Below are 110643 nucleotides of genomic sequence, written 5' to 3'. Positions count from 1 at the left end.
CCGTTCACGACATTGGACGCGTTATAGACGTACACCGCATCGCTGGGCATATCGGCTGCGCCCCAAACCTGCTCGGCACTCCAATAAGCGATGCCGCGAAAGACGCTGGCAAGTTGCTGAAGGAGCGCGAAGGCCTGCGAGCGAGAGGTGATGTAGCAGTTGCAGGTGAAACGCGGCTCAGTGGCGCCCGTACCATCGGGCACCCGTTCGTCGCAGTAACGGGCGATCGCATAAAGAGCGTAGCGCTCGACCATTCGCTCCTGCACCCACTTGCCGGCGCCATAGCGCTTGTTGAGCAACAGGTCGCGGAAAATCCAGACCGGGTTGTCAGTCCAGGCACGCTTGAAATCGCCCTTCCAAGCGCCGTCGTACTTCCGAGTGTGCGGATCGTAATTGCTCGGCACCTCGACCAGCAACCCCTTCACGTCGTATGAGCGAGTCGGCACACGATCGAACTTCGTTGAATCAAATCGCCATGCAGCCAACGCGCTGGACGGATACCGGAACTTACCTTTTCGGCGCTTGGTGTAGCTCATCACGTGCACCGCGCCGTGCTTCAAACCCGCATCTTTACCCTGTTCAATCTCGTCCGTGCGTTTGATCGTGAGCTTGAACCGAGCGGCACCGACGATGTCAACCGGAAACCGATAAGTCTTATGGTAGATCGGGCTCAAGCCCGTGATTTCCACTTTACGAGCTTCGATCGGTTTGTCTTGGGCGGGCGCATAACTCGGCTCAAATCTAAGCTCGACGGTCGCGTTGGTGTGGCTTTTATTCGAATTCCACCAGAGGTCACTCACCTGCAACGTGACGTCTACTTCGTCGACGTCGGGCTCGGCCACTTCGAGCACCCAGGGCAAGGACTGAGTGATTTTTGTCGCCTTGCCGTCTTTGGACCCATCGGCCAGCCATCTGCGCAACTCGACCCCTACATGCACCTCGTTAGCCGCAGCGCTTACCCAATCAACTGCACCTTGCCCAGTCGTCCCGTTGCGAAACTCGAATTTTTCAATTTCGAAGTTTCGGCTTGCGTCGTCATTCTCCACCCTTATGTCGTTCAAGTACACTGAACGAAACGGGATGAGATCAGCAGGGATGGGGCCGTAGTCGTTGGCAAGTCCTGCGATCTCGCCCTCGGAGATCAAATCAACGACGGTGTATGCAAGGCGGCTGTTAATCGGCGTCTTTTTCTGGTCCTCGAGATCCGCTTCGCTCGGCTCGCTCGAATCATCCATGGGCGCGCTGTGAACCTCGCTTGGGATCGCACTCGCGGGCGCATCGAACGCTTCCATGCACGCGCTAATGACATTCGAGCCCACGCGCATGGTGCCGTAAAGCAAGGGCACGGGCCCGCCCTGCCCGCTCACGTTCTGAATTCCCGGCATGCCGTGGTAATTTTTCGCCGGGGGCGTAGGCGTTTGTGGCGAGAGCATCTGGGCAATACCGCCCAGCGCCAACGAGCCGCCCATCAGCATCATGTCGATGCCGTAGGGGTTGCCCGGGGCGAGAAACATCGATGCTGCACCGGCGGCGGCGAGGGTGACGCCTGCAATCGTCTGCAAAACGCCGCCGACCTTGCTCCCCGCGATGACCGGTGCAATGCGGATTGGCTCGGCGCTGCCGATCAGATCGAGCTCCGCCTCAGTGACATTGCGTTGTCCGACAAACACCGCGTAGCGCACACCCTGCGAACCGCTACGATAAAGCTCCTGCCAAAAGCCCGGAATCATGGCGCCCAGCGCGCGCAACGCCTCACGAGGCGACTGCACGACGTACTGATGCTCACGACCGAACTTCGCCCCCAAGCTACCGTAGAGCCTGATCGACCGGACTAAGTCTTTCATTCAAGTGCCTGTTGGTAACGCAGCACGTGCGTGACATGCTTGCAGTAGCGCGGCAACGAATCGCGCCGCGACAACTGATTCCAAAGATGATGCAAGATCTCATCTCCACCGAGATACACGGCAGCGTGATTCGGCACACCACGACGACTGGCGATCGCCATGAGCAGCACATCGCCCGTGCGCAAGACGGCATCGCGACCCACACTCATAAAGCCGGCGGCCGCATAGTTGTCGACATAAAGTGAGGACTGCCCGTCCTCCCACCACATCCCTGAGCGGGCGAAGTCGGGCAATATCGCCCCGAGCGCTGCGCGGTAGTACCGGCGCACCAACCCGTAGCAATCTTGGGTGCCGTGTTCGAAGGAAGCGCCAATCAAAGGGATGTCGTTGTCGACTCGATCGAAACGATGCAGTCGACCGATGCGGGGTCGCTTGTCTTCCCAGCGCACGCTCACCACGAGCCAAGAGGACACGAGGGACGCCTGACAGGCCAGTATGTCGGCCAAGCTCGGCCAAGCCGATGCATCTGGGTGCGAGTGAACAACGGCCTGAATCGCGCCGTGTTCCTCAGCCTGCGCATACGCGCACGGTGATATGGTGAAGTCTCGCGATGGATCAGGCGCGACGTTCGTGCAAGGTATGTACTGGCCGGCCACAACCAGTCCACATGACTCATTCGGGTAACACCGCAACGCGTCAGCTTCGATCGCCGCGCGAAGTTCGCTTCCAATCACTCACAAGCCTCGTGTTATCAGCCTGCGGCACCCGCCGCCGGGAACCCACCAAACGGCAGCGGGCCGGAGGAGCCAAAGCGCACTCTGCAACACGCGAGACGACCGCCACACGCGTCCTCGTCTTTATTGAGCGTCGGCGAATTGCCGCGTGTGAAGTATTTGTCACCCGTGTATCCGCACTCCGGCCCGCGATACGTCCACTGACATACAGAGGCAATGATGCGGCGCGACGGCAGCTTCCTGCCCGACAGATCCAGCGCGGAACTCAGCGCGAACTCCACGACCGCCGGTGTCTCAAGCGTTTTTTGCTCGATCAGCCAACGCTCCACAGGCATTTCATTATTGGCATCGGAGGTTGGATCGCTCCCCGAAGCCCCGTTAGCGCCATTCAAATACTGCGCCAAGGTCCTGCGCCGAAGTATCGGCGCGCCGACCAGATCGCAGTACTGCATACAAAGCTTGGAGACGAAGCCATCAAGGTTTGCCACACTCAGCGTAGGCGTGGGTTGAGCAGCATCGCCCATACTCGCAAAGCCTGAGACACGCATCGGCCACGGGTCATACTTTTTGCCCTTCCATGGGATGATGCCGCCGTGCTCATGCGCATGGAACCGCAGTACCTCGACACCCCAACGCGTAAGATCAAGCTCGTACAACTCAACAAGCGCACCCGGCTCCAGACGTTGGACGTCCGTCCTCACCCCGTTCACGGTTCGAATACCTCTTTGAATGTGACGCTCAACTGGTACAGGTCGCTACCCAATGCGCGCGTTTGCACGCCCGGTTGTGCGTCGACACGGAATAGCCCTCGCGTACGGAGAGGCGGCGTCCAATAAAATGGCTCACTGCCACGCGTCGAATCGAGAAACGTTCGAATCGCCTGGATCTCTTGCCCGTTGCCGACGAAACGCAGCGGCCACGTGTCGGCGATATTGCGAATGCCGTCCGGCACCGCCTGGCTATAGCCATCGCCGAAGTGCACCGTTCGCACGCGGTAATGCGTCGTACCCTCGGCTCCTACCAAGGGCGACCACGTGAATGTGCGTCGTTGAACTGACGGTTTCATCCGAAGTGCCCCCGCGAGATCAGGCTGGCAATTCCCCCTTGGCCACCCACCTTGCGTGCGAACTTCTGATCGAAGAACGCACTCACCCATTGTTGCAGCTCGCGCGCATCACGATTGCTCAAACCACCACCGCCATGATTGTGAACCTCCAGATGCACCTGTGCGCCCGCCGATCGCGACGCCATTGGCGCCGACGCCCCTACGGGACCGCCCGAGGCGAAGTGCGCCACGTGATTCGAATTGATCGCCTCCAGCAGCGCCTGATGTTGTCGCGCGGCGTGGGCGTTCACGACATACTCGCCGTTAGAAAGCATTGCGGGAATGCTGTCGCTGGTGCCGGTGCCCGGTCCCGTGATCGGTCCGCCCTGCGCATGCCCGGCGAGCTTGAAGAGCGGCATCTTCTCTACCAGGTTGCCTAATGCCTGGTGCAAGGCGAGCCTGGACAAATCGGCCAGAATGCTGGCGACAAACTCTTTCATATCGAGCTTGCCCTTTGTGACGAATTTCGACACGGCGTCTTCGATGTGCCTCATCGACTCAATGACCGCGTGCTGGGTGGCTTGCGCCTTATCCTGCGTATCCTTAAAGAAGTCAGCGACACCCCGCTTCGCGCCTCCCACCCAGTCGCCCTGAACGCGTCGAAGGTCCTCGTAGTGCGTTCTGACTGCCTCGATCGCTTCGGCATTACCCTGCTCGATTTCAGCCAGTTTAGCCAGATACTCGCCGCCATTGAGCAACGCCTCCGGGGTGATCCGCTTCAGATCGTCGAAAGCTTTACGATATCGCGCGGCCGCGTCGCTCAGGTCGCGCTGCTCGCGATGTTGTAGCGAATCGGCATCACGATCGCCTAGCTCACGCGCGTAACGGTCGGTCTGCGTTTGCCTGAACTCACCCAGGCTCTCGCTGATACGCTGCGAGCGCTCCTCGAACTTCGCCCGCGCTTCACCCAGCTTGTTCGCTTTTTCAAGCGCCGCGTTGTGCTCCAGCTGCGCACGAATCGCGTTCTCAGAATGCAGCAAGCTTCTTTCATCCGCGCTTGCGATATGCCGCTTGGCCGCCTCAACCTTTTCGTTAAACCGCGCCAACTCCTTCTGCGCATTCGTGAGCTTGTCGCTCGTGTGCAGCTGCACTTCGAGCGCCGCCCCCTGCTCGCGCAGCTGCTCAAGGTATCGAGCCCCGGCATCGGCGCGCTGCTCATGCGTCTTTCTCTCGTGCGGCTTATAGAGCTCCGCGTTATGCGCGAGCATCTTTTGGCGATCCGCTTCCAGCGCCTTGAGCTCCTCGCGTGTCTTGCCTGCCGCTTCACCCGCTTTCTTGACCGCCGCGAAGTACTCGTTCGTTTCCTTGTTGGCATCGGCGAGCTTCTCTCGCGGCGAACGCGCCGACTTCATGTAATCGGCGTGATGCTCCAGAATTGACTTGAACGCATCGACGCTCTTCTGATGCGGATCGTTCTTTTGAGCTTCGCCAAGCAGGGTTTGAACGAGACGTTGCGTCTGGGTAATCTGCTTTTCGATCGCCGCCGTATTCATCCCGCCAGGGTTCGAATCAGGATCAAACAGTGAGGCGCGCAAAGCGGCTAGCTTGTCCTGCGCCCTCACCAAATTGTCGCCCTTGCCCGTAACGGTCCGCCAGAAACGATCCCACTTCTGACCGAGTGTCTCATAGCTCTCGGCCATCGAGCGATTATCGGATTGCACCGCCTCACGCGCTTTCTTGCTCGCTGCCTCGACGAATGCGGCCCACGCGCCTGCCTGATCGCCCGAGAGATTAAGAATACGAATATGGTCGAGCTGCTCTTGGCTCAGGTCATGATGATCTTCGCGCCACTTGTGGGCCGCTTCCGTTGCGCGACCATACGACTGCAAGAACTGGCGCGCGGCCTCCTCCACCGACTGGCCCGACACTCTTGCGTATGCCGCAACCCCTTGGGCTGCTCGTTCCAGATCCGCGCCGACCACGTGCCCCGAACTGGCAAGCGCCATCAGCGCATCACGCGCATCGCTCGCTGAGACCCCTACCCGACGCGAGATGATATCGGCGTACGCCTGCAGCTTGCCTTGCGTGAGCGCTGCATAATTGCCCGTGAGCAACATTGCGCGATCGAGCTTCTCTTGCTGCTCGCTTAGCGCATGAATCGCGTGGTAGGCCACCGTAGCGCTTGCACCTAGGGCGCCGAGCGCGATACCCGCAGGACCGCACAGCATCGGCAACACGTCGATGCGCTCGCCCAGCACCATGAGCGAACCCACGAAGTTTTTCCAGCGACCCTGCATGGCCTCATGACCGAGCACAAACAACTCGCGCCGCGCAGCGACCGACCCCGCGCCAAGGTGATGCATGGCACTGGCGGCCGCCTCGGCCTTCGCGATCAGCGGTTCGGCCGCCTCGGCAATCCCCAGCTTGGCCGCCTTCAATCGCATCAGCTCGAACCGGGTCTTCCCAGCTGTGTCGGCGACCTTCTCGAAGCTTCTGACAGCGGCGCTCACCTGCCGCGCGGTCGCGGCACTCCCGCTCTTCGCGGCCTCTTCCAGAGCGCGTGCAGTGAGGGTGCTGGCGGCAGCCATCTGCTGCTGACACGCTTCGTACTTGCTCGCGCTTGCCTGCTGGTTCGCCACGAACCCGTTCGCGGCCCGCTTGGTGCGCTCCATCCCGGCTTCGAAGCCACTCGCATCAACACTGACACGTGTGACGACTTCATTGGTCATCGGCTACCTCTTTCAGCTTCTTCTCGACAACCTCAGCCATTTTGCGCGCGGCCGCCGTCCTGGTCGCCTCAAACGCCGGGCGAATGAACGGCTGCGCCGGCGTGCGCGAGCTGCCGAACTCGATGTCCCGAATCGCGCGCGGGAGCGTTCGTTCCGTGAGCTTGACCGCGTTGCGCTTGCCCAGTTCGACAAAACGCCCATAGAAGGCATCCTTGCTCCAGGTGATCAGGTAAGAGGCGAGCCTGCCCGGCACCGATTGCTCCTGGTCATAGGCGATGAGCATGTGATCCCGCAAGAAGCCCGGCCAATGCGGCTGACCACGACGCATGCCCGCAAGCTCGCCCACCGGCGCACGCCGTTTGATCTCGTCATGGATGATGCGAGCGCCCGCGACGGCCGCCTGGCGAAGCGTGCTTTCGTTCATCGCCTCGTCAAGCGTGCGCAACATTCCCGTCAACGATTCGACATTTTCGACGCGATAGTTTAGGCTCATCCCTCGATCACCTCACCGTTGCGAACCACGACGCGCTTCGCACCAGCACGCTTCGCCGCCTCCAGGTCGATGCCAAACGTGCTGGCGGCGATCTCCTGCGCGCTTCGTATGCGCGGTTTTAGCGACTCACGACTCCACCCTGACCAGGGCGTAAAGTCGGCTGCGTTCAGCGCGGGCGCATCCTTGCCACGATTCAGGTTGTATAACAGGCTCATGAGTGTGCCCACCCGCAAATCCTCAATGTGCTCGCCCCAAGGCTCGTGCTCGAACAACGCCACCCAATCCGCGTACTCGGCACTGGACACTTCGAGCTTGGCGCGCCGCACCGACATCCCCAGCTTCATGGCGATGCGCATCCACATCAGTTTCTGCGGGTCGGCCTTCAGTTTTTTGAGGTTTGCTCCTGCGCGCGCTGACCGAGCGCGTTCAGGCGCATTGCAATCTGTGCGAGCTCCTCAAGCAACGGCGCACGACCCGCGCGCATCGCGTGTACGTCTTCGGCGCTGAACATCGCTTGGCCATCGTCGTCAACGACGGTTGCCGCAATTAGGGTCGCCTCGAACCCGCTATTGCCTGTGCCGCTCTTCACGCCCTCGTACAGTGCGTCGCGCGCCGCCCCGGAGAGCTCGCGAAACCGGATTACCGCACCATCCAAGGCCCTAACAGGTTCTTCTACGATCAGCGGCGCAAAGGCCGCCAGAATGTGTTCTCTGTTCATGGTGTCTACCGGCTCCCCGCCGGCTGATTGTTTAAGAATTGGGGAAGATGACTTCCAAATCACCGCTCACTTCAAGATTGACTGAGCTAGCGAGCATCTGATCAATCTTCGCGGCGATCGGGAAGTCTTTGACGTGCGCATCGAATGTAATGACCGTCCTGTCCGACAGCGTGAGCTTGAATCTCAGGATGGATCCGTCCTTTCTGGCATTAAACAATGCCTGATGCGACCGATCTTTCATGTTGACGTGCAACGCGATCGTCACCTGCCCCCAGTCCTGCATGCCGCGCTTCTTTTCGCGGCCCTTGCTATTAAGCCGCGTCACGTCAACCAGGTTCGCCGAACCCGTAAAGCTTGAGATGTCAGTGAAATTTGCGACTTCAGCAAAATTGCTGTCATCCTCGTCTTGCTTCCTGTATTCCAGCTTCGTGCCCTGCGATGGCACAGCGGTCGAGCTGTCCGGTGCCCCGGGAGTCGTATCCTGATTAAGCTTTTTGTCCTCTTGCTGTGTTCGCGTTTCTGCCATTCCTTTCATCCTCCTTTGCAACACTAAAAAGCCACTCTCGAGACACTTAGAGATTCCAGTGGCTCGCTACAGCTCGCTCCAGATGCTCACCTCAAGGCGACTGCCGTAAAGGCGCGTCTCGCGCTCAAACACTTCCGTGGGCGCGCCGAGCGCGATCGCACCCACTGCCGGAACCACCAGCGCGCGAACGACCTGTCGCATCAAAGACGATCGACTTGGAGCGGTCGTGTGCCACACCGCGATCTGCACACGCGCGTAGTACTTGTCGAATGCCGCGCCGCTCAGGTCAACCTCGATCTTGCCCCCTGCTACTTGATAGACGATCCAGGGGGGACGCACGTCTTGGTCAGCGACATCTGGAAATACGTGGCCGTCCGCTAGATGCGCCAGAGCGTTCCGAATGATTTGCTCAGCGCTCATCGATCACGCACACAAGGTCAATGTGTTCTCGCCGCGCAAGATCGGGCTGCACCGCTTCGATACGCATGATCAAATCGTCGATCGTCACTCGCATGCCCGCGCGGATTCCCTTTCGATACCGGATACGCACGCTCGCACTTACGCGACTGATTGGCGCATCTGCTGCGATAACCTCGCTGCCACTAAGGAAGCGCACGTTCGCCCACGTCGCGGAGACGAGGTCCCATTCGATCAACTCGCCATAAGGCTTAGCAGCCCGGCGCTCAATGCGCACGCGCCGGTTGAGGTCGCCCGCACGCATCAAACGCCGAGCCCCTTGCGATACGGAAACAATAGTTGCCTCGATACTAGGGGCAGTTCCGAGACCCTCGCCGAGGTGCCAACAACGACGTCCTCGCGATATGCGTACAGCTTGCCGAGAATCAGTAAGATCGCCGCCCGCACGGCGTCGTTGATGACAATCGGATCGTCACCAGCCGTCCCTGCGCGAACGGCCGCGGCCATGTCGTCAGCGTTTGCGTAGATTTGTCTATTAAGAAAGTCCGATGCAGACTGCACCGACGCGCGCGTGTAGAGCGCGATCAAATCATCAGCTACACCCGCTTCTTCACGCAGATGCGCGAGCGCTTGATCAGCCGTAATAACGGGCGTCGGATCAACCATTCATCGGACCCTTGCTTTGTTCTGAGGATCCGGCGCCTTCTTGTTTGACGGAAACGAAGCAGTCTTTCCGCTGGCACCTTCGTCACCGGTGTCGACATCGCGAACGAGACCATTAGCTTTCAACTCGGCCGCGCGCACACGGGTAACTTCATACGGGGCGCTATTAGAATGCTTAAATCCATCCTCCCCGCCATACGTTCGGATCGGCTGCACCACAACCTTGTTCGGATCGCCGTTGTTGCTCATTGAAAGCCCCCAAGAATCAAAAAAGCCGCATCGAAGGCGGCTTCTGATTGGATTGCGACGCAGCGTCAGCCGGCCTTAGCGGTCACTTCGCCAGTCACGAATGCCTCGGGACGATAAACCGCCAGCGCGAGTCGTTCTTCCGCGCGCAGCGTGACCATGTTCTTGACGAAGTCATCCTGATTCTCCGTCGAAATCAGCACCTCGACCTCCATCCGATCGAAGATCTGCGCAGCCATCGCAAATGCACCGGTCAGAAAGTGATTTTGCTCCATCGCTTGTGTCTCTACCACCGGCAGATTCCACAGGCGCGGCGCGGTGCCGTTGACCGGATTCCCGATCAGATAGCGACCTTCGTTATCCTTTGCCAACTCGATGGTTGCCCAGTCGATTGGGTTGAGCACGATGCCTGTCGACGGGAACTCCGCCAGCACCGCTTGCAACAGGGCAAGTCGAATGCGATCGATAGGCGTGGAATTTGCGATCGCGATCTTCGGGTCGAACTTCTGGGCCTGCGGAAGAATGCCGAGGATGTTCGAACCAGTGCCGTCGCCGCTCAGCAGTTGAGCTTCTTCCGAATACCTCAGGCCGTACCGAGCGCGCCCGTCGATGTAGCTTTGGAGCATCGGTGCATCGTCCAGGATCTGCCGCGATGCTTTGAAGACATGCGCGATCGTGCGCACCGGTTGGTTCTTCAGATCAAACTTGATGTCCGATTGCGGTTTTTGCTGGCCTTCGGCCACCGTTGCCGATGCATTGGTGAACCCGGTCTCGACCGTGTATTCGATTGAGTTCGCGCTGGTTTGACCCGGCATGAGCAGATCGCGGATTGTCATCGTACGATGCCCCGGCGCCACAATGCCAGCCTGACGGTCGGCGACGGTCAGCGAATTCGTCGCACTTGTTCCGGTACCGACCGTCGACCCGACATTCATGATGTCTTTGCGGTCGATGCGAACGCGCACAGACTTGCGCGCACTGCTGTCCATCCCCTTCATCTCTTCTGATTGGGCGACCAAGCGTCCCCAGCTCATCGCTTCGACCGGCTCCCGCGGGTCTTCTCGGCGCGCGAGCTTTTGCTCCGTCTCAGTCAGGCGCGCTTGCAACTCGCCTTGCTTAAGCAACAGCTCGTCAACCTTCGATTTCGTATCGGCACTGACTTCGCCGGCCGACTTGGCCTGCTTCAACGCTTCTTCGCCTGACCTCTTCACTTCGTCGCCGATGCGCTTCAGTTCGGCGGTAACCTGTTCCATTACCTGCTCGGGATTCGAGCCGCTCTCCTTTCGGCCATATCCTTTACGGTTCAGCTCACGGGATTGTGTAGTGTTCATTGTGCGATTACTCAGAAAGAGATTGATTTGAGGCTGTCCAGCAGCCGATTACTTACATCGTTTGCCTCGCTGCCAGACTCGCTCTGGAGCAGATGTTTCAAGCCACGGTTAGCGATGACCGCTGATTGTGATTTCGAGAAGCCTGCCTCGCGCAGGAACCGCTCGAATTCGGAAAGGGAAGGGATGCCGCCGTGCGCGATGACAGACTTCACGGCCTCAACGCGCGCTTCCGGGTTCGCTGGATTCGTGACGATGCTTATTTCGACAAGGTCCAGCTCAATGAGCGTACGTTCGCCGGTTTTCTCGTTGAAGCTTGAGTTGTTGACGTAGTAACCGATCGACAGCCCAGTGATTGCCTTAGCCTTCATGCCACGATAGGCAATCTTCGCGCTGGGCGAATCGCTAAGCCACAGTTCACCTTCGCCGAAGAGTCCATGATCGTCCTCTTTCAGGCCGGACCACGAGCCAATCGGGGTATTCGTGTTGTGTTGCCAAAGGATCGGCAGCGCGCGACCACTCGACTTGATTTCTGCGAGGCTTTTCTTGAACGAACCGGGGGCGACGATCTCGCCATAGCTGTCGACGTTTCCGAAAACGGACCCGTAGCCTGAAAAATAGCCACTCTCGTCGACCGATTTAACGTCAAGATCGAACGCGCGGACCTTATAGCCAAGCTTGCCGCTCTTACACTTCATCCTTTTGCTCCTGATTCAGCCAGTTCTTGAACGCGTCCCGCGCCTGCGATGCAGCCGCCTGCTCCCCAAGTTTGTCGATCGGCAGAAGCGCCGACTGCACCGTTAAAACGGCCGCATTGCCGCCCATCGGCGGCAGGTTTTCTTTCACGCGGCACTCGTCGCGCGTCATCAGCCCGTTCTGCGTCATTTGCGAATAAAACGCCGCACGTCCTGCACTGTCGGCGCGCAAGAGCCCTTCAACTGAAAACTCGGCGTAATAGGATCCGCGCTCGGTCGGCGGGATGCAGCCTTTACTGACTGTCTGTTCGATGCGGGTCAGCCATGGACGCAACGAAAACGTCAGAAAGCCGATCATTTGCTGCTCGATGCCAGTGCCCCAACTGGTGGATTTCTCGCTGTGCCCGACCATGAACGGCGGCACGCGGAACCAGCGGCAGATCTCCTCGACATTGAACGCTCTGGTTTCAAGCAACTGCACATCACCCGGATTCATGGTGATAGCCTGATACTTCATGCCTGCCTCAAGCACCATCGTCTTGCCGGCCTGAATTGCGCCGCCGAATTGCTCGGCAAGGTCGTTGCGGATCTCGGTTCGCTTCTCCTTCTGCAGTACTTGGTCAGTGGAAAGCACGCCCGAAGGCCGCAAGCCGTTCTTGAAGACGCTGCTGCTGGTCTTGTTCGCCGCGGTCGCGTTACCGAGTATCTCGCGCGCATACGATATTACGGAGAGACCTGTCAGACCGTCGAGGCTGAAGCCCCGAAAGTGCAGCACATCATCTTCCGACAGCGTCGCCATCGTGCCGTCGAGAGCCCTATACGTGTATTGCAGCGCACCTGTCGATAGACGCTTGACCTGGGTGCGCTCAGGAAGCATTAGTTCAAGGCCGATGATTGTTCCTGCCGAACGAAGTTTGCGCGCGTAGCCATTGCCCCACAGCAGCATGCTGGCGACAATGACTTCCCAGAATTCCGTTGCCGTGTTTTCGGCGTTCGGTTGACGATGCAGGATGTCGTAGAGCTGATGAGATGTTGCGATCGACCGCGTCCCATCAGTCGCCTTTCGATAGAAGTTCAGCGGTAGGGTCGCGATCGTTTCAGCGATTAAGCGCACGCACGCCCATGCCGCCGACAATTGAAGCGCCGAATCGACAGTGACGGACTCGCCACTGGACGAATTCATCCCGCCCCACGCGGCCCAAAAACTTCCGTCCGTCAGCGAAATCGGCACGCCAAGCCACTTCAGGACGCGCGCCTTAATGCGTCCCGGCGACTTCTGCTTGCTCTGCTTCATACGATGATCGGACTCGAAAGAAACTCCTCGATGGCACCGGTTTGCCCTGCGAGCATGGCCCGGCCGATTGCCATAATCAGCGCCACGGCGCCGTCAATCTTGTTGTCGTTCCCCTGCTTGACCGGGCGGACGACGTCATCGTTGCCCGGCAGGTATTTGCCGACCACATTGCTCACGCACCAGGTCATGATCGGGTTGCCGTCGTGATGGAACCTGCCCGACGTGACCGCGGCCTCGAATTCCTTCATCGGATCTGACATGTTCGTGTAGTTTTGGATGATAGTGACCGGCGTCAGTCCTTCGTCTTCCAGTTGATGCGCAAGATTTGTCGCACCGTGGGGGTCTAAAGGCACATATTGCACAGGACACGCGCGGTCTGCCTCGACGGCCTCGTTCAGGATCTCGCGATAGTCGATCTCCGCGCCAGATGTCTCAAAAAGGTGCCCAGCATTCACCCACTTTTGGTAACGCTCGGCCATCCGCCGATTCTCTGTGTTTTTCACCGTGTCTTCTGGCACCCAGAAGCGCGGTGCCACGCTGTAGTAATGCCGTCGGCCTTCGATGTCGCGCCAGAAAAGACGCGCCATGCTGTTCAGGTCGAGCTTGCGCGCCATGTCGAGCGCGAGGATGCAGTCCTGGCCCTTGAAACGTTCGAGCGTTAATGTCGTGTCTTCGCACGCCTTCCAATCTTCCAAGTTGAAGTAGCCCGCCTTCGCCGACGTCCAGACATTCAGATGCTTCATCTTGAACGTGTTGGTGAAGCGTGCGGACTTGATCGCCCGCTGCTGCTGGCTCTCCAGATACTCCTGATAAACCGAGATGCCGATGTTCGGGTTGGCTTTCGCTAGCACTTGCGGATCTGTCCAGTCGTCGCCGTGATCGATGGTCCAAATCCACCCAAAAAGCTCGTCGTCGTCGACCGTACCCTCAAGCATCTCGATAACCTGCCGCCGCTTGTCGTAGCACGGGCCCTCGATGTTTGCACCCGCTGTCGTGATGATGAACATCAACGGCTGTCTGCGCGCGCCCATGCCGGTGAGCATGGTCTCGTACAGCGCGGAGGTGTCGTGCTCGTGATACTCATCGACGATTGCACACGAAGGCGATGCGCCGTCACCCGGATTGCCGATCAGCGGCTCGAAGCGGCTGCCGTCCTCCGGTTTGTTCATGTTTGAGGCGTTCACCTCAATCCCGGCAGCTTCGATCAGCAGCGGCGAGCGCTTTACCATCAGGCGCGCAGGCCGGAACACCTCCCAGGCCTGTTTTTCGGTCGTCGCGCCCGCATACACTTCGGCGCCGAACTCGTTATCCGCGATGAACATCGCGATGCCAACACCGGCAGCAATGACACTTTTTCCGCACTTGCGCGGAACCTCCCAATACGACTCGCGAAACCTCCGGAAGCCAGACCGTTTTTCGATCCAACCGAACGTGCACATCAGCCCAAATTTCTGCCACGGCTCCAGCGTCACGAGCTGGCGCTTGAACGCCCACTCACCTTTGACATGCGGCAACAGCTCGATCAAGGCAAGCTTGCGCTCGGCCGCCGCTGCGTCAAACTTCCAACGAAATTCTTTTCTACGGCTTGCCGTGAGGTCGTCCAGATGCCGCTGACACGCGAGTTGCACATATTTGCACGATGGCCGCTTACCGCGCACGACTTCGCGTGCGAACCGGAGACCCTGTTCCACGTGCGGATATGTTCCTGCCATCGTGCACTAATCACCGAGCAGTGCGCCGAATGGGTTGTCCGGCTTCTTGTTGCCAACGCCTGTCAACCGCTGACGGCTGACCGGATCAAGCCCGAGCAGCGCGCCGGCCGTGCGCATCGTTGCGAACGCCGCCCGCTTGACCGTTTCCGCTGGGTTTTTCATCGGCGATCCTTGAGCGCTCATAATTACGAGCCCATTTGCATCAAGATCTTCGCAGGCCCGACGCCAATCCTTATATGCAGAGCAATACGTCTCCAGCACTTCAACATCGGTCCACTGCAAAACCTTTTGCGCGCAAAGCCGTCGTGCCACGCGATGCCACATGTCCGCCGCGTAGCCGGTGATCCAGTCTGGCGGATCGATGTTCGCGATGGCGCCGAAATCCGGCTCATCCTTATTCAAAGCGCGTTTGCCGGGGTTGCCAGCAGCGATCTTTCGCGCCGTCGGCTTAGGTTTTCTGCCGCGGCCTGGGACCGTGGCAACGCCACTCATCGGCCAACTCCTGAATTTTTAATTTCGCGGGCGTAAAAATTCGACGGACCGGTCGGTCCCTAGGCGATTCGACCCAGACTTTTCCACCCCCCTTCCCGTCAACGGCGTTCACTGCCAGTCTTAGTCGCATGACACTCACGGCAGATGCTTTGGAGATTCTCATCAGCGTCAGTGCCGCCTTGAGACTTCGGAACCCGATGATCCACCTCAGTGGCAATGGTCACCCGACCAATGCGCTTGCACACCTGGCATAGGCCACAGTCGCGCGATAAGATGCGCTCGCGTTTCTTGACCCAAGCGTTGCCATAGCCCCGGGCGTGGCGATTGCCTCGCACGGCGTCTGCCTTCCACTTTATTTCCTCGTGCGCATGCTGCTCGCAATACGACTTACCGCCAGCGACGAGCTCCCGGCATCCACGATGTTTGCAAGGGCGTTTCGGTCTGTTCGGCATATGTAGTTGCGTAACTTCGATTTGCGAACTAGCCTCGTTAGAGGCTACTGCACAACGCTCGGACAAAGACAAAAGGCTAGGCGGCTCCTACCTTGCGCGGTTAGGCTTGCACCTATAAGAATTAGTAACGACTCGGCGAATCAACTGTCATTTGCGGCTTGCCGGTTTCCGCTGCGTATTCGTTCAGAGCATCAATGCATTGCATCAGCTCGGCATTCACAGAAATTGCGCGCTGAAGTTTCTCCTCCACCGCAACTCCGTCGAACGCTACGACGCGATCATGCCTGCCAATGCTTTGCCGTACGATCCGCGAAAGCTCCGACAACGCGGTCGATCGCCTTACCCGCAGATCGTGAAACGCTTCAAGCGTCGCGTGATAACGACCGATAGCCTCGAAGTTGGGCTGAGTCATAAGCACTCCGTCGAGCGAGTTTGAGTGCAAGTAGGAACGAATAGATCCTCCTCGGCAATGCAAAAAGCCCACGCGGCGAAACCGGGTGGGCTTTTTCTGGGCGCAACTCTGCCGCCACGTGGTAATTGTGCTTCAGTTTTCTAGTATGTGCAATAGCTTTATGAACTACTCACGGATTCATTCATTCCGTTCTCTAGAGCAACCGATCAAGCAGGTCGGTGGGTCTTTAACCATTCACGCAGCGTGTCGTTTATGCGTGTCTGCCAGCCATCGCCCGACGCTTTGAATGCTTCAACGATGTCCGCATCGTAGCGCACGGATAGCAGCAATTTCGGCGATTCAAGGCGCGGTCGACCGCGCTCGCCACGCCGCTTCATCTTCTTGAATTGTTCGTCCGACACCTCGTACGTGTCCGGATCTGCGGCGATGCCGCGATTGATTGCCTTGTCTTCCTCGGGTGGCGGGAGTTCGAGCACGCGGCCCGACCGCGTCCTAATCGTATTTGGCATAGTTGCGCACCTCTCGGTCGTTTGCCTTGCGAAGGCTAATGACATGCATTGTCTCGCCACGCTGCGTGAAAACCACACAGTAGAGGCGCGTGCCGATCGGAGCGATGCCGACTTCACGCACTTCCATGTACTCGCGACGAGCATCCACGTAGGACAAGACTGCCGACCAATCGATCACCTCTGCCAACTGAGCGACATGCCATGCTTGGCAATATTCGCTTCGTTTTTGCTCGGATCGTATGTGATGTCCATGCATTAATTGCAGCTACAGTTATTGCATCGCGCAAGGAATATTTGTAGCGACATTGTCAGCGCTTACGGATTAGGTTCTTTGCGACCAACGCGGGACGCATGAACGCCTTCGCTTCGGAGTAGTCGCGTTCCTGCGTCGCGGGGCTGCGAGGATTTTCGAAGACGACCGCGCCTGCGACGAAGTTACGCACTGCCGTCATTACCGCAATTCGATGCGTTAGCGACAGAGCGGCAATTATTGGCTCGACAGCCTCCCCTGTCGTGGCGCGCAATTGATTGTCAACGTCCTCGCCGAGCTCGTCATACGTCATCCACTGACGGCTGCTGCGGCAGTCGCGAAACATCGCACTGGCACGTCCATACCCAACTGCGGGCTCGTATGACTGACTCCACTCGTACCATTCGGTCAGCACAACATCGATCTCATCTGCCGCAATGGCGCTTTTCGTCATGGGGTTCCTCTTTCCGTACTGTTCGCAGCGGTAACCGTGGTCCTTGCCGGTGGCGCAGATGGTTCGCATGGAGCCGATGAATTCGTAGGTGCGTTCGTGCGGGCAGCCCTTGCAGGTCCCGCCCTCCTTCGCGATCAGTTGCAGCAACGGATCACGGAATGTGTTCGGCGGGCGGAGTGTCAATCCGCAACCTCAAGCCCGAAGACTTCGGCAACGCGCAGGCGGCATATCGCGACCTTCGGCGACTCATCGACCATGATTCCGTGGAATTCCGGGTTCAGCTGAGATTCGGCCAGCCATTCGACCTTCCCGCCTGCGCGCATACGTGGATACGTCACATAGCGCTGACGTTCGGCAATCGGTGCGGCGATGTGCCAATCGTCGGACGGCTGATAATGAATAAGACCGACTGACTGGACGTCGACTTGGCACCATTCCATGCCGCATGCGCGCTTCACTTCGGCATCCATGCCCTCGGCCTTCGCCACCCAGTAGTCGAGCTGTGCGCCGGAGAGTTCAGAGACGTTCATTTCGGCTCCATTGGCTTCGTCAAGCCTCGGCGCTTCGCTCCCATCACGGCGAAACACGGTTCGAAATCGGCGGGAATCATGCTGCGTTTCCGGGCGTCTTCATTCACGCCCGGCTGCTTCGAGCGATTGACGGTGATCGTCACTTTCTCTCGGGTTTCCGTGTTGGTGCTGCCCATACGGGAGCTCACGTGACAACGCGCGTGCACATGCTTCGCGTCGATGTCGATGCCGGCCGCTTTGGCGACTTGCTCTGCAATCAGGCGTTCGAGTTGGCCGTTCTCGATCACCGCTCTATTAATCGTGGTGTCCGTCCGGCTGCTATATAGCTTGATCATCACGCTGCCTCCTCGCTCACGTCCATTTCTTCCAAACCGCTCGCGAGGAACGGCGCCAACGTTTTGCGGTTGTCGTCAATAAACGCCTTCGCGCGATAGACTCCCTGCGCGATCCATTTGCTGTCTAGTATTGGGATGCGGGAGCGATAGTGTTCAGGTATCCAAGCATCTGCCCAGACGAATTGACGCTCGTTGTCCCGCAGTTTTGCAAGAGCGAGTCGATACACCATCGTGTCCAACTTCAAACGAGGAGTGACCGGCACGTGAATGCGGTGACCGCCTTTGCCGCGGACTGCCCGCCACACCGTGCATTCGTCAACCGTAATGCGACATTGCATGCTGCTTCTCCTTCTTGCCCATCTTTGCGGCGCGCATGGACCTACACGCCTCGTACGCGCGGTCCCACGCTTCGAATTTCCTCAATGTCCCAGCCGCCACCGTCTCGGGTCTTTCTCGGATATGCCACCTTGAAGACGAGGGGAAAGAGCGATGCGGCGACCTTCATCTTGACTTTCGCGTCGTCACTGAAGATGGCACGCGCGCCTTTTACATCGTGCATCTCAAGTAGCCCCGACGCGGGTAGCACGACGTAATCGACGGTCAGGTAGGTTTTGGGGGCGAGCTTAAGCTTGATGCCCTCGAAGCAGTACCATTCGATCTCTCCGGCGCGCCGCCGCTGCTCCAAGTGCTCCGCGTACCGCTTCTCCGTCGCGTTCTCTTTGCCATCGGGCAGACGACCAAGCGCATACAACTTTTGCTTTGCATCCGCGCTTGGCGCCACCGCCTGTCGGCGATACGCGGGGGTAATCAGCGCCGGCGCGTCAAGTCCGTCTGCAAGGTCGTCAAATCCTGCCGACGCAGAAGGTGGCTTCCCCGTGCTCTCAAAGATGGCGCGCTGAGCCGCCGTCATATCGCGCCGCGCCTCGCGAACCGTCGCCGTGCCCATTGCGGTTGCGCCTTCGTTCAGGCGAATTGTTCGACTGCGCTTCACCATGCTCCTGCCACCTCCCTTTTAACCAGGGTGAGCAGATACGGGACGCCGAGCAGCATTGCGACGGTGAACTCGCCCTGCCAAGCGAGAATGCCGAGAATGGCCGTCGTCGACACGAAGTCGTAAAAGGCATTGACGGGATAGCCGTGTTCGTAGTCCTTCGCAGGCACAAGTACGGCAACGATCCACATTATTTCGGCCATGACAAAGAGGTAGGCAATGGCGAGATCCCGCGCGAGGTTGTGACCACCCTCAATCCACAGGTACAGACAGATGGCGAGTAGCGCGTCGAACAGGACCGCGCGGACAAGCATTTGTGCATTCATGATCTTTGGCTCCAGCGGATCGGACTGAAACGACATGTCGAGCGAATCGACACGTAATGCCATTCGGACATCCATGCGCATTTGCGAAAGCCCAGGCGATGCATGCGCTCCGAGCCGGCTTCTTCAATTGCGTACTTGCAGGTTTCACATGTGTTCATGCCACCTCCGTATTGCGCGTTTTGTCACGCGGGATGCTGTCGAAATGCGCGCAGAAATGCTCGTATCGCTCCTCGCTCGGCGGCCTACTTTGCGCAGGATGTCCACACACCATTCGATTGCCCCTTTGCTTCCGACAAACAAAAGATTTCTTTCCATATGCCTCGACTCCGACCGCATGCTTGCGCCCTATTTGGCCCAGGCGTGAAACTCCGACGGCAACAGCGCGTCGCCGAGGGTGTCAATCACGTTTTGATAGAAGCGCTCAGAACCGCTGCGTTGTGCGTCCTTGAGCACGTGGTCGATCCACGGCCCCTTGCCGGCCGCCTTAGCGACTAGCACCCTGTATTCGGGCAGAGACTCGTCTACGCGTTTCAGGCGAACACCGAGCCGCGCCGCCTCGCAACAGACGTCCGCTTCACCGCCGAGCCACCACGCAGCTCGACCGCCTCGCACAGGGGCGTCGGGCGCATCGGCTAGCACCTCATCAATGAAACGGGCAAGGAATCCGACATTCACGGCTCGGCTGTCAGCGTCACGCTCGCGCGCTGCCACCGCCCGGCGATGCGCTTCGCGTAGCTGATCGGTCGTCAGGCCTCGACCCACCCATGCGAGCACATGCGCTCGGTCCCGACCGCGATCGACCACGCAACGTTTGCGACGCGCAGCCTCCAAAGCGGTCAGCAGCTCGGTGAGCTCGTGCTCAGGTTTCGAATTCTCGTTTTGCAAGCAAGCAGCAGCGGCAGCATCGAAGTTATCCACAGGCTCACGCGCGCACGCGTTGCTGCTGCTCTCTGCTGTAATCTCTGCTGTAGTCTTTACACCGTTAACGACCTGGTCAAACCCCTCTCCGCGGGCAGGGGTTTGACCGGTCCGCGGACAAGGGTTTGACCGCTCGGCGGGTTGGGGAAAGTCCATCTCCCGAAATGGACTTTTCCCATTTCGGGGAATGGGGTTTTCCCATTCGGCCGACTCATCGTCCTCTGACGCGTGGCCATCCTCGACCAGTCGCTCGAGCGCGTCCTCGTCGATGCGGAAATAGATCTTGTGCTCCAGACGCTTCTCGGTCTCGATCAACACGCCTGATTTCTTCAACGCGCGACGCGCAGCCCTTTGCTCCTCGTAAGTCAAGCCAGTTTCCTCGCACAGTTCCTCTGAGGTCTTGTGAACGCCTAACTCACTGGTGGCACGGCTTTGCCAATAGAAGATCTGGCAAAACAACACGGTTGCCTTAACGCCACCTAGGTATCGAGCAAGGCCGGGGTAGTACGCGACTGGGCGACCAATGTCACGGAGAACGCCAGATACCCTCATGCGCCACCCCCGCTGTTACTTCGCGCGTCTGAGGCAAACCAAGAGCAGACAAACGATGTCCAGTGCGGCAGCGTCGTAAGGGCGCGGAGTGACGCTAAGAAAGAAGGCGTGTTCAGGACGGGCAGTCCCTCACAAGCAGCCCGTCGGTCGGGCTCGAAAGTACGCCCATCTGATCGTACGTACAAAAAACCTTGATTGCCATCTTTTTTGTACGTACAATTTGCATAATGGACATTACTTACGACGACAATAAAAGCGCTCGGAATGTCCGAGAACGCGGACTTTCCTTCGACCGAGCCAGAGAGTTTGACTTCACGTCGGCCCTCGTTGCGATCGACGATCGCCGCCCTTACGGGGAAGTCCGATATGTCGCACTCGGCTACTTGGACAAGAGGCTGCACGTAATGTGTTTCACAGAGACTCAAACCGGAATCAGGGTGATCAGTTTCCGCAAAGCTAACGAGAGAGAGGCGAAACGCAATGGCAAAACGCTCACGATTGACTAATGAAGCAGGCGAAGTCAGAGAATTGACAGCAGCTGACGCAAAGCTCTTCAAGCCAGCTGGTGAAGCGCTGCCGCCCAATTTGCGCGAGAAACTGGGCGTACGCGGACCGCAAAAGGCGCCGACCAAGAAGCCGGCAACGGTGCGGTATGACGCGGACATCCTTGAGGCCTTCCGCGCGACTGGGCCACGTTGGCAGTCACGTATGAATTCAGCCCTTCGCGATTGGCTCAAGACGCACGCAGCGGAAGAAGCGCCGATCTGAGATGCAAGCCTGCGCCTGGCCCGGCTCGGGGGCGTCATGCTTCCTCCCCGTGGTCGAGCTCGATCCCGAGCACCCAGCGAAGCGCATCAGCACGATCTCCCGAAGCTGACTCCAACTCACGTGTGATCTCTTTGCGGCTCCGCAACCTCGGTCTGTCGTTGCTTATCACTTTGCGTTGAGCGCGAGCGCGCGCGTGACCGACCGCGTGCTCCCCCGCTGCGATTAGCTCCCGAACCTTCTCACGTTGAGCATCCGGGGATAGCTTCGACAGCTGGCGCGCGTGGGTGACGTTGATGCGCTCGCTCTCGACCGCCCTACGGACGTCAGCGCAGCATTCGAGCAGCGCGATCGTGGAGCGCACCGTAGACACCGAACATCCGAAGACTGTGGCGACCTCAGCGTCGCTGAAACCGAACGCCATGACGCGCCGCATCTTTTCCGCTCGACCAAGCGGTGTGTCCGCCTCGCGCAACTCGTTCTCAGCGATGATCGCGGTGAGCGCGGTGCGGCGCTCACCGCGATACACCTGGGCAGGAATCTGAATGGGTTGTTCGCCGCGCGCTCGCCGCCATTCATTCACGAGCCTCGCCGCCTTGGTACGCTGTCGACCGACGGCGACTTCCGTTTCGCCAGTCTCAGTGTTTTTAACAACGGAGATCGGCTGCAAGACGCCTTGAAAGTCGATATTCCGCGCGAGATCCTCGTTCACTGCGAGATCGACGCGAGGGTCGTACAACGGCGACGTGACGTCAGTCACGAGCACCAATCGCGCGGGATCGAAGAACAGCAGATTCGTCTTTCCTGAAGCTCCATATGCATCAACTGAATTCTTTGCCATTGGGCTCTCCTGTTAGCTCAGTGGTCGCACGGCAGGCGCCCATCGCTGTCTTGCCTTGCCCCGCAGGACAGGCATGTCAGCAAGACGGTTGGAGAAGCCGAGTTTTCTGACGAAGCGTCGTACTCGACGCACTGAGCGTCCTTCACATCCTCACCGTCTCCGCATTCGTCGCGACCGTGCTCCGGTAGTAGTACTAATTCGTTCGAAGGGTTCTGTCTCCTTCGACGGGTGGCCTATTCGACGCTCACCGGTTCAGAGTCGGTCCCGGCCGCTGCTTCAACCTCGGCGCTTACCTCGACATCCTTCCCCGATACGCCTTCTTTTTGCTCATTAGCTTTCGCTTCCTTCTCGTCCTTGGAGAGGGGTGCTGCTTCAGTTTCGGTTTCAGTCTTGGTCGGCGGCGGCGGCGGTGGAACGTAAGCGCGGACGAAGCCTGCCATCGGAATCGGGCTGCACGGCTCGTGTTGGAAGTGGCGCTGAGAAAGCGTCTCGTGCACGCCAGACACAACGTGAAACGCCTCGGGATTTTCTTCGCGAATCCGCGCTTCCACGTGTGGCCGTGTTTCTTCTGTCGCTTCCTTAAGCATTTGTTGGTGTCGTGCAAGGTGCATATCTATTTCTCCTTTTCAAAAGGTGGGGTCTTCAGCCTCTGGCAGAATCTTGGCTCCTACACGTCGAAACTACCCTGTCGATCGGAGACCCCGTGGACGTCCAAACCCTTAGCGCAGCGCTTAGCAGCGCACGAACAGCATTTGAACTCGTCAGGTCCGCAGCAGCCTTGCGCGATGATGCGAAGATCACCGCGGCGCTGGAGGACCTTCAAAATCGGATCATTGATGTCCAGAACACCGCACTTCAAGCCCAAGAAAAAATTTCGTCTCTGCTGGATGAAAAGCAGGCGCTCAAAGACGGGAAACGAGAGCTGAGTGCACGAATAGCTGAGCTTGAGAAACAACGGTCCGAGCGCGAAAGCTATGACCTGCACGAGCTCAGCGAAGGCGTCTTTGTCCTGGCAGAGCTGAATTCTTCGAAGACCGGCCGAAGCCCTCACTACCTTTGTCAGCCCTGCATGGACAACGCGGCGAAGAAAGGCGTACTCAAGCGCGCGCAGGTTGCGTACGAGTACGTTCTCGTTTGCCCGATATGTAAAAACGATTACCCGACAGGCGAGTACGTCAAGATCGCAATTTGATCCGTGTGGCTTGATCATGATCACGCAGCCCCCGCCATCGAAAGGACATCAACCAGCCCTACATGAAACTGGATCGGAAATTTCAAAAGGAAGTAATGCTCGCACTCGCGGACATCTACCCTCGTCTCGGTCACGCAGAACACGTCGGCAATGTGCCGGAGGACGTCCGTGCCGCGAACCTCTTTTATTTGGCCGAACACGGGCTCATCACCACGTGCGTGTGGTTTTATTTGGACAACACGGTTCGCTATCAGCCAACACGCATCACGAACGATGGAATGGACTTCCTTGCTAGCGACGGCGGACTCTCTGCGGTTCTCGGAGTTGTGACGGTCAAGCTTCACGAAGACACCCTGCTTGAATTGATTGGCCGGCGGATTGAGACATCGGATCTAGCCCAGACAGATAAGAAGCGATTACTCGATCAGCTTCGCGGGCTGCCCGGCGAGACCATAAAACACCTGACACTGAAACTAGTTGATGCGGGGCTGGCAAACTGGCCGGCCGCACTTCAAGCAATTGAAACGTTCTTGGTGCGCCCGGCTCACTGAGTTCTGGCATAACCGCAAACCGGGCGTAACCAACAGTCGCCGACAACCGAAGCCAGAAAAAGTCTTCTGTGCATGCAGATTCGATAAACGTGCCGTTCTTGTGAAAGATCAACCCATCGATTTGCAGCGCGGGCACGCCGTACTGGTCCTGTTCGCCGTGGATCGTCATTACGCAGCCTCCGCTAAATCAGCGAGTGAGCTTTTCCGCTTTCGCCAAGGGGATCGAGTCATCAATGCTCCGTTTTCGTCGGGCCGGTGCGCGGACGTTCTCGGTAGGCAGCTCCGTCCCATCGAGCAAGTCTGGCCAGATCTTGTGCCATCTCGCCGGCTCTAGATCAGCCGAGTCGGTAACGCATCGCCCGGTCACGACGGCCAACTGAGCGACTCGCGGCGGCGGTACCCCTGCCTTGCGCCACGCGATTACGGATGGGTGAGTGATACCCAATTTGCGAGCTACAGCACGCGGCCCGCCGAGAAGAGCGATTAACTCAGTCGGTGTGAACATGTCCCGATGGTAGCTATATCTACCTTCAAAAGCAAGCCATAGCTACCCTCCCGAGTGGTAGCTTTGTCTACCGACCACAATTGAGAAACTCTATGGCTGTACTTGCCGAACGACTCCGAATAGCCATGCAGGGGCCACCAGTGCGGAATGTCGCAGATGTAGCGCGCGCGTGTGGAATTGCGTCGTCGTCCGTCAGCGCTTGGCTTTCGGGTAAGACTAAGAAAATCGAAGGTGCCAATCTGCTCGCGGCTGCCGAGTACTTGGGCGTCAATCCTAAGTGGTTGGCGAACGAGGAAGCCCCTCGGGATGCGCCGTACGTCTTCAGGCCGAGGTCGGGCCCCGGCGGAGGCGACGGGAAACGGCACGGGCGCGACCGCCATGATCTATTTTCACAAAGCGAATTGGAGCTCCTAAGCCTAATTTCGGGCCTAACCCACACCCAGCAAGAGGAATTAAAGGCGGAGCTGAAGGCTAAGGTCTTTCATAACGATCGACTAGAGCATGAACTCAAGCAACGCCGTTCGCGTTCGAAGGAAGTCGCAACAATCGAGACCGCCACGGCAAAAACAACTCGACCTGATAGAGCTGTTAGGAAACGTGCGCAATCCAAGACATAGGATCGCCATGTCACCGTCGCCGTGCAACCCGGGTCATGAGCACGCAGCGTAGAGAGCTCTTTACGTCTGCGCGAACAAGTTGATCAAGCTCCGTCATGCTCCGACCGTGACGAGCATTCAAGCATCCGTCAGGCCGGATAGCGTTTCCGGCAATGAAAGTTGGTAGCTATTGCTTCATATGGTAGATATGTCTACCATATGGCTTTCGGCTGATGATCTCCGACTATGCATCCACTCCCTCCTGTCCGATCGACCGCGGCCGCAGTCCCGAAGAATGATCCTCACGCTGGGATCCGGCGCAACGCGGAGCGAATTGCCCAAGCGGTTAGCCGGCCCACGTCGAATGCACGTGCGGCGTCTCCGTCCGTCGCAACGGGAGCTACGCTAACTCTCGAAAGAAGAGACAAATCACCTCTTGCCCGCGATAAGCGCGCTTTGCGAGAACAGATCGTCGAGAGGCTTCATGCCGGCTATACAACGAAATCTCGGCTGGTTATCGAGCTACGTACTAGCTTGAGGCTGATGGACGATGCTCTTGCTCTTCTCGAGGAGGACGCGTTCATCGAGAGCTTCACGATGCTCAGCGCGCGTGGACGTCTCGATTTGTTTTGGTGTCTCCCCGGACAGGCGCCTTTCGCGAAAGCACCGGCCTTCCCTTTCCGAGGCGAAGAGACGCTCAGAGCGATGCAAAAGCACGCCGCGTTTCTTGCCAGTCGGGAGACAAGACAATGAAGCTTCTTACTCGCGCGTTCATTCTCGAAAAGTACGGCGTGCGCCTCACGATGAATCAGCTGGCCACACTTCTCGCGATGTCAGAAGGCACGATCCGCAACCAGGTCAGCGCGGAGACGTTTCCTATTCCGACCTACACAGAAGGTGTGAAGCGGTACGCTGCTTATGACGCAGTAGCAGACTACCTCGACGAGATGTCCGCTAAGGCACGCGGACTCTGCTCAGGCAAGCGGGCAGATCCTTCGATACAAGAGATCAATCGCGCCGGTCCGAATTGAGCAACGCCGAAGGCTATGAAACATCGTCCGGCGTTTTCACCTCAAACGTTGTCGATCGCGGGCTCTCGTCTGTCCGACCAGACTCAGTTGAGTGCCACCGCGCCGCTTTTTGATTTCCGCGCGTTCAGTTGCAGCCGACTTCCGGCCGGCAACGTCGTCGCACCGTTCCCTCCTAGAGCAGCAAAATAGCTGGTCCGCAAGCCCATCAGCTGATTCGGCGATCTTGGCTCGTTCGACCGCGACTGCGCCAAGTTTGCGTTCATCGCGTGCATCGATCTTTCGACTTTGCTTAGTTTTTCCCATTGACCCGCATCGGCGTGAAGGGCCAGAGACGTAACACGCTCCGCGTTAATAAACGTTCTGGTTAGGCAAATACCTCTACATCCCGCGATGTTTATCGGCAATAGTTACTTGGCCTACCGCTTACCATTAATTCGTTGCGGGATGGGCTTTTCAAACCAAGCCGCCGTTTGCCGGATTAGCGGTAAGCGGCCAAATCTCTATAGGAGGTTGTGTGAGCCCCATGTGTTTTGTTAAAGCGCTCTCCTCGCTCGGACCTGAAGCGTCTTTCGATTTCGGCGAGGTTGAAATCCCTGCGGGCACCAGGACCGCATCTATTGATGTGTCTGAAAAACTTCCGGGAGGCGTTCTCGGCGCATTGTTTTCCGATGTTGGCTCGGGCACGTTGCCCTATAGTTACGAACTCAGGTCCCCGTGCTCGATCGTAGTTCATGCTCCGCCCCATGTGATCAGGGATGGAAAAATCGTGAAACGCGACTTCCCCGCTAAAGCGCAGTGGTTGGCGGTAGGCAAAAACAAACCCTAAGCGCCTGGCTTGCGGCGGTCCTCCCGTCCAGCGCCTTCAAAACGCGCGTCGATAGATGCTTCCGGAAGCGCGCGTTCCGCGCAATGATCGTGGCGCGGCCGCTCGCGTTACTCAATGGTAGGAGAAACGAATGTTCGAAAGAGTAAAAATTGCTTTGGTCATTGGTCTTTTATCTGTCTCTTGTGCGATCTTAGCCGCTGGCGCTGCTGAAAAAGCAGCGTCCAAACCGCAAGCGTCAAATACCTCATTACGGATGGAAAGATGTCAGTGGCTTCTTGAGAAATCGAAAAGAAAGCACGACCATTACCTGAAAGAAAACCCGCCGAATTGGGATGCGTATAACAGAGCCGTCTACAATGACATGAAAGCTGCCAATTGTGCTAACTAATCAATAGCACGGTTATCATTCTGATTATCCTACGACGCGACAACAATGTTGTTCGATGTTGTCGCGTCGTCAGATACACGCACGGCGCGAAAGAATCTTGTATCTAAGAGAAATCAATAATGATTCTGTTTGAAACGTCATCAGTGTTTCAGTTCGGTGTCTGCTCTCCATGTCAGAGGGGGCCGATCCGTAACCAGATCGGCGCATAAGCGCTCCTGGTCCTACTCCCCACGTAGGGAGCATAGCGCTAGCAGCTATAACGCGGTGGCTGACTATTTCAACGATACGTCGGCCGAATCGCGCGTGCAAGCGCTGGCTCCGGTGGAACGCATGCGCGCGGAACGCGTCATTAATGAGGCTCTGCAACGGTCATTGTAAAAATGAGCTTCGCCTTACCGTCGTTCGAGTACTGATGCGGGACATCGGTTTTGGCCACCGCGGAGCAACCAGCTTGAATCCGAAGTTCTGTCTCGTTCACTGCTATCTTCAGTTGGCCCTGTTCGACATGCAGCAGTTCGTATGTTCCGTTAGGGTGTCCAGTGGATTCGAAGATCTCACCTGGCTGCATCTCCCAACGCCATAGCTCGATCATGCTCGGCCCGCCAGTGCCGGCGAGTAATCGCGCCGAGCCGCCCTTTGGCCCCGTCCACAATGTTGGGATTTCATGCTTTTCGACGAGTCGCACAGCAGGTGGACTGGCTACGTTCACGATTTCTGCGACGGAGACGCCGAGCGCCGCTGAGATCTTGCAAAGGATGGCGATGCTGGGGTTGGCAGCACTCTTTTCGATTTCGACAAGCATCCCTTTGCTGACCCCCGAGCGCCGAGACAGCGCATCAAGCGTCAACTTTTGCCGCTTGCGAAATTCCTTCAAACGAGTCGCTACCGCCTCGCTCACTGTTTGAACGTCGGCGCCTGATTCGGTCGATATATTGACTTTTTTGGTCACTGGTCAGTATGATGGTACAAAATGGTCATTCATCACCAAATTTTCTATGCTCGCCGTAATGCCGTCAATCGACCGCCAAATCGTGACACTCGCCCCCGGCTTTCGTGCGCGGTCCGTGAGCGTCAGCGCGTCGCCAATCGTGAATCCGGGCTTTGGCCAACAAGCGCTCGACGAAGCCTGCCGTTCGATCGCGACAGGCGGCGCTGCCTGGGCCGACGCCCACCTTTGCGCATGGGCCGAGGTGTTCAGAAAGTTCGGCGCCAAGCCGCAGCGAACTCCCTGTTCGGCAGAGGCATTGCGCAAGCGGGTGCTGAAAGAAGGCAGGTTGCCAAGCATCGATCCCGTCGTCGATCTTTATAACGCTGTCAGCCTCCGATACGCGATTCCTGTAGGCGGCGAGAATTTCGCGGCTTATGTCGGGATCCCTAGACTGGCGATTGCGGATGGGACAGAGGGGTTTGACACGATCAAAGACGGGGCGCCTGCCCTTGAAGCCCCCGAGCGGGGCGAAGTCGTCTGGCGCGACGATGTCGGCGTCACCTGTCGCCGTTGGAACTGGAGGCAAGGCGTGAGGACCAGATTAGCTGCCGATGCAAAGCAGATGTGGTTTGTTCTCGAGAGTCTGCCCGAGATGCCAATCACCGCTTTGCAAGAAGCTGGTGACGCGCTCGTCGATGGCCTGCGTCGCTTGATGCCCGACTCCGCTATCGAAGCTCGTCTGATCGGGCTAGTAACTCAGTGACGCAGGCTTTCCAATGTTTCCGTCCCCGACGTTTCTTATAGCCGCGCTGGCATTGGCGGTCGTTCCCGGTCCTGGTATCACCTATGTAGTTGCGCGTACTGTCGCGGATGGTCGCTCCGCAGGCATAGCCTCTTCGATGGGCGCCGCAATCGGCGGCATGGTCCACGTTTTTGCTGCCGCACTCGGACTGTCGATGCTTATCACCCAATCAGCCGTGGTCTATGCGGCTGTGAAGCTCATCGGCGCAGCGTATCTCGTCTATCTTGGCATTCGTATGCTCCTTCCAAAGCCGCCTCAAGATATGAAGTCAGCGCCGCTCCGGACTCGAGCACCTAAAGCGTTCAAAGACGGGATCATCGTTGAGGCGCTCAATATCAAGACAGCTATGTTCTTCTTAGCGTTTATCCCGCAGTTTCTCTCTGCCAATTACGCGCCCGCGCCGCAGTTCATTGTCCTCGGCACGACCTGCATCCTGTTGAACACTACAGTCGATCTAATCGCCGTGTTCACAGCGCACCGAGTTGTCGCATCAGGCGCGGCGAAATCCGCCAAGCAACAGCTAATGACACGATCGTCGGGCGTGTTAATGATCGCGCTCGGCGTGCTCCTCTCTGTCGCGAATCGAAAAGCCTAGCTCGTCGGACTGCTGGCGGCTTTGACCGCCCGCGTAGTTGCTCTTGCACCCTTTAGGACCGCTCCGGTACTCGGTTTCTACACCGGCTCGGAACGGCCACACGCTACTCGCAAAAATCCGATGCCGCCTTATTTTGTGGAAATCCAGTGCGAGCAGATTGGGGATGACGGAAGGACAAGCAGCACCCGCCTTTCAACGCGCGGCGACGACTTGAAACACGGCCGCGTTAAAAAGGTTGCATTTGAGGTCCAGTTCTCGGCAACGTCCAAAGGTGCCGCCGAGCGCGCAGCAGTGAACTGGACTCGCAGCTTCGTCGCTACGAATTTGCAGGTGGTCGAAGCGGCTTTGCGTCCTGCAGTCGAGAAACCGGTCCGCAATGCAGCGCCAACGGTCATACCGTAGACGCACTGATGTTGAGCAGCGTCTGCCTGCGAACACATCGCACGAACTATTACGCTCACAGTTGAGACGTGCTCTTTCGGGCACCCTCGTACTTTAGCCCGGTAGCCAACCCGGGTTTTTTTCGCACCGCGCTTGGAGTACTCCTGTACCATCTTCAACAGTCGGCTGAAGGCGTAGTTGAACGTCCGCAAGGCGATGCAACCGTATTAACGGGTTGCATCCTGTAGACGCTAGCTCGCTTAGAAGTCTGGAAGCTGGGCTACGCTTGTGACTTTGGCGCGAAACTCAGAATTTCAGACTAACGTCTAGTTTTAGCCCGCAGGTCGAAGTAGTCTGATCTTCCAAAGCGCGGGGGACGATGTTCCTTTTTTGTTTCCTGCGCGGTTTGTCATTCTGGGATTCAGTGCTCATAGGAGCGTCGATGCGCCAAACTAAAGTTCGACTCGACTCCGACGACATAAAAGTCCACTGTGTCTGCTACCTAGTTTGTGCGACACTCGTGTCCTACGGGCTGACACAATCATGGTCACTTTCTCATCTTGTCGAGTCCACACGATTATGGCAGGCACGCGAGAAAGCAAATTTCGACTGGATGGTACGACTTCAACTTGGACAGCTCGCATTGAAGATCTGCAGAGAACACGTCAAACGAAGACGCCGTTGTCCGGCCGCTCAAAGTGTCTTCAAAGATACACTTGATTTGGACTTGAGAAGTGCCGACGTCATCGAAATGTGGGCATGCTGTCGTGACGCCCTGAGCCAGCAATAGGCTTCAGCCAAGGTTCTGTAGCTGCATAACCCGGCGCCGCACTCTACGCTTGACAAGAATAAGTCGCAGAACTAGCTTGAACCTTGACTCGCGGAATGCGCGGTTGATTCGGGGACCACCGAGGATGATGCGAAAACTGTCGGTCCTAGCGCTGATATCAACGTCGCTCTCTGCGTCGATTCCGCTACCGACCGTTGCTGAAGAGAGCGCGTCGTCAACGGCGGACGACCGGGCCTCGCCGGTGTTCGGTGTAACTCTTCCCCCAGGCTATCGCAACTGGCAATTCATCAGCGTTGCGCATGAAGCCGGCAACAACAATGACATTCGTGGAATCCTCGGAAACGAGATCGCAATGAAAGCCCTCAAGGAAGGGACTCTTCCCTTCCCGGACGGCTCTATCATCGTGCGGCTTGCCTATGAGTACGTCCCGTCAGAACGGAACAACGCCATCTTCGGCCGCGAACAGTCTTTTGTCGCTGGAGCCCCGACCAATGTGCAGATCGAGGTCAAGGACTCTAAGCGTTACGCAAATACTGGCGGATGGGGTTACGGTCAGTTTGAGAACGGCAAGGCCAATCCCAGCTTGAAAATCATCAATAGCTGCTTTGCTTGTCACGCGAAGCTGCCAGCTGCTGCGGATTTCGTGTTCACGACTTTCTCGAAATAGATCTTCTTATAGGATGCTTCTATTGCGCAGCGCGGGATCTCGACCCATCTGCGGTAGCTGTGATCTTCCTGGATCGTTGAGAACGTCGGATGCTGCGGGGACCCATCCAGTGCCAATCACACACGCTTGCGTCCCGCCCTTATCGCTACACTGCCCTAGCGAGGTTTCGACTCAACTCTCCGCGCGAGAAACTCCCGGATCAGCGGCACCATCTCATCTGCCTTGTCTTCCAGAGCAAAATGACCCGTATCTATCAAGTGGGTCTCGACTTCAGGCAAATCGTTTTTGTACGGGTATGCGCCGTCCGCAGGGAAGATGAAATCATTTTTTCCCCACACGATCAACATTGGAGGTTTGAACTCCCGAAAGTACGCCTGCAACTCCGGGTATAGAGGCAGATTGGTTCTATAGTCATAGAACAGGTCTAGCTGAATGTCATTGTTGCCCGGGCGATCGAGTAATGCTTGATCATGGACCCAGTTGTCCGGCGATATACGGGTCCGGTCAGACACGCCATCGGTATATTGAAAGATAGTCGTCTCGATCGTCAGTAGCGGCAGCAAGGCCTTGCGGCTTGAATCCGAGCCGTCGGCCCAATAGGTTTTGATAGGGTCCCAGAATGCCTTGAGGCCTTCGTCATATGCGTTCCCGTTCTGGACGATGAAGCCGGTCACGCGGTCTGGATGCTTTAGAGCGAGTCGCCAGCCAACAGGCGCGCCATAGTCCATGACATACATTGCGTACCGGTTGATGCCGAGGTGATCGAGAAGTCCGTCCATCAACTCGCCGAATCTATCGAACGTGTATGCGAACTTCCCACGGTCCGGCATGTCGCTTTGACCAAAGCCGGGATAGTCCGGCGCGATCACGTGATATCGGTCCGCGAGCGCAGGGATCAGTTGCCTGAACATGTGCGACGACGTTGGGAACCCGTGCAGAAGCAGAACAACAGGGGCATCTTGGGGGCCAGCCTCGCGGAAGAAGATCGTTAGTCCGTCAATTGTCGCTGTTCGATAATGGGTGACTGGCGGTGTCGGATTTGCGATGCTCACCGCAGGCGTAGCGTTCGAAGCGACTGTGTTCATAACGATGCTCCATGGACGGATAGGATCCCGCTGTTCAGCGCTGGGTGTCTGAGCGGACCAATACACTTCCAAGGTCGAGGAATTGGCGCGCCCTCGAACGAAAAGTCACGTCATCTTCGTGACGACCTCGTCGGTCGAGACAACACCGTGGGCGAGAAAAGCATAGTTGATCATTGCGGCTTTGTAGCCATCTCCCCAAATGGGATGACGAGGCCCCGCGGTCGCGTCGGCGACGACATAGACCTCGAACCCCTGTTCGAGTAAATCTCTTAAGTGGGCCTCGACGCACATGTTGGCCAGCATTCCGCCGAGGAACACCCTGCGCATGGAGCGCTTGCGCAGTTGAAGAACGAGGTCGTTCGTTTGCGGCCCGAAGACTTTGTGAGGACTGGCTACGATGGTGCGGCCGTCATCGATATAGGGCTTGAATTCATCGAGCCAGTCCGCGCCGGAACCCTCGAATCCCTGTAGGTTCAAAGGTCCCTCGCGCGAGAACGTCCCGGTCGAAAACTCGTCCGCTTCAAGTGGGCCGTTGAATTTCCACGCACGATCGGTCGGAAAGAAATAATGTGGCGATATGAAAACGTTGAAATTCGCCGATTTCGCCGCTACAAAAATTCTCAGCATATTCTCGACGGTCTTGTTTTCCGTGACGCTAGCACCTACCGCCCCCCAATTCTTTCCGGATGGGCTCAGGACGTCGTTTTGCGGGTCAATGAAGACCACTGCCGTGTCGCTTTGATCAAAATTCATCGTAGGACCCCTGCCAGGAGGTAATTGCGCAGCGTGGAGGTCGTTCACGAGATTCGGTCGTCGGCACGTGAACGTTCAATCTGCGCTGCAATCGCATTGATCGGATCACCTGTCCTACCTGACGCCCTATCACGGTGCAGAAAAAAGGCTGGCATGCCGGCTCGGACGCGAGCAACAACCATAGTCCGTCAAAAACCTTCATCGGCTTTTGCGTGATCGGGTGTGAATGTCAGTCTGGCTTCCGAACGGCCGTTAGCGGCGTTGGTTTGCAGACGCTGCGACAGATTCTTATTCTAGTAGGTCGGAACGATGGCCATTAGATATTTCTTGCAGAAGTTTGATCTACTGACGATTTCTTACAAAGAACCAAGACGTAGGCAGCACGTTCCGCCGCGGACGCCGCCACAAATCGTGCGGAAACCGAGTGAAGGACACTCGGCTATCGCCCCTGTCGAAGATAGCGCCACACGGGACAGCCGTAAGGTGCTCCGTCAACCATCTAGATACCATTCCGCCCTGCAATTAACGATGTAACTACTGAGCTTCTCCATAGCGACGTCCTGTTCGGGCCTATTTGACTCATTAAATGGACCCGGACGCATTCGCGCTTTGTCTGTCCGACGGGCGATCGGTCAGTTAGCAGCCAGCGAATGCAGATCCGCAGAACTCGGTGTTATAACCCGGCGACGTTGATCTCCTGGGAGGGGCGCCCTCTCACATACGATGTATGCCAAGGGCGGGCCTCGGCGCCTCCGAAACGGGGTCCAGCGCGAGACGCTGTGGACGGCGTGACCTGCGTGGCATATAACGAAGGAGAGCTTTGAATCCTCCCTCACCGTGGGATCACGCGTCATCGAAGCCCCTACACGATGCATGATTAACGAACGGTCGTGGGACATGCAAGATGTATATTTCCGCGCTGCAGCACATGCGAACTGCGCTTCGACTAATCTGCCACTCTCTTAGTGCTCCGACGCTACCTGTGCTAGTTGCAGCGATCGCGGTGCTCATTTGCGTGACCTCTCGTGCTGCTTCGAAAGAAGACTGGGCTCAGGAATATTACGCGGAGGCCGAGCAACGCTCACCTCAACTATATGAAAAGCGGCTCGCAGAGTTACCGCCTCCCGACAGTGCGAGCCGGATTGAGCAGTGTGCCTTCTACCAGCGGCGTGGACTGGCGAATCAGGCGAGTGGGCATTATCCCGCCGCTATACGCGACTTATCAGTCGCACTAGATTTGAGCTCTGACTCCCCATACGATCTTCGATGCGAACGCTGGCGCATAATAAGTGATACCAATAGGACATACGCGGCTTCCGGCGACGTACTTGGCCAAATCGAATTCCTCAAGCAATCGATTCGCCAAGTTGGAAAAGACAGGCGCCTTCAACAATTTTTCCTTCAAGCAAAGCTTGTCACTCCGTACTTAAAACTCCAACGCTTGGATGAAGCTCGGGGCCAACTAGCTTCTGCTCGGCAACTTCTACCGCAGTTGCAAAGCAGTCGCAACTGGCTCGAGCGAAAGGACGACGTCATGTCGACAATTCACGAGCTAGAGGCGATGGTAAGCATCGCCGAGGGTAACTACGACGCTGCGGAGCAGTCCGCCCTACTGAGTCTTGAAGAGGTGAGCCGCTATCTACAGACTATAAGTCGCGCGTCGAATATGCCACCGTCAGATCCTAGCCCGCAGGTTCGGGCAGCGACTGCGCGGAGAATCGATACTGAGCGAAGAGTAGCCTCGGTTCTGGCACAGAACGGGAAATTGGGCGAAGCCACCATTAGGGCGCGAGCGGCACTTACCGACACCATTAGCGTGTATTCGCGGAACAGTCGCGAAGCTGCACTAAGTCTCGCGCTCATCGGCGACATTCGCTTACGTCAGGGAAACGTTGAAAGGGCTAGCGGACTCTTCCGTCAGGCGGTTCTTGCGCTCGAAGCGGCGGAAATCCGGCGGTCGTCGCTGGACCTTGCAAACGCACGCGCCCAGTATGCAATGACGCTGGCCATCCAGGCAAAGTGGAGCGAGGCTGCAGCCGAATTTGAGCGGCGCGACGCGGACCTCAACCTCGATGCCGACCAAGTCAAGTTTCGTGGGACGGGACATCTAGAGTGGGCGCTCGCATTGACGAGAACAGGACATGCGAGAAGGGCCGAGCGGATGCTGACGCGAATGCTTGATAAACGTCTAAAGCGCAACTATGGAAACCCGATGCAGTTGGCTTACATTCATGGCTATCTCGCCGTCGCGTTGCTGGAGCGAGGAGCGGACGAGGTGGCTGCCTCTCACTTCGCGATAGCAATTCCAGATTTGCTAAAGGCAATGTCCAGCGGTGTGAGTTCTGAGGAGGCTGGTGCATACGTCGGTCAATTCCGCGCTGGCGTGGTCCTCGAATCTTATCTTGACCTGCTTTCCCGATGGGACAAAATGGGAAAGCCGATTGGAGAACGACGCGGGTCTGAGGAGGCGTTTGCCGTAGCAGATGTTGCTCGAAATTCAAGCGTGCAACGCGCTATTGCGTTAAGTGTCGCGCGCGCCAAGCTACCTAATGACCAGCTGGCGGCTCTTGCCCGTCAATTGCAGGATGCTGACAATCGCATCCGTTCGCTCAATAAGGCGCTCGAGGATGCAGCCGCTGAACAACCTGGACAGGTTAGCGACTCGACGATCGAAGCCCTTGAGCGCACGTTGCAGCAGACCAGACTGCGGCAGGTAGCCTTAGAAAACGAATTAGCGCGGTCATTCCCGAATTTCCGCCAGTTGACGGCTCCGCCACTGGTCTATGGCAGCGACGTCCAGAAACTTCTGCGCCCTGGCGAGGCCGTGATCTCATTGTTCTCGACTACTCACAGGCTATATGTGTGGGTCGTGACAGCGAGCGATATCAGGTTCCGCGAAGTCTCCGTTGATAAAACGGAGTTGAGCAAGCAAGTCGCTCAACTGCGCCGATCAGTTGACTTAGGTGGCGGGAAAGTCAGAACATTCGATGTTGAGGATGCTCGCTCGCTGTACTCAAAATTGCTGGCGCCCGACCGCGACGCTTTGGAGACGACAAAGGTCCTCACTATTCTGCCGAGCGCCCCGCTAGATCAGTTGCCATTTGGCATGCTTCTCATGGAGAGCGACACGCCACAACAAAGCACGACTTCCTATGCCGCCATGCCTTGGCTCATTAAGAAAGTCGCCATCGTTCAGTCATCTTCAGCCAATGCGCTCGTAACGCTCCGGACAGCACCTGAATCGAGTGCTGTAAGGCTGCCTTTCATCGGCTTTGGCTCGCCGTTGTTCAATAGGAACAAAAGCAGCGTTGCTCAAACGGTGCCGGGATCCGACTCTGGCACGTACACTACATCGAACGATGCTCAGCTCACCTCGGACATTGGTCTTGCTGGCACGCCCGGCATCTTCGCGCCGCAAGATAAGCAAGCATTTGGCGGTGCTTCGCCCAATGCCACGTACATTCAGGAGTTGAGTCCGGTCTCCGCGGAGCCAGCCCCACTTGCGCTGTTTCAACACCTTGCGCCGCTGCCGGATACGCGCATCGAACTAATGCAGATAGCGCAAATCATGGGGGCTCAATTTGATCGGGATGTGTACCTAGACTCGAGGGCAACCGTGGGTCAGGTCAAGCACATCGACCTCTCTCGGTATCGAATTGTTGCGTTTGCGACTCATGGTTTTGCCGCGGGAGAGGTGGCGGGTATTGATGAACCCGCGTTGGTTTTGTCGAACCCAGCCTTGGTAGGGGAAAGCGGCAACGGCCTGCTGACGCTGGATGATGTACTAGGTTTGAAGCTTAAAGCTGATTGGGTCGTCCTGTCTGCTTGCAACTCGGGAAGTGGGATGACTACCGATTCCGAGGCCATATCGGGACTGGGACGCGCTTTCTTTTTCGCTGGAGCACAGAGCGTACTGGTTTCGCGTTGGGCCGTCGAAACCGTGTCGGCAAGGCTGATCACCACAAGCATCTTCAAGCATCAGACCGCCCAGCCAGGCATCGCGCGCTCGGAAGCTTTGCGTCAAGCCCAGTTAGAAGTCATGAACGCCCGAAGACTATACGGCCATCCTGCGTTTTGGGCGGCCTTCACACTTGCCGGCGATGGGGCGTGACAGACGCGCCGATGAACTGGTTTTTCATGTTGCTCGCGGGCGTCACCCTATGCGCGATGTCGACGGAACAAAGAACGAGTTTGCCGGTAATTCGGACAGGACAGCGTCGGAGCATTCTTTCAACAGCTTCTGATCTGCAACCTTCTCCGGGCTCGCCAGCTCTGCAGCCTTCTGTCGTTCTACGATCCGTAAAAATTCGGAACGCAGCTTCGCATCATATTCTCCGCGCTGTTCAATACGCTGACGAACCGACTCAAGGTCATATTCCATAATGCGATATGCAGCGATTGCACTCTCATATTCCTTCACGCGCCTTGTCAAGTGGAATATCGGCCGTACGGTCGCGATGATTGCGGCGACGACGCTAAGCGACTGCCAGGCGATCCTTCCTGCTGGCGTATCCCAAAACCATAAGCTGGCAATGGCCGACGATGGTGCAGCCACCAGAAGAATTACGTCCAGAGTGAAGATAATTCGCTCTAACCTTTGTAAGCGCCTACAGTAGTACTTTACGTTAAGCCGGGCTGTTCGCAATTTGTCATAAACTGCCCATACAGGATGTTGATCGCGGTCCATGATTTTCACTCTGCTTGGCAGCCTGATCATGATTGATACACGAACATTTGCTCGCAATCTTGTCGCAGCGCTGGCTGCGTCCGCCGTTGTCTCGTCTGCGACCGCCGCCGGTGCGAATTCAGCAAAGCACCCTACCACTCACGATGTTGTGCCACAGCGGAACGATAGCTCGAGAAGCCCGTCCGCGCGGAGAGAAACGCTTCCGCCTGAGCAAAACGATGAAACCTTTGACACGCGGGGAGTTAATCCAGCGCCAACCGTCGAACCTCCGAGTCCATGGCCTCGCAAAGATGCGACCGATTAGTGCAATCTGCCGCCATGTCGGCAGGCGCCGCACGCTAAAGTCTCATGTGCTCACCAAGTTTTAGTTCTGTTTAGGGTTCAGCGCAAGCAATGACTGGACTCACTGGGCCTGTAAGACCGCCTGTTGTCGAAACGCAGCCGCCGCACTAATACGTCAACCGGCGTTTCGATCATTCGACCGATTTTCGAGAGGAGGGGCGTCTCGAATGACGCCATGTCGACATGGTCACAGCCCCCCAACTTTGACGCTTGTACGTAGGAACATGATCTGAACACGCGCCGTCGTAGAACGTAACCGGTACCCTCATCGTCTGTGCGACTTTCGACATGCAGCTGACGACATTTAATCCCCGTTCAATGAAAAAAAGGACCCACATTTGGGTCCTTTTCGTTTGCTCTTGGCTGTCGAAATCGCTCTTATGGTTCGACCAGCGTCAAGACATCAAAAATGAGCGGATATCTTGCCTCGCAACTTATCAAAGAGCTCATCTTTCTCGTCTTCAACGTAGATCTCTGCTGACGAGACATTGTGCAGAATGCCTTTCGCCTTTTCGAATGCATCTGTTAGGTCAGCGCGATCAGGCTTTCCTAACACCAGATAAACTTTGAATTTATCCTGAGAGTCCGAAATACCGACGATTTCTCCAGCGCATTTGTGCGCCTTATCTCGGATGTTGTCCGCACCGCTCAAGTCAAATGAGAGGGGCTCAATGCAATGCCATATCCCATTCTTCCATGCGAACTCGAATTTGACATCGTCGCTTTTACCTTCAATAGTCTTTGGCTCAAAGTATTCGAGCAAATGACGATCTTGGAGACTTTTTCTTACGCTGCGGCCCACGTCTTCATCGGTCCGTCCTTGCTTCTGCTTTGGTCGATCGTACTTCGCGACGTATCGTTCGAACAAACGCGTCAAAACAGCCGAGACATCACCGCTGACTCCCGTTCCTCCATTCGCCCAAACCAACGCCGAATCGTCCTTTGGAAGAACCGAGGCAAGCAAATGTTCAAATGTCCGAGTGTCGGGTTTGACGTCCAAGATCGGTTCGCTGGCCTTCTTTATTTCCTCTAAGCGGCGCGAAACCACGCGCAGCAGAGATCTAAACCCAGTCGCCTTGATATCCGGGAATAGGTCCGAAATTCGACCTAGTGATTTCCGAAGGTTGAAGTCAAAGTAATGCTGCTGCGGAGAATAAACTACAACTCCTACGTTCACGAATTCTCCCGTCGCAACGTCGTGTACATAGCGCAGAATTGAATAGGAGTACTGCGCCCGCTTCGCTGTGGGCAAAGCCTGGAATTTGTTGAGCTTTTCTCTAGTCGTCAGGCTCATTGCAGGACTCCCAGCGCGGTTTGCACTACAGCAGCAATATTCGTGCGAGCGGCATCCAAATGATCCACGACGCCGTCGAGGAATTGATCGTCCGGCCGCCACTCACCTGGCAACGCCTCGACGTAGGAAGCAAGGCGCTCCCGACTGAGGTCGTTCCAAGCTGCGATGAACCGATTCAGGTCCTGGGGACTTTGCTCTAGATAAGGGCGCGAGAAGATATGAAGGTTCGGCCCGTGCATCTGGTCAAATCCGCCACTGAGCCAAGGTGCTTTCCAAAACAAGACTTGATCGGGACGCATGGTGAGTTCGTGGTCGAAGATGGCAAAAGCATTGCCCTGAGTCAAACAATTCGGATTCTCCGGACGGCGATCCGAGTTGACGATGATCCCATCGAACACAAAGATTTCAGCGGCGAGCTGACAGTGCGCCGCCTCGACCGTGCCTCCACGAGGCCAGACTGCAAATCCTCCTGGCAAGCACTCAGAGCCGAAGGCAAAACGGCAACTTGTCGACAGCATCCGCCTTATTTCGGCGTCGGCCACGCTGTTGATGAAATCCTGTTCCAACTGGACGACATAAGGCGACGGAACAGGAAGTCCGATATCCCTTCCCAGCAGTGCTGCTACAGCCTCGATCGCGAGATTTCGAACACCCTCCATCGTTCCTGAGGAGCATTTTGTGACCATCTCAACGATATTTCCGTGGGCGTCCTCGCATTCGAGCAGCACCGGCCTCGTACGCCCGTTTCCCATCGCTTTCACAAACCGCGCAGCCAAGACCGTTTGCAGCATAGCTTGAAATTTTTTAGTAATTTCGGCGCGCCTTACTGGGCGCCATGCTCACGATCATGCCACGAAAGAATAGATCTGTCGCACTATGTATCAGAATGTAACGCCGCGGTGCAGGCCGCACGCAACAACCGCTGCTACAAGTTTGCTATAGCAACGCCGGGGAGGCTTATTGGTTGGACGTTTGGACCGTCATTCCACCCCGTGAACTACGGGGAGCGGACCGCGCAGGGCCGACAGCGTCGGCGAAGCGAGCGCAGAGTATAGCAAACGCTTTCGTTCGCCGCGTATCCGAAAAATCGGCGAAAACCAGGGTTTGCACCTATCAAGTTCCGCCTGATCGCGCCGCCATCGGAGTAATGGACCCATTTCCCGATACAAAGCCGCAGGGCGCGTTTTCGGCGTTGCTGGCAGACCAAGACCTGACGCACCTCGAACTGGTGCTGCGCCGTTCATTGTCGTGCGATCTCGGCGGCCCGCTGCTGCCGCCTTCGTACTGGCGCGAGCGGCTCGCATCGATCACGCGTCGGTCACATCTCTCTCATACGCAGATCCAGACCGTGCATCGGCTGTTTCTGCACATCGACGCGTTCGAGGCCGCCGGCCGCGCCCGCGAAGAAGAACTCAGGCGCGAGCGCGAACTCGCCGCGGGCAGCGGAAAAACCGCAAGCGCCTGAGCGTCTTCAGGCCGACTGACGCGCGCGCTGTTGCGCGTGCGCGGCGAGCCGCACCGCCGCGTTGGCCGCGCCGTAGCCGTCGTAGCCGCCGCGCCGCTCGATCACTTCGAGGAAGAAGCGCTGATCGAGCTGCTCCGTGTACGCATGGAAGAACTCGCCGCCGCGCTCGTCGCGGTCGTAGAGGATATTGTGCTCGCGCATCTGATCGATCTGCTCGTCGGGCAGGCCGAAACGCGCGACAAGGTCGTCGTAGTAGTTGCGCGGGATTCGCAGGAATTTGACGCCATCGGCTTCGAGGCGCGGAATCGCGTCGAAGATATCGGGCGTGCTGAACGCGACGTGATTCAGACCCGAGCCCCGATACGTCGACAGCGACTCCGACACCGCCGTATAGCGATCCATCGACGCATTCAGCGCGATTCGCACCGAACCATCGCGGCTTCGCACCGCGCGGCTGCGCACGAGCCCGTACGGATCGGGCACGAGCACGGCGGGCTCGGTCTCGAAACCGAACGCGCTGCGAAAGAAAAGCACCCAGGTATCGAGCGCATCGGCGGGAAGCGACAGGCACACGTGATCGATGCGCGACAGCGGCCCGACTTCGTACGGCCCGTCGATGTCCGTCAGGATGAAATCCGATTCCCACAACGTCGGGCCGCCTTTCGCTTCGTCGACGAAATAGTCGAGGCTGCCGTCGGGCGACTGCACGCCCGGCACCACGCGCTCGTTCGGACCGACGCGCCCCGAGAACGGCTGCGAGCCATACGCGGCGGCGCGCTCGAACGCCTGCTTCGCGTCATCGACGTGAAACGCCGACGCGCACAGCGACAAGCCGTGCTTCTGGAAGAACGCGCTCGCGAAGGAATCGGCCTCGGCGTTCAGCACGATGGAACCCGCGCCATGCCGATACAGCGCGACATCCTTCGAGCGATGCTTGCCCGCGAGCCTGAAGCCGAGCCGTCCGAGCCATTGCGACAGATGCTCGCGCGTCGAATCGTCGACGGCGAATTCGAGGAACTGAAAGCCGATGTGTTCGGGCGGCGCGGGCGGATTGAACAACTCCGGCGGCACGGCCTTGCCTTCGGAAACCAGCAGCTCGCGCGTCTGCTCTTCCAGAAAGCGCAGCGAGCGATAGCCGTCCGCCGCCGTGATCGCGGTCGGCGCGGCGCGAAAGCCGTCGTTGAAGATTTCGAGCGACAGCGGCCCCTTGTAGCCCGCTTCCAGCACGCGCGCGGTGAAGCGTGCGACATCGAACGCGCCTTGCCCCGGAAAGCACCGATAGTGACGGCTCCATTCGAGCACGTCCATCGCGAGAATGGGCGCATCGGCGATTTGCACGAACGCGATGCGCTCGCCCGGAATCGACGCGATCTCGTCGACGGAATCGCGGATCGACAGCGTGTGGAACGTATCGAGCGCGAGGCCGAGACTCGGATGATTCACGGCATCGACGAGTTTCCACGCGTGCTTGTACGAGTTGACGTAGCGGCCCCACGCGAGCGCTTCGTACGCGACGATCACCCCCGCTTCTTCCGCGATTTTGGCGAGCACGCCGAGCTGGTCGACGATGAGCGCGTCGTCGCGAATCGTATCCGGCGACACGTTGCTGCAGACGAGAATGCGGTCTGTGCCGAGCTCGTGCATCAGCTCGAACTTGCGCTTCGCGCGCTCGACGTTGCGCGCGAGACGCTCGGCGCTCACGCCGTCGAAATCGCGGAACGGCTGAAACAGATAGATCTCGAGGCCGAGATCCGCGCACATGCGGCGCACGTCGGCGGGCGTGCCGTCGAAATACAGCAGGTCGTTCTCGAAGATCTCGACGCCGTCGAACCCGGCGGCCTTGATAGCGTGCAGCTTCTCGGGAAGCGTGCCGCTGATGGAAACCGTCGCGATGGAAGTGCGGATCGAACGCAGCATCGCTGCCTCCTCGTTGCAATTCAGTGAATGCGGGATGGATCGAGCGGTGCCTTCCAGTGTAGGACGTCCGCATGGCGAACGCGCGCAATCCATGTCATTCTGCGAGATAATAACAAACTAACTAGACCGTACAAATCAGTGGAAACACGAACCGACAAGCCTCGCGCGGGCGTTCACACTGCGACGTATTCATCTCGCACTGCAGCATGCAGTGCTCATCCATGCCGGAGCGCTCGCATGACCAACAAGACTTCGTATCTCATCGGCCTGATCGGATCGGGCATCGGCGGCTCGCTCACCCCCGCCATGCACGAAAAGGAAGGCAGCAACCTCGGACTCAATTACGTCTACCGGCGCATCGACCTGCAGGCGCTGGAACTGGAGCCGTCCGCCCTGCCCGATCTGCTCGATGCCGCCGAGCGCATGGGCTACGACGGCCTGAACATCACGTATCCGTGCAAGCAAAGCGTGATCCCGTTGCTCGATGACCTCGATCCCGACGCGCGCGCGCTCGGCGCGGTCAACACCGTCGTGCTGAAGGACGGCAAGCGCATCGGCTACAACACGGACTGGTCGGGCTTCGCGCGCGCGTTTCAGCGCGGTCTGCCGGACGCGCCGCTCGAACGCGTCGTGCAACTGGGCGCGGGCGGCGCGGGCGCGGCCGTCGCGCACGCGGCGCTCACGATGGGCGCGCGCGAACTCACGCTCTTCGATTCCGACGACGCCCGCGCGGCTTCGCTCGCCGCCGAGCTCGCGGCGCGCTTTCCGGATCGCGTCGTGAAAAGCGGCGGCGACTTGCGCGACACGCTCGCCGGCGCGAGCGGCCTCATCCACGCGACGCCGACCGGCATGGCGAAACTGCCCGGCCTGCCGTTGCCGGCCGAGTATCTGCACAAGGAACTGTGGGTCGCGGAAATCGTGTACTTCCCGCTCGAAACCGAGCTGCTGAAAGTGGCGAAGGCGCTCGGCTGCCGCACGGTGAGCGGCGGCGGGATGGCGGTGTGTCAGGCGGTCGATGCGTTGCGCATCTTCACCGGGCTGGAACCGGATGCCGAGCGCATGTTCGCGCACTTCCAGAGCCTGCTGGAACGCTGATGCATCGGCAGCAATGAAAAAACGGCGACCTCGCGAGAGCGTCGCCGTTTTGCTTTGCGCGCGGGGAAATCAGCCGTCGCGCCGCATGAACCGCAGCACCGCATCGACGATCATCTCGCGATGACGCGCACGCGAGCGCGCGCCCGACGGATCGCGCCCGAACGCCGCGCCCCAGGTATGACGGTTCGCCACGCGATGAAAGCAGAACGAGCTGATCATCAGATGCAGGTCGATCGGATCGACGTCTTCGCGAAACTTGCCGGCAGCGACGCCACGCGCGATGAGATCTTCGATCGTCTTCACGACCGTCGAATTGCGCGCCTTGAAGGTCTTCGATTGTTCGATGTACTTCGCGCCGTGGATGTTTTCGATTGTCACGAGCCGCACGAAATCGCGATGCTTGTCGTGATAGTCGAACGTGAAGCCGACGAATTCGCGCAGCGCTTCCTCCGGCTCCATTTCCGCGAGCTGCAATTCCTGTTCGAGCGCGCGGATATCGCCATAGACCTGCTCCAATACCGCTTCGTACAGCCCTTCCTTGCTGCCGAAGTAGTAATACAGCATGCGCTTCGTGGTGTTGGTGCGCTCCGCGATGGCATCGACGCGCGCGCCCGCGAGTCCCATCGCCGAGAACTCCTGCGTGGCGATGTCGAGAATGTTCCGCTTGGTCTCCTCAGGATCGTACTTGCGCCGCCCCTGCTCCGTGGTCGACGAGGGCGCGGCGCTAGCGGCCTTGCTTCCTTTTTTCATTTTTCTGTCTGAGAACGGCGTTGAAAATCGATTCTAGCACGCGATATTGACGCATCCTCGCCATAACAGACGTTGCGCACGGAGGGCTTCACCTATAATTTTTTGACCCCACGAACAAAGCGAAAAATCACATGCCGACGAAGCGCTCGACCCTACTCGTTCCCGCCGTTCTGACCACATGGTGCCTGTGTGCGATGGCGCAGACCGCGATGCCGCCGGGCCATCCGTCATCGAAGGAACTGGCGGCTGCGGAAGGCGTGATGACGAGCGCGAACATCGCTCGGGGCGCGGCGGATGTCTGTCATATCGACGCCGCCAAGGTCGCGCGCTTCAAGAACGTCGTGCGGACAAGCTATCCCGACGCACCCGATTTCGATGGCGAATGGAAGCTCGGCCTTGCGCAGGCGCAACCGACCGTCGATCGCTTCGACAAGCTGAAGACGAGCAATCCCGCCGAGTACAAGAAGCAGATCGGCGAAGCGTGTCCGGCGCTCAGCCGCGGCATCGACGAAGTCACACAGTCGCAGTGATCACTCGCTCGTGCCGTCGTAATGCGCGCGCTTTTCCGCGTACATCGCGGCATCGGCGCGTTGCAGCATCGGTTCGAGACGCTCGCCTTCGTGCGCGGTGGCCGCGCCCGTCGCGAAGGAAAGCGGATTGCCCGAATAGAACTGATTGTTCACTTCGAGCAACTGGCGAATGCTCTCGATGACCGTCTCGCCGCCGCGTTCGTCGGTGCCCGGCAAGAGCACCATGAACTCGTCGCCGCCGATGCGCGCCGCCTGGAACGGCTTCTCCACCGCCTTGGCGAGCACTTCGCCGGCGCGCCGCAGAAGCGCATCGCCGGCGGCGTGGCCGAGTTGATCGTTGACGGCCTTAAGGCCATTCACGTCGATGGCGATCGCCGTAACCGGGAACGGGCCTTTGCGTTCGAGACGATTGATCTCATCGATATAGAACGAGCGATTCTTGAGCTTCGTGAGCACGTCGTGCTTGCCGAGAAACTCCAGATACGCCTCGGCCTTCTTGCGCGCGGTGATATCCGTCAGCGCGACGAGCACGAGATCCCAGCGCGCCTCGTGCCCCGGAAACACCGAGAACTGCAGATGCACGTGCACCTCGTGGCCTTCGAGCGAATAGTTCAGCACTTCGCGCTGCTGGAAGAGCTTGCCGTCCCACAAATCGATGAGCTGTTCCTGAAAGTACTGTTGCATGTCGTCGCGGAACACATCGGACAGGCGCGCGAGCAGCGTCGCCTTGTCGGGCGCGGCGAACATCCGCAGCGTGTGCTGATTGACGTCGAGAACGTGAATCTCCTGCATGCAGCGCTCGACGAACTCCGGGTGCACGTTCGTGAAAGTGCGAAAGTCGACGATGCCGCGCTCGCGCACATCGTCCAGCAACGACTTGACGGAACTGAAATCCTCGACCCACAGCGACACCGGCGAATGCTCGAAGAGCCCGCGTGCATAGAGCTCGCTCGCGGCGGCGCTGCGGCGCATCGCTTCGAGCTCGGTGATGTCCTCGATCGTGACGAGCACGCGGCTCCATGTGTCCTCGTGTCCCGGCAGCACGACCGCCTTGAGCAGCACGTCGAGACGCTTGCCGTCGAGCGTGTAGTTGACCGTCTGACTGACGAAGCGCGATTGACCCGCCCAGAGTTGCTCGAGTTCGTCGACGTGCGTGGTGAGCATGTCGTCGCGGAACACGCGATCGAGGTTCTGCACGAGATGATCGACATCCTTCGCGTGAAAGAGCGACAGCGTGCGCCGGTTGACCTTCACGACCCGAATGCGCGACGAGCACTCCGCGATACGCCCGGGATTCTCCGCGAGAAACGACCGCAGATCGGCGACGCCCGCCGCGCGCCAGCGTTCGAACTGCTCGCGCACGGCGCTGAAATCTTCGAGCCAGAGCGAAACGGGCGCGAGCTCGAACATGTCGGCGTCGTCCGCCGGCATGCTCGCCGGCACGAATTGACCGGCAGCGCGGCGCGGGTCGTTTGGCATGGTCGTCCTTTCGGCTCGCGCCGGCTGAATTCATCTCATTATTGTAACGCGCGTCATATTTCGAGGGCTCGATCGCCCGCTCCCGGCCGTCTTCGCGCATTCCGTCCGGCGGCATTCGCGCTCATGCAGGATATCGGGGGCGGATGCTACACTCGACTGGCTTCGTCCTTGCCGCCTCGGGCACGTTTGCTGCACCGGCTCACGCGAGGCTCGCGGCGCCACGCAGTCCGATGCGCCGTGCCGCATCCATCCACATCGCTATAAGAAGGAGGCTCGACTCTCATGGCTGATTTCCGCATCTGGTCCGACGAATTTCCGGCGAACGGCTTCATGACGCGCGCGCAGGAATTCGACCAGCAAGCCTTCGGCGGCTCGGGCGAGAACGTATCGCCGGCGCTGCAATGGGAAGATCCGCCCGCCGAAACGCGCAGTCTCGCGCTCACCGTCTACGATCCCGACGCGCCGACCGGCAGCGGCTTCTGGCACTGGATCGTCGTCAACATTCCGCCCGACGTGCGCTCGCTGCCGCGCAACGCCGGCAAGGGCGACGGCAGCCTGCTGCCGCCAGGCGCGCTGCAGTTGCGCAACGACTACGGCACGGTCGGCTTCGGCGGCGCGGCGCCGCCGCGTGGCGACAAGCCGCATCGCTACATCTTTCGCATCCACGCGCTCTCGGCGGAAAGCCTGCCGCTCGATGTCAACGTGACCAATGCCGTCGCGCGCTTCATGACGCATCTCAACGAGATCGATTCGGCAACTTACACCGGCCTCTACGAACTGAAGTAAGCACGCGGGCGAAAACGCGGCCCCGCGTGGCGGCGTCTTCGTCCTGGCCATTCGAAATAACGGCGCGACACACGATGCGCCGCCCGCCACTTCCCGCCCATCGATGGACTCCGATAAAGGTCTGCCGCTGCCCCAGCGATACTGGGCCATTGCCGTCGTCGCGCTCGGCATCACGCTCGCGGTGCTCGACGGCGCCATCGCCAACGTCGCGCTGCCGACCATCGCGCGCAATCTGAACGCGTCTCCCGCCGACTCCGTCTGGATCGTCAATGCGTATCAGCTCACGATCACCATATCGCTGCTGCCGCTCGCCTCGCTCGGCGACCGCATCGGCTACCGGCGCGTGTACATGACGGGGCTCGCTCTCTTCACGCTGTCGTCGCTCGCGTGCGCGCTGTCGGGCTCGCTCGCTGCGCTCACCATCGCGCGCGTCGTCCAGGGCTTCGGCGCGGCAGGCATCATGAGCGTGAACACGGCGCTCGTGCGCATCATCTATCCGCAGGATCAGCTCGGTCGCGGCGTGTCGATCAACGCGACGGTCGTGGCGATCTCGTCGGTGATCGGGCCGACCGTCGCGTCCGGCGTGCTTTCGGTCGCGACGTGGCCGTGGCTCTTCGCGATCAACGTGCCGATCGGCGTCGCGGCGTTCGCCATCGGCTGGAACGCGATGCCGCGCACGCCGGGGCATCGGCAGCCGTACGACTACATCAGCGCGATCATGAACGCGCTCTTTTTCGGCCTCGCGATCGTTGCCGTCGACGGCATCGGGCACGGCGAGCATCGGCCGTATCTCGTCGCCGAATTCATCGCGACGGCGGTCATCGGCTATTTCTTCGTCAAGCGGCAACTGACGCAAAGCGCGCCGCTTCTGCCCGTCGATCTGCTGCGCATTCCGGTGTTCGCGCTGTCGGTCGGCGCGTCGGTGTGTTCGTTCTGCGCGCAGATGCTCGCGTTCGTTTCGCTGCCGTTCCTTTTGCAGAACAATTTCGGCATGGGCCAGGTCGAGACCGGGTTTCTGATGACGCCGTGGCCGCTCGTGATCGTGTTCGTCGCGCCGCTCGCGGGCGTGCTCGCGGACCGGTATTCGGCCGGCCTGCTCGGCGGCATCGGTCTCGCGATACTGACCGTCGGACTCGTGCTGCTCGCGAGCGTCGGCGCGCATCCGACGGCCCTCGACGTCGCATGGCGCATGGCCGTGTGCGGGCTCGGCTTCGGGCTGTTCCAGTCGCCGAACAATCGTCAGATGCTCGCTTCCGCGCCGCGTCATCGCAGCGGCGGCGCGAGCGGCATGCTCGGCACCGCGCGCCTCACCGGTCAGACGCTCGGTGCCGCGCTCGTCGCGCTGATCTTCGGCGTCGCGCCCAAGCAAGGCCCGGTGATCGCGCTCGGCGTCGCAGCCGTGTTCGCGGCTGCCGCAGCGGTCGTCAGCGTGCTGCGTCTGACGGGCAAACGCAGCGTCGAGCCCGCCTGATCCGCCCTTCCCGCTCAAGGCCGCCCGGCCGTTCCGCTGGGCACAGCCTTTGCTGAACTTCGACCATGGATTCCGCACGCGCGGAAGAGTCGAAATCAGCAATAGGAGTGTGTTCATGGCCAATTCCCTCAACGGTTGCAAGGTCGCGATTCTCGCCGTCGACGGCTTCGAGCAGGCCGAGCTCGTGGAACCGCAACGCGCGCTCAAGGAAGCGGGCGCGCAGGTGGACGTCATATCGCAGAAAGCCGGTCAGATTCAGGGCTTCAAGCATGTCGACAAGGGCGACAAGGTCGATGTCGACGTGACCTTCGACGCCGCCAATCCCGCCGACTACGACGCGATCGTCCTGCCGGGCGGCGTCGTCAACGGCGACGCGATCCGTCTCGACGCGAAAGCGCAAGCCTTCGTCAAGGACGCCGACCGCGCGAAGAAGCCGATCGCAGTGATCTGCCACGGCGGCTGGCTGCCGATCTCGGCTGGCATCGTCGCGGGCCGCACGATGACGAGCTGGCCGAGCCTGCAGGACGACGTGCGCAACGCGGGCGGAACGTGGGTCGATCAGGAAGTGCAGATCGACGGCAATCTCATCACGAGCCGCAAGCCCGACGATATTCCGGCGTTCAACAAGGCGCTGATCGACGCGCTCGGCAAGGCGCGCGCCTGAGCGCATGTTCATCGGAGGCTCGCCGATGCCGAAATACTTTCCATCCGTGACGCGCGTGATCGTGCTGTCGCTCGCCGCTGCTTTCGCGCCGCTCGCGCAGGCACAGACGCCAAGCGAGAAGCTCTCGCCCATCGATCAGCAATTCCTGCAGGACGCGGGTCAGGCGGGCGCAACCGAACTCACGGCGAGCAAGCTCGCGCTCACGCATGCGAGCGACCGGCAGGTGCGGGAGTTCGCACAGCGAATGATCGTCGATCACACGAAGCTCGCGCGCAATCTCGACGTGCTCGCGAAGCGTCACGGCATCACCGCGCCGCCCGCCGCCGATACCGCCGTGATCGGCAGCCTGCAAAATCTCCAGGGTGCCGAGTTCGACAAGGCCTATATTGAAAAGGTGGCCGTGGGCGGGCATCAAAAGGCCGTCGAACTGTTCAGAAAAGAGAGCGAAACCGGCAACGACACCGCGCTGAAAGCCGCGGCGACCAAGGCGTTGCCGATCATCAGCCATCACTACGAGATGGCGCAGCAGCTCGCAAAAGCGAAGGCGGCGTCATGAGGATCGCGCACGTCGCCGGTCGCGCCGCCTTGCGTTCCGTTTCCCGTCCCGCTTATGAGGACTCGACCATGCACATCACGTTTGCCGACGAACCGCCTGTCTACGACGGCGACGATCTCGCGATTCACTTCGCCGCGCTCATCGACGGCGAGCCGGTCGTCTGCTCGATCACCGCCGAAGCCCTCGAAGATCACTTCGGCGCGAAATCGCCGCGCGAGGACGATCTGCTCGCCGCGTTCGAACAAGGCGCGTCGCGCATCCGCGCGGTGTGCGCCGAAGTGCTCGACGACAACGGCGGCCAGCCCGCCGTGCTGAGGAGCGGATTGTTCCGCGTCGCCGGCCTGGAGCCGGAGTGAGCGGCCTTGCCGTCTGAACGACGCATTCCCAAAACCCAAGCCAACAAGGAGGGAACATGTCCCTGATCATTGCGGGCCGATTTCAGACTTTTCGCGCGGCCGAAACGGCAGCGCAGAAGCTCTTTGCGCGCGGCTTCCTGGAAGAAGACGTGACGCTTTTCTTCGTCAATCCGAGCGGCCAGCACGCACGCCATCCGATCGGCGGCGATGTCGGCACCGATGCGGGTGCGAGCGGCGCGCCCAAGGGCGCCGGCAAGGGCGTGACGATCGGCGCGGTGGTCGGCGCGGTCATCGGCGCCGCCATCTTCGCCGTCTTCAAGGCGCCGCTGCTGGTTTCGGTGATCGCGGCGGGCGTCGGCGCGTACGTCGGATCGCTCGTCGGCGCGATGTCGCATACGAAGAAGAAGCCGCACGGCGCGGCGCAAGCGGAAGAGCCCGCGCGTCATGCGGGCGTGCTGGTGGCCGTGCACGTATCGCCGGAAACGCACGATCAGGCCGCGGCGGTGCTGCGTGAAGCAGGCGGAATGGACATCGAACGCGCGTCGGGCCGCTGGCAACAAGGCCGCTGGAGCGACTTCGATCCGCTGAAGCCGCCGCAACCGGCTGGCGAGTTCGCGCAATCGCGCGTGTGATCGTAGTTTCGCGCCGTATCGATGAAACGCCCGCTTCGTGCGGGCGTTTTCGTCTGTGCTAGACCCAGGGCGCGTTCGGCCGATTCGGCTGCACGTTGGCGCGAATGGCGCAGTCGGCCGGCAGCACGCGCCCCTTCTGCGCATGTGCGACGGGCGGCTCGCAGATGCGTCCGTATTCCGCGCGCGAAACGTGTGTCGAGCGCGCGTGCGCGTCGATGCTTTCTTGTCGGACATGCAAGGTCAGCGCCGATGCGGCGACAGCCGCCAGCACCAGAAACTCGCGATGCGCGAGCCGGTTGAAAAATTTCACTGCGTTCTCCTGTTGCCTTGTCGCGCGCACGTCCCGAACCGGTCGCGCGCTGTAGTGCGGTGACGGCAGCAAGGCGTATGCCGCGCGGCCCGCGATCGGGCACGCCGCGTGCGTCATGAATCCGCGAGCCGCATCCCGCAGGGGTTGCGCAGTGGCAATGTCCTAACGAAAAGGAGGTCTCATATGAGCACGAATGTCGTATCGGTACTCAACGATCTGGTCGAAACCTCGAAGGACGGCGAAAAGGGTTTTCTCAAGGCCGCCGAGGATACGCGTGATCCAAGCCTCAAGCTGCTGTTTCAGAATCGCGCGCAAAAGTGCGCAGAGGGCGCGCGCGAATTGCAGGACATCGTTGCACGCCTGGGCGGCAAGCCCGAAACCGGCGGATCGGTGTCGGGCGCGCTGCATCGCGGCTGGGTCGACGTGAAGTCGGCCGTAACCGGCCATAGCGATCACGCGATCCTCGCCGAATGCGAGCGCGGCGAGGATGCAGCGAAGAAGAATTATCGCGAGGCGCTCGACAAGGACCTGCCCGCCGATGTCCGCGCCGTGGTGGAGCGCCAGTATCAGGGCGTGCTGGAGAATCACGACCGCATCCGCGATCTGCGCGATCAATACGCAGCCGCGAAGTCCTGATGCTGACGCGGTGAAGCACGCGGCCCGGCTTTCCGGGCCGCTTCGAAAGCAAACGGCCGCACGAAGCGGCCGTTTGTTCGTCAAGCGACAGTACGACGCGGGTTACTGCGGCTGACCCTTGTCATTGGTGCCGAGCGCCGAAGCCGCCGCCGCTGCGGATGCGCCGTGCAGCTTGTGCGCCTTGTTCTGCTGATGCAGATTGGTGCCCTTCTGCTTCTTCGCCACCGGCGCCGAGGCTGCCGCATCGGAGGCTGCCTGGGCGAATGCCGTCGTCGAGAATGCCAGCGCGAGCGCGCCGATCAATGCCATCTTTTTCGTCTTCATGAAGAGCTCCTTTTTGCCGGGGCCTCTGAACGCCGGGCTACTGCGCATTCGTGAGCCGCCTGTTTGAGTGTCGACCTGAACGGCCGTCTCGTTTTTGAGTTTCGAAGTGCTGCGAGGTGCTGCGCACTGGTGAAGCGTCTTGCGAGAACTTGCGACTGAAGCACCGGACGACGAAAACGTGAACCGATGCCTCCAAGCGAGAACCCGCGCTTCGTCCGAGTCATCGCCTTTTGCGGCGAATCGTCGAACCCGCGCGGGTTCCGGTACTGCTGGCACTCAACCGCGGCCCGCCGAGGCGAAGCCGGGCATACGAACTATGCCATTACTTGGCGGCAATTTTAAGATGGTTCTTCACGGAAGCAACACCCGAGACGTTCGAGACGACTTCTTCGGCGGCGGTCTTGTCTTCCGCCGACGGCACCGTGCCCGTCAGCGACACGACGCCCGCGTGCGTCTTGACGTGGATATGCGTGGACTTGACGTTCTTCGCGCCGAGCAGTTCGGCCTTCACTTTGGTGGTGATCGCGCTGTCGTCGACCTTCTGGCCCATCGACGTGCCGGAACCGCTCGTCGACGACGCTGCGTTGGTCTGTGCGCCGACGTTGAGCGCGAACACCACGCACGCGATACCGCCGGCTGCCTTCAGGATTTGAGTCGTCTTCATGTCGATACTCCCTTTTTTCGATTTTGGTCTGACGCCGCGTTCACGCATTCCGTGCTAGACGCGGCTCTTCGATGACGTCCGCGCCGTAGCACGCGGATCGTGAACTTCGTTCCGCAACTTGCGTGCCAGATCCGGCGGCCGCGCGAGCCGACCGAAGCCGAAGCGTCCTGAATGCCCCGCGCGGCAAGGCCTGAGTGCGTAGGCGAACAAATCTTCGACGTTCATCGGAAGGCTTGCCCGCGCGCAACGCGACGCGCCTGAAACCCGCAGCGGTTTTGTCTGAGCGCGTGTAAAAACTGCGTGAAAGCGGCCTCGGAAAGGCTTCAAAAGAAGGGTGCCGGTGACGAAAAACGTAGTCCCTGCACGACCTTAACGTTCGATGGCATGGCTGTTGCTTTAGTAGTCGCAAACCTGCCCATCACGTCTGGAACAATCGAGGATTAGCAAGCAATGCCGCCTACACTCGAACTACGCGCGAAGCAAACGCTCGCACTCACGCCGCGCCTTCAACAGTCGGTTCGCCTTCTGCAACTCTCGTCGCTCGAGTTCCAGCAGGAACTGCGAAACGCACTGGATACCAACCCCTTTCTCGAATACGACGAGTCCCAGACCGAGGACAACGCGCTCGGCGCCGACAACGGCAGCTCGATGTCCGACTCGACCCTGTCGACCACATCCGACAACGCCACCGAGACGCCGCTCGCGCCCGAAGCGAGCATGGAAGCCGAAACGAACGTGGATTCCGGCTCGCGCGACGATTCCGTCAGCGAATTCTCGTCCGATCCGTTCGGCCGCGGCGCGTCGCGCAACAACGGCGACGGCGAAGGCTCCGATCCCGCCGACTGGGTTCGCATCGAACCTTCGTTGCACGAAACGCTCCACGACGCGCTGCGCCTTTATCAATTGAACGAACGCGATCGCGCCATCGCGCAGCTCATCATCGAAGCGCTCGATGACGACGGCTATCTGCGGCAGGACTTGAGCGACCTCGCGAATGTCGTGGAGATCGAACCCGCGCTTCACGAGGACGAACTCAACATCGCGCTGAAGCTCGTGCAGTCGCTCGACAAGCCGGGCGTCGGCGCGCGCAATCTCTCGGAATGCCTGACGCTCCAACTCCAGGCGCTCGACGAGGACACGCCGGGCCGCGCCGTTGCGATGGAAATCGTCGCGCATCATCTGGAGCGCCTCGCGCGCCGCGAGCAGGCGGAACTGCAGAAGAAGATCGGCTGCAGCGCGGATGAACTGCGCATCGCGTGCGCGCTCGTACGCCGCCTCGATCCGAAACCGGGCGAGAACTACGGGTCGAGCGAGGACAACTACGTCGTGCCCGACGTCATCGTGCGTCAGGTGAAAAAGCAGTGGGTCGTGACGATCAATCCGGCGGTGTTGCCGCGTGCGCGCATCCATCGGATGTACGCGGAACTGTTCGCGCAGTCGGCCGGAGCGAGCCGTTCGCCGCTCGCGCAGCAGTTGCAGGAAGCGCGCTGGCTGATTCGCAACGCGCAGCAGCGCTTCACGACGATTCAGCGCGTGGCCGAATGCATCGTGTCGCATCAGAAGGCGTTCTTCGATTACGGCGAAATTGCGCTGAAGCCGCTCGTGCTGCGCGATGTCGCCGATGAACTCGGCCTGCACGAATCGACCATCTCGCGCGCGACGGGCAACAAGTACATGGCGACGCCACGCGGCATCTTCGAGTTCAAGCACTTCTTCCCGCGCGAGCTGTCGACGGAAAGCGGCGGCACGTGTTCGGCCGCGGCCGTGCGCGCGCTGCTCAAGGAAATGATTTCGAAGGAGAACACGCGCGATCCGCTCTCCGACGTGAGTCTCGCGAAGATGCTCGCCGATCAGGGCGTGATCGTCGCGCGCCGGACGGTAGCGAAGTATCGCCATCTGATGAAGGTGCCGCCTGCGGAATTGCGTCGTCAGGCGTAAGGCGTTTCACCCATCACAGCGGGTAACTGCTGAAGAGGCCGTCCCTTCGCGGACGGCCTCTTTCATTGATGCTCAACGCCAGCCCGATGCGCGATGCGTGCGCTTCCTCGCCGCCGTCGCCGCTAGCTCCGCGCCTAGCAGAAACACCGCCGCCGAGTAGTACAGCCACATGAGGATGATCGCGAGCGAACCGGCCGCGCCGAACATGTTCGCCGTGCCCGCGTGCGCGAGATAGAACGCGAAGAGGCGCTTGCCGGCTTCGAAAAGCATCGCGGCGGCGGCGGCGCCGAGCGCGGCATCGCGCCAGAGCATGCGCGTCGTCGGCAGGAATTTGAGCAGCACGGTGAAGGCGATCATCAGCACGCCGAGCGATATCGCGCGTCGCGTCAGCCCCGAGAGCACGACGAACGGACTGCCATCGCCCAGCACCCAATGTCCGAGCAACTCGACGAGCGCGTCGAGCACGAGCAGCACCGCGACCAGCAAACCCGAACCGACCACGAGCCCGAACGACATCAGCCGCACGCGCAGCAGCGTGACGATGCTTTCGCGCGTGCTCACGGCGGGCGTTGGCCAGATGACGTTGAGCGCGCTGTGCAGCGACGAGAATGTCGCCGATGCGCCGATCAGCACGCCCGCGAGCGACAGGATCGCCGTGCTGCGCGCGATGTCCGCGTGCCACGCGTTCGCGACGATCGCTTCCAGCGCGTGCGCCGCATCGACGCCGACGACGCCGCTGATTTCGTCGAAGAGCCTGCCTTGCACGGCATCGGCGCCGAAGAAGACGCTCGCCACCGCGATCACGATGACGAGTGTCGGCGCAAGCGAGAACGCGGCGAAGAACGCGATCGCCGCCGAGAACATCAGGCAGTGGTCCTGCGACCATTGCATGACGGGATCGACGATCCACGAAAGCCAGCCGAAGCGCGACGTGCGGCCCGATGCGACGGGCGCGGATTGTGTGGCGGAGACGTCCTGATCCATCGTGAGCGTGACTGGGAGCAATCCGACGATGTTAGCCCCGCGATGCGAAGCGCGTGTAAAAAGCGGCGCGCTCCGTCCGGAGCGCGCCGCTTGCAGTGTGCCTCAGCCGATGCGTGTCAGGATCGATCGGCTGCGGGGTCGGCGTCCTCGTCGGGGAGATCGCGCGTTTCGTCCTCGATTTCGTCGGGCAGGATGTCGGCATCGGCTTCCAGATTGTTGTCGCCATCCGCCGATGCCGCCTCGCCCGTGCCGAAGCGGTCCGTATCGCTGTTCAGCTCCGCCTCGGACTGCCCGAGCGCGTGGGCGTCGAGCTCGTCCTCGATGTCGCCGGGATAGCGCTTTTCGCCCTGCACGTCGGAGCCGCTATCCGACGAGTCGCTCGGGCCGAGCGCGCCGGTGCCGTGTCCCTTGCCGTATTCCGCGCCGTCGTCTTCGGGCGGGTTCAATGTGCTTCCGCTCATCATGACCTCCTTCGTTCGTGTCCACGATGAATCCGCAAGTCCCGTTCCGCGCGTAAAAAACCCGCGCTTCTTTCGAAGCGCGGGTTCTCTCTATCGGCGAATCGGAGCGTTCAGGCCTTGGCGGCCGGCCGCTTGGCTTCGGACGCGCCCTGCTTCACGGTCTTGACGGTTTTCTCCGTGACGGAAGTCGCCGTCGCGACGCTGCGCAAGTCCGACAGGAACGAATCGCGCCAGACCGAAAGATTATTCTCGCGCAGCGGCGCCATCATGTCGGCGTGACGCGCCTGGCGTTCGGCGAGCGGCATCGACAATGCGCGCTCCAGCGCTTCGGACATCTGCGACAGATCGAACGGATTGACGACGAGCGCGCCCGGCAACTGGTCCGCCGCGCCCGCGAACTGCGACAGGACGAGCGCGCCCGGATCGGCCGGATCCTGCGACGCGACATATTCCTTCGCGACGAGATTCATGCCGTCGCGCAGCGGCGTCACGTAGCCGACTTGCGAGAGCCGGAACAGCGCCATCAGCAGATTGCGCTCGTATTTGCGGTTGAGATACTGGATCGGCGTCCAGTCGAGCTGCGCGAAACGTCCGTTGATGCGCCCCGCCTCGCCTTCCAGATTCTGTCGAATGCGCTGATAGGTCTGCACGTCCGAGCGCGTCGGCGGCGCGATCTGCACGAGCGACACGCGCCCATGCCAGCCGGGCGCATTCAGCAGCAGGCGCTCGAACGCCTGAAAGCGCTCGACGAGACCCTTCGAGTAGTCGAGACGATCGACGCTCATGATGAGCTTGCGGCCGCGCATGCTGTCACGCAGGCTTTTCACCGGCTTGCGGTTCGAGAACTGCTCGGCGGCCTTGGCGATGGCGTCCGGATAAATGCCGATTGGATACGCGCCCACCTTGAGCATGCGGCCGAAGGCCTGAAGCATGCCGTCGTCGTCATTGTAGTGGCCGCGGCTCGTGCGTTCCACGTAATCGATGAACGACTGCTTGTCGGCATCCGTCTGAAAGCCGACGACGTCGTACTGGCACATCGCCGCGATCAGTTCCTCATGCGGCGGAACCGTACGCATCATCTCCGGCACCGGAAACGGAATATGCAGGAAGAAGCCGATCGGATTCGCGACGCCGAGCTTGCGCAGCTCCTGTGCGAACGGGAGCATGTGATAGTCGTGCACCCAAATGATGTCGTCGGGCTTGAGCAGCGTCTTCAGCTTGGCCGCAAGACTCGCGTTCACGCGCATGTAGCCCGCGTACTCCTCTCGATCGAAGCGCGAGAGGTCGTTGCGATAGTGAAATGTCGGCCACAGGGTGGCGTTCGAGAAACCTCGGTAATACTGGTCGTAATCGCGGCGCGTCAGGCCGACGGTCGCGTAGGTCACTTTTCCGCTGTTCTCCAGAACAGGCGCGCCCGATTCGCCGACGATCTCGCCGCTCCATCCGAACCACACGCCCCCAGTCTCCTTGAGCGCGTCCAGAACGCCGATCGCGAGGCCGCCCGCGCTGGGCTTGCCTTCCTGGATCGGTGCGACGCGATTCGATACCACGATCAATCTGCTCATTACAGCATCACCTCATCAGTTGTCGTTGCATGCTCGAATTGGCGATAAAGGGTATGCAAAAGCTGTGCCTTTTTGTTCGTTTTTGTAAACGAAAGTTTGTATGGAGATGTTACGGACGAACGAAAACACGCGACGAAGGCGCGCCGCGTAGAAATTTTTGTTCTTTTGCCGGATGCCGCCGCCGGCTGAAATCACGAGTCCTGCTCGGAGCCCAAATCGCGCTGATAGTCGATTCCTTCGCGCCGCACGCCGCCCTGATTGTGTTCGCCATCGGGCGGAACGCCAGGCGCGGGGCGGTTCTGCGAGGCGGGATCGTGTTCGGCGGGCGGTGCGGACGCGCTCTGCGTGCCGGCCGACTTGGCGGCTTCGGCGCGCGCTTCGCGCTTGGAAGAATGACGCGCGGAGCGTCGAAGTGCGGGATGCCTCATGATGCCTCCAGGTAAGAAGGCCGTCGCGATAGTGACGTCGGCGGCGTCGGACCGATGCGCTGCGATGAGCGCGGCTTCAGAAAAAACGACCGGCGACAGAACGTGTCGCCGGTCATCGTTGCGTCATCCGTTGTAATCCCTACGTCCGGGATGGAAACTTATTCAAACCTTGCACGAATTCTGGGCATTGTCCAACGTCTGCGGTTCAACATCGTTCTGACACGCTATTGCACATGCGGCTGATCGCCCGGTCCAGGCGGCGGATCGCCGATCGGCTGCGACGGCGGTTCGGGCGGCTCGCGCGTCGGGTCCGGATTGGTGTCGGGCGGAATCGGCGTGGGCGGCGGCTGGTCCGGCGGCGTCACCGGCGGGTCCGGCGGCTGCGGCGTCTGAGCTTCGAAACGGGCATCGTCGGAAGCGCGGATCGACATGTTGAGTGACATGATGGGCTCCTTGCGGTCTTGTGATCGTACTTTTCCCATCCGCGACACGCACTGGCGCGACTGCGCGGATGTCATTCGATCGGCAGCAAGGGCCATGCCCCTGAGACACATCGGCTACGTTCGCTTCTGAGACATTATCGGCGTAGAAAACGCGCCTGCCAATGAAAAACGCCTGCGGTTTTACAAGCCGCAGGCGTCGATTTGTCTAAAGATACGCGAAGTTCAGGGATTTTCGCTGTCGGAATCGCTTATGTCGCCGCCTTCGCCGACGGCAGCCTTGTTCGCATCCTCGCCGTACTCGACGAGCCGGTTATAGAGCGTTTTCAGGCTGATGCCGAGGATTTCCGCCGCGCGCGTCTTCACGCCGCCGCACTGATCGAGCGTCGCCAGAATGAGCTGACGGTCAGCCTGCGCGAGCGACGTGCCGAACGGAATTGTCACCGCCGTGCCCGCCGACGGCTTCGAAAGCGAAATCTGCAGCGGCACGGTCGCGGTGCTGTCCGAGTCCGACGCCGACATGATGTACGCGCGCTGCACGTAGTTCTTCAGTTCGCGCACGTTGCCGGGCCAGTTGTACGACGCCAGCATCTCGCGGACGGCGGGCGGGAAATCCTTTTTCGTGTTGTACCGTGCGTTCAGTTCGTCGAGAAACGCCTGGCCGAGCAGCTCGACGTCCTTGCCGCGCTCGCGCAGCGGCGGCAGGTTGATCGGGAACACGTTCAGACGGTGATAAAGGTCGAGGCGCAGCTTGCCTTCGAGCACGGCCTGCTCGGGATCGCGATTGGTCGCGGCGATCAGGCGCACGTCCGTCTCGATTTCCTTGGTCGTGCCGACGCGCATGAACATGCCCGTCTCCAGCACGCGCAGCAGTTTCACCTGAAGCTCGATCGGCATTTCGGTGATTTCGTCGAGGAACAGCGTGCCGCCGTTCGCGCGTTCGAAATAACCCTTGTGCTGCCGATCCGCGCCCGTGAACGAGCCGCGCTCGTGGCCGAACATCTCCGATTCGATCAGGTTCGGCGAGATCGCGCCGCAGTTCACCGCGATGAACGAATGCTTGCGGCGCAGCGAGAGCTCGTGCAGCGTCTGCGCGGCGACTTCCTTGCCGGTGCCCGACTCGCCGATGAGCAGCACCGATGCCGCCGTCGGCGCGACGCGGCCGACCTGGTCGTAGACGGTCTGCATGGCAGGTGAATTGCCCAGCATCAGACCGAAGCGCCCCATGCGGCGCAATTCGCCGCGCAAGGTGCCGATTTCCGCTTTCAGGTCGCCGGCGCGCGGCAGGCGCGAAAGGATGGCCTTCACGCGCTGCATGTTGATCGGCTTGACGAGGTAGTCGGCGGCGCCCATCTTGAGCGCGCTGACGGCGGATTCCACCGTCGCGTGTCCCGTAATGACGATGAACTCGACGCCCGAGCGCGGATCGAGATCCTCGAACAGGTCGACGCCCGTGCCATCGGGCAGTTTGAGATCGGTGAATACGACGTCCGGCGTTTGCCGCACGAGCTGGATGCGCGCCTCGCGCAGATCGCTGGCGGTGGCCGTCGTCAATCCGTCTTCGCCGATGATCGCGGCTAGCGCCTCGCGGGTACTGGGATCGTCATCGACAATCAATACGTGTGGCATTGCGTTTCGAATTCTTCCTAAGCGTTTCAGGGTCACACGCCAGGTGGCGGCGTGGTCTTCTCCGCGCGGCGGCGCTGCCGCACGGGCCGGTGCGATTCGCGGTTACGGCCGAAAAAAGATAATCGGCGTCACGCAGAATGCGCGAAAAATAAAATAATTTCCGATTTCTGCACGCTTTATTCGGCCCAAGTAAGTTTTTCCATTTAGGCAACTTATGGCCGAAGTTTCACTGATTATAAGCGTTTATCAAGATGAAAACGCACGCTGGTCCAGCGTGCGTTTGATTGATCGGACCATTAATTCGGCCGAATGTCTGAAGTGAATCAACTCCGCGGAAAATGCCATGCATCGGCGGTGCCGCCGACCGCACCGTGGCCATTTACCGCCTGCCCGCTCGCGCCGGTGGCGGGCGTGAGCACCTTGCCGCCCTCGTCTTCCCAACGGCTCAGATCGCGTGCAGTGCGCCGCCCGGCGTCCTGAGACTGCACCCACTTCCATGCGAGAACGCCGCCTAGCGCGAACAGCGCGCCGAAAATTCCGATTGAAGGCCGTGCCATTTGTGTTCTCTCCTTCGTCTAATGAAAATCGCCGCTGTCAGGAAAGCCGGCCGGAGCGATAAAGCTGTAAATCACCGCGAAACCAGAAGTCCCACCAGAAAACCGACGCCCGCCGCCATGCCGAGCGATTGCCAGGGATTGTCCTTCACGTATTTCTCGGTGCAATCGACGCCTGCGCGGTATCGGCTTTGCGCACTCGCCTGTGCATCTTCGAGCGCGCCGCGCGCCGAATCGACGTGATCGCGCAGACGCGAGCGCAGCGCATCGACGCCCTCGCCTGGCAGCGTCGCCGACAAGCGCAGCAATTCCTCCGCGTCGTTCAGCAGCACCTTGATGTCTTCGATGATCTTTTGCTTGCCCAACGCAAGCTGGACAGTCGTTTGACTCATGGAATGTAGTCCTCGCCCAAGTGGGTTTGTCGGGATCGTCGGCGCGCGTCAGCGCGTTTCGGCGACCGGCACGCCCGCGACGCGGAGGCGCTCGCCCGCCGCGCTCCGCGCGCGCAGGCTGCGCACGACGCCGCTCGCCATCAACGCGCCGCCCATCGCGCCGAACACGAGGCTCGTTACGTTCGCGGCACGCGCGAGCGCTGGCGTGCCCGCCGCATAGCCTAGCACCGCGCACATCAGCGCGGTCACGAGCGCGACAGCGGCCCAGTGATAGATGTCGATCGGCTCGCCGGCCGTGAGTTCCTTCCGGGTCCGGGCCGGCCGCGTGGGAATCGAGCGCGGATGTGCGCCCCCGTCGAAGTTGAAAATGTCTTCCATGATGCGTTGCCTCTCTCGCCCATCCTCGTGTGTGCGCCTCCGAGACCGCGCCCGTCGGCAATTTTTCGAATATGAGTCACGATGTGAGCCCTATCTTGCAGCTTTCGTGCCAGATCCGGCGACACCGCGTAGGACTGCCGATGGGAGGCGAACCCGCCGACGATCGGGTAACAATTACGCCGTCGCCTTGTAAATTTTCAGTACGGCAAGGAGAACCTTTCCGGAAGCGCCGCGAGGGCCCGCGCGATGCAGACAAAATGCGCTGAACGGCCGGCCCGCGCATTGCCGCAATGTCGTTGCGAATGGTTAAATAGCGTTTATGAGATAGGTGCGTTTGCAACGAACCGGCTCTGAACAAGCAGCCGATGCAGACGCGCCTGGACCGACGCTCAACCAGGAACGACGCTCACGGATCGCGTGAGTCTCAAGGGCAGCGCGCAAGGGCGCGTCATATGCCGATGCGCGCGGTCATCCACGGTTGCGCCGCTCGCGCGCGCCGAGCCGCGCCAGGCCGATTGCAACCGGAAGCGCCCGCGCGAGTCCGCCGCCCGCCCACTACATACGCAGCACTCAGGAACGATCAGGACACATGGCGTCAACCGATCTGGATCAGCCGCCCGCCGCGGTCGGCGATACACCCGCGCAAAGAAAACGCAACACGGGGGAAGTGCCGGGCTTGAAGTCTTATGGACTGCTCTATGGCTCGTCGCCCGTGATGCAGGAGTTGTACGCGCAAATCGAGCGCGTGGCCGCGACCGATGCGACCGCGCTCATCATCGGCGAGTCGGGCACAGGCAAGGAGCTCGTCGCCCGTACGATTCACGACCACAGCGCGCGCAAGGACGCGCCGTTCATCGCGGTGAACTGCGGTGCGATTCCCGACAATCTCATCGAGGCCGAGCTCTTCGGCCACGAGAAAGGCAGCTTCACGGGCGCGGTGCAGGGACGCATCGGCTATTTCGAGCATGCGAACGGCGGCACGCTCTTCCTCGACGAAGTGACCGAGATGTCGCCCGTGCGCCAGGTCAAGCTGCTGCGCGCGCTCGAAACAGGCACGTTCTTTCGCGTCGGCGGCAACGATCTCATCAGCTCCGATGTGCGCGTGATCGCGGCGACGAACCGCGATCCTGTCGCGGCCGTGAAGGAAAACGGCCTGCGCGAGGATCTCATGTACCGGCTCGCCGTATTCCCGCTGCGCGCGCCGCCGTTGCGCGAGCGCGATTCGGATCGCGAACTGCTCGCACAGCATTTCCTGTCCGAAATGAACGCGCAGGAAGGCACGAACAAGGTCTTCAGCAAACGCGCGCTCGACGTGCTGCGCACGTATTCGTGGCCGGGCAACGTGCGCGAACTGAAGAACACGGTTTATCGCGCGTTCATTCTGGCGGAGAAGACGGTGGAGATCGCGCATCCGCATCTCGCATCGCGCGTGAAGAAGCCCGTCACGCAAGGCGACGCGATGAACGTCTGGGTCGGTACGCCGCTCGCCGATGCGCAGAAGCAGATCATCCTCGGCACGCTCAAACACTGCGGCGGCGACAAGCGGCGCGCCGCGAAAGCGCTCGGGGTGAGTCTGAAGACTTTGTACAACCGCTTGGGCGCGTACGAAAACGAGGACACCGAGGGCAGCGACGCGTCGTCGAATAGCGAAAGCTGAAGCGTATCCGAGGCGATATCCGCATGACCGGGAAGCGAGCGCAGACATCCGCGCTCGCTTTTTTTTCGCCCTCGGAGCGGTATGTGGATCGAAACGTGCTCTTCACGCTTGCAATTTCTTGCAATTTTCTCAAACCGGTAATTAGAAGCATGCTTCAAAATGCGCGGAGCCCGCGTGCGCGTTTCGTCGCTTCGCATTGCCGGGCGGTGACTTGAGGGCGGAACCTCAAGTAGATTCGAGCCCCTCGAACCCCGATCGCAAGCGTCGGGAAACGGAAGACGAAGGAAAAGCAACATGCAGATCAGGGTTCATCGGCGCGGGTCGCGTGCCGCCGCGCTCGCCGCGATCGTTTCGGGCGCCATCGCTTGCGTGAGTCTCAGCGGATGCAACTCGCTCTACAGCGAAGGCGCGACGGCCGGCGCCGGTATCGCGGGCGCCGCGGTGGCAAACAGTGTCACCAGCAACGCCGCCGTCGCAACGGGCATCGGCCTCGGCGCGGTCGCCGCCGCGCGCGCGGGCGTGCAGTACACGCAGCGCGTCGCGCATACCTACTCGCAGGATCAGATTGCGACGGTCGCCGGTCCGCTCGCGGTCGGCGCGGTTGCGCCGTGGAAGGCCGTGCATTCAGTGCCGATCGAGGACGACGAAAAAGGCCGCGTGACGGTGAGCCGCACCATCAGCAGCGGCGTGCTCGAATGCAAGGAGATCGTGTTTTCCGTCGATCGCGACGCGACCAAGGACCGCCCCGCCGACAGCGCGTTCTACGTGGCATCGGTTTGCCGCGACGGCAACAAGTGGAAGTGGGCGTCGGCCGAACCGGCTACGCCGCGCTGGGGCGCCCTGCAATGACGCTGTCTTTCGACGTATCTTTTGCGCTGCGTCTTGGGCTCGTCGCTGCCGGCGCGGCCGCGTGCGTGACGATGAGCGGCTGCGCATCGATCGGCGCCGCGACGGGTGCGGTGGCGGGCGTCGCGACCGGCGCGTTCACGACGAACCCGGCTGTGGGCCTGGGCGTCGGCATCGCGGTGCAGGCCGCCACCGACGAACTCGTCGCGCGCACGATGAAATCGCTGCATCAGGATCAGCAGGTCATGATCGCGGTGACGGCGGGCATGTCGCAGGTCGGCGAAACGCGGCCATGGAAGGTCAAGCATACGTTGCCGGTCGAGAACGGCCACGGCGAGGTGCGCGTGCTGCGCGAGTTCAATAGCGCGCTCGCGAGCTGCAAGGAATTCGCGTTTTCGGTCGTCGATGGCAACGATGCGAAAGCGCCCGCCGAGTGGTTCGTCGCTACGGCCTGCCAGCAGTCCGAAGGATGGAAATGGGCGTCGGCGGAACCGGCCGTCGAGCGTTGGGGGAATCTGCAGTAGGTTTCCCGCGGCTGGATATCGAACGCGTGGCGCCCCTCACGGGCGCCGCGTTTTTTGCGGTCTCAGCCGTTCGCGATCGCTTCGAGCGCGACCCGCGCCAGAAAGCCGCTGCGGGTTTCGTGGCGCGCCTCGACGTAGCTGTCGATCTTGCGCAGCACGAATCGCGGCAGGCTGATGTTGATGCGCTCGGGACGCGAGTCGAGCTTCGAGAGATCGACTTCGACGTAGGCCCAGATTGCCGTGGCGAAGTCGGGATCGACGATCAGTTCCTCGATGCTTCGCGACGTGATTTCGACTTCCCCGCCGTCTTCGATAATCGACTCGATGTGGAAGAAGATGGCTTCCCGGGCGTTATGAATCGCTTCGTCGATCGTATCGCCGGCCGAAAAAACGCCGGGCACATTGGGCACGGTCACGCCGTAGCAGCTATCAGGATCCTTGTGAATGGCGAGGGCAAACTCCATGTCCAACTCCGTTACGACGAATACAGACGGTTGAGCAATCCGGCGGCTTTGAGTACCGATCTGACGGTCCCGATCGCCACGTCTTTCTTTGGATGAACCACAGTCACACAACCGGTCTTGGTCCTGTGTCTGAACTGGTGATGACTGCCGCGCGAGCGAACGCGCTCCCACCCGTCATCCAGCAGCATTCGTATCAAGCGCGATGAATCCATCTCGTCTCCGAACGCTGCGTGTGTAGCTTTACACACGCAGCAACACTGTTCAAGACGAAAACGGTACGATTCAACGCACCGCGCGAACATTCAGCCAAACGGCCAACGCGCAAAGAAAAAGCGCGGCGCCGTCGCCGGCAACCGCGCTTCGCGTGCTTGCATCCACAGGAAACTCAAGCCTCCACGTCCTCCAGGCTCAGCATCTCGGTCTGATCGTTGTACGAGAAAATTTCCCCGTAGCGGCCCCAGTCGATAACCGCATCGAGCGTTTCCTGCGCGGCCTTGTCGGAGAGAAAGTCCTCCAGTTCCTGCTCGAAGCGCAAGCGCGGCGCGCGATGCCCAGGCCGCTCGTTCAGCACCTTCTTGATCCGCGCCGCCAGCGGCACGTGCCGCAGCAGATGCTCCGCGAACATCATCTTGCGCTCCTGCGTGCCGAACTCCGCGAACACGCGCGCCTGCGGCGTCAGATAGATGTCGCCCTCGCGCACGTCCGCGAAACCGAGATGTTGCAGCACTTCCGCGATCGGGAAGAGATCGTCCACTTCGAGATGCAGCGACCGCGCGATTTCCGGCATGTCCGCGCGGCCGTGGTACGGCTCGGCCGCGAGCGTTTCGATGAGACCCGCCATCAGGTTCGTCGAGACTTCGGGCAGCCAGCTTCCCAACTCCAGCCCCTTCTTCTTCGCTTCGCCCATCTGCCGCGCGGTCATCTTCGCGTAGATATCGTCGACGAGACGCCGGAACGCCGGATCCAGGCGATTGCGCGGATGCTTGAACGGCACCTTGATCTCGGCCATCACGCGGCCCGGATTCGACGACAGCACGAGAATGCGGTCGCACATGAACACCGCTTCCTCGATGTTGTGCGTGACGATCAGCACCGACTTGATCGGCATGCGCCCTTGCGTCCACAAATCGAGCAGGTCGGTGCGCAGGTTTTCGGCGGTGAGCACGTCGAGCGCGGAGAACGGCTCGTCCATCAACAGCAAGGTCGGATCGACGACCAGCGCCCGCGCGAAACCCACGCGCTGACGCATCCCGCCCGACAATTCACGCGGATACGCGTTCTCGAAGCCGTCGAGACCGATCAGGTCGATCGCGGCCAGCGCGCGCTCGCGCCGCTCGCGCGCGGCCACGCCTTGCGCTTCCAGACCCGCTTCCACGTTCTGCAGCACGGTCAGCCACGGAAACAGCGCGAAGGTCTGAAACACCATCGCGACGCCCTTCGCGGGACCACGCAACGGCTCGTTCAGATAAGTGACTTCGCCGCCCGTCGGCTCGATCAGCCCGGCGATGATGCGCAGAAGTGTCGACTTGCCCGAGCCCGAACGTCCGAGCAACCCGACGATCTCGCCTTCGCGCAGCGAGAGATTCGCATCGTCGAGCACGAGCAGTTCGCCCTGCGTCTTGTTGAAGCCGCGGCTCACGTTCGCGACGCGCAGGATTTCCGCGCCGAGACGCGGCGGCGTGCCCTGGGGTCGCCGCGAGTCTTGCGCAGCGGACGTCTGCGTAGTTTTCAGGTTCTGCATCGGAACTCGTCCTCAATCCAGCCGGAGTCTTGCTTCGGCGTAGGCGTATAGCGGGCGCCACAACAGTCGGTTGAACAGCGTGACGAACAGCGACATCACGGCGATGCCAAGAATGATTTTCGGATAGTCGCCCGCGGCGGTCGTCTGGGCGATATATGCGCCGAGACCATGCGCGACAACCTCCGTCTTGCCCCACGACACCGCTTCCGCGACGATGCTCGCGTTCCACGCGCCGCCCGAAGCGGTGATCGCGCCGGTGATGTAGTAAGGGAAGATGCCGGGGAGCATGCATTTCTTCCACCACTGCCAGCCGCGAATCTGGAAGTTGGTCGCGGCCTCGCGATAATCGTTCGGGTAGGAAGACGCGCCCGCCACCACGTTGAAAAGGATATACCACTGCGTGCCGAGCACGATCAGCGGCGAGAGCCAGATATCCGGGTTCAGATGCCAGCGCACGATCACGACGACGAACACCGGAAACAGCAGGTTCGCCGGGAACGCGGCTAGGAACTGCGCGAGCGGCTGGATCTTCTCGGCGAGCGCTGGGCGCAGGCCGATCAGCACGCCGAGCGGCACCCAGATCACCGAAGCGATCGCGATCAGCACGACCACGCGCAAGAGCGTGATGAAGCCGAGCACGAACACGTGGCCGACTTCGCTCCACGTGACGCCCGTCGCGACGAACGACGCGACCTTCCACACGACGAACACCGTGACTAGCAGCACGGCCGTGCCCCACGCGATATCGCCCGCGCGCGTGGACGGCACCTTCGCGCGCAGCGGCAGGCCGACGTTTTCCAGCGCGCCCTGCAGCGACGGCAGCTTGATCGGCACGCGCGCCGCCTTCGCGAGAATCCAGCCGGCCGGAACCAGCAGACGATGAATCAGGCGCGTGCGGCGGATCAGGTCGAGCAGCCACGACTTCGGCTCGTCGCCGGAACTCGTGTTCTCCATGCGGAATTTGTCCGCCCACGCGACGAGCGGGCGGAACATCAACTGGTCGTAGGCCAGGATGACGACGGTCATCGCGAGAATCACCCAGCCGATCGCGGAGAGATTGCGCTCGCCGATGGCGGTCGCGAGATACGCGCCGATGCCCGGCAGTACGATCGTGCGGTTGCCGACCGTGATCGCCTCGGAGGCGACCACGAAGAACCAGCCGCCCGACATCGACATCATCATGTTCCAGATGAGGCCCGGCATCGAGAACGGCACTTCGAGCTTCCAGAAGCGCTGCCAGTTGGTGAGATGAAAACCGCGCGAGACTTCGTCCAGATCGCGCGGCACCGTGCGCAGCGACTGATAGAAGCTGAACGTCATGTTCCACGCCTGACTCGTGAAGATCGCGAAGATCGCCGCGCATTCGGCGCCGATCACGCGCCCCGGGAACATGGCGAGGAAGAACGTCACCGTGAACGAGATGTAGCCCAGCACCGGCACCGACTGGAGAATGTCGAGAATCGGCACGAGCACGATCGACGCGCGCCGGCTCTTCGCCGCGAGCGTGCCGTAGATCAGCGTGAAAATGAGCGACGCGACCATCGCCAGCAGCATGCGCAAGGTCGTGCGCAACGCGTATTCGGGGAGATTCGCGGGGTCGAGCGAGATCGCCTGGGTCTGCAGGGTCGAGATCGGCGCCAGGGTCTCGTGGAAACCGACTGCGGCGAGCGCGATGATGCAGATGATCATCGGGAACGCGACGAAATCCCAGCGGTTGGGCAGGATCCGCCACGCCGACGCATTCGCCGTGCGATTCAGATTGAAACCAAATTCCATGCAAGGCCCTCCCCGTAAGGCTTTGTTCCGACCGCGCCGGGCGCGGGATGTTGCTTCCGACGGCAGATAACCGTCAGGCGGGCAAGAAGCCTCTGCCCGGGACGACCCCATGCTCAACGCACGGAGCCGCCGAAACGACGACACGTTCAGCTCGCAGCGCGGCGCCAGGCAGTCGCCGCGTCAGACGATCCCCGTTCTGAACCGCGCGACACTACACCAACCCGCGTGACAGGCACAACCTTCATGCGGTCCGGCACGCGAATCATGCGATGTTTCTGTTGCTCTTCGGCACGGCACGGGCAAAATGAAGGGCAGCCCGCGTCGAATGCGCCCGGCGCTCGTGCTTTCGCTTCCTTTCAGTTTGGCTGCGGCTCGCCGCTATTCGACGAAGAAGCGCCAGCGCGTGCGCCCGGCGCGCGTCCGTTGTGTTGGACAGACGTCGCACGCCGTGACATGGCGCTTGATAGGCGGCAAAAAACATCGTCCAATCTGGGCTTATCACAAACAATAATTTGAGCGCCGATGCGATGCGAGACGCCAGATCCGAGCCGAATAACCGCCTGAGCCGCGCCCGCCGCCCCGTTGCGAGCACAAGCCGGAATACGGCAGACATCACGCGCTGCAATCCACACGCCCGCGTCGACCGCCATGTGCACACCGCGCCGAATGGCCGGCATGGCGCATGCGACCTTTGTCTCGCGTGAACCTCCCATGCGCGCGCGTCCGATGAACAAACTCATCCTGCACCGTGTGATCGCGACGCTCGGCATCGCCGCGTTGGCGTGCGCGTGCTGGGTGGCCGCCGGCTTGTTGTCGGACCGAATGGTACAACAGGAGATGACGGCGACGGTGCGTACCGAGCGTCAGATGGCGGGGTCGATCGTCGACAACATGGCGCAGATCATCGCGAGCGATCTGGCGATGTCGCGCGCCATTCCCGCCACGCTCGCGCAGATGGACCTCACGCAGCGCGCGCTCGCGGAGTCGCGGAATTATGCCTCGAACCCGGCCGGGACGGAACTCGAACGCCGCAAGGACTGGACCGCGCGCCCCGCGCTCGAAAAGGTCAATCACTTCCTGCACGACGCGCAGGGCTTCTCCGGCCTCGACTCGATCTGGCTCGTCAACGAGCGCGGCTTCTGCATTGCGTCGAGCAACGCCGCCGACGACGACAGCTTCATCGGCTACGACATGAGCGCCCGGGGCTATGTCGCCCGCGCGCTGCTCGGCGGCTTCGTCGAGATGTACGGCGTCGGGCGGCTGTCCGGCGAGCCGGGCATCTTCATCGCGGCGCCCGCTTACGAAGACGGCATCCTGGTCGGCGCGGTGATCGCCAAAGTGAGCATCGACCGGCTGCGGCACTGGGTGTCGCGCGCCGGCACCTTCGTGACCGATGAAAACGGCGTCGTCGTGATGGCGCACGACGGCCGGCTCGAATACCAGGCGATGCCCAATGCGCCCATCGCGCGCATGACGGAGCGCGAACGCGTCGAGCACTATCGGCGCGAGTCGTTTCCGGAGCTGCGCATCGCGCACATCGGCGAGCAGATGCGCGCCTCGGAGCACTGGCTCGCGCCCGCGCTCGCGCAAACCTTCTACGCCGCGAACGGCAGCAACGTGCCTTCGCTCTACGACGAGCGCACGGGTCTCAATTCGGGACTGTCGGCGCATATCGTGCATCCGCTCACGAGCTGGCCGGAGATCAGCCGCAATCACAGCCGCGACCGCTTCCTCGTGTTCCTGACGATGCTCGGCGTCGTGACGCTCGCGATCGTGATCGCGACGTCGTATTCGCGTGAGCGGCGCCTGCACCGCGCGACCCGCGATCTCGCTGAACAGCTCCAGTCGGCCAATACGCTGCTTTCGGCCGAAGCGCGCCACGACGCGCTCACCGGCGCCCTCTCGCGCCGCTATTTCCTCGACACGCTGCGTCACGAAGTGGAGCTCGCGCGCTCGGTCGGCACCCCGCTGTCGGTGGCGATCGCGGATCTCGATCACTTCAAGCAGATCAACGACCGCTTCGGGCACGCGTCGGGCGATCGCGCGCTGGAGCATTTCGTCGAAGTGTGCCGTGCGCAGCTTCGTCCGAGCGATGCGATCGGGCGGCTCGGCGGCGAGGAATTCGGCATCCTGCTGCCGCAAACCCCGCTCGCCGACGCGCACGCCGTGCTTGAGCGCCTGCGGAAGCGCTTCCATCACGAGCACTGCGCGCATCTGCCGGACGACGCGACGCTGTCGGTATCCATCGGCATCACGGAGCTCGCGCCCGACGACGCGCTCGAATGGATTCTCTCGCGCGCCGACCTCGCGCTTTACGAGGCGAAATCGCGCGGGCGCGACCGCAGCGAAGTGCGCCCCGCCGATCCCGGCCCGTCCACCCGGCATCCCGAAGACACGCTGGCCGGCAAGTAGCCGGCCGAACCGGCGCGTCGAGTCACCGCACGGTCATGCGCGTGCCGCGACGCGCACGCATCGCGCAGGTATCATCGATGTTCGAAATCGAATGCCGCTGGCGTGAATCGGGAGGATTGCATGAAGGGAAATCTGGTCATCGTGTGCCGGGATCAGGACGCAGAAACGTTCGACCACCTGCTCGCCGAGTACGGCTCTTTTCAGACGCGGCTGTCGTCGACGACGTGGTTCCTGAAGATCGATCTCGCGCCCGAGGTGATTCAGGAGGAGATTCTCTCGCGCCTCGGCAAGTACACGACGCACTACATCTTCGAGGCGTCGACGGTGACGTACAACACGGTGGACAGCGAAGCGGCGTCCGCGCTCGAAACCCTGTTCGACTGACGCCGCTCCGCCTCTCTGACCGAGCGCGCCGTTACAGCGCGCGCTCTTCGTGCTGCGACCCGGCGCGGCGCTCCTGCACCGGCCGCGTGGCGCTGTCGAACGGAAAGGTCATCGTGACCTGCAATCCGCCGTCGGCACGATTGCCGATCTCGCACTCGCCGCCCGCACGTCGCGCGAGCCGCTCCACGATCGCGAGTCCGAGCCCGCTGTGGCCGCTGCCGCCGCGCGCCGGATCGAGCCGCACGAAAGGCCGGCTCGCCTTGATGAGATCGTCCGGCGCGATGCCCTTGCCGTGATCGGACACCGACAATACCCAGCCCTTGGCTTCCCGCCGCGTCTCGATGACGACCGGCGGCGCGCCGTATGCATGGGCGTTATCCAACAGATTCGACAGCAACCGGTCCAGCGACGCCGCCGGCAGCGCGAAAGCGGGCCCCGCTTCGAGCTTCAGGCGGATCGGCTGCGCGTCCGGCGACACCGCGCGATACGCCCGCGCGATCCGCTCGCACTGCTCGTCGACGGGAACCGGCTCGCTGCCGTCCGGGCGGTCGTGCGCGAACACGAGGAACTGGTCGACGATATGCGCCATCGAATCGACATCGCGCACGACGCCGTCGCGCATTTTGTCGTCGTCCATCATTTCGGCGCGCAGACGCAGGCGCGCGAGCGGCGTCTTCAGATCGTGCGCGACGCCTGCAAGCATGACGGCGCGATCGTTCTCAGTCTGCGAGACCTCGCGGACCATCTGATTGAAGCCGTGCGTGAGCTGCCGCAATTCGCGCGGACCGCGCTCCGGCACGGGCGGCGTCGGCTGGCCGCGTCCGAAGCGCCCGACCGCCTGCGCGAGCGCGCGCAGTGGCGACTGCAGCTGCCACGCGCCGAAAAGCGCGGCGAGCACGGCGGTCGAAAAGATCAGCGCGAGCCAGACGAGCATGCGGTCGCGCGAGCGCGGCGGACGCAGCGGCTGCACCGGCACGACGACCCAGCCTGCGTCCTTCGCGCCGTGCACCCAGACGCTCGGCGGGCCGCCGGGCTCGTTGAGACGCACGTCGGTGCCGTCGGGCAGACGGTCTTTCAGATCCTCGACAAAGCGCTGTAGCGGCGGCGGCGTGCCCTCGTCCGGCTGCTTCGGCACGTCCGGGCTATCGAGCGCCACGAGGCGCACGCGCGGCGGCAGCGGTTGATCCGGCGTATTGGCGATGTGCTGGCGCACCGCCTCGACCAGGAACACGGCCTCCTCGACGGCGAAGCGCGTCTGCACGTTATCGCGCTCGAAGCGGATGATCGCGAACCACGCGACATGCGACAACACCAGCATGCCGATGACGATGACGACCAGCCGGCCGAACAGCGTGTCAATTGCCCGGCGCATTTTGCTCGCCATCCGGCACGAACACGTAACCGCGTCCGCGCACCGTCTGGATGAAGCGCGGCGCCGACGGATCGGTTTCCAGGATGCGGCGCAGGCGCCACACCTGCACGTCGATGCCGCGATCGGTGCCGTCGTACTCCGGACCGTGGAGCAATTCGAGCAGGCGCTCGCGCGTGAGCGTGCGCATCGGGTTGTTCACGAAAATTTTCAGAAGCGCGAATTCGCTTCCCGACAGCGTGAGCGGCCTGTCGTCCTGTTGCAGCGTGCGCGACTGGAAGTCGAGCCTGAAGCGGCCGAACGAATACGGTTCGCGCTGCTCCGGCGCGGCGGACGGAATCGTGCGGCGGCGGCGCAGCACGGCCTGCACCCGCGCGAGCAGTTCGCGCGGATTGAACGGCTTGCCGAGGTAATCGTCCGCGCCGAGTTCGAGGCCGACGATGCGGTCAACGTCGTCCGCGCGTGCGGTCAGCATGATGACGGGGATGTCGTCGCCGGATGCGCGCAATGCTTTGAGCGCGGTCAGCCCGTCGACGCCCGGCATCATCAGGTCGAGCACGATGAGATCGGGCCGCTCGCGTTCGATGCGGCGTTCGAGACCGCCGGCGTCATGCAGCACCGATACCTCGATGCCCTGCCGGACCAGATAGTCGCGCAAAAGGTCGCGCAGTTCGGCGTCGTCGTCGACGACAAGTATTTGCGTAGTCATGGAATGGAGTTTAGCGCGTGCGTCAGACCTCGATTGATGACAGGCCTGCCATAAGGGTTACGGGGTGTTACGACGAAAGCGAGGCGTAAACCTGCGTAACAAGCCTAAACCATGCCGTAACACGCCGTGCACGGCGAACCCCTACGCTGTGTCTCACCGACAAGCGCGAGACCTCCACGCATCAACCCGTACGTCGATGCAGGTTTCGCGGCTTCGGCTTCGAAAACAATCAAGGGAGTACCAAGATGGCCAAGCAATATCGCATCCTCACCGCCGCCGCTGCCGCAATCGCGCTGACGTTCGGCACGGCCTACGCCGCGACGAACGACGCGCCGCCCCCGCCGCCTCCGGGCGGTCCGGCCATGATGGGCGGCCCCGGCGGTCACGGCGGCCACCGCATGGAAATGCGGATGCAGAAGCAGCTGGATGAACTGCACGGCCAGTTGAAGCTGAACGCGGATCAGGAAAAGCTGTGGCAGACCGCGCTCACGACGATGAAGCAGAATCGTCAGGCGATGCGCGAAAGCTTCAGGCAGATGCACGATCAGATGAAGTCGATGGAAAACCAGCCGATCCTCGACCTGAACGCGATGCACGCCGCGCATCAGAAGATCGAGCAGCAGAACGAGCAGTTGCGCGAGCAGACCGCGACCGCGTGGTTGAACTTCTATAACGCGCTGAACGACCAGCAGAAGACGACGGTCAGCACGGCGCTGAAGAAGCACTTCGCGAAGATGCGCGAGCACGAGCAGAAGATGCACGAGCGCTGGGGCAAGCACCGCGGCGGCCCGGACGGCGCACCGGGCGCGGCGGCGGGCGCATCCGCCACGGCCAAGCCGTAAGCCGTCTCGGCGCATGAAAGAAGGCCGCGGAGCATGCGCTCCGCGGCCTTCTTTACATCAGTGGAACGATCAGGCGAGGTCGAACAGCAGCACTTCCGCGTTATCGCCCTTCTCGATCGTCACCTTCGACACGTCTTCGAGCTTCACGGCGTCGCCCGCGCCGAGCGCTTCGCCGTTGACCGTCACCGCGCCGCGCGCCACATGCACATACACGCGGCGGCCCGCCGGCACGTCGAAGTCCGCGCGCTCGTGGCCGTCGAAAAGTCCCGCGAAGATGCGCGCGTTCGCGCCGATCTTCACCGAACCGTCGGTGCCTTCCGGCGATGCGATCACCCGCAGGCGGCCGCGCTTTTCATCGTCGGCGAAGCGCTTTTCCTCGTACCCGGGCGCGCCGCCCGGCGCATCCGGAATGATCCAGATTTGCAGGAAGTGCGCGGTGTCCGTCGGCGAACCGTTGAATTCGCTGTGACGCACGCCGGTGCCGGCGCTCATGCGCTGGACATCGCCGGGACGGATCGTCGAGCCGTTGCCCATGCTGTCGCGATGCGCGAGCGCGCCCTCGAGCACGTAGCTCACGATTTCCATATCGCGATGGCCATGCGCGCCGAAGCCCTGTCCGCCCGCGACGCGGTCCTCGTTGATCACGCGCAGCGCGCCGAAGTGCATGTGCTCGGGATCGTAGTAATCGGCGAAGGAGAAGCTGTGATACGAGTCGAGCCAGCCGTGGTTGGCGTGACCCCGTTCGTTGCTGCGGCGAATCTCGATCATGGTATTTGCTCCCGCCCAAGGCGTTGTTTTGCGATGGAGAGAATGTAAGGGCGACGCCCTTCCGAAACAACGCGCGCCACGGCACTACATCGTTCCGCTGATGCATGTAATCGGACACATCCTGCTTCGAACTCGCGCCCTGGCCGGCTTCGGGTAAAATACCGCGCTTTTCCGGGCGGCGACGGGTTGGGAACGCCCGCGAGACGCCGGAACGCGCCGCGATGCGCCGGAAAAACGCATCCGAAACGTTGGCAGGGTTAGCAGCAGCGGCTGCTCGCAATTTTGGCCATCTAGAATACCGACCGCCGCGCTCGTCACACTCCATGCACGTCAGGCACCTTACCAAGGAATCACCATGTTGCAAGGCTACGGTCCGCTGATCCTCGCGGGCACCTGGCAGACCGTCAAGCTGGCGGTGCTGTCGCTCGTGTTCGCCTTCGTGATCGGCCTGATCGGCGCGGCGGCGAAGCTGTCGAAGAACCGCGTCGCGTCGGGCGTCGGCACCGTCTACACGACGCTCATCCGCGGCGTGCCCGATCTCGTGCTGATGCTGCTGCTCTTCTACAGCATCCAGATCTGGCTGAATCTCTTCACCGACGCGATGGGCTGGGATCAGATCGACATCGATCCGTTCCTCGCCGGCATTCTGGTGCTCGGCTTCATCTACGGCGCGTATTTCACCGAAACCTTCCGCGGCGCGTTTCTTTCCGTGCCGCGCGGCCAACTCGAAGCGGGCGCGGCCTACGGCATGACGCCGTGGCAGACCTTCGCGCGCATCATGTTTCCGCAGATGATGCGTTTCGCGCTGCCGGGCATCGGCAACAACTGGCAGGTGATGGTCAAGGCGACGGCGCTCGTGTCGATCATCGGTCTCGCGGACGTCGTCAAGGCCTCGCAGGACGCGGGCAAGGGCACGCTGCGTTTCTTCTTCTTCACGCTGCTCGCGGGCGCGATCTATCTCGCGATCACCACGATCTCGAATCTCGTGCTGATCTGGCTGGAGCGGCGCTATTCCATCGGCGTGCGCAAGGCCGACCTCTAATCGGTCCATTACAGGGCGGCAGGGATCATGATCGAAATCATCCAGGAATACTGGAAGAATTACCTCTTCACCGACGGCTACCGCATCACCGGTCTCGCGATCACGATGTGGCTGCTCGTCATCTCCATCGGCCTCGGCTTTTGTCTTTCGGTGCCGCTCGCGGTCGCGCGGGTGTCGAAGAACAAGCTGCTCTCGCGTTCGGTGTGGCTCTATACCTACGTGTTTCGCGGCACGCCGCTCTATGTGCAATTGCTGCTCTGCTACACGGGCCTGTATAGCCTCCAGGTCGTGCGCGATCACATGCTGCTTTCCGAGTTCTTCAGAAGCGGGATGAACTGCACGCTGCTCGCGTTCACGCTGAATACGTGCGCCTACACCACCGAGATTTTCGCCGGTGCGATCAAGGCGACGCCCTACGGCGAAATCGAAGCCGCGCGCGCGTATGGCATGTCGAGCTTCACGCTGTATCGGCGCGTGATTCTTCCGTCGGCGTTGCGGCGCGCGCTGCCTTACTACAGCAACGAAGTCATTCTGATGCTGCACGCGACCACCGTCGCGTTCACGGCGACCGTGCCGGACATCCTCAAGATCGCGCGCGATGTCAACTCGGCGACGTATCAGTCGTTCGAGGCGTTCGGCCTCGCCGCCCTGCTCTACCTCTGCATTTCGTTCGCGCTCGTGTGGCTGTTCCGCCGCGCCGAGCATCGCTGGCTCGCTTATTTGCGGCCGCAAGGCAAATAAGTTCACCGCCGCTCAAGGACCGTTCATGATTTCCCAGCAGCACAAGCTTTTCGTCGATGACATTCACAAGCAGTACGGCAGCAACGAAGTTCTCAAGGGCGTGTCGCTGAAGGCGAAGGCCGGCGACGTCATCAGCATCATCGGGTCGTCGGGCTCGGGCAAGAGCACGATGCTGCGCTGTATCAACTTTCTCGAACAGCCGAATCAGGGGCGCATCTTCGTCGACGGGAAAGAAGTCCGCACGATGAAGGACAAGACCGGCGCGCTGAAGGCGGCGGACGCGCAGCAATTGCGGCAGGTTCGCTCGAAACTGTCGATGGTCTTCCAGCACTTCAATCTCTGGTCGCACATGAACGTGCTGGAGAACGTGATCGAGGCGCCCGTCAACGTGCTCGGACTTTCGCGGAAAGAAGCGGAGGAGCGCGCGCGCACCTATCTGGAGAAAGTCGGGCTCGCGCCGCGCGTGGAGAAGCAGTACCCGTCGCATCTGTCGGGCGGGCAGCAGCAGCGCGTGGCCATCGCGCGGGCGCTCGCGATGCATCCCGATGTCATGCTCTTCGACGAGCCGACCTCCGCGCTCGATCCGGAGCTCGTCGGCGAAGTGCTGAAGGTGATGCAGACGCTCGCCGAGGAAGGCCGCACGATGATAGTCGTCACGCACGAGATGGCGTTCGCGCGCAACGTGTCGAACCATGTGGTGTTTCTGCATCAGGGGCGCATCGAGGAAGAAGGCCATCCGGATGCCGTGTTCGGCAACACGAAGAGCGAGCGCCTGAAGCAGTTTCTGTCGGGCAGCCTGAAGTAAGCGATCGCTGCCGGAAGCAGCCTTCCACTCCAAAAAAAGCGTCCGTGAGGCGCTTTTTTTACGCCCGGCCGCAAGGCTTTAGACCTCTTTCGCGCCCTGCGTCGACCTAGCGCCGCGGCGAGCGCGCGTCAATAGGCGACAAACCTGACCCCGAAACTTACATGCCGCTGAAGCCCTGATGGAATAAGGCTTTGCGGCGTATTTCCCATCCTGTGGGTCGACTGCCTAGCACATGGGCATTGCATTTTTGACACAAACGGTCGGCGATCGTCATTTTTCTTTGGCGACCATAACGTAATTTGTTAAATTGGTAACGAAAGTACCAAAACGAAGTACACAAAAAGTAGTTTTACTTCAAAAGTCCAAAAGAAACTGAGGAACGGCACCGATCGACGGATCGGGGTCAGATTCGCGCCCACGACGTGCGAATCGTCACTAGCACTACAGCCCGCGCGTGTCCTTCCTCTGAAAACATTTTCGGTTGGGTGCGCTCGCATCGAACCACACAGCAGCACTTGGGTTCTATTTCTTGACAGGGTTGGAGGAGATGATGAAGAAAGCTTTGCTCGCGTCGGCAGCACTGCTGGCGTTCAGCGCGGGGGCGCACGCTCAGAGCAGCGTGACGCTGTATGGCCGCCTGGACGCGGGGCTCGAATACATGAACGGTGTGCCGACCGGTCCGGCCGGCGCGCCCGCCACCGGCTCTTCGCACCGCTTCAAGGCGGAAAGCGGCGATTGGGGCACGAGCTTGTGGGGTTTGAAGGGCGTCGAAGATCTGGGCGGCGGCTATCGCGCCGTGTTCCAGTTGGAAGGCAGCTTCAACACCATGACGGGTCAAGGCCCGGGCGGCGGCGGCCTCTTCAATCGCTGGGCGACGGTCGGTATCGCGAACAATCAGTTCGGTACGCTGTTGCTGGGTCGTGAACTCTTCATCGCCAACGGCGTATGGGACTTCGATCCGTTCGGTCAGTCGAACTGGTCGTCCGCATCGCTGGTGCGTGGCCGCAACTGGCCGCAGTCGAGCAACAACATTTCGTACCAGTCGCCGAAGTTCGCGGGCTTCGACTTCTACGGTCAGTACTCGCTCTCGAACGCGACGAACTGGAACGGTAACGGCACGACGCCGCAAGGCCGCGAAGCGGGCGCGTACATCACCTATACGACGCCCCTCTTCCAGATTCGCGGTATGTACGACGAAATCCGCAACCCGGCAAACGGTACGCTCGGCGGCGCGTACAACCCGATCGACGGCGGCTCGGGCGGCAACGGCGTCTATGCGTACTCGCGCGAGTACACGGCGATGTTCAACCTGTTCCTCGGTCAGTTCAAGGTACAGGGCGCTTATCAGGCAATCCGCAGCTCGGGCATGACGGGCCAGTTGCCCGGCCAGCCGACCACGCTCGATCACGAATGGGGCGGCGTGACGTGGCAAGCCACGCCGGCAGCAGCGCTGATCGCGGCGGTGTACCACGTCAACGGCAACAACGGCGCGGGTAACGCGACCATCTACACGGTCGGCGGCTCGTACAACCTGTCCAAGCGCACGCTGCTCGACCTGCAGGTTGCGACGGTGCAGAACAGCAAGGCCGCGAACTACGGTCTGAACGCCAACAACTATGGCTCGGCTGCTTCGACGGACAACCCGTTCCCTGGCCACAGCCAGACGGGCGTGTACGCAGGTATCCAGCACTCGTTCTAAGCAACGGGTCTGACAGAAAAGTCTTTTAGAAGGTTTTCACGCTGCTGCGAGAGGCGCGTATCGGTGCGGTGCCCGAAAGGGTATCGCACCGTTTTTTATTGGATCGCGAGACTTTCGGGCGTTTGCAGTTGGGCATAACGAACGTCGATGCCGACGGTATCCTGCCCGCGCACGACATTTGTCAACTCGGCAACTAAAACTACAAAACCGGGCATCCGACAAAGTAGTTCTACTTCACAATCCCTCCGAATTCGAGAAATGACGCGGATCGCGGCGTGATCGCGATGCTTCGTCATGCACATGTTTTCTTTGACAGCGTTTTGGAGGGGATGATGAAGAAGGTATTGCTCGCGTCGGCAGCACTCATGGCGTTCAGCGCAGCGGCACATGCACAGAGCAGCGTGACGCTGTACGGCCGCATCGACGCGGGACTCGAATACATGAGCGGCGTGCCTGACGGCGCCGGCGGCAGCACGCATCGTTTTCGCGCCGAAAGCGGCGATTGCGGCACGAGCCTGTGGGGCATCAAGGGCGCCGAGGACCTGGGCGGCGGCAACCGCGCCGTTTTCCGGCTGGAAAACGGCTTCAACGCGATGAACGGCCAGGCGCAAGGCAACCTCTTCAATCGCTGGGCGACGGTCGGTATCTCCAACGATCAGTTCGGTACGGTTCTGCTCGGCCGTGAGCTCTTCATCTCGAACGGCATATGGGACTTCGATCCGTTCGGTCAGTCGAACTGGTCGTCGGCATCGCTGGTGCGTGGCCGCAACTGGCCGCAGTCGAGCAACAACATTTCGTATCAGTCGCCGAAGTTCGCGGGCTTCGATTTCTACGGCCAGTACGCGCTGTCCAACGCGACCAACTGGAACGGCAACGGCACCACGCCGCAGGGCCGTCAGGCCGGTGCGCAGATCACCTACACATCGCCGCTGTTTCAGGTGCGCGGCATCTACGACGAGATCCGCAACCCGGCGAACGGCACGCTCGGCGGTGACTACAGCACGGGCAACGGTGCCTACGCCTACTCGCGCGAATACACGGCGATGTTCAACGTGTTCCTCGGCCAGTTCAAGCTGCAGGGCGGCTATCAGGCGATCCGCACGTCCGGCATGACGAACCTGCTGCCCGGCCAGCCGAGCACGCTCGATCACGAATGGGGCGGCGTGACGTGGCAAGCCACGCCGGCAGCGGCGCTGATCGGCGCGGTGTATCACGTGAACGGCAACAACGGCGCGGGCAACGCGACCATCTATTCGGTCGGCGGTTCGTACAACATCTCGAAGCGCACGCTGTTCGACATTCAGATCGCCACGGTGCGCAACAGCAGCACCGCGAACTACGGCCTGAACGCCAACAACTACGGCACGTCGGCGGCGACGGACAACCCGCTCGTCGGACATAGTCAGTCGGGCGTGTACGCGGGCATCCAGCACTCGTTCTGACGCGCCGGTTCGATCCGCAAGACAAAGGGCCGCCGATTCGCATCGGCGGCCCTTCGTTCATCGCGCTTCGAAAGCGCTTCAGTCGCGCGCCATTCCCGATGCGCCGTGGCTCAGCCAGTCGAGCACGGCGGCGGCGTCATCGTCGCTCGACTGACGCGCCTTCGCGACCGTCTCGCTGATCTTCGCGCCGGGCTTCGGCGCGGCACGGCGAATCGCGACGCCGACCGCGAGAATGTCGATGATGACGAGGTGCAGAATGCGCGAGATCATCGAAAGCTGCGACTCGCGGATCTCGATGTGATCCGTCTCCAGCGCGACCGTCGCGCGCTTGGCGAGCGGCGTGTTGCTCGACGTAATAGCGATGACCGTCGCGCCTTGCTGCATCGCCACTTCTAGCACGCGCAGCAGTTCCGGCGCGCGCCCCGACTTCGACACCGCCACGATCACATCGCCCTTGCCGAGCAGCGCCGCGGACGCCGCCTGCATGTACAGGTCGCCGTACGCGATCGTCGGAATGCCGAAGCGGAAGAACTTGTAGTGCGCGTCCTGCGCGACGATATTCGAATTCCCGAGCCCGTAGAACTCGATGCGCCGCGCGCCGTTGAGGATATCGATCGCGCGCTCGACGTTCTCGAAGTTCAGATGCTCGCGCAACTGCAGGATCGCCGACACGGTGTTGTCGAGCACCTTCGCGCCGAAGTCCGTGGCCGTATCGCCGAGATGCACCTGGCTGTGGCTCACCGGAATGGTGCCGGTCAAGCCGGTCGCGAGCTTCAGCTTGAAGTCGGACAAGCCCTGGCAGCCGAGCGAGCGGCAAAAGCGGATCACCGTCGGCTGGCTGACGTCGGCCTTGCGCGCGATGTCGATGATCGGATCGTTGATGATCGAGCGCGGATGATTCAGCGCGAGATCGGCGACGCGCCGCTCGGCGGGCGTCAGCGCGTCACGCATCTGGCGGATGCGTTCGAACACGGCCGACGAACCGCTGTTCGCGCGATTCGACAACTGTTCCGACAAAATCGCCGACACGCCGAGAAACGCCGGATATTCCGCCGTGATGATGTACGTCGGAATGCCCGACAGATACTGCTGGAAGCGCCCTTTCGACTCGAAGCGCTCGCGAAACGGCGACTTGTGGAACAGCTCGCCGAGCTTCAGCACGATGCCGCCGCCGATGTAAATGCCGCCCAGCGCGCCCAGCGTCACCGCGATATTGCCCGCGAACGTGCCGAGGATCGCGCAGAAACAGTTCACCGTTTCGAGCGCGAGCGGCTCGCCTTGCAGCGCGCGCGTCGTGACATCGGCGGCGGTGAAGGTGTCGGCGACCGTGACGTTGTCGCGCTCCGCGAACGCCCGGTAGATCAGCTCCAGCCCCTGCCCCGCGCACACGCGCTCGAACGAGACGTGCGGAAACTTGCGGCGCGCATAGCGGGTGACGAGGTCTTCGTTCTCGTCGAACGGCGAAAACGTCGCGTGGCCGCCTTCGCTGCCGAGCGCGATCCAGCGATCGTCCGCCGGAATCAGCCCGGAGACGCCCAAACCCGTGCCGGGCCCGAGCAGACCGATCACGCTGTTCTGCCGCCGCGAGCCGCCGCCGACCTGTTCGCGCTGGGCGTCGGTCAGGCCGGGCAGCGCCATCGCGAGCGCGGTGAAGTCGTTCACGACGAGCAGCGTGTCGAAGCCGAGCGCGCGGCGCGTCGCCTCGATCGAGAAGCTCCAGTCGTGATTGGTCATCTTCACGTGATCGCCGTCGACCGGATTCGCGATCGCGATCGCCGCATGATTGACGCGGCCGACCTTCGTGTCCTTCAGATACTGCTGCATCACCTCCGCGATGCCGGGGTAATCGGCCCCCGGATACACGCGGATCTGCCCGATCTCGCCGGTTGCGGTCTCCAGCGCGAAGCGCGCGTTCGTGCCGCCGATGTCGGCCAGAAGCCGCGGTCCGTCGGCGTGCTGAGCCGCTGTCTTATGCACACCAGTAGACATCGAGCTTCACTCCTTCAGCGTGGGCCAGCGTCGAGATGGCGTTTTTTTGCGGCGCGGCGAGCGCCGCGTTCAGGACGTCGAGTTTCTTCTGCCCGGCGATGAACAGATACAACTGCCCGATCTGCTTGAGCGCCGACATCGACAGGCTCACGCGCGCATGCGGCGCCGCGCCCGGATGCACGGCGATGAACCGGTCCGGCGTGGAGATCGCGAAATCCCATTCGGGCGCGTCGGCGAAAATCGAGGCCGTGTGGCCGTCCTCGCCCATGCCGAGCACGGCCACGTCCGGCAAACGGCGGCGCGGATCGGCGTTCAGTTCGGCGATGTGCGCCTCGAGCGGCTTGGCCGTATCGACGAGCGGCAGGAAATACGCCGACCCCGCCGCGTTCTGCAGCAGCGTGTCGCGCACGAGCTGCGCGTTGCTCGCGGAATCGGTTTCGGGCACCCAGCGGTCGTCGACGAGCGTCACGTCGATGTGCGCCCAGTCGAGCGGCTCGCGCGAGAGCGACTGCAAGAACGGTTTCGGACTCGTGCCGCCCGAGACCGCCAGCGTGGCGTGAGCGGTTTGTCCGGCGGCATCGGCCGATGCCGCGCCTCTTGCCGCGAGGGACGCTTTCAGCGCGTCGCTCACGGCTTTCGCCAGCGCGTTCGAATGGGCGCGCGGATCGTCGAAAGTATGAAGCTCGATCACTGCTCCTCCTGCTTGTTCTGGTTTATCGATCCGCTTTCTGTTCGCGCCGTCGCAATGACGGGCGAAGCGGTGTCCTGAATCTTCGTGCGCGCCGCGCGCCTCTTGCGGGCTGCGTCGGCGTCACTCCCTCAATTCTCTTCTTCCAGCCAGCACGTGCCCGCCTGCGCGAGCATCGCGCTCGATGCCGCCGGTCCCCACGTGCCCGCCGCATACGGCTTCGGCTTGCTGGTCGCCGATGCCCACGCGTTCAGGATCGGCTCGACCCAGCGCCACGCCGCTTCCTGCTCGTCGCGCCGCACGAAAAGCGCGAGGCGGCCGTGAATCACATCGAGCAGAAGCCGCTGATACGCCTCCATCTGTCCTTCCTTGAAGAACTGATCGAACGCGAGATCAAGATGCACGCTCGCGAGGTTCATGCCCTCGCCCGGCTGCTTCGCCAGGCAGTAGAGACGAATCGACTCGTTCGGCTGCAACCGGATCACGAGACGGTTCGCGCCCGCGCGCAATGCGTTCGCGCCGAGCGCCGAATGCGGCACCGCGCGGAAATTCACGACGATCTCCGCGACGCGATCCGCGAGCCGCTTGCCGGTGCGCAGGAAAAACGGCACGCCCGCCCAACGCCAATTCTCGATCTCCACCTTCAGCGCGACGAAAGTTTCCGTCGTGCTGTCGGGGCGCACGCCCGGCTCGGTCACGTACGCGGGCACCGCCGTACCGCGGATCACACCCGCATGATATTGCCCGCGCACCGCGACGCGGCTGATGTCGCGCTCGTCGATGGGCTTGAGCGCGCGCAGCACGCGCAGTTTCTCGTCGCGCACGGAGTCGGAGTCCATCGAGTGCGGCGGCTCCATCGTCACGATGGAAAGCAACTGGAGCAAGTGGTTCTGCACCATGTCGCGCAGCGCGCCCGTATTGTCGTAGAAGTCGCCGCGCGCTTCCACGCCCAGTTCCTCGGCGATCGTGATCTGGATGCTCTCGACCCATTCCCGCCGCCACAGCGGCTCGAAAAGCGCGTTGCCGAAGCGCAGCGCGAGCAGGTTCTGCACCGGCTCCTTGCCGAGATAGTGATCGATCCGATAGATCTGCTCTTCCTGGAAGATTTCGCCGACGGCGTCGTTGATCGCGTTCGACGACTTCAGGTCGTAGCCGAGCGGCTTTTCGAGCACGATGCGCGCGTTCTGGTTCAGGCCGACATCGGCGAGCGCCCGGCAGATCGGCACGAACAGCGACGGCCCCGTCGCCAGATAGAAGACGCGCGTGCCGTCGAACCGGGCGAGCGCGTCGCGCAAGACGACGAAGTCCTCCGGACGTCCCAGGTCCAGCCCGACGTACTCGAAGCGCTCGATGAAGCTCTGCCACGCGGCTCCATCGATGCCGTTCTTCGCTACATGCGGCTTCACGTGATCCTCGACCCACGCGCGGTATTCCTCTTGCTGCTTGGCCTCGCGCGCGACCGAGACGATTCTGCCCGCCGGATTGAGCATGCCCGCGCGATGCGCCTCGAAGAGCGCGGGAAGAATCTTGCGCATGGAGAGGTCGCCGGTGCCGCCGAAGAGTACGAAGGTGAAGTTCGAGTCGCTTTGCATGAGTCTCTACGTGGGTTCGAGAGCGGATGTGAGTCGAATCGGGGCGAGTCGCCCGGGTGACTACGGATGACAGCGTAGTCCGATAAAATTTTTTTTGACACTGAATTGTAGTTTAACTACAATCCAAATCAAGAGGAAATGTCATCTACAGAAAATTGCCAAAGTCAATCAGACAAGTCTGGTGACGAGCTTTTTTACAGATGATCGTTCTGAGCGCATGTTAACGGAGCGCGCGGCGCGCCGCTTTCCACGGAAAGCGCCCCTTGCGGCTCACGATCGTTCAGGCCTCGCGCCTCGCCGTCGAGTGCGTCTTTCGGGGCAACGCTCGAACGAACGGGTAAAAATCAAAAGAGGAGACAGCCGTTGCGATTCAACCCACTCATCTCTTGAGCGCCGTGCGGCCGACTATCGGTCTGCCGGCCCGGCACGTCGCGTCCGTCGTGACTCGCGCCTGCCGCATCCCCGCCGACACCGCCGATTCCCGGCCATCCAGTTTTGCCGTTTTTTCGACCACCGCTTCTTAGCCATGCTTCTGGCTGCATCGGGAGCCAATCGTTTCTTGTCAGGTGTCTGGAGGAGATAAACAATGAAAGTCCGTAAGCTCATGGGCGCGCTGTGCGCCGCAGGTCTTCTGTGCGGCGCGACGGCGTCGGCGGTTCAGGCTGCCGAGGCCGTTTCCGTGTTGCACTGGTGGACGTCCGGCGGCGAATCCAAGGCTGTCGGCGTGCTCAAGGACGACATGACGAAGCAGGGTTACACCTGGAAGGACTTCGCTGTCGCGGGCGGTGCGGGCGCGGCCGCGATGACCGCGCTGAAGACGCAGGTCATCTCGGGCAACGCGCCGTCGGCGGCGCAGATCAAGGGTCCGCTGATCCAGGAATGGGCCGAGCAAGGCGTCCTCGTGCCGATCGATTCCGTCGCGGGCGACTGGAAAAAGAACCTGCCGCCGGAAATCGACAAGATCATCCACGCCGACGGCCACTACGTCGCCGCGCCCTTCTCGGTGCATCGCGTGAACTGGCTGTACATCAACAAGGCCGCGCTCGACAAGGCGGGCGGCAAGGTCCCGACCAACTGGAACGAGTTCTTCCAGGTCGCCGACAAGATGAAGGCCGCGGGCATCATGCCGATCGCGATGGGCGGCCAGCCGTGGCAGGACCTGACGCTGTGGGAAGACGTCGTGCTGTCGCAGGGCGCGGACTTCTACAAGAAGGCGATCGTCGATCTCGATCAGAAGACCTTGACCTCGGACAAGATGGTTCAGGTGTTCGACACGGTCCGCAAGATCCAGGGCTACTTCGATAGCGGCCGCACGGGCCGCGACTGGAACCTCGCGACCGCGATGGTCATCAACGGCAAGGCCGGCATGCAGTTCATGGGCGACTGGGCGAAGGGCGAATTCGCCGGCGCCGGCAAGAAGGCGGGCACGGACTACGTGTGCGCGCCGGTGCCGGGCACGGAGAAGGCCTACACGTTCAACGTCGACTCGTTCGTGTTCTTCCAGCAGAAGGGCCAGAAGGCCGCGACGCCGGGCCAGCTGGCGCTCGCGAAGACCATCATGACGCCGGAATTCCAGGAGCAGTTCAGTCTGAACAAGGGGTCGATCCCGGTGCGTCTCGGCGTCCCGATGGATAAGTTCGACGACTGCGCGAAGAAGTCCTACGCTGATGAACAGACGGCGATCAAATCGGGCGGCTATGTTCCGTCGCTCGCGCACGGCATGGCTCAGGGCGATGCCGTCGCCGGCGCGATGACCGACGTCGTGACGAAGTTCATGAATTCGTCGCAGGATTCGAAGAGCGCGGTTGCCGCACTCGCGAACGCCGCCAAGACGAAGTAAGGCCGCATCCGCCCGGCGCGTGTGCGAAAGGCATGCGCCGGGCGGGGCAAGACAGAGCAGGACTGCATCTGTAACGTCGCAACATTTCAGCGCCAGCAGGCATTCGCCACAGAAGCGCCAGTCAGTGCACCTAAACGCACGAAAAGCGCCGGCGCATCTTCCAGGAGTCGAGTCGTGACTGCCTCCATCGCCGCGGACAAGAAACCGCAAAACCCGCCCCGTCGCGCGTCACCGACGGCGGCGCTCGCCGATCGCATGATTCCGAAGCTGGTGCTCGCTCCCAGCGTCGTGATCGCGCTCGTTTTCGTGTACGGCTTCATCGCCATTACCGGGTATCTGTCGCTTTCCGAATCGCGGCTCATGCCGCGCTACGATTTCGCGGGCTTCGACCGCTACAAACAGCTTTTCGCCAACGACGTCTGGTGGACTTCCGCCGCCAACCTCGGCTGGTTCGGCATTCCGTTCATCGGGATTTGCGTGTTCCTCGGCCTTTTCCTTGCGATCCTTCTCGACCAGAAGATCCGCAACGAAGGTGCATTGCGCGCGGTCTTCCTCTATCCGATGGCGCTTTCGTTCATCGTGACCGGCACCGCGTGGCAGTGGATTCTGAACCCCGGCCTCGGTCTGGAGAAAGTGTTTCATGACTGGGGCTGGACGAGTTTCTCGTTCAACTGGCTCGGCGACCCGGACAAGGCGATTTTCTGCGTCGTGATCGCCGCGGTGTGGCAATCGACGGGCTTCGTGATGGCGCTCTTCCTCGCCGGTCTGCGCGGCGTCGACGGCGAAATTTTCAAGGCCGCGCAAGTCGATGGCGCGACGCTGCCGACCATCTACCGCAAGATCGTGATTCCGAGCATGCGCCCGGTGTTCTTCTCCGTGCTGCTGATCCTCTGCCACATCACGATCAAGACCTTCGACCTCGTCGTCGCGTTGACGGCGGGCGGTCCGGGCACGTCGTCGTCGCTGCCGGCAATCTTCATGTACACGTTCTCGTTCAATCGCGGGCAACTGGGCGTGGGCGCCGCATCGTCGATGATGATGCTCGCCACCGTCGTCGCCGTGCTCGTGCCGCTCATGTATCTCGAATCGAGGAGCACCCGCAATGCAGCCTAAGATGACCCTGAGCCGCGCCGTCATCTACGCGGTGCTCATACTTTTCGCGCTCTACTTCCTGTTCCCGATCTACGTGATGCTGTCGACGTCGTTCAAGGATCTCGACCAGCTTCGCACGGGCAATCTGCTCACGCCGCCGACGCACTTCACGTTCGCGCCGTGGGTCAAAGCGTGGCAGGAAGCGTGTACCGGCGTGCGCTGCGACGGCATGGAGCCGTTCTTCATGAACTCGGTCCGCATGGTGATCCCCGCCGTGCTGATCTCGTCGTTCATCGGCGCGTTCAACGGCTACGTGCTCACGCACTGGCGCTTCCGCGGCGCGGACGCCATCTTCACGATGCTGCTCGTCGGCTGCTTCATCCCCTTCCAGGCGATCCTTCTTCCGATGGCGCGTCTGCAGGGCTTTCTCGGCCTTTCGAACACGACGACCGGCCTCGTGCTCGTGCATGTGATCTACGGCATCGCGTTCACGACGATGTTCTTCCGCAACTTCTACGTGAGCATTCCGGCCGAGCTCGTGAAGGCGGCGCGCATCGACGGCGCGGGTTTCTTCACCATCTTCACGAAGATTCTGCTGCCGGTGTCGCTGCCGATCTTCATGGTGTGCCTGATCTGGCAATTCACGCAGATCTGGAACGATTTCCTGTTCGGTATCGTGTTTTCGGGCGTGGATTCCATGCCGATCACGGTGGCGCTGAACAACCTCGTGAACACATCGACGGGCGTGAAGGAATACAACGTCGACATGGCCGGCGCGATCATCGCCGCATTGCCGACGATCCTCGTCTACATGATCGCGGGACGTTATTTCGTGCGCGGGCTGACCGCCGGCGCGGTGAAGGGTTAAACGAGCAGTATCGAGAGATAGAGGATTCACATGGCAAGCCTTTCCATCCGTGACGTGTACAAGACCTACCCGAACGGGGTGCCGGTTCTCAAGGGCGTCAATATCGATATCGAGGACGGTCAGTTCCTGATCCTCGTCGGCGGCTCGGGCTGCGGCAAGTCGACCCTGCTGAACATGATCGCGGGTCTGGAGACCGTGACCCGTGGCGACATCATGATCGACGGCAAGACGGTCAACGACCTCTCGCCGAAGGACCGCGATATCGCGATGGTGTTCCAGTCCTACGCGCTCTACCCTTCGATGAGCGTGCGCGACAACATCTCGTTCGGTCTCAACATTCGCAAGGTGCCGAAGGACGAGCAGAAGAAGATCGTCGATCGCGTGTCGGAGACGCTGCAGATCGGTCATCTGCTCGATCGCAAGCCGGGGCAACTGTCGGGCGGGCAGCGTCAGCGCGTCGCGATGGGCCGCGCCCTCGCACGCGATCCGGTGATGTTCCTGTTCGACGAGCCGCTTTCGAACCTCGACGCGAAGCTGCGCATCGAGATGCGTTCGGAGATCAAGCTCTTGCATCAGCGCCTCGGCACGACGATCGTCTACGTGACGCACGATCAGATCGAAGCGATGACGCTCGGCGATCGCATCGCGGTGATGAAGGACGGCATCGTGCAGCAGTTCGGCGCGCCGCAGGAGATTTACGATTCGCCGTCGAATCTGTTCGTCGCGGGCTTTATCGGCGCGCCGCCGATGAACTTCATCACGGGCAAGCTCGTCGAGTCGGGTTCGGGCGTCGGTTTGCAACTCGATACGGGCGTCACGCAGAAGGTGCTGAATCTGCCGTTCGATGCGGGTCGTTTGCGCAGCAAGGTCGGGCAGGATGTGATTCTGGGCCTGCGCCCGGAGCGCATCACCGATTCGCGCAGCGCGCACGATGTGTCGGATGCGAGCCTGCAGCCGGTCGACGTGCGCGTCGACGTGATCGAGCCGACCGGCCCGGACACGCTCGTGTTCGCGCAGGTGAACGGCAAGCGCGTCGTGTCGCGCGTGCACCCTGCGAGCAATCCGCAGCCGATGACGAACATGACCCTGCTGTTCGATGTGTCGAAGGCCGTGCTGTTCGATCCGCAGACGGAAGAGCGGCTGGCTTGAGTCTGCCTGGTCGTTGAAGTTGAAAGCCGCGCTGATGCGCGGCTTTTTCATTGCGCCGCCATAACAGGCACAATCGGCGTTTTGCCTTTCGAAGCTCCGATTCCGCATGACCATCCTCGATCAGAATCCCGAACTCGCCTGGCCGCCCTCCGACGGCCCCGATCCCTTCATCGGCCTCGAAGCGCTCGACGACGCCCGCGTGCAGTCGTGGATCGACGCCCAGAACCGCCGCACCGAAGCCGCGTTCGGCAACACGCCCGACGCGCGCGCCCTCGCCGGCCGGCTCGAAAAGGCGTACACGTCGAAAGACCGCATCGTCGCCTGTTCGCGTTACGGCGACTGGGGCTACAACACATGGCAGGACGACGCGCATCCGCTCGGCATCGTACGCCGCACGCCGTGGTCTGCGTGGCTCGAAGGCAAGCCCGCATGGGAAACGATCCTCGACGTCGACGCGCTCGACCTGAACACCGACGCGGTGGGCGACACACGCTGGGCCCTCGCCGACTTCGACATGCTCTATCCCGACTACGATCGCGCGCTCGTGAGCCTGTCGCCGGGCGGCTCGGACGCGTGCATGGTGCGCGAGTTCGAGATCGCGTCGAAAACGTTCGTCGCGGATGGCTTCGCATTGCCCGATGTCGGCAAGCACGACATCTCGTGGATCGATCGCGACACCGTGTACGTCGGCTGGGACGACAGCAAGACGAACCCGAGCCCCGCGCTGACGACATCCGGATTTCCACGGCAGGCGCGTCGCTGGAAGCGCGGCACGCCGCTCGCGGATGCGCCCGTCGTGTTCGAAGGCAATCGGCGCGACGTGTCGGCGGGCGTGGACTACGATCCGATCGAGAAGCTGCATCTCGCGTCGCGCGCGGTCACGTTCTACGACACGCTCAACTACTGGCTCGACGAAACCGCCAACGAATGGCGCCAGTACGATCTGCCGTCGCACGCGGAAATCGAGCACTGGAACGGCTGGCTCTTCGTCACGCCGCGCAAGTTCTGGAACGCGGGCGGGCGCCGCTACGCGCCCGGCACGCTGACCGTCATCCGCCGCGACGCGTTTCTCGCCGGCTCGCGCCGGTTCACGGCGCTTTTCACGCCGTCGGAACGCCTCGTCCTCGCGGGCATCGACTTCACGAAGCAGTTCCTCATCGTTTCGCAGATGGATGACGGCACGCCGCGCGTCACGCTGCTGCGCCCGGACGCGAATCCCGATGACGCATGGCAGGCGCGCGAATTCGCGCTGCCGGAAGCGAGCCAGTCATGGGTCGATTCGATCGACAGCGAACGCGACGACACCGTGCTCATCCACGTCGAGCATTTTCTGTTGCCGCCGTCGCTCTATCACGCCGATCTCGCCAGCGACGCGCCCTGGCGACTGCTCGCGCGCCTTCCCGCGCAATTCGACGCAACCGGTCTCGCCGCCGTGCGCCGCCACGCGATCGCGCCGGACGGCGAACGCATTCCGTACTGGCTGATCGGAAGAGACATCGAGACCACCGCCGAACCGCGCCCTTGCCTGCTCTACGGCTACGGCGGCTTCGAAGTCGCGCTCGACCCCGGCTACGACGCAACCACGGGCATCGCGTGGCTCGAACGCGGCGGGCTGTACGCGGTCGCGAATATCCGTGGCGGCGGCGAGTTCGGCCCGGCGTGGCATCAGGCGGCATTGCGCGAGAACCGTCAAATTTCGTTCGATGATTTCACCGCGGTGGCGCAAGCGCTCGTCGATGGCGGCGTCACGACGCCGAAGAAGCTCGCCATTCGGGGCGGCAGCAACGGCGGCCTGCTCACCGGCGCGTGCATGGTCCAACGGCCCGAGCTTTTCGGCGCCGTGCTGTCCGAAGTGCCGCTGCTCGATATGGCGCGCTTTCACTTGCTGTTGCAAGGCGCATCGTGGATCGACGAATACGGCGATCCCGACGACGCCGGCGATCTTCATCATCTGATGGCGTATTCGCCGTATCAGAACGTGAAGGCCGACGTGACGTATCCGCCGGCGCTGTTCACGTCATCGACGAGCGACGACCGCGTGCATCCCGGCCACGCGCGCAAGATGGCCGCGAAGATGCAGGCGCAAGGCCACGCCGACGTCTGGTATCAGGAGACCGGCGACGGCGGGCACGGCGCGGGCGTCGAACCCGGAGCGGTCGCGCAGGCGGAAGCCGCGGCCTTCACGTTTCTCGCGGCGACGATCGGCCCGCTCGAATAGCAGCACGCGGGGACGTTTCAGTCGATGCCTATCGAGAAGCGCGAACGCAGTCTGCAGGATCTGGACCCTTCGAATGCGCTTCCCGAGTCATGCCGATCCCGATCCCGCCGACACGCTTCACGCTCGACCCCGATGCGTTCGCCGCCGCCGGCGAACGCGCCTTCGTCACGTCGAACCTTCATGAGATCGTCGCGCTCTGCGTGATCTCCGATGTCAACGAGGCCACGCTGTCCGCGCTCGCGGCGCGCGGCATTCGTCTCGCGCCGCCCATGCCGACGCTCGCGCGCGCAGATTTGGCGAACATCGGTTTCACGGCGCGCAACAGCGCGTTTCGGCCGTCACGCGGCCTTGCCCACCGATTCGAATTCCTTCGATATGTCGTCGTTCGACGACGGCCTACACTCGTCTCATTCCTTGATGCAGTCCAGCTTCGTCGACAAGGCTGAAACGGCAACGAGGAATAACCGAATCGACACGAACCCGATCAGGAAGCACCTTTGACCCAGGCACCACTGATCGCTCATCTGGAGAACATGCCTATTGCCCCTGCGACCGAAGCGAGCCGGTAAACAACTTTGACCCAGTAAGTTACCGAATCGACAAACAACTGCGATCGACCCAGGAAGCACCTTTGACCCAGGCACATCTGATTCGAGACCGCAAAAACGAGCATCAAATGTTGAGCCTCGCCACATAGCGAGGCTTTTTTGTTTCTGCGCGCCGTTCAGACCTTCACGGGCGCCGCGTGCGAGCGCAGCACCAGCGTGCGCCCGGCGAATGTCAGCACGCCGCACACGCCTATCACGATGCCCATTCCATGCGGCGAAACATCGTGAAACAAGCCGACGGCGAGACTCGCGAGCGCGCCGAGCGCGAGCTGCATCGCGCCGAAAACCGCGGCGGCCGCGCCCGCGTTGTGCGGATACCGATGCATCAGCTCGGTCGTGCAATTGGCCGACAGCAGTCCGACCACGCCGACCACGAAGAACAGCGTCACGACGATCGACCACAGGCCGCCCAAGCCCGTCAGCGCCACGAACGCGACCGCGAGCGCCGCCGCGACGCTCACGAACGATGCAGCCGAAATCATCTTCATCGCGCCGACGCGGCCGACGAACTTCGTGTTGAGCACATTCCCCGCGATGATGCCGACGATGTTCAGGCCGAACAGCAGCCCGTAATACTGCGGCCTGACGTGGAAGTAATCGATATAGACGAACGGCGTGGCGGTGATGTACGCGAACATCGACGCGAAAGCCATGCCGCCGCACATCATGTGGCCCCAGGTGACGGGATCGGTCAGCAGATGCCCGTAAGCGGCGAACGATTTGCCGACCGCCGCGCTCGCGCGCCTTTCCTTAGGCCATGTCTCCGGCACGCGCAGATACGCCGTCACCGCGCATGTCACGCCGAAGAGCGTGAGCGCGACGAACACGACGCGCCAGCTGCCCAGCAGCAGCAATTGCCCGCCGATCAGCGGCGCGAGCAACGGTCCGATCGACGTGACGATGGACAGCATCGACAGGACGCGTGCCGCGTCGGTCGGCGCGTGGGCGTCGCGGGCGATCGCGCGCGCGAGCACCGACGCCGCGCCCGCGCCGAGCGCCTGCAGGAAGCGCACGAAGACGAGCGCGTCGATGGAAAACGCCGCCGCGCAGCCGATGCTCGCGAGCGCGTACAGCGCGATGCCGCCGAGCAGGACGGGGCGGCGGCCATAGGCGTCGGACATCGGACCGTAGAGCAGCATGCCGAACGAGAAGCCGAACATGAAGCTCGTCAGCGTGCTTTGCGCGGCGGCCGGGCTCGTGCCGAACGCGGCGGCGAGCGACGGCAGGCTCGGCAGATACATGTCGATCGACAGCGGGCCGCACGCGGCGAGCGCGCCGAGCAGAAGGATCAAACGGCCATCGGGCCGGCGCCGGGTGGTGTCGGACATGGAGTTCGGGAGACGGGGAAGCGTTGAGGCCGCGCGGCATCCTTACCGCGCAAGGAGCAAACATTGTACGCGAGCCCTTGCCGCGATCCGGCCCCGGTCGCGACGCTGCGTTAAGCTCATCGCTCTCTTCTCGTCCGACCGAACCCATGACCGCCTTTCTGCTGATCTGGAGCCCAAAGAAATGGCCGTGGCCCGACTTGCCCGAGTTCGCGCGGCGCGTCGCCGCAGGCGATGCCGTTGCCGACGTATGGGGCTGCGGCACCGCGCGCGGACTCTTGCCGGGCGATCGGGTCTTCGTGCATCGCGTGTCGCAGGAACCCAGGGGCGTGTTCGCGTCGGGCTGGGTGACGCGCGCGCCGTACGAAGTGCCGGATGCCGGAGCCAAGCGCGGCTATCGGCTGTGCATCGACTTCGTTTATGACTGGCTCGTCGATGCGCGCGAGCAGGTCGTCGTCACGCGCGACGAATTGCGCGCGCATCCGTTCTCCGTGCAGACGTGGGACGCGCAGATGTCCGGCACGCTCATCAAGCCGATCGCCGAGGGCGCGCTGGAAAAACTGTGGGCCGCACGCACCGGAGGGCCCTCGATGCGACCCTAGCCGGACACGGTTGCATTGCAACGACTCCGGTACAATTTCAGCATCGTTTTTCGCGCCGGACGGCGCGTTTCGCGCGCCGTGCAGACGTTGCAGCGGCAGCCGGGCGCGTGTCCTCGCGACTCCCGCATCCACTTTTCAGTGCAGGCTTCCATCCATGTCCAAGAATCAAGCTCTCTTCGAACGCGCGCAGCGAACCATTCCCGGCGGCGTGAACTCGCCGGTGCGGGCGTTCCGCTCGGTCGGCGGCACGCCGCGCTTCATCGAGCGCGCAGAAGGCGCGTATTTCTGGGATGCGGATGGCAAGCGCTATATCGACTACATCGGCTCGTGGGGCCCGATGATTCTCGGCCATGTCCATCCGGAAGTGCTCGGCGCCGTACAAAGCGTGCTCGCGAACGGCTTCTCGTTCGGCGCGCCGACCGAAGCCGAAATCGAAATCGCCGAGGAAATCTGCAAGCTCGTGCCGTCGATCGAACAGGTGCGGATGGTGTCATCCGGCACCGAAGCGACGATGAGCGCATTGCGCCTCGCGCGCGGCTTCACGAACCGCAGCCGCATCGTCAAGTTCGAAGGTTGCTATCACGGGCACGCGGACAGCCTGCTCGTCAAAGCCGGCTCCGGTCTGCTCACGTTCGGGAATCCCACTTCCGCCGGCGTGCCCGCCGACATCGCGAAGCACACGACCGTGCTCGAGTACAACAACGTCGAGCAATTGAACGAGGCGTTCAAGGCGTTCGGGCCGGAAATCGCGTCGGTGATCGTCGAGCCGGTCGCGGGCAACATGAATCTCGTGCGCGCGACGCCCGAGTTTCTCAGCGCGCTGCGCGAACGCTGCAACGAATACGGCTCCGTGCTGATCTTCGACGAAGTCATGTGCGGCTTTCGCGTGGCGCTCGGCGGCGCGCAGCAGGTCTACGGCATCAAGCCCGATCTCACCTGTCTCGGCAAGGTCATCGGCGGCGGCATGCCGGCGGCCGCGTTCGGTGGACGCCGCGACATCATGGCTCATCTCGCGCCGCTCGGCGGCGTCTATCAGGCGGGCACGCTGTCGGGCAATCCGATCGCGGTGGCCGCGGGCCTGAAGACGTTGCAACTGATCCAGCGTCCCGGTTTCTACGACGATCTCGCCAAGCAGACGCGCAAGCTCGTCGACGGCCTCACCGGCGCCGCCCGCGACGCGAAGGTGCCCTTCTCCGCCGATTCGATCGGCGGCATGTTCGGCCTGTATTTCATGGACAGCGTGCCGGGCAGCTTCGCGCAGATCCAGCAAGGCGACACGAGGCGCTTCAATGCGTTCTTTCACGCGATGCTCGATGCCGGCGTGTACTTCGCGCCGTCCGCGTTCGAAGCGGGCTTCGTGTCGAGCGCGCACGACGACGCGATCATCGACGCGACGATCGACGCGGCGCGCGGCGCGTTCGCGTCGCTCGCCGCCTGACGTTTCCGGGCCGCGCCGATGTTCTCGCAAACCGACTTCACGCACATGGAGCGCGCGCTCGCGCTCGCCTCGAAGGGCATGTACACGACGACGCCGAATCCGCGCGTCGGCTGCGTGCTCGTCAAGAACGGCGAAGTGATCGGCATGGGCTACACGCAGCCGGCCGGCCAGGATCACGCCGAAGTGCAGGCGCTGAAGGACGCCCGTTCGCGCGGCAAGGATCCGCGCGGCGCGACCGCGTATGTGTCGCTGGAACCGTGCAGTCACTTCGGCCGCACGCCGCCGTGCGCGCATGCGCTCATCGATGCGCGCGTCGAGAAAGTAATCGCCGCGATGGAAGATCCGAACCCGTCGGTGTCCGGCCGCGGCTTGACGATGCTGCGCGACGCCGGCATCGACGTGCGTTGCGGACTGCTCGCGAACGAGGCGCACGAGATGAACATCGGCTTCGTGTCGCGTATGACGCGCCGCCGTCCGTGGGTGCGAATGAAGGTCGCGGCCACGCTGGACGGCCGTACCGGTTTGCCGACGGGCGAGAGTCAGTGGATCACGGGCGAAGACGCGCGCGCCGACGGCCACGCGTGGCGCGCCCGCGCCTGCGCGATTCTCACGGGAATCGGCACGGTGCGCGAGGACGATCCGCAACTGACCGTGCGCGCGGTCGACACGCCGCGCCAGCCGCAACGCGTGCTGATCGACAGCCGGCTGGATGTGCCGATGCACGCGCGCATCCTCGACGGCGCGCCGCCCTGGATTTTCCATTCCGCCGACGCCGATCCGGCGCGCATCGACGCGTTGCGCGAGAAAGGCGCGGATCTGATCGAGCTGTCGAACGAGTACGGCAAGGTCGATCTGCCCGCGATGCTCACGGCGCTCGCCGATCGCGGCATCAACGAATTGCATGTCGAAGCGGGCCACAAGCTGAACGGCTCGCTGCTGCGCGAAGGCTGCGTCGACGAACTGCTGATCTATCTCGCGCCGAGCCTGCTCGGCAGCGCGCCCGGCATGTTCGACTTCGCGCCGCCCGACACGCTGGATGCGCGGCCGCATCTGAAATTTCATCGCATCGACCGGCTCGGCGACGATCTGCGCATACTTGCGCGTTTTGCCGAAGCCAACGTGGCGAGCTGACCCAGCACCGAATCGAGGAATCCGACCGATGTTCACAGGAATTGTCGCGGCCGTGGGCCGAATCGAAAAAGTCACGCCGCTCGGTGCCGAGCCGGAAGCGGGCGTGCGTCTGACGGTCGCCGCGGGCGATCTCGATCTCGCCGACGTCGAGCTCGGCGACAGCATCGCGATTCAGGGCGCGTGCATGACGGTTGTCGAGAAATCGGCCGGCACGTTCGACGTCGAAGTGTCGCGCGAGAGTCTCAACAAGACCGTCGGACTCGGCGATGCGGGCGCCGGCGTGAATCTGGAAAAGGCGTTGCGCGCGCACGACCGGCTTGGCGGGCACCTCGTATCCGGTCACGTCGATGGGCTGGGCGTCGTGTCGAAGTTCGAGCCGGTGGGCGAATCGCACGAATTGCGCATCGTGGCGCCGAAGGATATCGGCAAGTACCTGGCTTACAAGGGCTCGGTGACGGTGAACGGGGTGAGCCTCACGGTGAATTCCGTCAGCGACAGCGCCGACGGCTGCGAGTTTTCCATCAATCTGATTCCGCATACCGTCGAAGTGACGACGCTCAAGGCGCTTGCCAAAGGCGCGAAGGTCAATCTGGAGATCGATCTGATCGCGCGGTATGTGGAGAGGATGATGAGTGCGGGGTGAATGCTCGCGTTGTCCTGACCTAGCGCTCCGGACCCCACAGATCCCTGAATTCGGAGGAAGTCTCTTTCATGTGCCGGAGCGACAAGAAAGTGATCGTGTCACCGGACAACAGATAGAGCAGCACGTAGTCATCGAACAGATGTTCGTGTAGCTCGCCTTGATGAGGCGCGCCCGACTTCGTGACGTCCACGATCTCCTCGATCGTCAGCAAAGCATCGACCGTATCCGGCTTCGAATTGAGAAGGCGTCGTCCAAGAGCCGGAAAGCGCCGAAGCACCGGTACGACCTTCTTTTCGATCGCCTCGACTAGCCGAAGGAAGCTTTCAGGCCGGTCTACGCGGTTCCAGTAGCGCTCGATATCCGTGATTCGGGCATCGAATTCGCTCGAGATTCGGATGGTCGTGCGCTTGCGTTCATCATTCACGGTCCGACTCTCCGTCATCGGTTTGCGGCGCTCCCAGACGCGCTTTCAGACGGATGAAGTACTCGTCGGCATCTTCCGTTTCGTTCTTGTCGAGGCTCTTCAGAGCGGTCAACGCGTCGTTCAGCAGCACCAGATGAATGCGGGACCTCTCCATGCGGTAGAACGCTTCGAGCTTTTCCGCGCTGATCAACGCGGCATAGCTTTCTCCGTTCTTCGTGATGATCTTTTCATTGCCGCCGCGAACCTCGTCGACGAGTTCAGAGAGATTTGCACGCGCCTGAGAGAGCGGAATGATGTCCCTTGCCCTATAAGCCATGTTCGGTCCCATTAAGTTTAACGTACACAACATTGTACAAAACCCATCCGCTTTAAAGTTACAGTGAGGACAGTTTCCCAAACGCTTGCCCGTCGCGCCATTCGTCCGAATGGCTTAGGAAACCTCCACCTCTCGAAGAGAGTCGATTTCCCCGACGCTCCACCAGCCGTGGCGTAAAATACGCGCTTTCCCCAAATCAGAGCCCGCTCGGGACGTCATCATGTCGCTCGCCTCCACTCCTGAGATCATCGCTGAACTGAAAGCCGGCCGGATGGTGATCCTCGTCGACGAAGAAGACCGCGAGAATGAAGGCGATCTCGTCGTCGCCGCCGAATTCGTCACGCCCGAAGCGATCAACTTCATGGCGAAGCACGGCCGCGGCCTCATTTGCCTCACGCTCACGCAGGAACGCTGCAAGCAGTTGAACCTGCCGCTCATGACGCATCGCAACGGCACGCAGTACGGCACGGCGTTCACGGTGAGCATCGAAGCCGCCGAGGGCGTGACGACCGGCATCTCGGCCGCCGACCGCGCGAAAACCATCGCCGCGGCCGTCGCCCACGATGCGCGCGCCGAGCACATCGTTCAGCCGGGCCACGTCTTCCCGATCATGGCGCAGCCGGGCGGCGTGCTCGTGCGTGCGGGCCATACGGAAGCCGGCTGCGACCTGACCGCGCTCGCGGGTCTCACGCCCGCCGCGGTGATCTGCGAGATCATCAAGGACGACGGCGAAATGGCGCGTCTGCCCGACCTCATCGAGTTCGGCCAGCAGCACGGCATCATGATCGGCACCATCGCCGATCTGATCCACTACCGCAGCCGCACCGAATCGATCATCGAGAAAGTCTGCGAGCGGACGATGCAGACCGCGCACGGTCCGTTCCGCGCGCTGCTGTATCGCGACGAGCCCACCGGTTCGCCGCACATCGCGCTCGTGCGCGGCACGCCGCGTCCGGATCGCGACACGCCGGTGCGCGTGCACGAACCGCTCTCCGTGCTGGATCTGCTCGAAATCGACTCGTCGACGCACTCTTGGACCATCGACGCCGCGATGAAGGAAATCGCCGCGCGCGATCTCGGCGCGATCGTCATGCTCAATTGCGGCGACACGAAGGAACATCTCGTCGACGTGTTCCGCGCGTTCGACCAGAAGGACAAGGCGGCGGAACTCAAGCGCCGCCCGATCGACTTCAAAACCTACGGCATCGGCGCGCAAATTCTGCGCGATATCGGCGTCGGCAAGATGGAAGTGCTCGCGAATCCGCGCAAGCTCGGCAGCATGTCGGGCTACGGCCTGGAAGTGACAGGCTTCGTGCCGATGCCCGGCTGCCCCGCCACCGCCGCGCCCGCCGATACGAGCATCACGCAGTTGCGCTCGGCCTGAACGCCAAACCCAATCTGAACAAACGGAAATCATTCATGGAAATCGGACAATACCAGCCGAACCTCGACGGTGACGGCCTGCGCATCGGCATCGTGCAGTCGCGCTTCAACGAACCGGTGTGCAACGGCCTCGCCGACGCCTGCATCGAGGAGCTGGAACGCCTCGGCGTGATCGGCCAGGACGTGCTGCTCGTCACGGTGCCCGGCGCGCTCGAAATTCCGCTCGCGCTGCAAAAGCTCGCGGAATCCGGCCAGTTCGACGCGCTGATCGCGCTCGGCGCCGTCGTGCGCGGCGAGACGTATCACTTCGAGCTCGTGTCGAACGAAAGCGGCTCGGGCATCTCGCGCATCGCGCTCGACTTCGGCATTCCGGTTGCGAACGCCGTGCTGACGACCGAGAACGACGAGCAAGCCGTCGCCCGCATGACCGAAAAGGGTCGCGACGCCGCGCGCGTGGCGGTCGAAATGGCGAATCTGTCCGTCGCGCTCGAGCAGCTCGGCGGCGACGATGAAGACGAAGACGAAGAAGACGAGGACCGCGCATGAAGAGCGCACGACGCCGTTCGCGCGAACTCGCGACGCAAGGGCTTTACCAGTGGTTGCTGTCGGGCGCGCCCGCCGGCGAAATCGACGCGCAGTTGCGCAATTCTCAAGGTTTCGACAAGGCCGATAAGGATCATCTCGATGCGATCCTGCACGGCGTGATCAAGGAATCCGACGCGCTGTCGGCCGAGTTGCAGCCGTGCCTCGATCGTCCGATCGAGCAGCTGTCGCCGGTCGAGCGCGCGGTGCTGCTGGTTGCCGCCTTCGAGTTCAAGCATCACATCGACGTGCCGTATCGCGTCGTCATCAATGAAGCGGTCGAGTTGACGAAAACTTTCGGCGGCTCGGACGGCTACAAGTACGTCAATGGCGTGCTGGACAAGCTCGCCGTCGTGATGCGGCCCACCGAAGCGCAGGCGCGCGGCCGCGGAGCATAAATGAACCAGACAGCCGAACCGCTCGTGCGGCTGGCGTCGCGCGTCGACGCAATCGAGCCGTTCTACGTGATGGAGCTGATGAAAGAGGCGCAGGCGCTCGAGCGCGCGGGCCGCGACATCATCCACATGAGCATCGGCGAGCCGGATTTCACCGCGCCGGAGCCGGTCACGAAAGCCGCCGCCGATGCCCTGAAGCGCGGCGTGACGCAGTACACCAACGCGCTCGGCATCCACGCGCTGCGCGAGGCGATTTCGCAGCATTATCGCGATACCTTCGGCCTGGCCGTCGACCCCGAGCGGATCGTCGTGACGGCGGGCGCGTCGGCGGCGCTGCTGCTGGCGTGCATGGCGCTCGTCGATAACGGCGACGAAGTCCTGATGCCCGATCCCTGCTATCCGTGCAACCGGCATTTCGTGTCGGCGGCGGATGGCAAGCCGGTGCTCATCGCGAGCGGCCCGGCCGAGCGCTTCCAGTTGACGGCCGAGCATGTCGAGGAGAACTGGAGCGAGAAGACGCGCGGCGTGCTGCTCGCGTCGCCGTCGAATCCGACGGGCACGTCGATCGAGCCGAACGAACTGCGGCGCATCGTCGACACGGTGCGCGCGCGCGGCGGCTTCACGATCGTCGACGAGATTTACCAGGGCCTGAGTTACGACGCGAAACCCGTGTCCGCGCTCTCCTTCGGCGACGACGTCGTCACCGTGAACAGCTTCTCGAAGTACTTCAACATGACCGGCTGGCGGCTCGGCTGGCTCGTCGTGCCGCACGCGATGGTCAGCGCGGTCGAAAAGCTGTCGCAGAATCTGTTCATCTGCGCGTCGGCGCTCGCGCAGCATGCGGCGCTCGCGTGCTTCGAGCCGGGGACGATCGCGATCTACGAAGCACGGCGACTGGAGTTCAAGCGGCGTCGCGATTACATCGTGCCGGCGCTGCGCTCGCTCGGTTTCGGCGTGCCGGTCGTGCCGGACGGCGCGTTCTACGTCTACGCCGACACGACGACGGTCCGCCACCCCGCCGCCGGCGACAGCGATGCGCTCACGCATTCGATGCTCCACGACGCGGGCGTCGTGCTCGTGCCGGGCGCGGATTTCGGTTTTCACGCGCCGCAGCGCTACATCCGGCTGTCGTATGCGACGTCGCAGGCGAAGCTGGAAGAAGCGGTCCAGCGACTGGGCACGCTGTTCCGTCGATAATCGCGACGGCACGCGCAACAAAAAAGGGCACCCGCGGGTGCCCTTTCCTTTTTACGTCTGCCGAAAGCCTTACGCGCCCAGCTCCGCCGATGCGACGTGCTTCGTGTCCACGTCGCCATCGTCCTGCGATTTCTTCGGCGATTCGATCGTCGCGTGAACGCGTTTGTCCGCGGACGTCGAGGCGAGAACCTGCTTCGGCGCGGCCTGGACCGGCGCCTGCGGCGCGTTGATCGGCACATTGCGGCCACGCGCGACATCGCGCAGACGCGAGCGCTCGGCCAGCACCTTCGCGCCGTAACCGCCGTCGTCCTGCGTCGTCGAGCCGACGTAGTAGCGCAAGCCGCCCGCCACCGAGCCGCCGCGCGCGATGCAATCCTTCAGCACGAGCGCGCCGACCTTGATGTTCGCGAGCGGATCGAGCGCCGCGTGCGAGCCGCCGAAGTACTCGAATTTGTCGGAATGCACCTTCGACATGACCTGCATGAGGCCCTGCGCGCCGACGCCGCTTTCCGCATACGGATTGAAGCCCGATTCGATCGCCATCACCGAAAGCAGCAGCAGCGGATCGAGGCCGACTTCGCGACCCGTATCGAACGCGGCGCGCACGAGTTCCGTGACCGGCTCTTGCGCCACGCGATAGCGACGCGCGATGAAATTCGCGACGAGCTTCTGCTCACGCGCCGAGACGAGCACGCGGTCATCGCGCGCATCCGCGACGACGCGTTGCGCAGGAATCAGGTTCGCCAGCATGCCGACGGACGGCATCGTGCGCGGATCGAGCCCGTTGGGCGACACGGCCAGGCTGATGCCGCCGGTGAGCTGACGGGTGCTGGCGTCGTCGCTGGCCGCCGCGCCGAGCGACGGGGTCACGGCGGCCGGCGCCTTGGCAATTTCGGGCGCCGCCGTGTTAGCGGCCACGTTCACGGGCAGCGCGGCGTCGCCGGGCGCGCGATGCACCGCCGAGAACGGCGGCAGCGGCTGGCCGGCGAGCAAACGCGCCGGACCGGCCTGGACCGCGGCCGACACGAACGGCATGATCTTTGCGGCGAACGTCGTGCGCCAGGAAGGCGCCAGCCAGAGCGCGAGCGCACTGACAACGGCCGCGCAACCGACCACGGCGAAGAGATGGTGACTCAAACGGCGTCCGCGACGTAGCGCTACGCGCACAACCTGCGCGGCGCGGGAGTCGGAACCCCACCAAACCGAAGCATTCATCGATACTCCCAATGTTGCATGATTTGCGCAGATGAATACGAATGAAGCACGTACTCGAAAGACAAATCAGACACCGCTCACTCTCGGTAAGCGTCAGCGGCATCGGGGATACGGCAAGCGCCGTCTGAAAAGCCGATCCGGCAAAAATCCGCCGGGTTGCGCGGCACGAACTGCATGCCCTGAACGCGCACGTGGCTTTCCACGCGAAAAACCGGCGTGTGAAACGCCGGCAATGACAACCAACAGCCATGAATCGCCGGGCAGGAGCGGCGCAGGCGACGCATTGGCGTCTGACAGACCTGAGGCTAAGGTAAAAAGTTTCAAAACCTGCAATGGATGCCAAGCGATTCTAACAGGGTTTAATGATCCGTCAATGCTATAGACTTTGGTTTCAATTACTTACAGTTATATTGAACAGTGTTCAGCAGCCGAAAACCACGTCTCCCGGGCGATTCCAAGCGGTTTTCGCTGAATGTCGCCCAACGCACGGACGCCGACGCAGGTAAAATCGACAATCGCTCAGCGCGCAGCCGTCCCGCCCGGCGAGTTCTGCCTCCGGGCGCCTTCGAGTCCACTTCCGACCATCGATGAAATACAAAGATCTGCGCGACTTCACCGCCCGCCTTGAAGCGCTCGGTGAACTCCGCCGCATTCGACAGCCCGTCTCTCCCGTTCTCGAAATCACCGAAGTCTCCGATCGCGTGTTGCGCGCGGGCGGACCGGCGCTGCTGTTCGAAGCGCCCACCGGTCACACGATGCCCGTGCTCGCGAACCTGTTCGGCACGACGCGGCGCGTCGCGCTCGGCATGGGCATCGAGACGGACGCGCAAAGCGGTTCCGATGTGAGTCTCGGCAGCGACGTCGCCGCGCTGAGTTCGTTGCGCGATGTCGGCAGGCTGCTTTCCGCGCTCAAGGAGCCCGAGCCGCCGAAGGGCCTGAAGGATGCCGGCAAGCTGCTCTCGCTCGCGAAGGCCGTGTGGGACATGGCGCCGAAGTCGGTCAGCGCGCCGCCCTGTCAGGAAATCGTGTGGGAAGGCAACGACGTCGATCTCAATCGGCTGCCGATCCAGACATGCTGGCCCGGCGACGCCGGTCCGCTGCTCACCTGGGGCCTCACCGTCACGCGCGGGCCGAACAAGCCGCGTCAGAATCTCGGCATCTATCGGCAACAGCTGATCGGGCGCAACAAGCTCATCATGCGCTGGCTCGCGCATCGCGGCGGCGCGCTCGATTTCCGTGAGTTTGCGCTCGCGAATCCCGGCAAGCCGTATCCCGTGGCGGTCGTGCTCGGCGCCGATCCCGCGACGATTCTCGGCGCAGTGACGCCCGTGCCCGATTCGTTGTCCGAATATCAGTTCGCTGGTCTCCTGCGCGGATCGCGCACCGAACTCGCGAAATGCCTGACGCCGGGCGTCGATGCATTGCAGGTGCCGGCACGCGCGGAAATCGTGCTCGAAGGTTTCATCTATCCGCAGGACGGCGCGCCGCCGCCTGCGCCCGCAGGCGCGCCGCCGCGTCCGTCGGCGGGGGCGTCGGCGAAATACGAGCACGCGCTCGAAGGCCCGTACGGCGATCACACCGGCTATTACAACGAGCAGGAATGGTTTCCGGTCTTCACCGTCGAGAAGATCACGATGCGCCGCGACGCGCTGTTCCATTCCACCTACACAGGCAAACCGCCGGACGAGCCTGCCGTGCTCGGCGTCGCGCTGAACGAAGTCTTCGTGCCGCTGTTGCAGAAGCAGTTCACCGAGATCACCGATTTCTATCTGCCGCCCGAGGGCTGCAGCTATCGCATGGCGATCGTGCAGATGAAGAAGAGCTATCCCGGCCACGCGAAGCGCGTGATGTTCGGCGTCTGGAGCTTCCTGCGGCAATTCATGTATACGAAGTTCATCGTCGTCGTGGATGAAGACGTGAACGTGCGCGACTGGAAGGAAGTGATCTGGGCGATCACGACGCGGGTCGATCCGACGCGCGACACCGTGATGGTCGACAGCACGCCGATCGATTATCTCGATTTCGCGTCGCCGGTTGCGGGTCTCGGCTCGAAGATGGGACTCGACGCGACCAACAAGTGGCCCGGCGAAACGAATCGCGAATGGGGCCGCCCGATCGTCATGGACGAAGCCGTGAAGCGCCGCGTCGATACGCTCTGGACCGAACTGGGACTCGACAAATGACGATCGCGGCCACGCTCTATCGAGGCGATGTCATCGAGAACACGCACGCGGCGCATGTCGCGGTCGTCGATGCCGATGGCCGCCTCATCCATTCTTTCGGCGATCCGCGCCGCGTGACGCTGCCGCGCTCGGCCGCGAAGCCCGCGCAGGCGCTCGCCGTCATCGAAACGGGCGCGCTGGAACGCTTCGGCTTCACCGACGAGGACCTCGCGCTGATGTGCGGATCGCACAGCAGCGAGCCGCGTCATATCGAGCGCGCGCTCGCGATGCTCGCAAAGTCGAACGCGAGAGAAAGCGATCTGCGCTGCGGCGGCCATCCGCCGATTTCAGACGCCGTGTACAAGGACTGGATCCGGCGCGATTTCACGCCGACCGCCGTCTGCAGCAATTGCTCCGGCAAGCACGCCGGCATGCTCGCGGGCGCGCGCGCGATGAACGCGCCACTCGCCGATTACCACTTGCCCAGTCATCCGCTGCAGGCGCATGTGAAGCGCACGGTGGCGCGCGCCGTCGATCTCGCCGATGACGAAGTGCAATGGGCCATCGACGGCTGCAATCTGCCGACGCCCGCCTTCCCGCTCGAACGTCTCGCGCGGCTCTATATGAACATCGCCGCCGCGTCGGACGGCTCGCCGCTCGCACGCGTCCATCGCGCGATGACGTCGCATCCGGAACTCGTCGCGGGCGAAGGCCGCTTCTGCACGCTACTGATGCAGGCGTTCGGCGGCGCGCTCGTTGCCAAGACCGGCGCGGACGCGAGTTACGCGATCGGCGTGCGCCGCGAGACAGGTCCGATCGGCATCGCGGTGAAAGTCGAGGACGGCAATACGGCCGTGGTGAACGCGGTCGTCGTCCATCTGCTCGATGCGCTCGGCATCGGCACGCAAGCACAGCGCGATGCGCTCGCCGCCTTCCGTAATCCGCCCAAACGCAACACGATGAACGTGCCGACCGGCCGTCTCGATGTCAGCTTCACGCTTCACAACCATCAATAACAACATGCATTCGTGGTCGTTGCTGTCGGACGGGTTCTTTCTGTCGCTGTCGTTGTGTCTGGATATCGGGATCGCCAACGTCGCGATCATTTCGCTCGCGCTGTCGCACGGATTCAAGCCGGGGATGGTGCTCGGCCTCGGCACGTGCTTCGGCGATCTGTTCTACGCGGCGCTCGCGCTCGCGGGCATGTCCGCGCTCTTGCAGTTCTCCGCCGTGCGCTGGGTCGTGTGGATCGGCGGCGCCGTCGTGCTGCTCTTTCTCACCTGGAAGATGGCGCGTGAAGCGCTCAATCCGGCGTCGGCGCCGCCCGTCGAAGGCGAAGCGGATCTCACCGTGCCGCGCCCGAAGCATTGGCAAAGCTTCGTGCGCGGATGCCTGCTCGCGGTGTCGTCGCCGAGCGCGATATTGTGGTTTGCGGCGGTCGGCGGCGCGCTCATCGCCAAGGCCGGCGCGACGAGTCCCGTCAGCGCGTCGGTGTTTCTGATCGGCTTCTTCTGCGGCGGACTCGGCTGGACGATCTTCATCTGCACGCTAGCGAGCCACGGCCGAAAGCGCGCCGGCACGCAGCTCCTGCGCGCGTGCCACGTGATGTCCGCCGTGCTGTTCGCGTACTTCGCGTACAGCGTGATCGTGAACGGCTACCGCGATCTGATCGTCAACGCAGCGTCGTGACGATCCGCCATCACGCGAGATACTGCGACAGCTTCGGCAAATCGACGTTGCCGCCCGACACGATCACGCCAACGCGCTTGCCTTCGACCGGCACGACCTTCTGCAGCACGGCGGCCGCCGCGAGGCAGCCGGTCGGCTCGACCACCATCTTCATGCGCTGCGCGAAGAAGCGCAGCGTGTCGATCAATTGCGCATCGCTCACGGTGACGATCCGGTCCACGTGACGCTGGATGATCGGAAAGTTGTATTCGCCGACGTGCGTCGAAGCGGCGCCATCGGCGATCGTGCGCGGCACGTCGATATGCACGATTTCGCCGCGAGCGAGCGATTGCTGCGCGTCGTTGCCCGCCTCCGGCTCGACGCCGATCACCTTGCAGTCCGGCGACAACGCCGCCGCCGCGAGCGCGCATCCGCCGATGAGCCCGCCGCCGCCCAGACACACGAACAGATAATCGAGCGGACCGGTTTCCTCGATCAGTTCCTTCGCCGCCGTGCCCTGCCCCGCGATCACATGCGGATGGTCGTAGGGCGGAATCAGCGTCATGCCGCGTTCCTCGGCGAGCTTGCGGCCGATTTCCTCGCGATTTTGCGTGTAGCGGTCGTAGGTGATCACTTCGCCGCCGTAGCCGCGCGTCGCCTCCATCTTCGCGGCGGGCGCGTCTTCCGGCATGACGATCGTCGCGCGGATGCCGGCGAGCTTCGCGGACAGCGCGATCGCCTGCGCATGATTCCCCGACGAGTACGTGATGACGCCCGCTGCGCGCTGGCGGTCGTCGAAATGAGAGAGCGCGTTGTAGGCGCCGCGGAACTTGAACGCGCCCATGCGCTGGAAGTTCTCGCACTTGAAGAAGAGCGACGCGCCCGCGATGGCGTCGGCGGTGCGGGAAGTCAGGACGGGCGTGCGATGGGCGAATCCTTCGATGCGCCGGGCGGCGTCGGCGACGTCATCGAAAGTCGGGGCGGGAAGAGTGGACATCGGCGTGAGAGCGTGAGGTGAGGAGGATCATCATTGTCCCAGTTCCGTCGCAAAAATCCAGAAATCGGCCCGTAAACGCAGAAGGCGATGCATGCATGCATCGCCTTCGGAATAAGCCGTTCGGGCCGATCAGCGGCGCCAGTAGCCCGGTCCGTGACGGTAGTAACCGTGATGCCGGTAATACGGACGGCCGTAGTAGCCATAGCCGCCGTAGCCGCCATAAACCACCGCGGGCGGCGGCGCATACATGACAGGCGGCGGCGCCACATAAACGGGCTGCGGCGGCGCGACATAGACAGGAGCCGGCGGCGCGGCGTACACCGGGTAAGCCGGCACCCCGATACCCACGCCCACCGACACATGCGCCTGCGCTGCACCGACGAATCCCACGCCGAGCGCACCAGCGACCAACAAACCACCGAGCTTTTTCACTTTCGTTCTCCTCGCCGCTACGCATGATGGCCGGTCCAGGCGGCTCACGAGCGACGGTATGAGTCGAATTTATCGAAAAAGCAGATCGGTCGGCGGAGTCATTTGTTGCAAATTGCAAGATGCTTAACGCTGCCAGGAGACCGAAAGCCGGGCGATGGCCGCAAACAGGCTCCGATCGACCGTTCGGCGGACCTGCGCGCGGTGGCTCGACTCGATATACGCCATAAGTTAAAAAACGGCGTAACGTCTATTTACAAAAGAACGGAAAAGCCCCGACGGACAATGCGTCCGCCGGGGCTTCTCATGTAATGCGCGAGATTCTTAAAAGCTCGAAGCGTCGTTCAACCCACTTTGACGTAAGCGAATTCACGCGTGACGTTCGGCGGCACATAAGCCGCGCCGATAACGACGCGAGGCGTCAGGCGCTTTTTCTGATCCCACCAGCGGCGCCGTTGGGCTTGGCTCAAAAATCGCAGATGCTTTCTATAAGAGAAAATGCTCACGGCAACCTCCGAACGTAGCGAATGAAACCTTGATGGGAGAGCCGGCCGCATCCCGCCGCGCCTGCGCTCCCGCTGAAATCGTCTTCTCTTTAGTATCGAGCGCCCTGTTCGTTCCTCAATGTACGCAAAGAAACCAAGCCTTCACGTCGATATGCGATTGATGTGTGTTAAACCACATTCAGCGAAAAGCATGCTTTTTGGCCGGAAAATTCGTCCTGTCCGATTTCTCGCCCACTCATTCGAAGGGAAACAATCCCGCCCAATGAAGCGCTCGGCCCTTTCGCTTTCCGTCTTTATATCCTGCCAGTTTTGCGTGAAATACGCTTTTCGCGATCGTCTCAAAATGGCAACACTAGGGTTTTCCGACACTGGCGTTTCATGCGGATGAGTCTCCTGCGATTAACTTTCGCGTACCTTTCACGCAATCGCCCGACCAATCGCGCGCGGCGCGTGCGACAACGTCCCCAAGCGGCTGCAAAGCCATGTTAAGGTGACGTCCGGCGCCCCATCAGGCAAGCCTGTTGGGCGGGGAGTTCGAATCGCCGAGAACAGAAAAACGCGAAGCTTCGTCTAACGGCGTGCGTGCGACGGGCGCGCAAACGCGCATGATGCGCCGCGCGCCGCGCGCCGCGATGACTTCGACGAGATACTCAGTCCAGAGAACGAACAATGATCAAGGTCAGCATTCAAGATTCGCGCCGCGCGGACGGCCGCCATCCAGACATCACTCGCGGGCGGCTCTGCGCCCGCTAGCGCCTTTCGTCTCCCTTCACCTTTCGCTTAACCCGACCCGGCGCACGTCGCAACACTGCGCACGCATCCTAGAGGACCCGAGATGTTCGGCGATATCGCCCGTTTTCTGCTCAACACCCTTTTC

Annotated in this window: 121 protein-coding genes (2 of these 121 running past the window's edge); 51 read left to right on the top strand and 70 right to left on the bottom strand. The window is 61.6% G+C overall.

What is annotated here, in order from left to right:
• The 29 genes from NCS03_RS04740 to NCS03_RS04600 form a co-directional block, all read right to left on the bottom strand.
• On the bottom strand, positions 1–1844 hold the 5' portion of the coding sequence (locus NCS03_RS04740; RefSeq protein ID WP_250528849.1) for a phage tail protein. 1279 nt of this gene lie to the left of the window's left edge; the window shows 1844 of its 3123 coding nt (coding positions 1–1844); it begins with the start codon at positions 1842–1844; its stop codon lies off the left edge, out of view.
• Complete coding sequence (locus NCS03_RS31240) at positions 1841–2578, bottom strand: C40 family peptidase (RefSeq protein WP_350029350.1); 738 nt, start codon at positions 2576–2578, stop codon at positions 1841–1843. Before NCS03_RS31240 ends, NCS03_RS04740 begins: the two co-directional genes overlap by 4 nt.
• A 17-nt stretch (positions 2579–2595) precedes the next feature.
• Entirely contained in the window at positions 2596–3288 is a 693-nt protein-coding gene (locus NCS03_RS04730; protein ID WP_250528847.1) for a phage minor tail protein L, read from the bottom strand.
• On the bottom strand, positions 3285–3644 hold the full coding sequence (locus tag NCS03_RS04725; RefSeq protein WP_284504276.1) for a phage tail protein: 360 nt from the start codon (positions 3642–3644) through the stop codon (positions 3285–3287). The genes NCS03_RS04730 and NCS03_RS04725 overlap by 4 nt, the downstream gene beginning before the upstream one ends.
• Positions 3641–6352 carry a phage tail length tape measure family protein gene (locus NCS03_RS04720; protein ID WP_250528845.1) on the bottom strand — a complete coding sequence of 904 codons (2712 nt, stop codon included), beginning with the start codon at positions 6350–6352 and terminating at the stop codon, positions 3641–3643. The genes NCS03_RS04725 and NCS03_RS04720 overlap by 4 nt, the downstream gene beginning before the upstream one ends.
• On the bottom strand, positions 6342–6845 hold the full coding sequence (locus NCS03_RS04715; protein ID WP_250528844.1) for an HK97-gp10 family putative phage morphogenesis protein: 504 nt from the start codon (positions 6843–6845) through the stop codon (positions 6342–6344). Before NCS03_RS04715 ends, NCS03_RS04720 begins: the two co-directional genes overlap by 11 nt.
• The gene (locus NCS03_RS04710; protein WP_250528843.1) at positions 6842–7207 is read right to left on the bottom strand and encodes a phage tail assembly protein T; all 366 of its coding nucleotides are present in this window, start codon (positions 7205–7207) and stop codon (positions 6842–6844) included. The genes NCS03_RS04715 and NCS03_RS04710 overlap by 4 nt, the downstream gene beginning before the upstream one ends.
• 20 nt (positions 7208–7227) lie before the next feature.
• Positions 7228–7563 carry a hypothetical protein gene (locus NCS03_RS04705; protein ID WP_250528842.1) on the bottom strand — a complete coding sequence of 112 codons (336 nt, stop codon included), beginning with the start codon at positions 7561–7563 and terminating at the stop codon, positions 7228–7230.
• Between the two features lie 31 nt (positions 7564–7594).
• On the bottom strand, positions 7595–8089 hold the full coding sequence (locus NCS03_RS04700; RefSeq protein ID WP_250528841.1) for a phage tail tube protein: 495 nt from the start codon (positions 8087–8089) through the stop codon (positions 7595–7597).
• A 66-nt stretch (positions 8090–8155) separates the two neighbouring features.
• Entirely contained in the window at positions 8156–8509 is a 354-nt protein-coding gene (gene gp17 / locus NCS03_RS04695) for a tail completion protein gp17 (RefSeq protein ID WP_250528840.1), read from the bottom strand.
• Positions 8499–8810 carry a phage head closure protein gene (locus NCS03_RS04690; protein ID WP_250528839.1) on the bottom strand — a complete coding sequence of 104 codons (312 nt, stop codon included), beginning with the start codon at positions 8808–8810 and terminating at the stop codon, positions 8499–8501. Before NCS03_RS04690 ends, gp17 begins: the two co-directional genes overlap by 11 nt.
• A complete protein-coding gene (locus NCS03_RS04685) occupies positions 8810–9172 on the bottom strand; it encodes a head-tail connector protein (protein ID WP_250528838.1) in 363 nt (120 codons plus the stop codon). Before NCS03_RS04685 ends, NCS03_RS04690 begins: the two co-directional genes overlap by 1 nt.
• Positions 9173–9418, bottom strand: a complete 246-nt coding sequence (locus NCS03_RS04680; protein ID WP_250528837.1) for a hypothetical protein — start codon at positions 9416–9418, stop codon at positions 9173–9175.
• A 65-nt stretch (positions 9419–9483) separates the two neighbouring features.
• Entirely contained in the window at positions 9484–10668 is a 1185-nt protein-coding gene (locus tag NCS03_RS04675) for a phage major capsid protein (RefSeq protein ID WP_250528836.1), read from the bottom strand.
• An 89-nt stretch (positions 10669–10757) separates the two neighbouring features.
• The gene (locus NCS03_RS04670; RefSeq protein ID WP_250528835.1) at positions 10758–11441 is read right to left on the bottom strand and encodes an HK97 family phage prohead protease; all 684 of its coding nucleotides are present in this window, start codon (positions 11439–11441) and stop codon (positions 10758–10760) included.
• Positions 11431–12732 carry a phage portal protein gene (locus NCS03_RS04665; RefSeq protein ID WP_250528834.1) on the bottom strand — a complete coding sequence of 434 codons (1302 nt, stop codon included), beginning with the start codon at positions 12730–12732 and terminating at the stop codon, positions 11431–11433. Before NCS03_RS04665 ends, NCS03_RS04670 begins: the two co-directional genes overlap by 11 nt.
• Positions 12729–14444, bottom strand: a complete 1716-nt coding sequence (locus tag NCS03_RS04660; protein ID WP_250528833.1) for a terminase large subunit — start codon at positions 14442–14444, stop codon at positions 12729–12731. The genes NCS03_RS04665 and NCS03_RS04660 overlap by 4 nt, the downstream gene beginning before the upstream one ends.
• Before the next feature lie 6 nt (positions 14445–14450).
• Entirely contained in the window at positions 14451–14936 is a 486-nt protein-coding gene (locus NCS03_RS04655; RefSeq protein WP_250528832.1) for a phage terminase small subunit P27 family, read from the bottom strand.
• 98 nt (positions 14937–15034) lie between these two features.
• A complete protein-coding gene (locus NCS03_RS04650) occupies positions 15035–15388 on the bottom strand; it encodes an HNH endonuclease (protein WP_250528831.1) in 354 nt (117 codons plus the stop codon).
• Positions 15389–15509: 121 nt separating this feature from the next.
• The gene (locus NCS03_RS04645) at positions 15510–15800 is read right to left on the bottom strand and encodes a hypothetical protein (RefSeq protein ID WP_250528830.1); all 291 of its coding nucleotides are present in this window, start codon (positions 15798–15800) and stop codon (positions 15510–15512) included.
• 206 nt (positions 15801–16006) lie between these two features.
• The gene (locus NCS03_RS04640) at positions 16007–16276 is read right to left on the bottom strand and encodes a BrnA antitoxin family protein (RefSeq protein ID WP_502801511.1); all 270 of its coding nucleotides are present in this window, start codon (positions 16274–16276) and stop codon (positions 16007–16009) included.
• A gap of 16 nt (positions 16277–16292) precedes the next feature.
• On the bottom strand, positions 16293–16565 hold the full coding sequence (locus tag NCS03_RS04635; protein WP_250528828.1) for a BrnT family toxin: 273 nt from the start codon (positions 16563–16565) through the stop codon (positions 16293–16295).
• Positions 16566–16617: 52 nt separating this feature from the next.
• Entirely contained in the window at positions 16618–17160 is a 543-nt protein-coding gene (locus tag NCS03_RS04630; RefSeq protein WP_250528827.1) for a hypothetical protein, read from the bottom strand.
• A 32-nt stretch (positions 17161–17192) separates the two neighbouring features.
• A complete protein-coding gene (locus NCS03_RS04625) occupies positions 17193–17543 on the bottom strand; it encodes a phage protein NinX family protein (RefSeq protein WP_250528826.1) in 351 nt (116 codons plus the stop codon).
• A complete protein-coding gene (locus NCS03_RS04620) occupies positions 17540–17878 on the bottom strand; it encodes a hypothetical protein (RefSeq protein WP_250528825.1) in 339 nt (112 codons plus the stop codon). The genes NCS03_RS04625 and NCS03_RS04620 overlap by 4 nt, the downstream gene beginning before the upstream one ends.
• Positions 17878–18216: a hypothetical protein gene (locus tag NCS03_RS04615; protein ID WP_250528824.1), complete on the bottom strand. Its 339-nt coding sequence runs from the start codon at positions 18214–18216 to the stop codon at positions 17878–17880. The genes NCS03_RS04620 and NCS03_RS04615 overlap by 1 nt, the downstream gene beginning before the upstream one ends.
• A gap of 41 nt (positions 18217–18257) precedes the next feature.
• Positions 18258–18872, bottom strand: a complete 615-nt coding sequence (locus NCS03_RS04610; protein WP_250528823.1) for a hypothetical protein — start codon at positions 18870–18872, stop codon at positions 18258–18260.
• A complete protein-coding gene (locus NCS03_RS04605; protein WP_250528822.1) occupies positions 18866–19258 on the bottom strand; it encodes a hypothetical protein in 393 nt (130 codons plus the stop codon). The genes NCS03_RS04610 and NCS03_RS04605 overlap by 7 nt, the downstream gene beginning before the upstream one ends.
• 282 nt (positions 19259–19540) lie before the next feature.
• Positions 19541–20572 (bottom strand): hypothetical protein, encoded by a 1032-nt coding sequence (locus NCS03_RS04600; protein WP_250528821.1) that lies wholly within the window; start codon positions 20570–20572, stop codon positions 19541–19543.
• Between the two features lie 320 nt (positions 20573–20892).
• Here NCS03_RS04600 and NCS03_RS04595 point away from each other — a divergent pair, with 320 nt between their 5' ends.
• Positions 20893–21171: a BrnT family toxin gene (locus tag NCS03_RS04595; RefSeq protein ID WP_250483282.1), complete on the top strand. Its 279-nt coding sequence runs from the start codon at positions 20893–20895 to the stop codon at positions 21169–21171.
• Positions 21146–21433: a BrnA antitoxin family protein gene (locus NCS03_RS04590; protein ID WP_250483281.1), complete on the top strand. Its 288-nt coding sequence runs from the start codon at positions 21146–21148 to the stop codon at positions 21431–21433. Before NCS03_RS04595 ends, NCS03_RS04590 begins: the two co-directional genes overlap by 26 nt.
• Before the next feature lie 34 nt (positions 21434–21467).
• Here the strand turns inward: NCS03_RS04590 and NCS03_RS04585 are convergent, their stop codons facing one another.
• The gene (locus NCS03_RS04585; protein WP_250528820.1) at positions 21468–22271 is read right to left on the bottom strand and encodes a ParB/RepB/Spo0J family partition protein; all 804 of its coding nucleotides are present in this window, start codon (positions 22269–22271) and stop codon (positions 21468–21470) included.
• Positions 22272–22504: 233 nt separating this feature from the next.
• Positions 22505–22882, bottom strand: a complete 378-nt coding sequence (locus NCS03_RS04580; RefSeq protein WP_250528819.1) for a hypothetical protein — start codon at positions 22880–22882, stop codon at positions 22505–22507.
• Positions 22883–22974: 92 nt separating this feature from the next.
• Here NCS03_RS04580 and NCS03_RS04575 point away from each other — a divergent pair, with 92 nt between their 5' ends.
• The gene (locus NCS03_RS04575) at positions 22975–23463 is read left to right on the top strand and encodes a DUF3450 domain-containing protein (protein ID WP_250528818.1); all 489 of its coding nucleotides are present in this window, start codon (positions 22975–22977) and stop codon (positions 23461–23463) included.
• A 62-nt stretch (positions 23464–23525) separates the two neighbouring features.
• Positions 23526–24014, top strand: coding sequence for a DUF2513 domain-containing protein (locus NCS03_RS04570; protein WP_250528817.1), 489 nt, complete (start codon positions 23526–23528; stop codon positions 24012–24014).
• A gap of 187 nt (positions 24015–24201) precedes the next feature.
• Here NCS03_RS04570 and NCS03_RS31235 read toward each other — a convergent pair whose 3' ends face one another.
• Positions 24202–24519 (bottom strand): Cro/CI family transcriptional regulator, encoded by a 318-nt coding sequence (locus NCS03_RS31235; protein ID WP_350029349.1) that lies wholly within the window; start codon positions 24517–24519, stop codon positions 24202–24204.
• Between the two features lie 92 nt (positions 24520–24611).
• Here NCS03_RS31235 and NCS03_RS04565 point away from each other — a divergent pair, with 92 nt between their 5' ends.
• The 3 genes from NCS03_RS04565 (at position 24612) to NCS03_RS04555 (ending at position 27360) form a co-directional block, all read left to right on the top strand.
• A complete protein-coding gene (locus NCS03_RS04565; RefSeq protein WP_350029348.1) occupies positions 24612–25136 on the top strand; it encodes a helix-turn-helix domain-containing protein in 525 nt (174 codons plus the stop codon).
• Between the two features lie 728 nt (positions 25137–25864).
• Complete coding sequence (locus NCS03_RS04560; RefSeq protein WP_250528816.1) at positions 25865–26146, top strand: hypothetical protein; 282 nt, start codon at positions 25865–25867, stop codon at positions 26144–26146.
• Positions 26147–27102: 956 nt separating this feature from the next.
• The gene (locus tag NCS03_RS04555) at positions 27103–27360 is read left to right on the top strand and encodes a hypothetical protein (protein ID WP_250528815.1); all 258 of its coding nucleotides are present in this window, start codon (positions 27103–27105) and stop codon (positions 27358–27360) included.
• A gap of 349 nt (positions 27361–27709) precedes the next feature.
• Here NCS03_RS04555 and NCS03_RS04550 read toward each other — a convergent pair whose 3' ends face one another.
• On the bottom strand, positions 27710–28309 hold the full coding sequence (locus NCS03_RS04550; protein ID WP_250528814.1) for a helix-turn-helix domain-containing protein: 600 nt from the start codon (positions 28307–28309) through the stop codon (positions 27710–27712).
• A gap of 82 nt (positions 28310–28391) precedes the next feature.
• On the opposite strand from NCS03_RS04550, the gene NCS03_RS04545 reads away from it, so the two are divergent.
• From NCS03_RS04545 to NCS03_RS04535, 3 genes are all read left to right on the top strand, one after another.
• Complete coding sequence (locus NCS03_RS04545; protein WP_250528813.1) at positions 28392–29051, top strand: B3/B4 domain-containing protein; 660 nt, start codon at positions 28392–28394, stop codon at positions 29049–29051.
• A 13-nt stretch (positions 29052–29064) separates the two neighbouring features.
• Positions 29065–29685, top strand: coding sequence for a LysE family translocator (locus NCS03_RS04540; RefSeq protein WP_250528812.1), 621 nt, complete (start codon positions 29065–29067; stop codon positions 29683–29685).
• A 1295-nt stretch (positions 29686–30980) separates the two neighbouring features.
• Entirely contained in the window at positions 30981–31523 is a 543-nt protein-coding gene (locus NCS03_RS04535) for a cytochrome P460 family protein (RefSeq protein ID WP_250528811.1), read from the top strand.
• 155 nt (positions 31524–31678) lie between these two features.
• On the opposite strand, the gene NCS03_RS04530 is transcribed toward NCS03_RS04535, so the two are convergent.
• Both NCS03_RS04530 and NCS03_RS04525 read right to left on the bottom strand, forming a co-directional pair.
• A complete protein-coding gene (locus NCS03_RS04530) occupies positions 31679–32608 on the bottom strand; it encodes an alpha/beta fold hydrolase (protein WP_250528810.1) in 930 nt (309 codons plus the stop codon).
• Between the two features lie 105 nt (positions 32609–32713).
• Positions 32714–33361: an isochorismatase family protein gene (locus NCS03_RS04525; RefSeq protein WP_250528809.1), complete on the bottom strand. Its 648-nt coding sequence runs from the start codon at positions 33359–33361 to the stop codon at positions 32714–32716.
• Positions 33362–34895: 1534 nt separating this feature from the next.
• Here NCS03_RS04525 and NCS03_RS04520 point away from each other — a divergent pair.
• The gene (locus NCS03_RS04520; RefSeq protein ID WP_250528808.1) at positions 34896–37472 is read left to right on the top strand and encodes a CHAT domain-containing protein; all 2577 of its coding nucleotides are present in this window, start codon (positions 34896–34898) and stop codon (positions 37470–37472) included.
• A gap of 42 nt (positions 37473–37514) precedes the next feature.
• Here NCS03_RS04520 and NCS03_RS04515 read toward each other — a convergent pair whose 3' ends face one another.
• The 3 genes from NCS03_RS04515 to NCS03_RS04505 form a co-directional block, all read right to left on the bottom strand.
• On the bottom strand, positions 37515–38048 hold the full coding sequence (locus NCS03_RS04515) for a hypothetical protein (RefSeq protein ID WP_250528807.1): 534 nt from the start codon (positions 38046–38048) through the stop codon (positions 37515–37517).
• A 745-nt stretch (positions 38049–38793) separates the two neighbouring features.
• Positions 38794–39684 carry a DUF3037 domain-containing protein gene (locus NCS03_RS04510; protein WP_250528806.1) on the bottom strand — a complete coding sequence of 297 codons (891 nt, stop codon included), beginning with the start codon at positions 39682–39684 and terminating at the stop codon, positions 38794–38796.
• Positions 39681–40475 carry a HipA family kinase gene (locus NCS03_RS04505; protein ID WP_250528805.1) on the bottom strand — a complete coding sequence of 265 codons (795 nt, stop codon included), beginning with the start codon at positions 40473–40475 and terminating at the stop codon, positions 39681–39683. The genes NCS03_RS04510 and NCS03_RS04505 overlap by 4 nt, the downstream gene beginning before the upstream one ends.
• 356 nt (positions 40476–40831) lie before the next feature.
• Here NCS03_RS04505 and NCS03_RS04500 point away from each other — a divergent pair, with 356 nt between their 5' ends.
• A complete protein-coding gene (locus NCS03_RS04500; RefSeq protein ID WP_008350750.1) occupies positions 40832–41149 on the top strand; it encodes a hypothetical protein in 318 nt (105 codons plus the stop codon).
• A 6-nt stretch (positions 41150–41155) separates the two neighbouring features.
• Here the strand turns inward: NCS03_RS04500 and NCS03_RS04495 are convergent, their stop codons facing one another.
• Complete coding sequence (locus tag NCS03_RS04495) at positions 41156–43054, bottom strand: bifunctional sugar phosphate isomerase/epimerase/4-hydroxyphenylpyruvate dioxygenase family protein (protein WP_033536690.1); 1899 nt, start codon at positions 43052–43054, stop codon at positions 41156–41158.
• 249 nt (positions 43055–43303) lie between these two features.
• Between NCS03_RS04495 and NCS03_RS04490 the strand changes: the two genes are divergently transcribed.
• Positions 43304–44161, top strand: coding sequence for a shikimate dehydrogenase (locus NCS03_RS04490; RefSeq protein ID WP_034471290.1), 858 nt, complete (start codon positions 43304–43306; stop codon positions 44159–44161).
• A gap of 69 nt (positions 44162–44230) precedes the next feature.
• On the opposite strand, the gene NCS03_RS04485 is transcribed toward NCS03_RS04490, so the two are convergent.
• Positions 44231–44911: a TetR/AcrR family transcriptional regulator gene (locus tag NCS03_RS04485; RefSeq protein ID WP_008350756.1), complete on the bottom strand. Its 681-nt coding sequence runs from the start codon at positions 44909–44911 to the stop codon at positions 44231–44233.
• 131 nt (positions 44912–45042) lie between these two features.
• Here NCS03_RS04485 and NCS03_RS04480 point away from each other — a divergent pair, with 131 nt between their 5' ends.
• Positions 45043–45441, top strand: coding sequence for a hypothetical protein (locus NCS03_RS04480; RefSeq protein ID WP_239295192.1), 399 nt, complete (start codon positions 45043–45045; stop codon positions 45439–45441).
• Here NCS03_RS04480 and NCS03_RS04475 read toward each other — a convergent pair whose 3' ends face one another.
• Positions 45442–46920 (bottom strand): sensor domain-containing diguanylate cyclase, encoded by a 1479-nt coding sequence (locus NCS03_RS04475; protein WP_250528804.1) that lies wholly within the window; start codon positions 46918–46920, stop codon positions 45442–45444.
• Between the two features lie 282 nt (positions 46921–47202).
• On the opposite strand from NCS03_RS04475, the gene NCS03_RS04470 reads away from it, so the two are divergent.
• The 6 genes from NCS03_RS04470 (at position 47203) to NCS03_RS04445 (ending at position 51385) form a co-directional block, all read left to right on the top strand.
• Positions 47203–47706: a YbhB/YbcL family Raf kinase inhibitor-like protein gene (locus NCS03_RS04470; protein ID WP_250496711.1), complete on the top strand. Its 504-nt coding sequence runs from the start codon at positions 47203–47205 to the stop codon at positions 47704–47706.
• Between the two features lie 103 nt (positions 47707–47809).
• On the top strand, positions 47810–49177 hold the full coding sequence (locus NCS03_RS04465; protein ID WP_034471296.1) for an MFS transporter: 1368 nt from the start codon (positions 47810–47812) through the stop codon (positions 49175–49177).
• Between the two features lie 115 nt (positions 49178–49292).
• On the top strand, positions 49293–49841 hold the full coding sequence (locus tag NCS03_RS04460) for a type 1 glutamine amidotransferase domain-containing protein (RefSeq protein WP_244807824.1): 549 nt from the start codon (positions 49293–49295) through the stop codon (positions 49839–49841).
• Between the two features lie 25 nt (positions 49842–49866).
• On the top strand, positions 49867–50397 hold the full coding sequence (locus NCS03_RS04455; RefSeq protein ID WP_250521001.1) for a DUF4142 domain-containing protein: 531 nt from the start codon (positions 49867–49869) through the stop codon (positions 50395–50397).
• Positions 50394–50753, top strand: a complete 360-nt coding sequence (locus NCS03_RS04450; protein ID WP_008350770.1) for a DUF1488 family protein — start codon at positions 50394–50396, stop codon at positions 50751–50753. Before NCS03_RS04455 ends, NCS03_RS04450 begins: the two co-directional genes overlap by 4 nt.
• A 56-nt stretch (positions 50754–50809) precedes the next feature.
• A complete protein-coding gene (locus tag NCS03_RS04445) occupies positions 50810–51385 on the top strand; it encodes a glycine zipper domain-containing protein (RefSeq protein WP_034471300.1) in 576 nt (191 codons plus the stop codon).
• 58 nt (positions 51386–51443) lie between these two features.
• On the opposite strand, the gene NCS03_RS04440 is transcribed toward NCS03_RS04445, so the two are convergent.
• Complete coding sequence (locus NCS03_RS04440) at positions 51444–51695, bottom strand: hypothetical protein (RefSeq protein ID WP_250528803.1); 252 nt, start codon at positions 51693–51695, stop codon at positions 51444–51446.
• 183 nt (positions 51696–51878) lie between these two features.
• Between NCS03_RS04440 and NCS03_RS04435 the strand changes: the two genes are divergently transcribed.
• A complete protein-coding gene (locus NCS03_RS04435; RefSeq protein WP_008350776.1) occupies positions 51879–52331 on the top strand; it encodes a PA2169 family four-helix-bundle protein in 453 nt (150 codons plus the stop codon).
• 102 nt (positions 52332–52433) lie between these two features.
• On the opposite strand, the gene NCS03_RS04430 is transcribed toward NCS03_RS04435, so the two are convergent.
• Both NCS03_RS04430 and NCS03_RS04425 read right to left on the bottom strand, forming a co-directional pair.
• Positions 52434–52655, bottom strand: coding sequence for a hypothetical protein (locus tag NCS03_RS04430; protein ID WP_008350777.1), 222 nt, complete (start codon positions 52653–52655; stop codon positions 52434–52436).
• A 322-nt stretch (positions 52656–52977) separates the two neighbouring features.
• Positions 52978–53319, bottom strand: coding sequence for a BON domain-containing protein (locus NCS03_RS04425; RefSeq protein WP_008350779.1), 342 nt, complete (start codon positions 53317–53319; stop codon positions 52978–52980).
• Positions 53320–53769: 450 nt separating this feature from the next.
• On the opposite strand from NCS03_RS04425, the gene NCS03_RS04420 reads away from it, so the two are divergent.
• Positions 53770–55257 carry an RNA polymerase factor sigma-54 gene (locus NCS03_RS04420; protein WP_175981825.1) on the top strand — a complete coding sequence of 496 codons (1488 nt, stop codon included), beginning with the start codon at positions 53770–53772 and terminating at the stop codon, positions 55255–55257.
• A gap of 72 nt (positions 55258–55329) precedes the next feature.
• On the opposite strand, the gene NCS03_RS04415 is transcribed toward NCS03_RS04420, so the two are convergent.
• The 9 genes from NCS03_RS04415 to NCS03_RS04375 all read right to left on the bottom strand — a co-directional run bounded on the left by NCS03_RS04415 (position 55330) and on the right by NCS03_RS04375 (position 62088).
• The gene (locus tag NCS03_RS04415) at positions 55330–56241 is read right to left on the bottom strand and encodes a YihY/virulence factor BrkB family protein (RefSeq protein WP_034471304.1); all 912 of its coding nucleotides are present in this window, start codon (positions 56239–56241) and stop codon (positions 55330–55332) included.
• 116 nt (positions 56242–56357) lie between these two features.
• Positions 56358–56705: a hypothetical protein gene (locus NCS03_RS04410; protein ID WP_008350784.1), complete on the bottom strand. Its 348-nt coding sequence runs from the start codon at positions 56703–56705 to the stop codon at positions 56358–56360.
• A 107-nt stretch (positions 56706–56812) separates the two neighbouring features.
• Complete coding sequence (gene otsA, locus NCS03_RS04405; RefSeq protein ID WP_008350786.1) at positions 56813–58267, bottom strand: alpha,alpha-trehalose-phosphate synthase (UDP-forming); 1455 nt, start codon at positions 58265–58267, stop codon at positions 56813–56815.
• Positions 58268–58458: 191 nt separating this feature from the next.
• Complete coding sequence (locus NCS03_RS04400; RefSeq protein WP_008350788.1) at positions 58459–58695, bottom strand: hypothetical protein; 237 nt, start codon at positions 58693–58695, stop codon at positions 58459–58461.
• Between the two features lie 224 nt (positions 58696–58919).
• Entirely contained in the window at positions 58920–59138 is a 219-nt protein-coding gene (locus NCS03_RS04395; RefSeq protein ID WP_008350790.1) for a hypothetical protein, read from the bottom strand.
• A 222-nt stretch (positions 59139–59360) separates the two neighbouring features.
• Positions 59361–60764, bottom strand: coding sequence for a sigma-54-dependent transcriptional regulator (locus tag NCS03_RS04390; protein ID WP_008350792.1), 1404 nt, complete (start codon positions 60762–60764; stop codon positions 59361–59363).
• A 323-nt stretch (positions 60765–61087) separates the two neighbouring features.
• Positions 61088–61321, bottom strand: a complete 234-nt coding sequence (locus tag NCS03_RS04385) for a hypothetical protein (RefSeq protein ID WP_008350794.1) — start codon at positions 61319–61321, stop codon at positions 61088–61090.
• 71 nt (positions 61322–61392) lie between these two features.
• Complete coding sequence (locus NCS03_RS04380; protein ID WP_008350795.1) at positions 61393–61710, bottom strand: ElaB/YgaM/YqjD family protein; 318 nt, start codon at positions 61708–61710, stop codon at positions 61393–61395.
• A 48-nt stretch (positions 61711–61758) separates the two neighbouring features.
• Entirely contained in the window at positions 61759–62088 is a 330-nt protein-coding gene (locus NCS03_RS04375; RefSeq protein WP_008350796.1) for a hypothetical protein, read from the bottom strand.
• Between the two features lie 589 nt (positions 62089–62677).
• Between NCS03_RS04375 and NCS03_RS04370 the strand changes: the two genes are divergently transcribed.
• From NCS03_RS04370 to NCS03_RS04360, 3 genes are all read left to right on the top strand, one after another.
• Entirely contained in the window at positions 62678–63745 is a 1068-nt protein-coding gene (locus tag NCS03_RS04370) for a sigma-54 interaction domain-containing protein (protein ID WP_008350797.1), read from the top strand.
• Between the two features lie 294 nt (positions 63746–64039).
• Positions 64040–64594, top strand: a complete 555-nt coding sequence (locus NCS03_RS04365; RefSeq protein WP_008350798.1) for a hypothetical protein — start codon at positions 64040–64042, stop codon at positions 64592–64594.
• Positions 64591–65115, top strand: coding sequence for a hypothetical protein (locus tag NCS03_RS04360; RefSeq protein WP_250528802.1), 525 nt, complete (start codon positions 64591–64593; stop codon positions 65113–65115). The genes NCS03_RS04365 and NCS03_RS04360 overlap by 4 nt, the downstream gene beginning before the upstream one ends.
• A 62-nt stretch (positions 65116–65177) precedes the next feature.
• Here the strand turns inward: NCS03_RS04360 and NCS03_RS04355 are convergent, their stop codons facing one another.
• The 4 genes from NCS03_RS04355 to NCS03_RS04340 all read right to left on the bottom strand — a co-directional run bounded on the left by NCS03_RS04355 (position 65178) and on the right by NCS03_RS04340 (position 69096).
• Positions 65178–65579 carry a type II toxin-antitoxin system HicB family antitoxin gene (locus tag NCS03_RS04355; RefSeq protein WP_175981817.1) on the bottom strand — a complete coding sequence of 134 codons (402 nt, stop codon included), beginning with the start codon at positions 65577–65579 and terminating at the stop codon, positions 65178–65180.
• 11 nt (positions 65580–65590) lie between these two features.
• Positions 65591–65791: a type II toxin-antitoxin system HicA family toxin gene (locus tag NCS03_RS04350; protein WP_074168898.1), complete on the bottom strand. Its 201-nt coding sequence runs from the start codon at positions 65789–65791 to the stop codon at positions 65591–65593.
• A gap of 173 nt (positions 65792–65964) precedes the next feature.
• Entirely contained in the window at positions 65965–67320 is a 1356-nt protein-coding gene (locus tag NCS03_RS04345) for an ABC transporter ATP-binding protein (protein ID WP_033536675.1), read from the bottom strand.
• A 12-nt stretch (positions 67321–67332) separates the two neighbouring features.
• On the bottom strand, positions 67333–69096 hold the full coding sequence (locus tag NCS03_RS04340) for an ABC transporter permease (RefSeq protein WP_008350803.1): 1764 nt from the start codon (positions 69094–69096) through the stop codon (positions 67333–67335).
• A 726-nt stretch (positions 69097–69822) separates the two neighbouring features.
• Between NCS03_RS04340 and NCS03_RS04335 the strand changes: the two genes are divergently transcribed.
• Both NCS03_RS04335 and NCS03_RS04330 read left to right on the top strand, forming a co-directional pair.
• Positions 69823–71508 (top strand): sensor domain-containing diguanylate cyclase, encoded by a 1686-nt coding sequence (locus NCS03_RS04335; protein ID WP_250528801.1) that lies wholly within the window; start codon positions 69823–69825, stop codon positions 71506–71508.
• Positions 71509–71628: 120 nt separating this feature from the next.
• Complete coding sequence (locus NCS03_RS04330; protein ID WP_008350806.1) at positions 71629–71892, top strand: hypothetical protein; 264 nt, start codon at positions 71629–71631, stop codon at positions 71890–71892.
• Positions 71893–71923: 31 nt separating this feature from the next.
• On the opposite strand, the gene NCS03_RS04325 is transcribed toward NCS03_RS04330, so the two are convergent.
• Together NCS03_RS04325 and NCS03_RS04320 are read right to left on the bottom strand one after the other, a co-directional pair.
• The gene (locus NCS03_RS04325) at positions 71924–73264 is read right to left on the bottom strand and encodes an ATP-binding protein (protein WP_008350808.1); all 1341 of its coding nucleotides are present in this window, start codon (positions 73262–73264) and stop codon (positions 71924–71926) included.
• Positions 73248–73970 carry a response regulator gene (locus tag NCS03_RS04320; RefSeq protein WP_008350810.1) on the bottom strand — a complete coding sequence of 241 codons (723 nt, stop codon included), beginning with the start codon at positions 73968–73970 and terminating at the stop codon, positions 73248–73250. Before NCS03_RS04320 ends, NCS03_RS04325 begins: the two co-directional genes overlap by 17 nt.
• 245 nt (positions 73971–74215) lie before the next feature.
• Here NCS03_RS04320 and NCS03_RS04315 point away from each other — a divergent pair, with 245 nt between their 5' ends.
• A complete protein-coding gene (locus NCS03_RS04315; protein WP_034471310.1) occupies positions 74216–74812 on the top strand; it encodes a Spy/CpxP family protein refolding chaperone in 597 nt (198 codons plus the stop codon).
• 69 nt (positions 74813–74881) lie between these two features.
• Here the strand turns inward: NCS03_RS04315 and NCS03_RS04310 are convergent, their stop codons facing one another.
• Positions 74882–75580: a pirin family protein gene (locus NCS03_RS04310; RefSeq protein ID WP_250507275.1), complete on the bottom strand. Its 699-nt coding sequence runs from the start codon at positions 75578–75580 to the stop codon at positions 74882–74884.
• A 355-nt stretch (positions 75581–75935) separates the two neighbouring features.
• On the opposite strand from NCS03_RS04310, the gene NCS03_RS04305 reads away from it, so the two are divergent.
• From NCS03_RS04305 to NCS03_RS04290, 4 genes are all read left to right on the top strand, one after another.
• Positions 75936–76622 (top strand): ABC transporter permease, encoded by a 687-nt coding sequence (locus tag NCS03_RS04305; protein ID WP_008350817.1) that lies wholly within the window; start codon positions 75936–75938, stop codon positions 76620–76622.
• A 27-nt stretch (positions 76623–76649) separates the two neighbouring features.
• The gene (locus NCS03_RS04300) at positions 76650–77363 is read left to right on the top strand and encodes an ABC transporter permease (protein ID WP_008350819.1); all 714 of its coding nucleotides are present in this window, start codon (positions 76650–76652) and stop codon (positions 77361–77363) included.
• A gap of 25 nt (positions 77364–77388) precedes the next feature.
• Positions 77389–78168 carry an ABC transporter ATP-binding protein gene (locus NCS03_RS04295; protein WP_008350821.1) on the top strand — a complete coding sequence of 260 codons (780 nt, stop codon included), beginning with the start codon at positions 77389–77391 and terminating at the stop codon, positions 78166–78168.
• A gap of 550 nt (positions 78169–78718) precedes the next feature.
• Complete coding sequence (locus NCS03_RS04290; RefSeq protein ID WP_008350822.1) at positions 78719–79867, top strand: porin; 1149 nt, start codon at positions 78719–78721, stop codon at positions 79865–79867.
• 95 nt (positions 79868–79962) lie between these two features.
• On the opposite strand, the gene NCS03_RS04285 is transcribed toward NCS03_RS04290, so the two are convergent.
• On the bottom strand, positions 79963–80163 hold the full coding sequence (locus tag NCS03_RS04285; protein WP_250528800.1) for a hypothetical protein: 201 nt from the start codon (positions 80161–80163) through the stop codon (positions 79963–79965).
• Between the two features lie 36 nt (positions 80164–80199).
• On the opposite strand from NCS03_RS04285, the gene NCS03_RS04280 reads away from it, so the two are divergent.
• Positions 80200–81309, top strand: coding sequence for a porin (locus NCS03_RS04280; RefSeq protein WP_250528799.1), 1110 nt, complete (start codon positions 80200–80202; stop codon positions 81307–81309).
• 78 nt (positions 81310–81387) lie between these two features.
• On the opposite strand, the gene NCS03_RS04275 is transcribed toward NCS03_RS04280, so the two are convergent.
• The 3 genes from NCS03_RS04275 to zwf all read right to left on the bottom strand — a co-directional run bounded on the left by NCS03_RS04275 (position 81388) and on the right by zwf (position 85578).
• Positions 81388–83298, bottom strand: a complete 1911-nt coding sequence (locus NCS03_RS04275; protein ID WP_033536676.1) for a bifunctional transcriptional regulator/glucokinase — start codon at positions 83296–83298, stop codon at positions 81388–81390.
• Positions 83279–83989, bottom strand: a complete 711-nt coding sequence (gene pgl, locus NCS03_RS04270; protein ID WP_034471312.1) for a 6-phosphogluconolactonase — start codon at positions 83987–83989, stop codon at positions 83279–83281. Before pgl ends, NCS03_RS04275 begins: the two co-directional genes overlap by 20 nt.
• Before the next feature lie 128 nt (positions 83990–84117).
• Positions 84118–85578: a glucose-6-phosphate dehydrogenase gene (gene zwf / locus NCS03_RS04265; RefSeq protein WP_250480385.1), complete on the bottom strand. Its 1461-nt coding sequence runs from the start codon at positions 85576–85578 to the stop codon at positions 84118–84120.
• 586 nt (positions 85579–86164) lie between these two features.
• Between zwf and NCS03_RS04260 the strand changes: the two genes are divergently transcribed.
• From NCS03_RS04260 to NCS03_RS04235, 6 genes are all read left to right on the top strand, one after another.
• A complete protein-coding gene (locus tag NCS03_RS04260; protein ID WP_008350833.1) occupies positions 86165–87418 on the top strand; it encodes an ABC transporter substrate-binding protein in 1254 nt (417 codons plus the stop codon).
• Positions 87419–87673: 255 nt separating this feature from the next.
• Positions 87674–88531 (top strand): carbohydrate ABC transporter permease, encoded by an 858-nt coding sequence (locus NCS03_RS04255; protein ID WP_235366287.1) that lies wholly within the window; start codon positions 87674–87676, stop codon positions 88529–88531.
• The gene (locus NCS03_RS04250; RefSeq protein WP_008350838.1) at positions 88521–89378 is read left to right on the top strand and encodes a carbohydrate ABC transporter permease; all 858 of its coding nucleotides are present in this window, start codon (positions 88521–88523) and stop codon (positions 89376–89378) included. The genes NCS03_RS04255 and NCS03_RS04250 overlap by 11 nt, the downstream gene beginning before the upstream one ends.
• 30 nt (positions 89379–89408) lie before the next feature.
• Positions 89409–90527, top strand: coding sequence for an ABC transporter ATP-binding protein (locus NCS03_RS04245; RefSeq protein WP_008350840.1), 1119 nt, complete (start codon positions 89409–89411; stop codon positions 90525–90527).
• 106 nt (positions 90528–90633) lie between these two features.
• Positions 90634–92745, top strand: a complete 2112-nt coding sequence (locus tag NCS03_RS04240) for a prolyl oligopeptidase family serine peptidase (protein WP_244807816.1) — start codon at positions 90634–90636, stop codon at positions 92743–92745.
• A gap of 89 nt (positions 92746–92834) precedes the next feature.
• Positions 92835–93191 (top strand): hypothetical protein, encoded by a 357-nt coding sequence (locus NCS03_RS04235; RefSeq protein WP_250528798.1) that lies wholly within the window; start codon positions 92835–92837, stop codon positions 93189–93191.
• Between the two features lie 278 nt (positions 93192–93469).
• On the opposite strand, the gene NCS03_RS04230 is transcribed toward NCS03_RS04235, so the two are convergent.
• Complete coding sequence (locus NCS03_RS04230; protein ID WP_008350845.1) at positions 93470–94681, bottom strand: Bcr/CflA family multidrug efflux MFS transporter; 1212 nt, start codon at positions 94679–94681, stop codon at positions 93470–93472.
• 146 nt (positions 94682–94827) lie between these two features.
• On the opposite strand from NCS03_RS04230, the gene NCS03_RS04225 reads away from it, so the two are divergent.
• From NCS03_RS04225 to NCS03_RS04210, 4 genes are all read left to right on the top strand, one after another.
• A complete protein-coding gene (locus NCS03_RS04225) occupies positions 94828–95280 on the top strand; it encodes a hypothetical protein (RefSeq protein ID WP_250528797.1) in 453 nt (150 codons plus the stop codon).
• Between the two features lie 154 nt (positions 95281–95434).
• Positions 95435–96718 (top strand): glutamate-1-semialdehyde 2,1-aminomutase, encoded by a 1284-nt coding sequence (gene hemL, locus NCS03_RS04220; protein ID WP_250528796.1) that lies wholly within the window; start codon positions 95435–95437, stop codon positions 96716–96718.
• A gap of 18 nt (positions 96719–96736) precedes the next feature.
• Entirely contained in the window at positions 96737–97849 is a 1113-nt protein-coding gene (gene ribD / locus NCS03_RS04215; protein ID WP_034471322.1) for a bifunctional diaminohydroxyphosphoribosylaminopyrimidine deaminase/5-amino-6-(5-phosphoribosylamino)uracil reductase RibD, read from the top strand.
• A 28-nt stretch (positions 97850–97877) separates the two neighbouring features.
• A complete protein-coding gene (locus NCS03_RS04210) occupies positions 97878–98492 on the top strand; it encodes a riboflavin synthase (RefSeq protein WP_175981801.1) in 615 nt (204 codons plus the stop codon).
• 19 nt (positions 98493–98511) lie between these two features.
• Here the strand turns inward: NCS03_RS04210 and NCS03_RS04205 are convergent, their stop codons facing one another.
• Positions 98512–98916 (bottom strand): hypothetical protein, encoded by a 405-nt coding sequence (locus NCS03_RS04205; protein ID WP_250528795.1) that lies wholly within the window; start codon positions 98914–98916, stop codon positions 98512–98514.
• Positions 98909–99244 carry a type II toxin-antitoxin system Phd/YefM family antitoxin gene (locus NCS03_RS04200; RefSeq protein ID WP_409017137.1) on the bottom strand — a complete coding sequence of 112 codons (336 nt, stop codon included), beginning with the start codon at positions 99242–99244 and terminating at the stop codon, positions 98909–98911. Before NCS03_RS04200 ends, NCS03_RS04205 begins: the two co-directional genes overlap by 8 nt.
• Before the next feature lie 208 nt (positions 99245–99452).
• On the opposite strand from NCS03_RS04200, the gene ribBA reads away from it, so the two are divergent.
• From ribBA to NCS03_RS04180, 4 genes are read left to right on the top strand one after another with little or no spacing between them, the layout of a single operon-like run.
• The gene (gene ribBA / locus NCS03_RS04195; protein WP_033536677.1) at positions 99453–100616 is read left to right on the top strand and encodes a bifunctional 3,4-dihydroxy-2-butanone-4-phosphate synthase/GTP cyclohydrolase II; all 1164 of its coding nucleotides are present in this window, start codon (positions 99453–99455) and stop codon (positions 100614–100616) included.
• Positions 100617–100651: 35 nt separating this feature from the next.
• Positions 100652–101161: a 6,7-dimethyl-8-ribityllumazine synthase gene (ribH, locus tag NCS03_RS04190; protein WP_008350863.1), complete on the top strand. Its 510-nt coding sequence runs from the start codon at positions 100652–100654 to the stop codon at positions 101159–101161.
• The gene (gene nusB, locus NCS03_RS04185; RefSeq protein WP_008350865.1) at positions 101158–101595 is read left to right on the top strand and encodes a transcription antitermination factor NusB; all 438 of its coding nucleotides are present in this window, start codon (positions 101158–101160) and stop codon (positions 101593–101595) included. The genes ribH and nusB overlap by 4 nt, the downstream gene beginning before the upstream one ends.
• Positions 101596–102789, top strand: a complete 1194-nt coding sequence (locus tag NCS03_RS04180) for a pyridoxal phosphate-dependent aminotransferase (RefSeq protein WP_250528794.1) — start codon at positions 101596–101598, stop codon at positions 102787–102789.
• 69 nt (positions 102790–102858) lie between these two features.
• Here NCS03_RS04180 and NCS03_RS04175 read toward each other — a convergent pair whose 3' ends face one another.
• On the bottom strand, positions 102859–104004 hold the full coding sequence (locus NCS03_RS04175) for a lytic transglycosylase domain-containing protein (RefSeq protein ID WP_250501829.1): 1146 nt from the start codon (positions 104002–104004) through the stop codon (positions 102859–102861).
• Between the two features lie 587 nt (positions 104005–104591).
• Between NCS03_RS04175 and NCS03_RS04170 the strand changes: the two genes are divergently transcribed.
• From NCS03_RS04170 to NCS03_RS04160, 3 genes are read left to right on the top strand one after another with little or no spacing between them, the layout of a single operon-like run.
• Entirely contained in the window at positions 104592–106187 is a 1596-nt protein-coding gene (locus NCS03_RS04170; RefSeq protein ID WP_250507269.1) for a UbiD family decarboxylase, read from the top strand.
• Positions 106184–107182 (top strand): asparaginase, encoded by a 999-nt coding sequence (locus NCS03_RS04165; RefSeq protein ID WP_250528793.1) that lies wholly within the window; start codon positions 106184–106186, stop codon positions 107180–107182. The genes NCS03_RS04170 and NCS03_RS04165 overlap by 4 nt, the downstream gene beginning before the upstream one ends.
• A gap of 4 nt (positions 107183–107186) precedes the next feature.
• On the top strand, positions 107187–107855 hold the full coding sequence (locus NCS03_RS04160) for a LysE family translocator (protein WP_008350875.1): 669 nt from the start codon (positions 107187–107189) through the stop codon (positions 107853–107855).
• 10 nt (positions 107856–107865) lie between these two features.
• Here the strand turns inward: NCS03_RS04160 and NCS03_RS04155 are convergent, their stop codons facing one another.
• Together NCS03_RS04155 and NCS03_RS04150 are read right to left on the bottom strand one after the other, a co-directional pair.
• Entirely contained in the window at positions 107866–108831 is a 966-nt protein-coding gene (locus tag NCS03_RS04155; RefSeq protein WP_175981788.1) for a threo-3-hydroxy-L-aspartate ammonia-lyase, read from the bottom strand.
• A gap of 129 nt (positions 108832–108960) precedes the next feature.
• Positions 108961–109263 (bottom strand): hypothetical protein, encoded by a 303-nt coding sequence (locus NCS03_RS04150; protein WP_034471336.1) that lies wholly within the window; start codon positions 109261–109263, stop codon positions 108961–108963.
• Positions 109264–110601: 1338 nt separating this feature from the next.
• On the opposite strand from NCS03_RS04150, the gene NCS03_RS04145 reads away from it, so the two are divergent.
• Positions 110602–110643, top strand: partial view of a YggT family protein gene (locus tag NCS03_RS04145; RefSeq protein ID WP_008350879.1) — the 5' end (the start) only. Its footprint extends 519 nt past the window's final position; 42 of the gene's 561 nt are visible here — the first part of the coding sequence; its start codon is at positions 110602–110604; the stop codon falls past the right edge of the window.

The sequence above is a fragment of the Caballeronia sp. ATUFL_F1_KS4A genome (assembly GCF_023630905.1).
GTDB lineage: Bacteria > Pseudomonadota > Gammaproteobacteria > Burkholderiales > Burkholderiaceae > Caballeronia > Caballeronia zhejiangensis.
This window is presented reverse-complemented; position numbering and strand designations above follow the sequence as displayed.

What these genes read in the sequence shown, in the direction of transcription:
- NCS03_RS04725 (WP_284504276.1), bottom strand. Translation starts at nt 3,644, where the DNA reads ATGAAACCGTCAGTTCAACGACGCACATTCACGTGGTCGCCCTTGGTA.
- NCS03_RS04720 (WP_250528845.1), bottom strand. Translation starts at nt 6,352, where the DNA reads ATGACCAATGAAGTCGTCACACGTGTCAGTGTTGATGCGAGTGGCTTC.
- NCS03_RS04715 (WP_250528844.1), bottom strand. Translation starts at nt 6,845, where the DNA reads ATGAGCCTAAACTATCGCGTCGAAAATGTCGAATCGTTGACGGGAATG.
- NCS03_RS04710 (WP_250528843.1), bottom strand. Translation starts at nt 7,207, where the DNA reads ATGTGGATGCGCATCGCCATGAAGCTGGGGATGTCGGTGCGGCGCGCC.
- NCS03_RS04705 (WP_250528842.1), bottom strand. Translation starts at nt 7,563, where the DNA reads ATGAACAGAGAACACATTCTGGCGGCCTTTGCGCCGCTGATCGTAGAA.
- NCS03_RS04700 (WP_250528841.1), bottom strand. Translation starts at nt 8,089, where the DNA reads ATGGCAGAAACGCGAACACAGCAAGAGGACAAAAAGCTTAATCAGGAT.
- gp17 (WP_250528840.1), bottom strand. Translation starts at nt 8,509, where the DNA reads ATGAGCGCTGAGCAAATCATTCGGAACGCTCTGGCGCATCTAGCGGAC.
- NCS03_RS04690 (WP_250528839.1), bottom strand. Translation starts at nt 8,810, where the DNA reads ATGCGTGCGGGCGACCTCAACCGGCGCGTGCGCATTGAGCGCCGGGCT.
- NCS03_RS04685 (WP_250528838.1), bottom strand. Translation starts at nt 9,172, where the DNA reads ATGGTTGATCCGACGCCCGTTATTACGGCTGATCAAGCGCTCGCGCAT.
- NCS03_RS04680 (WP_250528837.1), bottom strand. Translation starts at nt 9,418, where the DNA reads ATGAGCAACAACGGCGATCCGAACAAGGTTGTGGTGCAGCCGATCCGA.
- NCS03_RS04675 (WP_250528836.1), bottom strand. Translation starts at nt 10,668, where the DNA reads ATGGAACAGGTTACCGCCGAACTGAAGCGCATCGGCGACGAAGTGAAG.
- NCS03_RS04670 (WP_250528835.1), bottom strand. Translation starts at nt 11,441, where the DNA reads ATGAAGTGTAAGAGCGGCAAGCTTGGCTATAAGGTCCGCGCGTTCGAT.
- NCS03_RS04665 (WP_250528834.1), bottom strand. Translation starts at nt 12,732, where the DNA reads ATGAAGCAGAGCAAGCAGAAGTCGCCGGGACGCATTAAGGCGCGCGTC.
- NCS03_RS04660 (WP_250528833.1), bottom strand. Translation starts at nt 14,444, where the DNA reads ATGGCAGGAACATATCCGCACGTGGAACAGGGTCTCCGGTTCGCACGC.
- NCS03_RS04655 (WP_250528832.1), bottom strand. Translation starts at nt 14,936, where the DNA reads ATGAGTGGCGTTGCCACGGTCCCAGGCCGCGGCAGAAAACCTAAGCCG.
- NCS03_RS04650 (WP_250528831.1), bottom strand. Translation starts at nt 15,388, where the DNA reads ATGCCGAACAGACCGAAACGCCCTTGCAAACATCGTGGATGCCGGGAG.
- NCS03_RS04645 (WP_250528830.1), bottom strand. Translation starts at nt 15,800, where the DNA reads ATGACTCAGCCCAACTTCGAGGCTATCGGTCGTTATCACGCGACGCTT.
- NCS03_RS04635 (WP_250528828.1), bottom strand. Translation starts at nt 16,565, where the DNA reads ATGCATGGACATCACATACGATCCGAGCAAAAACGAAGCGAATATTGC.
- NCS03_RS04625 (WP_250528826.1), bottom strand. Translation starts at nt 17,543, where the DNA reads ATGAACGTCTCTGAACTCTCCGGCGCACAGCTCGACTACTGGGTGGCG.
- NCS03_RS04620 (WP_250528825.1), bottom strand. Translation starts at nt 17,878, where the DNA reads ATGATCAAGCTATATAGCAGCCGGACGGACACCACGATTAATAGAGCG.
- NCS03_RS04615 (WP_250528824.1), bottom strand. Translation starts at nt 18,216, where the DNA reads ATGCAATGTCGCATTACGGTTGACGAATGCACGGTGTGGCGGGCAGTC.
- NCS03_RS04610 (WP_250528823.1), bottom strand. Translation starts at nt 18,872, where the DNA reads ATGGTGAAGCGCAGTCGAACAATTCGCCTGAACGAAGGCGCAACCGCA.
- NCS03_RS04605 (WP_250528822.1), bottom strand. Translation starts at nt 19,258, where the DNA reads ATGGCATTACGTGTCGATTCGCTCGACATGTCGTTTCAGTCCGATCCG.
- NCS03_RS04595 (WP_250483282.1), top strand. Translation starts at nt 20,893, where the DNA reads ATGGACATTACTTACGACGACAATAAAAGCGCTCGGAATGTCCGAGAA.
- NCS03_RS04590 (WP_250483281.1), top strand. Translation starts at nt 21,146, where the DNA reads ATGGCAAAACGCTCACGATTGACTAATGAAGCAGGCGAAGTCAGAGAA.
- NCS03_RS04585 (WP_250528820.1), bottom strand. Translation starts at nt 22,271, where the DNA reads ATGGCAAAGAATTCAGTTGATGCATATGGAGCTTCAGGAAAGACGAAT.
- NCS03_RS04580 (WP_250528819.1), bottom strand. Translation starts at nt 22,882, where the DNA reads ATGCACCTTGCACGACACCAACAAATGCTTAAGGAAGCGACAGAAGAA.
- NCS03_RS04570 (WP_250528817.1), top strand. Translation starts at nt 23,526, where the DNA reads ATGAAACTGGATCGGAAATTTCAAAAGGAAGTAATGCTCGCACTCGCG.
- NCS03_RS31235 (WP_350029349.1), bottom strand. Translation starts at nt 24,519, where the DNA reads ATGTTCACACCGACTGAGTTAATCGCTCTTCTCGGCGGGCCGCGTGCT.
- NCS03_RS04565 (WP_350029348.1), top strand. Translation starts at nt 24,612, where the DNA reads ATGGCTGTACTTGCCGAACGACTCCGAATAGCCATGCAGGGGCCACCA.
- NCS03_RS04560 (WP_250528816.1), top strand. Translation starts at nt 25,865, where the DNA reads ATGAAGCTTCTTACTCGCGCGTTCATTCTCGAAAAGTACGGCGTGCGC.
- NCS03_RS04555 (WP_250528815.1), top strand. Translation starts at nt 27,103, where the DNA reads ATGTTCGAAAGAGTAAAAATTGCTTTGGTCATTGGTCTTTTATCTGTC.
- NCS03_RS04540 (WP_250528812.1), top strand. Translation starts at nt 29,065, where the DNA reads ATGTTTCCGTCCCCGACGTTTCTTATAGCCGCGCTGGCATTGGCGGTC.
- NCS03_RS04535 (WP_250528811.1), top strand. Translation starts at nt 30,981, where the DNA reads ATGATGCGAAAACTGTCGGTCCTAGCGCTGATATCAACGTCGCTCTCT.
- NCS03_RS04530 (WP_250528810.1), bottom strand. Translation starts at nt 32,608, where the DNA reads ATGAACACAGTCGCTTCGAACGCTACGCCTGCGGTGAGCATCGCAAAT.
- NCS03_RS04525 (WP_250528809.1), bottom strand. Translation starts at nt 33,361, where the DNA reads ATGAATTTTGATCAAAGCGACACGGCAGTGGTCTTCATTGACCCGCAA.
- NCS03_RS04520 (WP_250528808.1), top strand. Translation starts at nt 34,896, where the DNA reads ATGTCGACAATTCACGAGCTAGAGGCGATGGTAAGCATCGCCGAGGGT.
- NCS03_RS04515 (WP_250528807.1), bottom strand. Translation starts at nt 38,048, where the DNA reads ATGGACCGCGATCAACATCCTGTATGGGCAGTTTATGACAAATTGCGA.
- NCS03_RS04510 (WP_250528806.1), bottom strand. Translation starts at nt 39,684, where the DNA reads ATGAGCCTGACGACTAGAGAAAAGCTCAACAAATTCCAGGCTTTGCCC.
- NCS03_RS04505 (WP_250528805.1), bottom strand. Translation starts at nt 40,475, where the DNA reads ATGCTGCAAACGGTCTTGGCTGCGCGGTTTGTGAAAGCGATGGGAAAC.
- NCS03_RS04500 (WP_008350750.1), top strand. Translation starts at nt 40,832, where the DNA reads ATGGACCCATTTCCCGATACAAAGCCGCAGGGCGCGTTTTCGGCGTTG.
- NCS03_RS04490 (WP_034471290.1), top strand. Translation starts at nt 43,304, where the DNA reads ATGACCAACAAGACTTCGTATCTCATCGGCCTGATCGGATCGGGCATC.
- NCS03_RS04485 (WP_008350756.1), bottom strand. Translation starts at nt 44,911, where the DNA reads ATGAAAAAAGGAAGCAAGGCCGCTAGCGCCGCGCCCTCGTCGACCACG.
- NCS03_RS04480 (WP_239295192.1), top strand. Translation starts at nt 45,043, where the DNA reads ATGCCGACGAAGCGCTCGACCCTACTCGTTCCCGCCGTTCTGACCACA.
- NCS03_RS04475 (WP_250528804.1), bottom strand. Translation starts at nt 46,920, where the DNA reads ATGCCAAACGACCCGCGCCGCGCTGCCGGTCAATTCGTGCCGGCGAGC.
- NCS03_RS04470 (WP_250496711.1), top strand. Translation starts at nt 47,203, where the DNA reads ATGGCTGATTTCCGCATCTGGTCCGACGAATTTCCGGCGAACGGCTTC.
- NCS03_RS04465 (WP_034471296.1), top strand. Translation starts at nt 47,810, where the DNA reads ATGGACTCCGATAAAGGTCTGCCGCTGCCCCAGCGATACTGGGCCATT.
- NCS03_RS04460 (WP_244807824.1), top strand. Translation starts at nt 49,293, where the DNA reads ATGGCCAATTCCCTCAACGGTTGCAAGGTCGCGATTCTCGCCGTCGAC.
- NCS03_RS04455 (WP_250521001.1), top strand. Translation starts at nt 49,867, where the DNA reads ATGCCGAAATACTTTCCATCCGTGACGCGCGTGATCGTGCTGTCGCTC.
- NCS03_RS04450 (WP_008350770.1), top strand. Translation starts at nt 50,394, where the DNA reads ATGAGGATCGCGCACGTCGCCGGTCGCGCCGCCTTGCGTTCCGTTTCC.
- NCS03_RS04445 (WP_034471300.1), top strand. Translation starts at nt 50,810, where the DNA reads ATGTCCCTGATCATTGCGGGCCGATTTCAGACTTTTCGCGCGGCCGAA.
- NCS03_RS04435 (WP_008350776.1), top strand. Translation starts at nt 51,879, where the DNA reads ATGAGCACGAATGTCGTATCGGTACTCAACGATCTGGTCGAAACCTCG.
- NCS03_RS04430 (WP_008350777.1), bottom strand. Translation starts at nt 52,655, where the DNA reads ATGAAGACGAAAAAGATGGCATTGATCGGCGCGCTCGCGCTGGCATTC.
- NCS03_RS04425 (WP_008350779.1), bottom strand. Translation starts at nt 53,319, where the DNA reads ATGAAGACGACTCAAATCCTGAAGGCAGCCGGCGGTATCGCGTGCGTG.
- NCS03_RS04420 (WP_175981825.1), top strand. Translation starts at nt 53,770, where the DNA reads ATGCCGCCTACACTCGAACTACGCGCGAAGCAAACGCTCGCACTCACG.
- NCS03_RS04415 (WP_034471304.1), bottom strand. Translation starts at nt 56,241, where the DNA reads ATGGATCAGGACGTCTCCGCCACACAATCCGCGCCCGTCGCATCGGGC.
- NCS03_RS04410 (WP_008350784.1), bottom strand. Translation starts at nt 56,705, where the DNA reads ATGATGAGCGGAAGCACATTGAACCCGCCCGAAGACGACGGCGCGGAA.
- otsA (WP_008350786.1), bottom strand. Translation starts at nt 58,267, where the DNA reads ATGAGCAGATTGATCGTGGTATCGAATCGCGTCGCACCGATCCAGGAA.
- NCS03_RS04400 (WP_008350788.1), bottom strand. Translation starts at nt 58,695, where the DNA reads ATGAGGCATCCCGCACTTCGACGCTCCGCGCGTCATTCTTCCAAGCGC.
- NCS03_RS04395 (WP_008350790.1), bottom strand. Translation starts at nt 59,138, where the DNA reads ATGTCACTCAACATGTCGATCCGCGCTTCCGACGATGCCCGTTTCGAA.
- NCS03_RS04390 (WP_008350792.1), bottom strand. Translation starts at nt 60,764, where the DNA reads ATGCCACACGTATTGATTGTCGATGACGATCCCAGTACCCGCGAGGCG.
- NCS03_RS04385 (WP_008350794.1), bottom strand. Translation starts at nt 61,321, where the DNA reads ATGGCACGGCCTTCAATCGGAATTTTCGGCGCGCTGTTCGCGCTAGGC.
- NCS03_RS04380 (WP_008350795.1), bottom strand. Translation starts at nt 61,710, where the DNA reads ATGAGTCAAACGACTGTCCAGCTTGCGTTGGGCAAGCAAAAGATCATC.
- NCS03_RS04375 (WP_008350796.1), bottom strand. Translation starts at nt 62,088, where the DNA reads ATGGAAGACATTTTCAACTTCGACGGGGGCGCACATCCGCGCTCGATT.
- NCS03_RS04370 (WP_008350797.1), top strand. Translation starts at nt 62,678, where the DNA reads ATGGCGTCAACCGATCTGGATCAGCCGCCCGCCGCGGTCGGCGATACA.
- NCS03_RS04365 (WP_008350798.1), top strand. Translation starts at nt 64,040, where the DNA reads ATGCAGATCAGGGTTCATCGGCGCGGGTCGCGTGCCGCCGCGCTCGCC.
- NCS03_RS04360 (WP_250528802.1), top strand. Translation starts at nt 64,591, where the DNA reads ATGACGCTGTCTTTCGACGTATCTTTTGCGCTGCGTCTTGGGCTCGTC.
- NCS03_RS04355 (WP_175981817.1), bottom strand. Translation starts at nt 65,579, where the DNA reads ATGGAGTTTGCCCTCGCCATTCACAAGGATCCTGATAGCTGCTACGGC.
- NCS03_RS04350 (WP_074168898.1), bottom strand. Translation starts at nt 65,791, where the DNA reads ATGGATTCATCGCGCTTGATACGAATGCTGCTGGATGACGGGTGGGAG.
- NCS03_RS04345 (WP_033536675.1), bottom strand. Translation starts at nt 67,320, where the DNA reads ATGCAGAACCTGAAAACTACGCAGACGTCCGCTGCGCAAGACTCGCGG.
- NCS03_RS04340 (WP_008350803.1), bottom strand. Translation starts at nt 69,096, where the DNA reads ATGGAATTTGGTTTCAATCTGAATCGCACGGCGAATGCGTCGGCGTGG.
- NCS03_RS04335 (WP_250528801.1), top strand. Translation starts at nt 69,823, where the DNA reads ATGAACAAACTCATCCTGCACCGTGTGATCGCGACGCTCGGCATCGCC.
- NCS03_RS04330 (WP_008350806.1), top strand. Translation starts at nt 71,629, where the DNA reads ATGAAGGGAAATCTGGTCATCGTGTGCCGGGATCAGGACGCAGAAACG.
- NCS03_RS04325 (WP_008350808.1), bottom strand. Translation starts at nt 73,264, where the DNA reads ATGCGCCGGGCAATTGACACGCTGTTCGGCCGGCTGGTCGTCATCGTC.
- NCS03_RS04320 (WP_008350810.1), bottom strand. Translation starts at nt 73,970, where the DNA reads ATGACTACGCAAATACTTGTCGTCGACGACGACGCCGAACTGCGCGAC.
- NCS03_RS04315 (WP_034471310.1), top strand. Translation starts at nt 74,216, where the DNA reads ATGGCCAAGCAATATCGCATCCTCACCGCCGCCGCTGCCGCAATCGCG.
- NCS03_RS04310 (WP_250507275.1), bottom strand. Translation starts at nt 75,580, where the DNA reads ATGATCGAGATTCGCCGCAGCAACGAACGGGGTCACGCCAACCACGGC.
- NCS03_RS04305 (WP_008350817.1), top strand. Translation starts at nt 75,936, where the DNA reads ATGTTGCAAGGCTACGGTCCGCTGATCCTCGCGGGCACCTGGCAGACC.
- NCS03_RS04300 (WP_008350819.1), top strand. Translation starts at nt 76,650, where the DNA reads ATGATCGAAATCATCCAGGAATACTGGAAGAATTACCTCTTCACCGAC.
- NCS03_RS04295 (WP_008350821.1), top strand. Translation starts at nt 77,389, where the DNA reads ATGATTTCCCAGCAGCACAAGCTTTTCGTCGATGACATTCACAAGCAG.
- NCS03_RS04290 (WP_008350822.1), top strand. Translation starts at nt 78,719, where the DNA reads ATGAAGAAAGCTTTGCTCGCGTCGGCAGCACTGCTGGCGTTCAGCGCG.
- NCS03_RS04285 (WP_250528800.1), bottom strand. Translation starts at nt 80,163, where the DNA reads ATGACGAAGCATCGCGATCACGCCGCGATCCGCGTCATTTCTCGAATT.
- NCS03_RS04280 (WP_250528799.1), top strand. Translation starts at nt 80,200, where the DNA reads ATGAAGAAGGTATTGCTCGCGTCGGCAGCACTCATGGCGTTCAGCGCA.
- NCS03_RS04275 (WP_033536676.1), bottom strand. Translation starts at nt 83,298, where the DNA reads ATGTCTACTGGTGTGCATAAGACAGCGGCTCAGCACGCCGACGGACCG.
- zwf (WP_250480385.1), bottom strand. Translation starts at nt 85,578, where the DNA reads ATGCAAAGCGACTCGAACTTCACCTTCGTACTCTTCGGCGGCACCGGC.
- NCS03_RS04260 (WP_008350833.1), top strand. Translation starts at nt 86,165, where the DNA reads ATGAAAGTCCGTAAGCTCATGGGCGCGCTGTGCGCCGCAGGTCTTCTG.
- NCS03_RS04255 (WP_235366287.1), top strand. Translation starts at nt 87,674, where the DNA reads ATGATTCCGAAGCTGGTGCTCGCTCCCAGCGTCGTGATCGCGCTCGTT.
- NCS03_RS04250 (WP_008350838.1), top strand. Translation starts at nt 88,521, where the DNA reads ATGCAGCCTAAGATGACCCTGAGCCGCGCCGTCATCTACGCGGTGCTC.
- NCS03_RS04245 (WP_008350840.1), top strand. Translation starts at nt 89,409, where the DNA reads ATGGCAAGCCTTTCCATCCGTGACGTGTACAAGACCTACCCGAACGGG.
- NCS03_RS04240 (WP_244807816.1), top strand. Translation starts at nt 90,634, where the DNA reads ATGACCATCCTCGATCAGAATCCCGAACTCGCCTGGCCGCCCTCCGAC.
- NCS03_RS04235 (WP_250528798.1), top strand. Translation starts at nt 92,835, where the DNA reads ATGCCGATCCCGATCCCGCCGACACGCTTCACGCTCGACCCCGATGCG.
- NCS03_RS04230 (WP_008350845.1), bottom strand. Translation starts at nt 94,681, where the DNA reads ATGTCCGACACCACCCGGCGCCGGCCCGATGGCCGTTTGATCCTTCTG.
- NCS03_RS04225 (WP_250528797.1), top strand. Translation starts at nt 94,828, where the DNA reads ATGACCGCCTTTCTGCTGATCTGGAGCCCAAAGAAATGGCCGTGGCCC.
- hemL (WP_250528796.1), top strand. Translation starts at nt 95,435, where the DNA reads ATGTCCAAGAATCAAGCTCTCTTCGAACGCGCGCAGCGAACCATTCCC.
- ribD (WP_034471322.1), top strand. Translation starts at nt 96,737, where the DNA reads ATGTTCTCGCAAACCGACTTCACGCACATGGAGCGCGCGCTCGCGCTC.
- NCS03_RS04210 (WP_175981801.1), top strand. Translation starts at nt 97,878, where the DNA reads ATGTTCACAGGAATTGTCGCGGCCGTGGGCCGAATCGAAAAAGTCACG.
- NCS03_RS04200 (WP_409017137.1), bottom strand. Translation starts at nt 99,244, where the DNA reads ATGGGACCGAACATGGCTTATAGGGCAAGGGACATCATTCCGCTCTCT.
- ribBA (WP_033536677.1), top strand. Translation starts at nt 99,453, where the DNA reads ATGTCGCTCGCCTCCACTCCTGAGATCATCGCTGAACTGAAAGCCGGC.
- ribH (WP_008350863.1), top strand. Translation starts at nt 100,652, where the DNA reads ATGGAAATCGGACAATACCAGCCGAACCTCGACGGTGACGGCCTGCGC.
- nusB (WP_008350865.1), top strand. Translation starts at nt 101,158, where the DNA reads ATGAAGAGCGCACGACGCCGTTCGCGCGAACTCGCGACGCAAGGGCTT.
- NCS03_RS04180 (WP_250528794.1), top strand. Translation starts at nt 101,596, where the DNA reads ATGAACCAGACAGCCGAACCGCTCGTGCGGCTGGCGTCGCGCGTCGAC.
- NCS03_RS04175 (WP_250501829.1), bottom strand. Translation starts at nt 104,004, where the DNA reads ATGAATGCTTCGGTTTGGTGGGGTTCCGACTCCCGCGCCGCGCAGGTT.
- NCS03_RS04170 (WP_250507269.1), top strand. Translation starts at nt 104,592, where the DNA reads ATGAAATACAAAGATCTGCGCGACTTCACCGCCCGCCTTGAAGCGCTC.
- NCS03_RS04165 (WP_250528793.1), top strand. Translation starts at nt 106,184, where the DNA reads ATGACGATCGCGGCCACGCTCTATCGAGGCGATGTCATCGAGAACACG.
- NCS03_RS04160 (WP_008350875.1), top strand. Translation starts at nt 107,187, where the DNA reads ATGCATTCGTGGTCGTTGCTGTCGGACGGGTTCTTTCTGTCGCTGTCG.
- NCS03_RS04155 (WP_175981788.1), bottom strand. Translation starts at nt 108,831, where the DNA reads ATGTCCACTCTTCCCGCCCCGACTTTCGATGACGTCGCCGACGCCGCC.